The following is a 110,990-nucleotide window of genomic DNA, read 5'->3' on the forward strand; positions in this document are numbered from 1 at the left end:
CAAGCCGGCATCCGCGTGATGCCGGGCGTGATGTTCTCCAACGCCGGGCGCTTCGACCACTGCCTGCGCATCAACTGCGGCGCCCCGCGCTCGGCGCAGATCGAGCGCGCGCTCGGCACGCTCGCCGCGATCGTGCAGCGGCTGGCGGGCTGAGCGATGCGCAGAGTGGCGCCCGGGGTTCGTGCCGGTGCCACGCCGATTTGCAACAACCCTCCCTTTTTGCCGGCGCCTCGCCTATCCTAATGCGCTGGTGTACAGGCGCCTGTCCGGCTGGTCCCCGGAGGCCCGATCGCATCGGTTGCACGGCCGCCGCGCACCTTCACAACAAGAACAAGGAGAATGGCCTTGACCAGTACATCCGTGGCGCCGTCCGCCGGCCAGGGTAGCGGCGACCCTGCCCGCAACCTTCCCGACGATTACCAGGCCCTGTTCCAGCTGGCACCCGTTTCGCTGTGGCTGGAAGACTTCAGCGCGGTGCGCGAGTGCTTCGCGCAGTGGCGGCAGCAGGGCATCACCGACGTGCGCGCGCACCTGCGCGCCGACCCGCGGCGGGTGGCGCAGTGTTCCGCACTGATCCGCGTGATCGCGGTGAACCGGCGCACGCTGGAGCTGTTCCGCGCGGCCGACCTCGACGACCTGGTGGCCAACCTCGACACCGTGTTCCGCGACGACATGTTCGAGCAGCATGTCGAAGAACTTGGCCAGCTGTGGGACGGCGCCAACGGCTTTGCCAGCCAGACCGTCAACTACGCGCTGGACGGCACGCGGCTCGACATCCAGCTGGAAGCCACGGTGATGCCGGGCCACGAACAGAGCTGGGAGCGCGTGCTGCTGTCGATCAAGGACATCACCCCGCGCCTGCGCGCCGAGCGCGAGCTGCGCCGCAGCGAGCAGTATGCGCTGGGCCTGTTCGAGCATTCGCCGGTGTCGCTGTGGGTCGAGGACTTCAGCGCGGTCAAGGTGCTGATCGACGAGGTGCGCGCCGCCGGTATCACGGACTTCCGCACCTTCCTCAACGTCCATCCCGACTTTGTCTCGCGCTGCATGCAGGAAATCCGCGTGCTCGACGTCAACCAGCAGACCCTGCTGATGTTCGGCGCGGACAGCAAGGCCACGCTGCTGTCGCGGCTCGGCGACGTGTTCCGCGACGACATGCGCATCCACTTTGCCGAGCAGCTGATCGACCTGTGGCACGGCCGGCTGTGGCAGCAGCGCGAGGTCATCAACTACGCGCTCGACGGCCGCGCCGTCGACGTGTTCATGCAGTGGTCGGTGTTCCCGGGGCGCGAAGCGGACTGGGACCAGGTGCTGGTGTCGCTGACCGATATCACGGCGCGCAAGAAGGCCGAGGCCTATGTCGAGTTCCTTGGCAAGCATGACGTGCTGACCAAGCTCTACAACCGCGCCTACTATGAGGACGAACTGGCGCGGCTGGGGCGCAAGGGCCCGTGGCCGGTCAGCGTGGTGGCGGTCGACCTGAACGGGCTCAAGGCCGTCAACGACCAGTTCGGCCACGCCGATGGCGACAGCCTGCTGCGCCGCACCGGCGAGGTGCTGAAGAAAGCGGTGGGCGAGCAGGCCTGCGTGGCGCGCACCGGCGGCGACGAGTTCATGGTGCTGCTGCCCGGCCGTGACGAGCGCGGCGCCGCCACCGTGGTCGAGCAGATCGACAAGGTGGTGGAGCTGAACAACCAGTTCTACCCCGGCACGCGGCTCAGCTTCTCCATCGGCCACGCCACCTGCCAGTCAGGCGAACGCCTCGGCGATATCGTCAAGCTGGCCGACAGCCGCATGTACCAGGCCAAGCGCGACCACTATGCCGCGCTCGCCAACGAACGCCGCCGGGACTGAGGGCCGGGCGCTTCAGGACTATGCTTCAGCCCGGCGTGCACTCGCCGCGCATCAGCGCCCATTCCTCGCACTGCTTGCCCGACGGGAAGGTGCAGATGCCGGTCTGGCCAGCCGGCGTCGACACGATCTGCAGCTTGCCGCCGCGCTGCGCGCAGTTGACCGAGGCAGGGTTGGCCATGCCGATGGCGGCGCCGGTGCTGGCCGGGCTAGCGGGGCGCTCGGCGGGCGTGGTGGTGCAGGCGGCCGCGGCAAGGCTGGCGGCCAGCCAAAGGGCTACGGGAAGAAAGCGCATCGGCATCTCCGGCAGGAAACAGGTCTGCAAAACGAAAGAGCCGGCTGGCGCCGGCTCTCTTGCTGCTTACAGGTAGACGATCAAACCCACGCCCAGCACGATCAGGCCGAACTTGGCCACGTAGTACAGCTGGCGGTTCCACGCCTTGAAGCGGCGGCGATACTGGCCGCCCAGCCAGACAAAGCGGAACAGGCGGTTGATCATGCCGGTCTGGTCGTGCTCGTCGTTGGGCGAGCTGGCCGCGGTCATGACCTTGCGGCCCATCCAGTGGTTGAATTTCGCGGCCCAGCCGTAGCGCATCGGGCGCTCGATATCGCAGAACAGGATCAGCCGGTTGGCGTCGCTGCGGTTCTCGGCCCAGTGCAGGTAGGTCTCGTCGAACACCACGCCCTCGCCGTCGCGCCAGCTGTGGCGCTCGCCGTCGACCTCGATATAGCAGCGGTCATCATTCGGCGTGGCCAGGCCCAGGTGATAGCGCAGCGAGCCGGCAAACGGGTCGCGGTGCGGATTGAGCTTGCCACCGGGCGGCAGCTCGGCGAACATCGCCGCCTTGACCGTGGGCAGTTCGCGCAGCAGCGCCACGGTCTTGGGGCACAGCTGTTCGGCCGACGGATGCTGGGCCTCGTACCACTTCAGGTAGAAGCGCTTCCAGCCGTACTTGAAGAAGGAATTGAAGCCGGCGTCGTCGTTCTTGTCGGCGGCCTTGATCTTGCGCATCGCCGCCAGGGCCAGGCCTTCATCGCGGATCTCCGGCCAGGCGGCGCGCAGCTTTTCCAGGTCGGGGAAATTGTCGACCGGGATGTACGGGGTACGCGGCACGCCCGAGAACGCGTACATGAAGCAATTGATCGGGGCCACCAGGGCCGAATGGTCCAGCAGCTGGCGCCACAGGCGCAGGCGCACCTTGCCGCGGAAGTGCACATACAGGATGGCACCGAGGTAGCCCGCGACGATTATCCACTTGATCACCGAAATCCTCCTGGTCAGCCGTCTCCGCCGCATGGCGCGGCCCGGCTGGGCGAAAACCCGTATTTTAGCGAAACGGCGGAGGCACCGCAGCTTGCGCCGGCTGCGGCACGCGCCGGGCCGGCGCACGTGCCGGCCAGCGGCGAATCAGGCGTCGCCGCGCGACTGGCGGGCGATGCGCTCGATCAGCGCGCGCGCGTCGTCGGGCTGGCCCTGCAGCGTCAGCAGGCGCGCGTTGAGCACGAGGTTCTCCAGCACCAGCTTGGCGGTCGAGGCCCACATCGTGGCCAGCAGCGCTTCCACTGGCAGGCCGGACGCTTCGAGCTCGCTGGAGCGCTCGGCGATCAGGCGGCAGGCCAGCCGGCGCAGCGCGGCGTCGTCGAACGGCAGGTCGGCGTAGTCGATCGGGTCTTCCTTCTCGACTTCCGTCATCAGTTGCAGCAGGGTGTCTTCGGTCATGGGCAGACTCCTGGCGGGGGGACGTCACACTACACGCAGAAAGCCATTGGCATAGCCTACCATCACGTCGGCCATGCGGTCGCTGCGGCCCAGGCACCACGCCTCCCATGCCGCCACCGCGGGCCGTTGCCAGATGTGCAGTCGCTGCAACCGAAGCTAATGCAGCGCGCGCCGGCTTGTCAATCGACAAGCCGGCGCGCGCTGGTCAGGCTGGCGGGAGTGCGGGCTTCAGAGCGCCGGCGGCTGGCGGCGGAAGCCGACGCCAAAGCGGTTCCACGCGTTGATGGCCGAGATCAGCAGCGTCAGGTCGGCCATCTCTTTTTCCGAGAACTGCTCGCGCAGCGCCTGGTAGTCCGCATCCGGTGCCTGGCTTTGCGGCAGCAGCGTCAGCGCCTCGGTCCACGCCAGCGCGGCGCGCTCGCGCGGGGTGAACCAGCCCACTTCACGCCAGGCCGGCAGCAGGTTCAGGCGGCGCTCGCTTTCGCCGTGCTTGCGCGCGTCGGTCACGTGCATGTCCAGGCAGAAGGCGCAGCCGTTGATCTGCGAAGCGCGGATCTTGACCAGTTCCTTCAGCGTGGTTTCCAGCGAGCAGCGCGCCAGGTAGACCTCGACGCCGACCATTGCCTTGTAGGCGTCGGGAGCCACGTCTTGCCAGTTCATCCGTTCTTCCATGATCGATCTCCGGTTGGGTTCAGTTGGATTCAGCGGGCGCTGTGGCAGCGCCGACGGAATGAAAGATAGCCGCGCACATTGGCCCCGTACACTGCCAATTTCCGGCAGAATCAGTAGACCAATCGAGATCGACGCCATCCGCCATGGAACTGCACCTGGCCCTGGACCATGCCGGCGACCTGACCGCGCAGATCGTCCACCACATCCGCGACGCGATCCAGGGCGGCCGGCTCGAAGCCGGCGCGCGCATGCCGCCCTCGCGCCTGCTCGGCACGCAACTGGGCGTGGCGCGCAAGACCGTGACCACCGCCTATGAGCGGCTGGTGGCGGAAGGCTGGCTGCACGCGCGCGTCGGCGACGGCACCTATGTCGCGCCGGGGCTGGCGCGGCCGGCGGTGCGTATCGCCGCGGCGCCGGTGCTGCCGCCGGCGGTGCAGCGCTGGCTGGCCGTGCCGACTCCGTTCCTGGGGCCAACGGGCGGCGCCCGCTATGCCTTCCAGCCCGGGCAGGCCGATACCACCCGCTTTCCGCATGAAGCCTGGTCGCGCTGCGTACGCGCGGCGCTCACGGCTGAGCGCACACGTGCGCCCGGCCCGGCCGATCCTGCCGGCGAGATGCCGCTGCGCCAGGCGATCGCGCGCCATATCGCCTTTACCCGCGGCGTGCAGAGCGCGCCGACCGACATCCTCGTCACCAGCGGCGCGCAGCAGGGCATCGACCTGCTGGCCCGGCTGCTGCTCGGGCCGGGCGCGGTGGTGGCGATCGAGGACCCCGGCTATCCGATGGCACGCGCCTTGTTCCAGGGCCTTGGCGCGCGCGTCGTGCCGGTGCCGGTCGACGACGAAGGCCTGGTAGTGGTAGCGCTGCCCAACGACGCCACCCTGGTCTATGTCACGCCCTCGCACCAGTCGCCGCTGGGCGTGCCGATGAGCCTGGCGCGGCGCCAGGCCCTGCTCGACTGGGCCGCGCGCCGCCATGCGGTGATCCTGGAAGATGACTACGACAGCGAGTTCCGCTACGGCGGCCAGGCGCTGGATGCGCTGCAGACGCTGGACCGGCACGGCCGCGTGGTCTACCTGGGCACGTTCTCCAAGACCCTGGCGGCCAACCTGCGGGGCGGCTATGTGGTGGTACCGCCGTGGCTGATGCCGGCGGCGCGCAAGGTCAAGCACCTGATGGACTGGTACACGCCGACGCTGCTGCAGCAGGCGCTGGCGCGCTTCCTGTCCGAGGGTCACCTGCTGCGCCATATCCGGCGTTCGCACGCGCGCCATGCCCAGCGTCGCGCGCGCTTGCTGGCACGGCTGCAGGGCGACCTGTCACCGTGGCTGGAGCCGCTGCCGGCGGTGGCCGGCTTCCACCTGGCGGCACGGCTGCGGGTGCCGGTCGCCACCGAGGCGCTGGTGTCGATGGCGCGGCTGGCGGACCTGGAACTGGCCACGCTGGACCCGTGCTATGCCAGTCCGCCAGCCAGTTGCGCCGGGCTGCTGCTTGGCTTCGGCGCGATCGATCTGCTGGATATCGACCCTGCCCTGGACCGGCTGGCGATGGTACTCTCTGCCTTGGCTCCCACCCCGCCGCGCCCCGCGTGATGCGGCCGGCACCGGGAGACGCCAGCCACGCACGGCAAGCGGGTGACACACCTGCGACATGGCGCCTCAGTCATGCTTGCCGGGCGAATTTGCTGTGAACAAAACGGATGTACGAAAGTCTCATTCGCACTTCCAAACAACCCGAGTCGCGTTCATGACCAAGCGTTTGTTGTCCGCCATGCGTCAGTACGCATGGTTTGCAGGGGTGAAGCACCATGTCGTGCAGGGCGTCGAAGCCCTGGCCGAGTTGCTCAAGTCCCCTTCCGCCGCGGCGCGCGCCGTCGCGGCCATCGTTGCCGAAACCGAGCAGGGCGTACAGGTCTGGGTCTCGTACTTCGGCAAGCCGCTGGACCCGCACACCAACTATGTGCTGTGGCCGAACCGGGCGTTGCGTCCGGCGCGGCGGCGCATCCAGGCCTCCCCCATCGAGCTGTTGCAGAACCAGCGACGGCGCGACGACTAGTTGCCCCGCGCAGGCCATTCCGGGCAGGCGGCGCCTTCACTACAATGGTTGGGGTATGCCGTCATCGACAAGGAGCCGACATGTCCGAACCGCTACACGACGAAGCGCTGGTCAATCTCTACCTGGAACGCATCTCGGCCCTGTCGGTCAGCGCCTTCGATGGTGCCGACGTCAGCGGCGAACTCGATGCGGTGATGCGCGAAGCCGTGACCAGCTGCCAGGCCGCCGGCGGGCCGCAGGCACAGGGAACGCTGACGGTGCTCGCCGCGCGCTTGCGCGATCGCGCCGATGCCGCCGATCGCGAAGACCAGCCGCTGGTGCGCGATACCTTCAGGCTTGCGGCGGAACGCGTGCCGGCCTGACGCTCAGGCGCTGCAAGTCCATGCGTGCACTGGCCGCATTGTCATCGATGTCAAAACACTAAGGGAATCCGGCCGGTCGGCCTGCGGAACAACGCTTGAGGAATTGCGGCGGTTGCCGCGGATGGCTGCTGCCAGGCGTTGGTTGCGGGGGCAGGACTTGAACCTGCGACCTTCGGGTTATGAGCCCGACGAGCTGCCAACTGCTCCACCCCGCGTCTGAAGGAGATGGATTATGGGTGATCCGCCGGCGCATGGCAAGCACTATTTGCGTCGGCGCATCAAATTGTTCTCCGCCGCGGGCAAATCGATACATCACAACGTGATATAAACCGCTGCGCGCGATGGCTTGCCGCGCTTATTCAGCAGGCCCCAGCAGGCGATCAACCAGCGCATAGCCGGCGCCGAAGGCGGCCACCTCGGCCGCATGGCGCGTGGCGAACTGCTGCGGCCCGCTGGCGAGCAGTTCGGTATCGCCCGCATCGGCCGGATCGGCACCTTCCTGCGATACGCGTACTTCATAGCCCCAGCGGCCGATGCTGTCCTGCCCCTGCGGCGACACCAGGACGTAGACGTCCATGCCGCGATATGCCTCGACGCGCCAGTCTGCGTTTTCCATGCGCCCGACTCCCGATCCGTGATGGTTCTTCGAGACTAGGAGGCGCCACGCGCGACCGCAAGGCATAACGCGAGCGCGCGGCAAGACGGCACGCACACTTGAGCGGCAAAGAAAAAGGGCTTCCGTTTCCGGAAGCCCTTTTTCTTTCTGCATAGGTGGCGCGGCTGGCAGGATTCGAACCCACGACCCCTTGGTTCGTAGCCAAGTACTCTATCCAACTGAGCTACAGCCGCACGCGAGAAAAAGATTATAACCGAGTTTTCGTTTTTGTGAAGCCCCCTTCCAACTTTTTTGTGATCTTTATTGGGTCGGGTCGATGCGGCCCGCCCCCGGGGCAGCCTGCCAGCAGGCTTTTCCTATAATGGCAGACTGAAGAAGTGATCCGGACCATGAACAAGGCATTTGTTAAAGAGTCCTCGGGCGACGAGGACGACGATCTTCCCGAAGGCGCAGCACCGCTCCCACCCGGCACCAAGAACTACATCACCGCGGACGGCTATGCGCGCCTGCGCGATGAGCTGATGCACCTGATCGATGTCGAGCGGCCCGACGTGGTGCAGATCGTCTCGTGGGCGGCGTCCAATGGCGACCGCTCCGAGAATGGCGACTATCTCTATGGCAAGAAACGCCTGCGCGAGATCGACCGCCGCATCCGCTTCCTGACGCGCCGCCTGGACAAGGCCGAAGTGGTCGACCCGTCCCTGCAGGGCGACAACGACCAGATCTTCTTTGGCGCCACCGTCACCTACGCGCACGCCTCGGGCGAAGAAACCACCATCACCATCGTCGGCATGGACGAGGTCGACCTCGACCACAACCACGTCAGCTGGATTTCGCCGATCGCCAAGGCGCTGCTCAAGGCGCGCGAAGGCGACACCGTGGCGTTGCGCACGCCGGCCGGCGTCGAGCAGATCGATATCCTGGAAGTCCGCTACCCGGCGCGCAAGCAGTAAGCCGGCGCCGGCGCTTCAATTGTCGTTGCGGTCGCGGAAGATGCGGATGACGTCGGGGTTGCGGCGCAGCCCGCGCATCACGTTGGCCAGGTGCAGGCGGTTCTGCACCTGGATGATGAACTGCATGTAGGTGGCTTCCTGCTGGCCGGCGTCCTGCTGTTCCATCGCCACGTGGGCAACGTTGGCGTCGGCGGCGGTCAGGTCCGCCGCGACGCGCGCGACGATGCCCTTGACGTTGCGCACCATCACCTTGATCGACACATCGAAGGCGCGCGTGGTCTTCTTGGCCCACATGACCTCGATCCAGTGCTCCGGATCCTTGCTGTGCAGGCGCTTGGCGATCTTGCAGTCCTGCACGTGGATCTGCAGCCCTTCGCCCTTGCCCAGGTATCCGACGATGGAATCGCCCGGAATCGGGCGGCAGCACGCCGAGAAGATGATCGACATGCCCTCGTCGCCGGTGATCGGCACCGCGGGCGCTTCCTCGCCGGCAAAGGTCTGCACCGCCGCCAGCAGCGCGCTGTCGACATCGCCGGACAGCTCCTGCAGCAGGATCTCCATGCGCTTGGCCACCACCGCCGGCACGCGCCGGCCCAGCGCCAGGTCGGCGAAGATGTCTTCGCGCTGCTTGTTGCCGGTCCACTGGATCATGCGGTCCCACACCGACTGCGGCACCGCCTTCAGCTCGATGCCGAGCTGGCGCGCCGACTGCTCCAGCAGGCGCTCGCCCAGCTGGATCGCCTCGTCCAGCTTGGTGGTCTTCAGGTAGTGGCGGATCGCCGCGCGCGCCTTGCCGGTGCGCACGAACGACAGCCACGCCGGATTCGGCTTGGAGTACGGCGCCGTCACCACCTCGACGATGTCGCCGCTCTTGAGCTCGGTGCGCAGCGGCAGCATCTCGTTGTTGATCTTGACCGCGACGCACTGGTTGCCCAGGTCGCTGTGCACCGCGTAGGCAAAGTCCAGCGCGGTGGCGCCGCGCGGCAGCGCGCGGATATGGCCCTTGGGCGTGAACACGTAGACCGCGTCCGGGAACAGGTCGATCTTGACGTGCTCGAGGAATTCCTGCGAATCGCCGGTCTGGCTCTGGATATCGAGCAGCGACTGCAGCCACTGGTGCGCCTGCTGCTGGATATCGTTGGCGTGGTCGGCCTGGTGCTTGTACATCCAGTGCGCGGCCACGCCGGCCTCGGCGATCTGGTGCATGTCGCGCGTGCGGATCTGGAACTCCACCGGCGTGCCGAACGGCCCCACCAGCGTGGTGTGCAGCGACTGGTAGCCGTTGATCTTGGGGATCGCGATGTAGTCCTTGAACTTGCCCGGCATCGGCTTGTACAGCCCATGCAGCGCGCCCATCGCCATGTAGCAGTGCATCTGCGTTTCCACCACCACGCGGAAACCGTACACGTCCAGCACCTGCGAGAACGACAGCTGCTTGTCGTGCATCTTGCGGTAGATGCTGTACAGCGTCTTCTCGCGCCCGGACAGCTCGGCGACGATGCCGGCATCGGCCAGCCCCTTCTGCGCGGCCTCGAGGATGCGCTTGACCACTTCGCGCCGGTTGCCGCGCGCGGCCTTGACCGCTTTTTCGAGCGTGGCGTAACGGAACGGCGAGCCGACCTTGAACGACAGCTCCTGCAGCTCGCGGTAGATCGTGTTGAGACCGAGACGGTGCGCGATCGGCGCATAGATCTCCATGGTCTCGAGCGCGATGCGGCGGCGCTTCTCCGGCGGCACGAAGTCGAGCGTGCGCATGTTGTGCGTACGGTCGGCCAGTTTCACCAGGATCACGCGCACGTCGCGCGCCATCGCCAGCAGCATCTTGCGGAAGCTCTCCGCCTGCGCCTGCTCGCGGCTCTGGAATTCGAGCTTGTCCAGCTTGGTCAGGCCATCGACCAGTTCGGCGACCTTGGGGCCGAATTTCTCGGCCAGCTCGCTCTTGGTGATGCCCTGGTCTTCCATCACATCGTGCAGCAGCGCCGCCATGATGGACTGCACGTCCAGCTTCCAGTCCGCGCACAGCTCAGCCACCGCCACCGGATGGGTGATGTAGGGCTCGCCGCTCTGGCGGTACTGGCCCAGGTGGGCCTCGTCGGAAAACTGGAAGGCCTCGCGCACGCGCGCCAGGTCGGGCGCCTTCAGGTACGCGAGCTTCTCCATCAGCCGGGTGATGGAGATGACCTGCTGGCGCGGCGGCACCGCCGGCTGCGAGGTCGGGCCGAAGAAGTGCCGGTATGACTGCGCCAGCACTGCATCGATAAACAGGCTGTCGGCTGCCGGCGGCGCCACTTGCTGCACCGCGGCCAGTTCGTCCTGCACTGCCGCGCCGCGCGCCTTGCCCGGTGCCAGCGCGGGCGCGACGGCGCGCTCGCCGACGACATCGTCGCCGAGCGGATCGGGAAGATTGGGAGCGCCGGTGCGCGCGTTCACGGAAGACTGGCCCGGAATGGTGCGCTTACGCGCCGCGGGCGGGGCCGCATCGCCAGGCGCCGGCACGACGGCGGTCGGCGACGGCTGGGATGGAGGCTTGGAGGGCGGATGCGGCGATGGCATGGCGGCGGCCCGGGAAATCCAGCTGGGGAGCCTGGAACAGTGCTGGCACGATGCAGGGATGAGCCATGGGCCGCCTGGTCGATCAGGTCGGGACCTTTTTCAGCATCTCGATGCCGACCTGGCCCGACGCGATCTCGCGCAGTGCCACCACGGTCGGCTTGTCCTTCGCTTCGACCTTGGGCGTGTGGCCCTGCACCAGCTGGCGCGCACGGTACGTGGCCGCCAGCGCGAGCTCGAAACGATTCGGAATGTGTTTCAGACAATCTTCGACGGTAATACGCGCCATATCAAATCCACCTTGGGACAAAACCTTACGTTGGGTTGCTATTTTACAGCACGCGGCGGGAAACGCCGCCGGCGCCCCGCGCGGCTGTCATCGGCAGGCATCGTTTCAGTGGATGCCAAGCTCGATGAACAGCTCCGCGTGTCGCGCCTTCTGCGAGGAAAAGCGTAGCCGCGTGGCGCTGATGATGTTGCGCAACTGCTCCAGCGCATCGTCGAACACCTCGTTGATGATGACGTAGTCCGACTCCGAGGCGTGGGCCATTTCGCTGCCCGCGGCCAGCAGGCGGCGCACGATCACGTTGGGCTCGTCCTGGCCGCGCTTCTTCAGGCGCTCTTCCAGCGCGGTCAGCGACGGCGGCAGGATGAAGATCTCCACCGCGTTGGAAAAACGCTGGTGCACCTGCTGCGCGCCCTGCCAGTCGATCTCGAGCAGCACGTCGTTGCCTTGCGCCATCTGCTGCTCGATCCACACGCGCGAGGTCGCGTAGTAGTTGCCGTGCACCTCGGCCCATTCCAGGAAGTCGCCGCGGTCGCGCGCGCTGCGGAAGGCGTCGACGGTGACGAAGTGATACTCGCGACCGTCCTCTTCGCCCGGGCGCGGCGCGCGCGTGGTGTGCGAGATCGACAGGCGGATGGCCGGGTCCTGCGCCAGCAGCGCGTTGACCAGCGTCGACTTGCCCGCGCCCGAGGGCGCCACCACCATGAAGAGGTTGCCGGGGTAGACGGTGTCGATGGCGGTGTGGGAGGTCGCGTGGGCGTTCGGATTGGCGGCCGTTGGAGAAGTTGGGCTCATGATGTTTCGGTGACTGTCTTACTCTAGATTCTGGACCTGCTCGCGCATCTGCTCGATCAGCAGCTTGAGCTCCATCGAGGCATCGGCCAGCTCCTTGGCGGCGGCCTTGGAGCCCAGCGTGTTGGCCTCGCGGTTGAGCTCCTGCATCATGAAGTCCAGGCGCTTGCCCACCTGGCCGCCCTTCTTCAGGATATGGCGCGTTTCGTTCAGGTGCGCCTGCAGCCGCGACAGCTCTTCGGCGATATCGATGCGGATGCCGTAGACGGTGGCTTCCTGGCGGATGCGCTCGGCGATCTCGTCGCGGCTCATCGACGGCATGCCGTTGGGCGCGGCCAGGTTGAAGGCCTCCTGCAGGCGCTCGGTCAGCTTTTCCTGGTGATGCGCGATCAGCTGCGGGATGGTCGGGGTCAGGCGCTCGACGATCGCCAGCATGGCGTCGATGCGCTCCGTCAGCGTGGCCTTGAGCGCGTCGCCCTCGCGCCGGCGCGCTTCGAGCAACTGGTCGAGCGCCTCGCGCGCGGCGCCGAGCACGGCCTCGCGCAGCGACTCCTGCGACAGCTCCGGCTCGACCAGCACGCCGGGCCAGCGCAGGATCTCGCCCATGCGCAGGGTGCCGGCGCTGCTGAAGGTGGCGGCCACGGTGGTTTCGAGCGCGCGGATCTGCGCCAGCAGTCCGTCGTTGAGCGCCAGCGTGGCGCCGCCGGCATCGGTGCGCTGCAAATTGATGCGGCATTCCAGCTTGCCGCGCGACAGCTGGGCCATCAGCATCTCGCGCAACGCCGGCTCGAACGCGCGGCACTCCTCGGGGGCCCGGAACAACAGGTCGAGGAAACGCGAATTGACAGTGCGGAATTCCACCGAAACAGACGCGGAGCGCCCGCTGGGCTCGCCCTGCGCGTTGGTCAATGGCGCCTGGCGCGTCGCCAGGCCGTAGCCTGTCATGCTGTGGATCATTGGTTGTTCTCGTGATTGGCGCCGCACCGGCGCGAAGCGGCCGCGGCCTGCCGGTGGACGCCCGCTCGGCCGGCGCGCGGCGCAGCCTGCGGGGGGCGCCCTCAAAACGTTGAAAGGCGGGCAATAACGCCCGTATTTGTGTTCTTTACAAGTGACCGATTAGCCCGGACAATCCGGAGGCAAATCCGCGGGGGCAACTCCGGTCCTATTCCCATGACAGAGCCAAAGGGCACGCCACAACCGAAGAGTGCACCGCTGCCCGTCGGCACGCTGCTGTCCAACTATCGTATTGTAAAGAAGTTGGCCAGCGGGGGGTTCAGTTTCGTCTACCTGGCCACCGACGAGACCGGCGCGCCAGTCGCCATCAAGGAGTACCTGCCGTCGTCGCTGGCGCGGCGCAACCCGGGCGAACTGATCCCCGTGGTGCCCGACGAAAACGCCGCGGCGTTCCGGCTGGGCTTGAAGTACTTTTTCGAAGAGGGCCGCTCGCTGGCCCGCATTTCCCATCCCAGCGTGGTGCGCGTGGTGAACTTCTTCCGCGAGAACGCCACCGTCTACATGGTGATGAACTACGAGCTGGGCAAGACGCTGCAGGAGCATGTGCTGGCGGCCCGGCAGCAGGGGCGCGCCAAGGTGCTGCGCGAGCATTTCATCCGCAAGGTGTTCCACGACCTGATGAGCGGCCTGCGCGAAGTGCATATCCACAAGCTGCTGCACCTCGACATCAAGCCCGGCAACATCTACCTGCGCGAGGACGAGTCGCCGATCCTGCTGGATTTCGGCGCCGCGCGGCAGACCCTGACCATGGAGGCGGCGCGCTTCCAGCCGATGTACACGCCCGGCTTCGCCGCGCCGGAACTGTACGGCAAGCACACTGACCTGGGCCCGTGGACCGACGTCTACAGCCTGGGCGCGACGCTCTACGCCTGCATGGCCGGACTGCCGCCGCAGGAAGCCAACCAGCGCGAGAAGGACGACCGCATGGGCGAGGCGCTGATGCGGCTGCGCAGCAGCTACACCAACGGCCTGGTCGACCTGGTCGAGTGGTGCCTGCGGCTGGAGCCCTCGGGCCGCCCGCAAAGCGTGTTCCGGCTGCAGAAGGAATTGCGCGAACAGACCAACGCGCTGGGCGAACAGGCGCTGGCGCCGCCGACCCAGGCCCCGGCACCCGCCCCCATGCCGCCGGAAAAAGCGCCCGCGACCTCGCGCTTCCTGACGCTGCTGCGCCGGCGGGACGAGCCGGCATCCGGCGCGAGCGTCGACTGAATCACAAACCCGGTCGCGACGCATCCGCGCGCGCGGCCCGGCCATCGAACCCCAAGAAAGCCAACCAGCCAACATGCGATTCTCTGTCTACCAGGAAAGCAGGAAAGGCGGCCGCCGCGTCAACCAGGACCGCATGGGCTATTGCTTCACGCGCGACGCACTGCTGATGGTGCTGGCCGACGGCCTGGGCGGCCACGCCCACGGCGAAGTCGCCGCGCAGCAGGCGCTGCAGACGCTGGCGCGCCAGTTCCAGCTGCAGGCGCGGCCCGCGGTGCGTAACCCGGCCGAATTCCTGCAGGACACCATCATGCTGGCGCACCGCGAGATCCACCGCTATGCCGAAGCCAACCAGATGGCCGACGTGCCCCGCACCACGGTGGTCTGCTGCCTGGTGCAGCACGGCCAGATCCACTGGGCCCATGCCGGCGATTCACGCTATTACCTGCTGCGCAAGGGCCGGCTGCTGACGCGCACGCGCGACCACTCCAAGATCGAGAACCTGCTGCAGCAGGAGCGCGTGCTGCCGATGGAGGTGGCCAACCACCCCGAGCGCAACAAGCTCTACAACTGCCTGGGCTCGCCCAACCTGCCGCTGATCGACCTGGGCGGTCCGGTGCGGCTGGAACCGGGCGACGTCGCCCTGCTCTGCTCCGACGGCCTGTGGGGCCCGCTGGACGAGCCGGTGCTGGTGGACAAGCTGTCGCGCTTGTCGGTGGTGCAGGCGGTGCCGGCGCTGATCGACCAGGCGCTGCAGCAGGCCGGCGAAGGTGCCGACAACACCACCGGCATCGCCATGATGTGGGAGCTGGACAACACCACCGCCGGCCAAGATGCGGTGATGACCGACACCCTGCCGCTGAACGCCTTCACCACCTCGATCCTCGAACGCAACGGCACCGACAGCGACCTGTTGTCCGAGGAAGAGATCGAGCGCTCCATCGCCGAGATCCGTGCCGCCATCGACAAGACCAGCAACCTGATGCGGTGATGGCCCCCGCAAGGGCCGGCCGGGTTGGAGCGCCAGCGCGCACCGGCTGGCAGCGGTAGAATCGCGGTCTCTTCCCTTCTACCCCTTGCGGACAAACCATCTCATGCGACCCAGCGGCCGCGCAGCCGATGCGCTGCGTTCCATCAGCCTTACCCGCCACTACACCCGCCACGCCGAAGGCTCGGTCCTGTGCGCCTTTGGCGATACCAAGGTGCTGTGCACCGCCAGCGTGCTGGCCAAGGTACCGCCGCACAAGAAAGGCAGCGGCGAAGGCTGGGTCACGGCCGAATACGGCATGCTGCCGCGCGCCACGCATACGCGTTCCGACCGCGAGGCCGCGCGCGGCAAGCAGAGCGGCCGCACCCAGGAAATCCAGCGCCTGATCGGCCGCGCCATGCGCTCGGTGTTCGACCTGGCGGCGCTGGGCGAATACACCCTTCACCTCGACTGCGACGTGCTGCAGGCCGACGGCGGCACCCGCACCGCGGCCATCACCGGCGCCTTTGTCGCCGCCCACGACGCGGTGGCGACCATGCTGCGTGACGGCCTGATCGCCGCCAGCCCGATCCGCGACCATGTCGCCGCGGTTTCGGTCGGGATGGTCGACGGCGTGCCGGTACTGGACCTCGACTACGCCGAGGACAGCAACTGCGACACCGACATGAACGTGGTCATGACCGGCAGCGGCGGCTTTGTCGAGGTGCAGGGCACCGCCGAGGGCGCGCCCTTCAGCCGCGCCGACCTCGACGCCATGACGCGCCTGGCCGAAGCCGGCATCGCCCGCCTGGTTCAACTTCAGCGCGAAGCGCTGGGCCTGGCCTGAGCCACGGAGCGCGCGATGCAACGCCTGGTACTGGCCTCCAACAATCCCGGCAAGCTGCGCGAGTTCGGCGCGCTGCTGGCTCCGCTCGGCTTTGACGTGATGACGCAGGGCGAGCTCGGCATCCCCGAGGCCGAAGAGCCCTTTGCCACTTTCGTCGAGAACGCGCTGGCCAAGGCGCGCCATGCCAGCCGGCTGTCAGGCCTGCCCGCGCTGGCCGACGACTCCGGCATCTGCGTGCAGGCGCTGGGCGGCGCGCCCGGGGTCTATTCCGCGCGCTATGCGCAGATGGCAGGACAGGCCAGGTCGGACACCGCCAACAACGCCTACCTGGTCTCGCAGCTGGCCGGCAAGCTGAACCGGCACGCGTACTACTACTGCGTGCTGGTGTTCGTGCGCCACGCCGATGACCCGTGCCCGATCATCGCCGAAGGGGTGTGGCATGGCGAGGTCGTCGACGCGCCGCGCGGTGCGGGCGGCTTCGGCTACGACCCACACTTCCTGCTGCCGGCGCTGGGCAAGACCGCGGCCGAGCTGCCGCCGGAAGAGAAGAACCGCGTCAGCCACCGTGCCCAGGCGCTGCGCGCCCTGGTGGCCCGGCTGCAGGCCGAGGCCGCGGAGCTTGCCACCCGATGATTCCGATCGTACCGGCCTCCGCGTCCGTGCCCGTCGACAGCAAGCAGCTGTGGCTCAAGCCCGGGCAGATCAGCCTGCCCGGCTCGCCGCCGCTGTCGCTGTACGTGCATATCCCGTGGTGCGTGCGCAAGTGCCCGTATTGCGATTTCAACTCGCACGCCGCGCCCGGCGCCGACAACCACGAGATTCCGGAAGACCTTTACCTGGACGCGCTGCGCGCGGACCTGGAGCAGTCGTTGCCGCTGGTATGGGGCCGTCCGGTGCATACCGTCTTTATCGGCGGCGGCACGCCCAGCCTGCTGTCGGCGGCGGGCATGGACCGGCTGCTGTCGGATATCCGCGCCCTGCTGCCGCTCGACGCCGATGCCGAGATCACGATGGAGGCCAATCCCGGCACCTTCGAAGCCGACAAGTTCGCCAGCTACCGCGCCAGCGGCATCAACCGGCTGTCGATCGGCATCCAGAGCTTCAATGACCGGCACCTGCAGGCACTGGGCCGCATCCATGGCGGCACCGAAGCGCGCCGCGCCATCGACATCGCCCAGGCCAGCTTCGACAACATCAACCTGGACCTGATGTACGCGCTGCCCGGCCAGACCCTGCAGGAATGCCAGGCGGACGTCGAAGCCGCGCTGGCCTGCGGCACCACGCACCTGTCGCTGTACCACCTGACGCTGGAGCCGAACACGCTGTTCGCGAAGTTTCCGCCGGCATTGCCCGACGACGACACGGCGTACGAGATGCAGGACTGGATCGAAGCGCGCACCGCAGCGGCGGGCTATCGGCACTACGAGACCTCGGCCTACGCGAAGCCGCATCGCGAGGCGCGCCACAACCTCAACTACTGGCGCTTCGGCGACTACCTCGGCATCGGCGCCGGCGCGCACGGCAAGCTGTCGTTCCCCCAGCGCGTGCTGCGCCAGATGCGGCACAAGCATCCGGCAACCTACATGGCGCAGGCCATGGCCGGCAACGCGGTGCAGGAGGCGCGCGACGTCGGCGCCGACGAATTGCCGTTCGAGTTCATGCTCAATGCGCTGCGCCTGACCAACGGCGTACCGGCCTCGAGCTTCCACGACTACACCGGGCTGCCGCTGCACACCATCAGCAAGCAGCTGGCCGAGGCCGAGAAAAAGGGTCTGCTGGAAGCCGACCTGACCACGATCCGCCCCACCGAACTGGGCCGGCGCTTCCTCAACGACCTGCAGGAGATGTTCCTGAAAGACTGAGCGGCCCCATGCCGGCAGCGATAAAAAAAGGCCACGCTAGCGCGTGGCCTTTCACTTCTGGCAAACGTCAGGCTGGCAGGTCAGTACGGCGTGGCCATGTCGTTGGCCACGCGCGCACGCATGCCCACTTGCAGGCTGCCCAGGTTGGACTGCGTCACCGTGGCGAGGCGGCCGTCATCGAGCCGCACGTTGACGCGATAGGCCGTCTGCGTATTGCTGCCCGCACGCTTCTCGATCTGGTTGCCGGCCACGGCGCCGACCACGGCACCGCCGATGGTCGCCGCGGTCTGGCCGCTCCCGCCGCCGATCTGGTGGCCCAGCAGGCCGCCCGCGGCGCCGCCGATCACGGTGCCCAGCAGGCCCGAGCTGCCTTGCGTGGTGGTGACCGGCTCGATCGATTCCACGCGGCCGTAGTATACCGCGCCGGCCGGTGCCTGCGAGGTGTGCGGGTTCTGGTAACCCGGGGGCGGCGCGTTGTAGCCGGTGTTGTAGCCCTGGTCGTAGCCGCTGTTGTACGGCGCCGCACAACCGGCCAGCGCAGCCGCCGCGGCCACCGGAACGATCAGCCATGTTTTGCTAGGGGTTCGCATTTTGCGCATTTTGAGTTCTCCTCTGTTGCCAGGCGAAAGCCGGGGATGCGGCACACACCGCAGTGCCCGGTACGACCATATGAGCGCTGGCGCGATATGAAGGTTCCGCCATGTCAGACAGAGTCCGACAGCACAGCAGAGGATGTGGCAGCAACTGCGGCTGCGCCCGAGCCGCGACGCAAGTCGCCATCAGGGCGCGCGGGCCTTGTATAATGCGCGGCCAGACCGTTGCGTCTGCATGCGGCAATGCGCCGGAGGCCCCGCCCTTTCGCGCTACAATGCCCGCCCTTTTCCGGAAGCGTGGCCGAGTGGTTTAAGGCAGCAGTCTTGAAAACTGCCGATGGGGTGACCCATCCGTGAGTTCGAATCTCACCGCTTCCGCCAGACAAGAAAACGGCCCGCACCAGCGACTGGTGCGGGCCGTTTTTCATTGGGCGTCGTCGTGCAAGCCTTGCTTCAGCAGCCGGTAGGCTTCGGCCTCGGAGATTCGCAGCCGGTATTTCGTGGCCAGCACGCGCGCCAGCCCGCGGGCCGCGCCCGGAGGGCTGTGCCGCAACTGCTCGCGGTAGGCCTCGACTTCATAGCGCAGGCGCCAGCGCCGGCTGGCCAGGTAGAGCACGCCCATCAGGCCCCAGCTGCGCCAGAACTGGCGCACGTGGACCTTCTCATGCTCGATCAGCGCCTGGGTGGCGCCGGGGCGCAGCAGGATCAGCGGACCGGGCGTGAAGCCGTCAAACCCGCGCGGGATCAGCCAGCGGGTTTCGATGACCAGGCACAGGGGCGAGCGGCAGCAGCGGAGCATGCCTCTAGCATAGCGCGCCGGCCGTGCCCGCGCGTGCGGTCTGGCTGCGCGCTCAGGCGGCTGCGCGCAGCGGCGCGGCCGCTGCAGCCAGGGTCGCCCGCGCGCCGGCCTGGCCGCGCGAGCGGCCCGAGCTCAGGTAGCCGGCGATCGATTCCTGCGTGACCTCGCCCAGGTAGGCGCCGTCGGCGCCCATCACCGGCAGCCAGCTGGTGTTGTGCTGGTACATGCGCGACAGCACGATGCGCAGGTGCTCGTCGAACGCGGCCGTGGCGGCGAACGGGCGCATTACCTCGCGGCATGTGCCCTGGCCCGACCGCGCGTCGCGGCGCGTGACGTAGCCCAGCGCCACCTGCGCGTCGTCCACCACCGGCAGGTGGCGCACGTCGGCGTCGTCCATCACGGCGAGCGCCTCGGCCAGCGGCATGCCCGGATGGCAGCTCGGGGGCATGGTGGCGGCATCGCCGGCGCGCACCAGCAGCAGCCGCTTGAGCGTGTTGTCATGGCCGACGAAGGCCTGCACGAACTCATCGGCCGGGTGCGCCAGCAGCGCGTCGGGGTGGTCGAACTGCACCAGCTTGCCGCGGCGGAACACCGCGACCTTGTCGGCCAGCTTGATCGCCTCGTCGATATCGTGCGAGACCATGATCACGGTCTTGCCGAGCTGGCGCTGCATCTGCAGGAATTCGTTCTGGATGCTCTCGCGGTTGATCGGATCGACCGCGCCGAAGGGCTCGTCCATCAGCAGCAGCGGCGCGTCGGCCGCCAGCGCGCGGATCACGCCGATGCGCTGCTGCTGGCCGCCGGACAGCTCGCGCGGATAGCGCGACAGCAGCCGGACGGGATCGAGCTGCACCATCGCCATCAGCTCGCGCGCGCGTTCGCGGCACTGCTTCTTGTCCCAGCCCAGCAGGCGCGGCACCACCATGATGTTCTCTTCGATGGTCATGTTGGGGAACAGGCCGATCTGCTGGATCACGTAGCCGATCTTGCGGCGCAGGGTCACGCCGTCGAGGCCGCGCGTATCCTCGCCTTCGATGCGCACCGTGCCCGAGGTCGGCTCGATCAGCCGGTTGATCATCTTCAGCGTGGTGGTCTTGCCGCAGCCCGACGGGCCCAGGAAGACGCAGATCTCGCCGCGCGGCACCGTCAGCGAGACGGCGTCGACGGCGCGCATCTCGGTGCCGTCTTTCTGCGGGAAGGACTTGGTGAGTTGGTCGAGTTCGATCATAGACGGATCCCCTTCGGCGTCAGCGCCCGCTGCAACCACTGCAGGAAGGCGTCCGCCACGATGGCGAGCAGGCTGACCAGGACCGCGCCCACCGCCAGCTTGCTCATGTTGCTCTGGCTGATCGCCTGCAGGATCAGCACCCCAAGGCCACCCGCGCCGATGATGGCGGCAATGGTGGCAACCCCGATATTCATCACCACGGCGGTGCGCACGCCGCCAAGGATCACCGGCACCGCCAGCGGCAGGTCCACCAGCCGCATGCGTTCCCAGGTGGTCATGCCGATGCCGCGGCCCGCTTCCTGGATGCCGGGGTCGACATTGGCCAGCGCGGTATAGGTGTTGCGCATGATCGGCAGCAGCGAGTACAGGAACACCGCCGTCACCGCGGGCACGTAGCCGAGCGCATGGCCAAAGCGCGCGAAGATCGGGATCATCAGCCCGAACAGCGCGATCGACGGCAGCGTCAGCACGATCGTCGCCAGCGCCAGCAGCGGCGTCGCCAGCGCGCGGAAGCGCGTGATCAGGATGCCCAGCGGCACCCCGATCAGGATCGCCAGCCCCACCGCCGAGCCCACCAGCGCGAGGTGCTCGCCGGTCAGCTTCAGCAGCGTGGGCCAGCTGTGTTGCAGGTATGCGAACAAGTCCATGCGGCCCTCCTCAGATCAGTCCGTGGCCGCGCAGGAAGTCCTCCGCCACCTTGTCAACCGGCTGCTGGCCGATGTCCACCTTGTAGTTCATCTCGGTCATGCTCTGGTTGTCGAGCCTGGCCGCGAGTGCGTTGAGCAGGCCCGCCAGTTCCGGATGCTTATCGAGCACTGGCTTGCGCACCACCGGCGCCGCGTTGTACGGCGGGAAGAAGTGCTGGTCGTCCTCGAGCAGCACCAGGTCGAAGCCCTTGACGCGGCCGTCGGTGGCGTACACCAGCCCTAGTTCCACCTGGTTGTTCTTCAGCGCGGTGTAGACCAGGCCCGGATCGAGCTGGATCACGTCGCGGCGCGAAAACGGCAGCTGGTACTGCGCCTTGAGCGGCTCCAGCCCGTCCGGGCGCGCGGCGAATTCCATGTCGACGGCGAACGGATGGCTGGCGTCGCCGGCCTTGCGCATCTGCTCGGCAAAGGCCGACAGCGTGGTCGCGCCGCTGGCGGCCGCGCGCTCCTTCGGCATCGCCAGCGCATAGGTGTTGTTGATGCCCGAGGCGTCCAGCCACACCAGCCCGCGCGCGCCGTCCATCTGCTTGACGCGCGCATAGCTTTCCTGCGCGTCGAGCTTCTCCTCGACCTTGTTGAACACGATCAGCGCGGTGCCGGTGTAATCCCACACCACGTCGAGCTGGTCGTTCTCCATGGCCTGGCGCATCAGCGTGCTGCCCAGGCCGGCGGTCAGCTCGGCGTCGAAGCCCTTGGCGCGCAGGTACTTGGTGGTCATCGAAGACAGCAGCAGCTGTTCGGTGAAGTTCTTGCCGCCCACACGGACGGGCGCGCCCGCGGCCCGGGCTTCGGGCGCGGTGGCCAGCGCCAGGCCGGCGGCGAAGGCGGTGACCGCTGCCACCAACAACACCACCCGGCGCGCGCGGCGGCGGATGTATTGCATTTGCTTTTCCATTTCAGTATCCCGGTTCAGTGCGCCAGGCCGCGGCGGCGCAGGTAGAGCTGGCCGGCGGCGGCAAACAGTGCATCGAGCGCCAGCGCCAGCAGCGCGGTGGCGGCGGCGCCCAGCAGCAGCAGCGGCTGGTTGTTCAGGTAGATGCCCGGGAAGATCAGCTCGCCCAGGCTGTTGGCGCCGATCAGAAACGACAGCGGCACGGTGCCGACATTGATCACCAGCGCGATGCGGATGCCGGCCAGCATCACCGGCAGCGCGTTGGGCAGTTCCACGCGCAGCAGGCGCTGGGCCGGCGTCATGCCGATGCCGCGCGCCGCTTCCAGCAGCGTGGGCGAGACATTGCGCAGGCCCTCGTAGGTATTGCGTACGATCGGCAGCAGCGAGGCCAGCCACAGCGCCAGGATGGCGGGCCGCTCGCCGATGCCGAGCACGGCCAGCGCCAGGGCCAGCACCGCCAGCGACGGCACGGTATTGCCGACATTGAAGACCTGCATCAGCCGGTCGGCCCAGCGGCGCATGCACGGGCGGCTCAGCGCGATGCCCGCCGGGATGCCGGTGGCCAGCGCCAGCGCCATCGACAGCACCACCAGCCGCAGGTGGTCGCCGACGTCGTAGAGCAGGCGCTCCTGGTACTGGCGAATCACATCGACGCCGATCCACGCCACCAGTGCGACCAGCGCGGCAAGCGTCAATCCCGCCCAGGCCAGCGCCCGTGCCGATTGCTTTGACATACTCTCCCCTCCTCCGGGCCAAAAAGCGCGCAGCACGCCACTTTCCGGCGACGGAAAACAATATGGGCTGGTGCGTGCGGAGATGGGGCGCCACCAGGCCCGGTTCAGATTGCATTGCCGCCATGACCGGCACGATTGCCGGCGGACGGTCTGTGGATTCGTCCGCCGTGGGCGGGGAATCGCGATTGACGGGATGCCGTTGGACGGCAGTCCCTGAAGCGGCGCAACCGGCGGTGCAAGCACATCGCGAACGGTTGGCCAGTGGCAGCGCAAGTATTGAAGTTTTCCGACGCGCCGCCGGTCCATCGGCCGTTGACTGGCAAGGGCTGGCGGGTTTTTACCCACCCTGCTTCTCGCATCAACGGATGACAAAGAGAGCGCTATTATAGCGATCTTCATCGATCTTGTCATCTTTGGCCTTTCCGGGGACGATCTGGCACCGATTTTCGGGCTTCCCGGCGCCGCTGCCGGAGGCCCCGGACACGACACATGCAGCGCCGCGATCGTTCTGAAATCAATACAGCGGCTCACAAGACTTGGCGCACCAGCAGAACAATCTGTTGCCCGTGCGCCCTCTACTCTTTCCCCGCCAAACCACTAAATTGACGAGGTAGCTGAAACGACGGACCGGCCGGCCAACGCCACCGCGGACCGCCCCACAGGAGCAAGACATGGACACCCGTACCCTCACCACCATTCCCGCCACCGCCGCGGAAAGCGTGCAGCGCTCGCGCACCGTCGACCGCGTGGTGCGCGGCATCGCCACCTCGGACGGCGCCGGCGTCAAGCTGACGCGCGTGCTGACGCAAAACCTGCAGCGCCGGCTGGACCCGTTCCTGATGCTCGATGCCTTCGGCACCGACAGCAAGGACGACTACATCGGCGGTTTCCCCGATCACCCCCACCGCGGCTTCGAGACCATCACCTACATGCTGGCCGGGCGCATGCGCCACCGCGACAGCGCCGGCAACGAGGGCCTGCTGCAGAACGGCGGCGCGCAGTGGATGGTGGCGGGCGCCGGCGTGGTCCACTCCGAAATGCCCGAGCAGGAGGACGGCCGCATGGAAGGCTTCCAGCTGTGGCTGAACCTGCCGGCCGCCGACAAGATGACGGCGCCGTGGTACCGCGACCTGCCCGCCGCCGAGATCCCGACGGTGGCGCTGGAGCATGGCGCCACGGTACGCGTGCTGGCCGGTGCCAGCCATGGCGTGGGGGGCGCGATCACGCGCCCGGTGACCGAGCCGGTCTACCTGGACGTCGACCTGCCGGCCGGCCAGTCCTTCGCGCAGGCGCTGCCGGCCGGGCACAACGCCTTTATCTACGTGTACCGCGGCGAAGTCTCGGTCGGCGCGGGCGACGACCGCGCCGTGGTCGCGGCGCAGCGCATGGGCGTGCTGGACAACGCCGGCCAGGCTGACGGCGTCATCGTCAGGGCCGAGGCCGACGCGCGCTTCCTGCTGATCGCCGGCCGCCCGCTGAACGAGCCGATCGCGCAGTACGGCCCGTTCGTGATGAACACGCAGGAGCAGATCTACCAGACTCTGGCGGATTTCCGGGATGGGCGGTTTGCGACTGCTACGGGCGCGTAATCCGGCGTCCGATCTGCTCGCCAGCGTCACAAGACCGCCGCCTCCGGCAAGGAGGCGGCGGTTTTTTTGTGCTGCGCCGGCATGCGACTTGCAACCACCCGCCAATCCGTTGCACAGACTGGACACCAGCCCGATTCGGGCCTTGCGGACCCCGCGCACTTATATAATTCGTCACCAATATCCGGCATCACGAACCGATGATGAATGCTGCAATGCGTCGCGGCGATGCTGCGCCACGCACTGCCGCGCTTTGACGCATCCCCGTTGCTGCCACAACAACAACCCGAGCCGCCTCAGTGACATCACAACTCCCTCCCCGGCTGGCGCTGGCCCATATCAGCAAGCGCTACCCGGGCGTCGTCGCCAACGACGACGTCAGCCTCAGCGTTGCGCCCGGCGAGATCCATGCCGTGCTGGGTGAAAACGGCGCCGGCAAGTCCACCCTGATGAAGATCATTTTCGGCGCGGTTCGTCCGGATGCCGGCGAGGTGCACTTCAACGGGGCGCCGGTCAGCATCGGCAGCCCGCACGACGCCCGCAACCTGGGCATCGCCATGGTGTTCCAGCATTTCTCGCTGTTCGACACGCTCACCGTCACGGAAAACATCGCGCTGGGCCTGCCGGCCGCCCAGCAGGGCAACATGAAGCAGCTGGCCGAGCGCATCCGCGCCACCGCCGAGCGCTACGGCCTGCCGCTGGAGCCCAACCGCCATGTGCACACGCTGTCGGTGGGCGAGCGCCAGCGCGTCGAGATCGTGCGCGCGCTGCTGGCCAGCCCGCAGCTGCTGATCCTGGACGAGCCCACCTCGGTGCTGACGCCGCAGGCGGTGGAAACGCTGTTCGTCACGCTGCGCCAGCTGGCCGCCGAAGGCACCAGCATCCTCTACATCAGCCACAAGCTCGACGAGATCCGCGCGCTGTGCCATCACGCCACCGTGATGCGCATGGGCAAGGTCACCGGCGTGTGCGATCCGCGCCAGGAAACCGCAGCGTCGCTGTCGCGCCTGATGATCGGCGGCGAGCCGCCGCGCGAGGCGCGCGTGGCCGCGCAGCGCGGCTCGGTGCGCCTGAGCGTGCAGGGCCTGTCGCTGCCGCGCGCGCATGCGTTCGCGACCGAGCTGAGCCAGGTTGCGCTCGATGTCCACGCGGGCGAGATCGTCGGCATCGCCGGGGTCTCGGGCAACGGCCAGCAGGAATTGCTGGCCGCGCTGTCCGGCGAGGACACGCGCGCCGACGCCACCTCGGTGCAGCTCGATGGCAAGCCCGCGGGCCGCCTCGATGCGCGCCAGCGCCGCCGCGCCGGACTGGCCTTCGTGCCGGAAGAGCGCCTGGGCCGCGGCGCGGTGCCGGGCATGAGCCTGGCCACCAATATCCTGTTATCGCACCAGACCCCGCCCTATGTCCGGCAAGGCATGATCTCGCCCGGCGCCGCCAGCGGGCTGGCGTCGGCGGTGATCAACCGCTTCCGCGTCAAGGCCAGCGGGCCGCACGCGCTGGCGCGCAGCCTGTCGGGCGGCAACCTGCAGAAATTCATCGTCGGCCGCGAGATCGAAAGCGGCCCGAGGGTGCTGATCGTGGCGCAACCCACCTGGGGCGTCGACGTCGGCGCCGCGGCGCAGATCCACAACGAGATCCTGGCGCTGAAGGCCACCGGCTGCGCCATCCTGGTGGTGTCGGAAGAGCTCGACGAGCTGTTCGCGATCTGCGACCGGCTGCACGTGATTGCCAAGGGCCGGCTGTCGCCATCGCTGCCGACCGAGACCGCCACGCGCGAGCAGGTCGGGTTGTGGATGAGCGGCTTGTGGCCAGGCGGACCGGCCCAGGCCCATGCCCAGGCAGGCATGGAGGTGGCAAGCCATGGCTGATGTGCGCACCCTGCTGCCCCGTTCCCCCCTGACGCTGGCGCCGCGCGGCATGCCCTCGCGCGCCATGGCCTACGCCTCGCCGGTGCTGGCGCTGGCGCTGACGCTGCTGTTCGGGGCGCTGCTGTTCCTGGCGCTCGGCAAGGATCCGGTGGCCGCGCTCAAGGTGTTCCTGGCCGATCCGCTGCGCGACCAGCGTGCGATCGGCGAGGTGCTGCTCAAGACCGTGCCGCTGGTGCTGTGCGCGCTGGGCCTGTCGGTGTGCTACCGCGCCAACGTGTGGAATATCGGCGCCGACGGCCAGCTGATCGCCGGCGGCATCTGCGCCGGCGCGGCGGTGCTGGTTTTCGATGTGCCGGGACAAACCATGAACGGCACCGTGGTGCTGGTGCTGGCGTCGCTCGCCGGCATCGCCGGCGGCATGGCGTGGGCCTCGCTCACCGCGCTGCTCAAGGACCGCTTCAACGCCAACGAGATCCTGGTCTCGCTGATGCTGACCTATATCGCGCAGCAGCTGCTGCTGTGGGTGGTCAACGGACCGCTGAAGGATCCCAACGGCATGAACTTCCCGCAATCGAAGGTGTTCTCGTCCGAGTACCTGCTGCCCAACCTGATGTCGGGTTCGCGGCTGCATGCCGGCTTTGTGGTGATGCTGCTGCTGGTGGCGGTGATGACGGTGTTCGTGTTCCGCAGCTTCGCCGGCTACCGGCTGCAGGTCGGCGGCACCGCGCCGGCGGCGGCGCGCTATGCGGGCTTCTCGGCGCGCAGCGCGCTGTGGAGCGCGCTGCTGATCTCGGGCGCCACCGCCGGCCTGGCGGGCGCGTTCGAAGTGGTCGGGCCGATCGGGCAGCTGCTGCCGTCGATCTCGCCGGGCTATGGCTTCACCGCCATCATCGTCGCCTTTATCGGGCGGCTGCATCCGGTCGGCACCGTGTTCGGCGGCATCATGATGTCGCTGTTCTATATCGGCGGCGAGATGGCGCAGTCGCGCCTGGGCCTGCCTTCGGCGCTCGGCTGGGTGTTCCAGGGCATGCTGCTGTTTTTCCTGCTGGCGTGCGACACGCTGATCGACAACCGCCTGCGCTGGCGCGCCACCACGGCCTGAGCGGAGCCCACCAAGAACATGGAACAACTCGCCCCCCTCATCGCCACCGCCATCAACGCCGGCACGCCGCTGCTGCTGGCGGCGCTGGGCCTGCTGATCAACGAACGCTCGGGCGTGCTCAACCTGGGCGCCGAAGGCATGATGCTGGTCGCCGCGGTGGCCGGCTTCATGGTCGGCTATCAGACCCAGTCGCCGCTGCTCGGCTTCGCCGCCGGCGCGCTGGCCGGCATGCTGATGGCCACGCTGTTCTCGTGGCTGGCGCTGGTGCTGGCCACCAACCAGGTCGCCACCGGACTGGCGCTGTCGATCTTCGGCACCGGCCTGTCGGCCTTCATGGGCCAGCGCTTCGTCGGTTTCGCCATGCCGGCGCAGGCCAAGGCCGTGCCGGGACTGGCCGACCTGCCCTTCGTCGGTCCGGCGTTCTTCCAGCATCACTGGATGGTGTATTTCAGCCTGCTGCTGTGCTTCGCCATCATGTGGTTCCTGTTCCGCTCGCGCGCCGGGCTGACGCTGCGCGCGATCGGTGAATCGCCCGAGTCCGCGCATGCGCTGGGCTACCCGGTGCGCACCATCCGCTTCGGCGCGCTGCTGTTCGGCGGCGCCTGCTGCGGGCTGGCGGGCGCCTACCTGTCGCTGGTCTACACCCCGATGTGGGTCGAGAACCTGGTCGCGGGCCGCGGCTGGATCGCGCTGGCGCTGACCACCTTTGCCACCTGGCGCCCGGGCCGCGTGCTGGTGGGCGCGTGGCTGTTCGGCGCCGTGACCATCCTGCAGTTCTACCTGCAAGGCGTGGGCGTGTCGGTGCCGTCGCAGTTCCTGTCGATGCTGCCCTACGCCGCCACCATCGTGGTGCTGGCGCTGATCTCGCGCAATCCGGCGTGGATACGCCTGAACATGCCGGCGTCGCTGGGCAAGCCGTTCCGCCCCGGCAACGCCTGATCGTTTTTCTGACGGAAATCCCCGAGCCATCAACCATTCACTAAAGGAAAAATCATGATCGTCACGCGCAGGAAGACCCTGGCGGCGCTGGCCGCCACCGCCGTGCTGGCCCTGGCCGGCTGCGGCAAGAAAGAGGCCGACAAGCCCGCCGAACCCGCCGGCGCCGCTTCCGCGCCCGCTGCCGGGCAGGCGGCCGAGCCGCTCAAGGTCGCCTTCGTCTATATCGGCCCGGTCGGCGATGCCGGCTGGACCTTTGCGCATGACAACGGCCGCAAGGCGGTCGAAGAGAAGTTCGGCAACAAGGTCAAGACCACCTTCGTCGAGAACGTGCCCGAATCCGCCGCCGATGCCGAGCGCGTGTTCCGCGACCTGGCCAGCCAGGGCAACAAGCTGATCTTCGGCACCACCTTCGGTTACATGGAGTCGATGCTCAAGGTGGCGAAGGAATTCCCGGACGTGAAGTTCGAGCACGCCACCGGCTTCAAGACCGCCGCCAACCTGGCCCAGTACGACGTGCGCACCTATGAAGGCGCCTACCTGGCGGGCGTGGTCGCCGGCAAGATGAGCAAGACCGGCAAGATGGGGGTGGTGGCGTCGGTGCCCATCCCCGAGGTGATCCGCAACATCGACTCGTTCACGCTGGGCGCGCGCAGCGTCAACCCCAACGCCACGGTCAAGGTGGTGTGGGTCAACAAGTGGTTCGATCCGGGCAAGGAACGCGAAGCCGCGACCACGCTGATCGGCCAGGGCGTCGACATGCTGATGCAGAACACCGACTCCGCCGCCGTGGTGCAGACCGCGCAGGAGAAGGGTGTGCATGCCTTCGGCTGGGACAGCGACATGACCAAGTTCGGCGACAAGGCCCACCTGGCCGCGTCGGTGATCTCGTGGGGCGTCTACTACAACAAGGTGGTGGAAGACGTGCTGAACAACCAGTGGAAGAACAGCACCACGTGGTGGGGCCTGAAGGAAGGCATGATCGACCTGAAGAGCTACAACGCCGACGTGCCGGCTGAGGTCAAGGCCCTGGTCGACGAACGCAAGAAGGGCATCATCGACGGCACCGCACCGATCTGGAAGGGTCCGATCAAGGACAACACCGGCAAGGAACAGCTGGCCAAGGACCAGGTCGCCGACGACAAATTCCTGCACGGCGTGAAGTTCTATGTCGAGGGCGTGGAAGGGAAAATCCCGGGTTGAGCATCTGCGCGCACCTCCGGAACTTGAAGCCCGCGAGACCGGCCCAACCTCTCTGCGTATGCGCCGGTCTCGGGCGCCCGCCATGTGAAGGAGGCCTCTCATGTTGAAGCGTTTTTCGGCCCTGTGGACGCTGGTTCGCCGCGACGGCCGCCTGTTCTGGTACGCGCTGCGCCATCCGGATGCGCCCGCGTGGCTCAAGCCCGCCGCCATCGGCCTGCTGTTCTACGCGATCTCGCCGATCGACCTCGTGCCCGACGTGGTTGCCGGCCTGGGGCTGGTCGACGACGTGGTGCTGATCCCGCTGGCCGTCCACCTGATCCTGAAGCGCCTGCCGCCGCATATCCTGCGCCAGGCGCAGGCGCGCGCCACCGCCACCACGGTCCGGCCGCACTGAAGCAACCAACAAAAAAATCCCCGGGACACCGCGTGTCCCGGGGATTTTTTTAATTCACGCGCAGAACGCTTTCAGTGCGGCAGCAGGATGGTCGAGCCGGTGGTCTTGCGCGCTTCCAGGTCGCGGTGCGCCTGCGCCACCTCGGACAGCGCGTAGCGCTGGCGGATGTCGACCTTGACCTTGCCGGTGGTGACGGCGTCGAACAGGTCGGCCACCATCGGCTCGAGCAGTTCGCGGTGCACCACGTAGGTCATCAGCGTCGGCCGCGTCAGCCGCAGCGAGCCCTTGTTGCCCAGCACCGACAGGTCGAACGGCGGCACCGGACCCGAGGCGTTGCCGAAGCTGACCATGGTGCCGCGCGGCGCCAGGCAGTCGAGCGAGCCGCGGAAAGTATCCGCGCCGATCGAGTCATAGACCGCCGGCACGCCCTTGCCGTTGGTGATCTCCCGCACCCGCTCGACGAACGACTCGCGCGTATAGACGATGGTGTGGGCGCAGCCGTTGGCGCGCGCCAGTTCGGCCTTTTCGTCGCTGCCGACGGTGCCGATCACGGTCACGCCCAGCGCCTTCAGCCACTGGCACGCGATCAGCCCGACGCCGCCCGCGGCCGCGTGCAGCAGCACGGTGTCGCCCGGCTGCACCTTGTAGCTGTCGCGGATCAGGTACTGTGCCGTCAGGCCCTGCAGCATCATTGCCGCGGCGGTGTCGAACGGGATCGCATCGGGCAGCCGCACCACGATGTCGGCCGGCATTACCCGCACCTGCGCGTAGGCGCCGGTGGGACGGCCGGCATAGGCCACGCGGTCGCCCACGGCCACGTGGCGCACGCCCTCGCCCACCGCCTCGACCACGCCGGCGCCTTCCATGCCCAGCCCGCCCGGCAGCGGCTGCTTGTACAGCCCGGTGCGGAAATAGACATCGATATAGTTCAGGCCCACCGCCTCGTGGCGCACGCGCACTTCGCCGGGGCCGGGGTCGCCCACCTGTACATCGACCCACTGCATGACTTCGGGACCGCCGGTCTGCTCGATCCGGATGGCTTTGCTCATCTGCGTCGCTCCTTGTTTTGGTGAGGCATCGATCGGGAATGCGTGGAATTTCAGCCGGCCTGCGCCGCGCCGTTCTCGCGCGCAAGCCCGGCCAGCAGCAGCTCGGCGCTGGCCACGTTGGTCGCGCACGGCACGTTGTGCACGTCGCAGGCGCGCACCAGCGCGTTGATATCGGGTTCGTGCGGCTGCGGCGTCATCGGGTCGCGCAGGAACACCACCGCGCTGACGCGCCCTTCGGCCAGCTGCGCGCCGATCTGCAGGTCGCCGCCCCACGGCCCCGACAGCATGCGCGAAACGTCGAGCCCGACTTCGTCGATCAGGCGCCCGCCGGTGGTGCCGGTGGCAAGCAGTTCGCACTGCGACAGGAAGTCGCGATGGCGTGCGGCGAAGGCGACGATGTCGTCCTTCTTGTGGTCATGGGCGATCAGCGCTATGCGGGGCATACGGGGCCGGGTCATCAGGGCGTCCTTTTGCGAGGTACGGGAAACGGGAGGAAACTGCTGGTCAGAACGTGCCAGGGAAAGCGCCGCCGTCGAGCAGGATGTTCTGGCCGGTGATGTAGCCGGCATGGCGGCTGCACAGGAAAGCGCAGGTGGCGCCGAACTCGGCCGGCTCGCCGAAGCGGCGCGACGGGTTGGCCGCGGCGCGGCGCTGCGCCACTTCCTCGACGCTCAGGCCGGCCTTCTTCGCGCCGCCTTCCATGGTCTTGAACAGCCGGTCGGTATTGAACGGCCCCGGCAGCAGGTTGTTGATGGTGACGCCGTGCTGCGCCACTTCGCGCGCGACGCCGGCAACGAAGCCGGTCAGGCCGGAGCGCGCGCCGTTGGACAGGCCCAGCACATCGATCGGCGCCTTGACCGCGCCGCTGGTGATATTGATGATGCGGCCCCACTTGCGCGCGATCATGCCATCGACGGTAGCCTTGATCAGCTCGATCGGGGTCAGCATGTTGGCGTCAAGCGCGGCCAGCCAGTCGCTGCGCTCCCAGTCGCGGAAATTGCCCGGCGGCGGGCCGCCGGCGTTGTTGACCAGGATGTCGAGGTCGCCGAGTTTGGCGGCGGCGTCCAGCGCCGCCTTGCGGCCCTCGGGCGTGGTGATGTCGGTCGCCACCGCGATCACGCGGCGGCCATGGCGCGCGCGCAGGTCGGCCGCGGCCTTTTCCAGCGCCTCGGCGCCGCGCGCCACGATCACCACGTCGACGCCCTCGGCCGCCAGCGCGTCGGCGCAGGCGAAGCCCAGGCCCTTGCTGGCGCCGCATACCAGCGCATGCTTGCCGCGCAGTCCCAGATCCATGTGTTTCTCCCTAGTCTGTTGTCTGTGACGGACCCGCGCCGGGCGGGCCCGCAAATCAGTTTTTCCTTGCCGACAGCAAGTACATGCCGCCCAGCACCAGCGCGCTGCCGGTCAGCTGCACACCGCTGACGGGCTCGCCGAGCAGCCAGAAGGCCAGCAGCAGCGTCGACACCGGCCCGATCATGCCGGCCTGCGACGCCATCGGCGCGCCGATGCGCGACACCGCCACCATGGTCAGCGACACCGGCAGCACGGTGCAGAACACCGCGTTGACCAGCGACAGCCACAACACCGGCGCCGGCTGCGCCAGCTCCGCCAGCGGCCGGCCCAGCACCAGGTACTGGATCACGCAGCAGGCGGTCGACACGCACATGGCATACGCCACCAGCCGCAGCGAACCGATGCGCCGCACCAGCTCGCCGCTCAGGATCAGGTAGATACCATAGGTGATGGCGCTGCCCAGCACCAGCGCGCCGCCCAGCCACACCTGGCTGCCGCTGACATCGAGGTCATGCGCGAACACCAGCACGATGCCGGCATAGGCCAGCAGCAGCGACAGCCACTGGTGCCTGCCGATCGGCCGGCGCAACAGCAGCGCCGTAGCCAGCAGCACGAACGACGGCGTCAGGAACAGGATCAGCCGCTCCAGTCCGGCGGTGATGTACTGCAGCCCTATGAAGTCCAGGAAGCTGGACAGGTAGTAGCCGATAAAGCCGAGAAACACCACCCGGCCCCGGTCGGCCCACGACAGCGGCGCCAGCCGGCGCGACTGCCACCAGCCGATCGCCATGAACAGCGGCACCGCGAACAGCATGCGCAGCGTGATCACCATCACGGCATCGACGTTGTAGCGGTACATCAGCTTGGCGACGATCGCCTTGGCCGAAAACAGCACCGCGCCCACGGCGGCGATGACGAGACCGGAGCGCTGCGGCGAAGGCAGCGCGGCGGGCATGGCGAGAGACTTGTGGGAGGCGGGCACGAAGAATACGGGGGAAAGCGGACCGGCACGGCGGCCCCGCAAAACGACCCGACGATTGTATTCGAAAAGGCGCGAGGGCATCGGACGCCGCCCCGGCCGCGCGCGCCACCTGTTTTGCGGCCTTCCTCGGTATACTCTGGGTCACCTTCAGCCACCGCGCCTGCTTCGTGCCCCAGCCCGCCGACACGCCTTCCGGCAAGCCCGCCGCCGACTATGACTTCACCGAGCAGGTGGGCCACCTGCTGCGGCGCGCCTACCAGCGCCATGTGGCGATCTTCCAGCAGACCATCCCCGATTCACAGCTGACCGCGGCGCAGTTCGTGGTGCTGTGCGCGGTGCGCGACCGGCAGCCGTGTTCGATGAACGAGGTGGTGCGCGCGACCGCGATCGACCAGGCCACGGTGCGCGGCATCATCGACCGGCTCAAGTCGCGCAAGCTGATCGCGGTCTCGCATGATCCCAACGACCGGCGCAAGGTGGTTGTGACGGTCACGCCCGCCGGGCTGGCCCTGATCGACGAGACCGTGCCGTTCGCGAAGGAAATCTCGGAGCAGACCTTCGGCAGCCTGAATCCGGCCGAGCGCGTGGCGGTGACTTACCTGCTGCGCAAGATGAGCGAGATTGACGAGGGGAATGGCGGCTAGCGCCGCCGAGGGTTTTCTCCCCTCTCCCGCTTGCGGGAGAGGGAGTACACAATCAGCTTTTGTTTGCGGACATCGATGCCATCGCCGCCAGCACCGTCTCCGGCACGAACGGCGGCCGGCGCAGGCGCACCCCCAGCGCATCGAACAATGCATTGGCAATCGCCGGCGCGCCCGGCAGCGAGGCCGATTCGCCCGCGCCTAGCGGCGGCTCTGACTGGCGCGGCATCAGCACCACCTCGATCGGCGGGATTTCCGGGAAGGTCAGCAGCGGATAGCTGCCCCATTCGCGGCTGGCGACACCGTCGGCATCGAAGCGGACCTGCTCCTTCAGCACGCGGCTGAGGGTCTGCACCACATTGCCGTGGACCTGGTGGCGCACGCCGTCGGGATTGACGACCATGCCGGTGTCCTGCCCCACCACCACCTTGTCGATGGTGATGCGGCCCGTGCCCGCGTCCACGGACAGGTCCACCACCCACGCGGCCCAGGCCGCGCCGAAGCCGGGAAAACGGCTGTGGATGTAGCGCGCGTAGGCCACGCCCCGGCCGCGCAGCCGTCCTTCGGCATCCGGCACGCCGCGCGCTCCGGCCGCGCCGCGCTGCCAGCCGGCCGCGTCGGCGACGGCGCGCAGCAAATCCGCGGCGCGTTCATCCGGCAGGTGGCGCAGGCGGAATTCCACCGGATCGGCGCCCGCCTCCGCCGCCAGCTCGTCGATCACGCTCTCGTGCGCGAACGCATTGGGCAGCGCCGACACGCCGCGCAGCCACGACGCGCGCACGATCGCCGGCGTGTCGTCGCAGCCGATGCGGCGTGCGGCATACGCGTAGGGCGGCACCGCGGTGCGGTCGCCCATCTCAAGCGTGCGCGGCGCGTTGGGCACGACTCCGGTCAGCACCAGCGCCAGCGTGGGCGCGTCGTTGGACGGATAGCGGCTGGTGAAGTCGTAGCCGAGCAGCGCGCCATCGGCGCCGAGCGTGGCGCTGACATCCATCAGCTGGGCCGCGCCCTTGGGCTCCCACAAGTGTTCCTGCTCGCGCGACAGCTGCACGCGCACCGGCCGCCCCACCGCACGCGACAGCAGCGCGGCGTCGGCGCAGACGTCGTCGGCACAATTGCGGCCGTAGCAGCCGGCGGCCTCCATGCGCACGATCTCGATGCTGTCCTCGCCGAGCCCGCACAGCCTGGACAGGTCGATACGCAGCATGTGCGGGTTCTGCGTGCCGGACCATACCGTCAGGCCCTCGTCGTGCCAGTCGGCCACGGCGCAGGACGGGCCGATGGAGCCGTGCATCTGGTACGGCCACACGTAGCGACGCTGCAATACCGTACCGGCGCCGCCGGCGGGCAGGTTGCCCTCGCTCAGCAGCTCGCGCCGCGTGGCCGGGTTAGCGCGCAGCGCCGGCTCCGGGTCGTCCAGCGCGGGCAACGGCGGCACCGGCTTCCAGTGAACGCGCAGCCGGCGCGCGGCCTGCACCGCATATTCCTCGCGCTCGGCCACCACGCCGACAAAGTCGCCCTGCACCACCACCTCGACCAGGCCGGGCAAGTCGCGCACCGAATCGCGGTCGATGGCCAGCAGACTGTTGCCGACGAAGGTGCCGCTGTCGCGCCCGGCATACGGTGGGCGCACCACGCGGCCGTGCAGCATGCCGGGGACGCGCACGTCGTGGACGAAGGTCAGCGCCCCGCGCGCCTTGTCGGGGATATCGACGCGCGGCGCCGCGCGGCCGACGATGCGGTAGGACTCGACCGGCTTGACCGGCACGTCTTCGGCCAGCGGCAGCTCTACGTGCTCGCCGGCCACCAGCGCGGCGTAACGGATGCTGGCCTGCGTGCCGCGCACGCGGAATACGCCGCTCTCCGCTTCCAGCGCGGAGGCGTCGACGCCGAGCTGCAGCGCCGCGCGCGCCAGCAGCCACGCGCGCGCCTGGGCCGCCGCGCGGCGCAGCGGCAGCGCCGAGATCTGGATCGAGGCGCTGGCGATGGTCGGGCCCTGGTTGGGCGTGGCCTCGGTATGGCCCAGCACCATGCGCACGTGATCGAGGGGTACATCGAGTTCTTCGGCGACGATCTGCGCCAGCGCGGTGCGGATGCCGGTGCCGAGGTCGACGTGGCCGTTGAAGGCCAGCACCTCGCCGCTGTCGCGCACGGCGATAAACAGGTCCGGCAGCGCGGGCACATAGTCCGACGCCGCGCCGGGCTGGCCCGGCGCCGGGCGCGCGGCCGCCTGCGGGGCGCGCGTCACCAGCAGCACGCCGGTGGCCTGCAGCAGCGCCAGCCGCAGTGCGCGTGGCGTGGCGGCGTCGGCCTGTGCCGGGGGTTGCAGCTGCGTTGCCGTCATCGTTTCATTCTCTCCGTCACCGCTCACCTGATCTGGCCAAACCGGGCCACCGTTATACTGCGCCAACAGGCACCCAGCAGAACCACCCACCATGACCACCAAGACTCCGGCCGCGCCCGCCACCCCGCGGGCGGCAGCCGGCACCCGGGCCCGGCAGGCGCAGGACAGCCGCGAGCGCATCCTCAAGGCTGCCATCAAGGTCTTCGCCCAGCGCGGCTACGACGGCGGCCGCATCGAACGCATCTCGTCGCTGGCCAAGACCTACGACCGGATGATCTACTACTACTTCGGCAGCAAGGAGAAGCTGTTCGTCGAAGTGCTGGAGACCATCTACCTGCAGCTCAACCAGGCCGAGCAGCAGCTGGAGCATGAGCTCGATGCCGCCGACCCCGTGCGCGCGCTGTCGCAGCTGATCGACTTCGTCTGGCAGTACTACCTGGACCATCCCGAGTTCGTCGCCATCCTGACCAGCGAGAACATGAGCCAGGGCAAGCACGCAAAGAAGTCGGTGCGGCTGCGCGAGATCTCCAGCTATGCGCTGTCGGTGCTCGACGGCATCCTTGCGCGCGGCAAGGACGCCGGGCTGTTCCGCGCGGACGCCGGCGCGCGCGACGTGTATATGGTGATCGCTTCGCTCGGCTACTTCTATAACTCCAACCATCATACGCTCAGCGCCTTCCTGGGCGAGCCCATGATGAGCCCGCCCGCGCTGGCGCACTGGCGCGATGTGATCCAGCAGACCGTGCTGCGCACGGTGGCCGTGCCCGGCGCCGTGCCGGAGGCGCATGTGCCACCCGCCGCCGCGCCGCGCAAGGCGGCACGCGCCAGGCGCGCGGCGGCAGGCTGAGACCGGCACGGGCGCCATCGGCCAGGCTCAGGCGGCGGCGCGCACGCCTGCCATTTGCGCCAGCGCCTGGTCGCGCGTCAGCACCGTGGCGTATTTCTGCGCCATGTCGAACAGGTTGGCCTCGTGCGGCCCCAGTGCGCGGTCGCCCACGCAATCCGACACCACCAGCGGGCGGAACCCCAACGACATGGCATCGACCACGCTGGCGCGCACGCAGCCGCTGGTGACGCAGCCCGCCACCAGCAGCGTCTGCACGCCGCGCTGCGTCAGCCAAGCCGCCAGCGAGGTGCCGAAGAACGCCGACGGCACCGTCTTGCGCACCACCAGCTCGCCCGCCGCGGGCGCCAGCTCGGGCACGATCTGGCTGTTGTGGCCGTCTTCCTTCAGCGTCAGCATGCCCGGCACCTTGAGCGTGAAGATGTTGTGGTCGCTGTCGTCGTCGGCGAACACGATGCGGCTGTGCGCCACCGGCCAGCCCTGCTCGCGCGCGGCGCGCAGCAGCGGCTGGGTGTTGCGGATGGCTTCAGGGATATTGCCGCCGCCGAACACCGCCGGATCGGCAAAGCCGTTGACGAAGTCGATGATCAGCAGCCCGTACGGCGCCTTCAGTTCCATCGCCGCGCCGAAGCCCTGGCGCTGGTAAGTCTGCACTGCGTCATCCATGGCGCGAGTCCTTGTCTGCCTGATAGAGCGAGGCGGCCGGGGCATGGTGCCCGTCCATCACCTTGCCGCGCACCACCACCGGCTCGCCGTCGAGGCTGACGGTGCAGTGACGCACGGGGATATCGATATGGCAGGCGGTGGTGCGGCTGCCGCCGGCTTCGTTGTTGGGGCCGAACGAGCACAGGAAGTTGCCCTCGTAGGCGCGTGCATCCATGCCGATGGTGGCCTCGCGGTCGTACATCGCCAGCGCCGACCAGCTCGCGCGCGGCTGCAGGCCCCAGCCGATATGCGACATGGCATACGCTTCCGGATCGTTGAACGAGGCCATGTAGTCGGCCAGCAGCTCGGCATCGACGCCGCCTTCGATGCGGCGCACGTAGCCGGCCTCGACCGTGATGCGGATCGGCGCCTGCAGATACGACTTCATCGGCAGCAGGATGTCGCCGCGGTCCAGCACGATGGTGCCGTCGGTGCCGCCCTCGTCGGGCCAGGTCAGCACGAAGCCGCTCGGCCAGTGGTCCCAGCGCCCGGGCTCGTCGACAAAGCCATACTCGCTGATCGCGGGAAATTCGCCCAGGCGGCAGCGCAGGTCCATGCCGGCATCGGACACGATATGCATCTCGCGCGCCTTGCCCAGCCGCTGCGTGGCGGCCTTGACGCGCGCGCGGTCGGCCTCGGTCGGCACCAGCCGCGCCAGCACCTCTGGGGGCTCCACCGCCAGCAGGATCTTGGTGCCGCCGGACAGGATCTCGTGCTGCTCGGGCGAGAACAGCAGCGTCATCAGGTCCAGCACCAGGTCGCTCGCCTTCAGCGCGGCGATCGCCGCCGGATTGCCGGTCAGCGGCGTGGTGCCCAGGTAGGCCAGCGCATCGCGGCTCAGCGCCTTCTCGCCGTTGACGGGCGGCAGGTCGAGCCGGTTGACGATGGCGCCCATCGACTGCGCCGCCACCATTGCCGTGCGCAGCGTCTGCGGATGCGTCGCGGCGCCGGTGAGCACGGTGACGGTCTGTCCGCGCTGCAGCTTCGACAGCGTCAGCACCTGCTTCCACGCTGCCGTCAGGTCGTAATCGCTTACGGGCATGTTCGCTCCCTATCCATCAATTCAGCGTTCAATTCAGCGACGCGCCGAGGAAATCGCCGAAGGCGCGGTAGAAGCCGGCCTCGTCGTCCCACGGGATCATGTGCCCGGCATTGGCGACGTGCGCGACCAGCAAGCCCGGCAGCAGCGTGCGCATCTCCTGCACGTCTTCCGCGCGGATCACGTCGCCGCGGCCGGCGGTCATCAGCAGCGCCGGCACGGCGAGCTGCGGCAGGTCGGCGTGGATGTCGTCCTCGTGGAAGCCGTTGAAGCTGGCCAGGATCGCGCGCTCGTCGCAGGTATGCAGCCATTGCGCGCGCAGGCGCAGCTGGTCCTCGGTCCAGGTCGGGCAGAAGGCGCGCATGCCTTCGGCGTCGATGCCGTGCTGCGCCAGCCGGATCGAATCGATGTACCACGGCAGTTGCGACGGGTAGGCGCGGCGCCCCGGACCCGACACCGGCGGATCGACCAGCACCAGCCGCGTCAGGCCCGCGGGCTTGGCGCGCGCGGCGCGGATGCCGATGCGCGCGCCCATCGAATGGCCGACCACGGCATAGCGCTGCAGTCCCAGCGCCTCGGCAAAGGCGACCACGTCGGCGGCCTGCGCATCGAGGCCGTAGTCCAGCTCCGGGCCGGACTGCGACAGGCCGCGGCCGCGCACGTCGAGCACATAGGTATCGAACTGCTGGCCGAAGCGCTCGCCGACAAAGCCCCAGGTCACCGCGGGACTGGTGATGCCCGGCACGATGATGACGGCATCGCGCTGCGCGCGCGCGCCCGCCTGCCCGCCATAGCGCAGGTAGTGCTGGCGGATGCCGTTGGCGTGGACGTGGGCGCCGTAGAGAAAGGTGCTGTCTGCCATGGCCCGCTCCTTCAGTACGCGCCCGACAGCAGCGCGCCGGCGCCCGGCACCACCGGCTCCAGCCCCAGGCGCTTGAGCAGCGCATAGGTGGTGGCAACGGCGGCGGTGACGACCGGCTTGCCGGTCATGGCCTCGACCTTCGCTACCGCCGGCAGCGACGGCATCTGCACGCAGGCCGACAGCACGATCACGTCGGCATCGGCGGTGTTCATCTGCGCAACGATCTCCGGCAGCCTGGCCGGGTCATGGCGGCCGACCTCCAGGTTGTCGGGGATCTCCAGCGCGCGGTAGTCGACCACCTCGTAGCCTTCATTGCGGATGTAGTCCACCACCAGTTCGGTCAGCGGCTTCATGTACGGCGCCACCACCGCGATGCGCTTCGCGCCCATCACCTTGAGCGCATCGACCAGCGCACCGGCGCTGGTGATCACCGGCGCGTCGCCGCCGTTCTCGGCGGTATGCGCCTGCAGGCGCTGCTCGGAGACACGGTGGTAGCCGTGGCCCATCGCCATGATCGCCACCAGGCAGGCGTAGCCGAGCACGTCGACGCGGGCGTCGCTCAGTTCCACCGCGCAGCGGTCGGATTCCGCATCCATCGCGGCCAGTTCTTCCTTGACCACCTTCTTCATCCGCATCCGGCTCGAGTGGAAGGTGAAGCGCTCCGGGCGCACCAGCTGGCGCGCGGCCAGCATCGCCGGGATCTCGGTTTCCATGGTGGTGTTGGAGCTCGGCACGATCTGGCCGATTCGGAAAACTGTCTGCACTGTCGACTCCGTCATCTGTTTGTCTGCCCTTGGTTGCGCTTTGGTCGCGCTCGCGGTCGGTCTGCCTGCAGCAGGCCTAGGGGCCTGCATGCTGCGAACGATTGTAGTGTACACACTTTATATAGGCAAACACATTCTGCATCGGCAGCGATTCACTCGTTCAGTGCACACTGAATCCATGAATCCCTGTTTTTGCGCATGATTTCGCCATTGCAGCGCATCATTGCAATGAGATCACATCGACATCAGGGTTTTCCATAGGATCGCAAAGTTTCGCCTTTACCTTGATATTTTGAGTGTGTACACTCGTTTCAACGGTCGGCCGCATGGCCGCGCCAGCCCCCATCGACCTTGTGTCATTGCCAGGAGAAATAACGTGCAAGGCAAACCGCGAATCGCAGTTGTCGGCGCCGGACTCGGAGGAACGGCCGCGGCCGCCCTGCTGCAGCGAGCCGGCTTCCAAGTCAGGCTGTATGAGCAGGCACCGGCGTTCTCGCGCCTGGGCGCGGGCATCCATGTCGGGCCCAACGTGATGAAGATCATGCGGCGCATCGGCATCGAGGACGCGCTCAACGACATGGGCTGCCACCCCGACTACTGGTACAGCCGCGACGGCGTCACCGGCGAGGTGATCGCGCAGATCCCGCTGGGCGACTATGCGGTGCGCCACTACGGCGCCAGCTACCTGACCGTGCACCGCGGTGACTTTCACAAGCTGCTGACTGACGCCGTCGCCCCGGGCACGCTGTTCTTCGACAAGAAGCTGGAAAGCGTCACCGACCAGGGCGATGTGGTGCAGTTGCGCTTCACCGACGGCACGGTCGAAGAGGCCGATATCGTGATCGGCGCCGACGGCGTCAACTCGCGCATCCGCGAGACCCTGCTGGGCGCCGAGCCGCCCAAGTACACCGGCTACGTCGCGCACCGCGCGGTGTTTCCGATCTCGCGCGTCAAGGGCTTCAAGCACGACCGCTGCACCAAGTGGTGGACCGATGACCGCCACATGATGGTCTACTTCGACACCAGCAAGCTCGACGAGATCTACTACGTCACCGGCGTGCCCGAGCCCGAATGGGACATGAGCAAGAGCTGGGTGCCGAGCAGCATCGAAGAGATGCGGGCGGCCTTCGACGGCTGGCACGAAGGCGTGCAATCGCTGATCGAAGGCACGGTCGAAGTGACCAAGTGGCCGCTGCTGGAGCGTGACCCGCTGCCGCTGTGGAGCCGGGGCCGCCTGGTGCTGCTGGGCGACGCCTGCCACCCGATGAAGCCGCACATGGCGCAGGGCGCCGCGATGGCGATCGAGGATGCCGCCATGCTGACGCGCTGCTTCACCGAAGCCGGCACCGACGACTACGCCAGTGCCTTCGCGCTGTATGAAGCCAACCGCGCCGAGCGCGCCGGCAAGGTCCAGCTGGTTTCGCACAACAATACCTGGCTGCGCAGCAACGAGAACCCGGACTGGTGTTTCGGCTACGATGTGTTCAACGTGCCGCTGGTGTCGGCCGGGAGCAAGCCGCTGTCCGAAGCCGCCTGACCGCCTGACCGCCCTGCCCGCCGCCGCCCCTCGCCAGAATGGGGCGCGGCGCTGCGATGCGTGATGTTCAAACCGCCCCCAGCCCCCGATGAACACGCCCCGCCCCCTGACCCTGCAGGTCAACCACGCCGAGCACACGCTGGACGTGGCGCCTGACACGCCGCTGCTCTACATCCTGCGCAACGACCTGTGCTGCAACGGGCCCAAGTACGGTTGCGGCCTGGGCCAGTGCGGCGCCTGCACGGTGCTGGTGGACGGGCTGCCCGCGCGTTCGTGCGTGCTGCCGGTCAAGGCCGTGGTGGGCCACGCGGTGACCACGCTCGAGGGCCTGGGCACGGCACAGCATCCGGACCCCGTGCAGCAGGCGTTTATCGAAGAACAGGCCGCGCAATGCGGCTACTGCCTGAACGGCATGATCATGACCGCCAAGGCGCTGCTGGCGCAGAACCCCGATCCCGACGAAGCCCAGATCCGCGAAGCCTTGCGCTTCAACCTGTGCCGTTGCGGCACGCATGTGGAAATCGTGCGCGCGGTCAGACGGGCCGCGGTGCTGCAGCGGCAGGCCGCACAAGGGGCAGCGTCGTGAGCGCCGGCATCGTGCAAGCGACGGCACCGGCCACGGCACTGGCCGCCGGACTGCCGCCGGGCGCCGCCGATTGCCTCGTGGCCCATGTACTGACCCCCCCGGGCCTGCGCTGGGTCGGCGGCGAGCCGCTCGCGGCGCGCCTGCTGCACGCGGAGCGCGACGCCGCCCTGGCGCTGCCCGGCATCCGCGCGGTGGTGGTCCGCAATAACTTTGCCGGCGTGGCCGCGGTCTCGGCCGCCCAGGCCGCCGACGCGGCACGGGCCCTGCGGGCGCGCTGGTCTGGTCCGCCGCGCGCCGACGCCACCCCTGCGGCGCGCCACACAGTGGCGCAACGCGGCGATGCCGCCGATGCGCTCGAACACGCCCGCGCATCCAACACGCAGCACTACCAATGGCCACTGGCGGGCACCCGCGACGATGCCTGCTGCACCGTTGTCGCCGACTGGCGCGACGGCACGCTGACCGTATGGCTGCCCGCCACGCGCCCCGGCGCACTGCGCTCCGAGCTCGCTGCGTTGCTGGGGATCGCGCCAACGCAAGTGCAGCTGGTCTGCTGGCAAGCGCCCGACGACCGCGCCGACCCCGCGCTGCTGGCGCCGCACGCCGCCGCCGATGCGGCCCTGCTGGCCCACGCCACCGGCCAACCGGTGGTGCGCCGGCTGCGCGCCGCCGAGGTTGGCCTGGCCGAGGCCGCGCTCGATATCCGCGTCGATAGCGCACGCACCGGTGCCACCGTCGACGCCTATGCCGCCACGCTGGCGAGCGCCACGGCGCCGGCGTCGCCGCTGGCGCTGTGGCTGACCCATACGCCGGCGCCGGTGACGGACAGCATCGATGCGGGCCATGGCGGCGACGCTGCGCTGCCGCCGTATCGCATCCCGCATGTCGAACTCGCCGTGTCCGGCGACCCGGCTGCATTCGCAGCCGCGCCGCTGACGGCAGCGCGCGCGCAGGTGTTCGCGCGCGAATCCCATCTGGACGAGCTTGCCGCCGCCAGCGACGCCGACCCGGTGGCGCTGCGCCTCGCGCATCTGGACGACCCGCGCGGTGCCGCGCTGGTGCGGCAGGTGGCCGAGCGCGCCGGCTGGCACCTGGACGCCAATGCCGCCGCGCCACGCGCCAGCTCGGCCGCGGGCAATGTGCGGCGCGGTCGCGGCTTTGCCTACGCCCACACCATCGACCATGACGCCGGCCAGAGCTGGTCGGCGTGGGTCGCGGAAGTCGAGGTCGACGGCAGCACCGGCGAGCTGGCGGTCACGCGCGTCACGGTCGGCCACGACAGCGAATCGCTGCCGCCACCGCAAGCCGCCGCGATAACGCGCTCGATGCCGCGCTCGATCGAGCGGGACGTGGCCGCAACCGCGCTGCAGCTGACCGCCGCCACGACGGCGTTCGACACCTGGCCGGCCGACACGCGTGTTGCCCGCGAAAGCTTGCCGACCATGCCGGCACAGGCGCTGCCGGAAGTGCGGCTGGCCGGCACGCTGGCCACGCACGATGCACTGGCTGCCGGTCCCACGGACTCGATGCCGGCGGCCGCCGCCGTCGCCAATGCCATCTTCGATGCCACCGGCGTGCGCCTGCGCAAGCCACCGTTCAGCGCCGAACGCATCCGCCTGGCACTGGCCGAGTCCAATCCCGGCAACCAACGCAAGAAGCGCGGCTGGATCGCAGCGGCGGCCGCCGCCGCGGCCGGGGTGTGCGCCACGCTGTTGCCCTGGCGCGCACCGATCGCACCGGTAGCGCCGCCCGAGCCCGGCTTCTATTCCACCGCCACGCTCGAGCGCGGCCGGCTGGTGGCCGCTGCCGGCGACTGCGCGGTCTGCCATACCGCGCCGGGGGGCGCGAAGAACGCGGGCGGCCTGCCGCTGGAAACGCCCTTCGGCACGGTCTACAGCACCAACATCACGCCGGATGCGCAGACCGGCATCGGCAACTGGTCGTTCGCCGCTTTCGAGCGCGCCATGCGCGAAGGCATCCACCGCGACGGCCGGCGCCTGTATCCGGCCTTCCCGTACACGGCCTTCGCCAAGATCAGCGATGGCGACATGCAGGCACTGTACGGCTATCTGATGTCGGCCGAGCCGGTGACATCCGCCGTGCCGCAGACGCAGCTCGCCTTTCCGTTCAACCTGCGGCCGCTGCTGGCCGGCTGGAACCTGCTGTTCCATCGCAATGAACGCTTTACGCCGGACCCGTCGCGCTCGGCGCAATGGAATCGCGGCGCGTACCTGGCCGAGGGGCTGGGCCACTGCAGTGCCTGCCATTCGCCGCGCAACGCGCTCGGCGCCGAGCAAGGCGGGCGCCGCTACCTGACCGGCGGCAGCGCCGAAGGCTGGGAAGCGCCGGCGCTGACCGCGCTGTCGCAAGCCCCGGTGCCGTGGACCGAGGCCGCGCTGTTCACCTACCTGCGCGGCGGCTATGCGCCGCACCATGGCGCCGCCGCGGGACCGATGGCGCCGGTGGTGGAAGAGCTCGCGCAACTGCCCGAGGACGACGTGCGCGCGATCGCGCATTACGTGGCCTCGTTCGGGGCGCCCGCACCGGCACCGTCGGTGCTGGCGGCGCAGGCGGCGCAGGTCGAACAGCGCAGCCAGCAGGCCGCGCGCACGCTGGGCGGTCCCGCCGAACGCCTGTACCAGAGCGCCTGCGCGGTCTGCCACCAGTCGGACCAGGGCATCGCGCAGTTCGGCGTGAAGCCGTCGCTGGCGCTCAATACCAACCTGCACAGCAAGCTGCCGGACAACGTGATCCAGGTGCTGCTACGCGGCATGCCGGCACCGCCCAACAGCGAACTGGGCGCGATGCCGGGCTATGCCGACACGCTCGACGACCAGCAGATCGCGCAACTGGCGCAGTACCTGCGCGCGCGCTTTGCGCCCGACAAACCCGCATGGCAGGACCTGGAGAACACCGTCGCGCGGCTGCGCGCGGCGCCTGCCCACTGAATCGCCGGAGCAACGTGCACCACGCTGGCGGGCCTTGCGCAGCGGCGCCGGGCGCGTGGGCGTGACCGAGCCTGCGCCAGCCGGCCGGCGCGCGGGAAAACCCCGAGGAGAGAAACGCAATTCGGCCTTGCCCGCCAGTTTCATGTAGCTTACGCTGAACGATCATGTAGTGCGCACTACATGAGTGCCAGCGCGCACGCAGCGGTGCCTCCCCGCACAAGGACGGCGCGCCGGAAGCGGCGGACAAGAACACAAAACCATAAAACCGGCCCGATACATCACCGGACACGCTGGCGCGGGGCTTGCATGGTTCCGCCAGACCACCGGCGCACCGGGACACCGGGCGGGCCTGACCAAACCAAGGGTAGACAACCAGGAGTGACTATGTCGTATCAGTACCAGGAAGCTGTTGCAGGCGTGCTACCGGGTTAGTTCTAGCCTCGCCAGGTGGAAGCCATCGCCCCCGACGCATTCCGCAGCAGATGGCATCACGTGCCAGCCTGCTTCGCCCCGCGCGTGCTTCCGAGTTCCAGAATCAGCCTATAACGAGACAGGTAGACAAACATGTCGTCATCCATTTCATCCATGGCCACCACGACCATCCCGGACGCCACGCTAGGCTCGGCCCCGCAGCCCAGCGCGCGCGCAGCGTCGTCGCAACCGATCACGATCGAGCAAGGCATCCGCGCGGCCGGCGTCGGCCGCTTCCAGTATCGGCTGTTCGTCATATTCGGCCTGGTGTGGCTCGCCGACGCGATGCAGGTGCTGTCGATCGGCTTCACCGCGCCGTCGATTGCGGCCACCTTCGGCATTCCGGTGCCGACGGCGCTGCAGACCGGCACCATGTTCTTCGTCGGCATGCTGATCGGCGCGTTCGTGTTCGGCCGTCTGGCCGACCGCATCGGCCGCCGCCCGGTGCTGATGATGGCGGTGGTCATCGACGCCATCTGCGGCGTCGCCTCGGCCTTCGCGCCGGACTTCCAGTGGCTGCTGCTGCTGCGTTTCCTGACCGGCATCGGCGTCGGCGGCACCCTGCCGGTCGACTACACCATGATGGCCGAATTCCTGCCGTCGGACCGGCGCGGGCGCTGGCTGGTACTGCTGGAGTCGTTCTGGGCGGTCGGCACCATCCTGCTGGCGATCCTGGCGCTGATCGCGGTGTCGCGCGGCGACGATGCCTGGCGGCTGATCTTCCTGGTGACCGGCATCCCGGCGCTGGTCGGCGTGGTGTTCCGCTTCTTCGTGCCCGAGTCGCCGCTCTACCTCAATAAATCGGGGCGCTCGGACGAGGCCCGCGCGGTGCTGCAGCGGGTGGCCGCGGCCAACCGCGTGGCGGTGGAGATCGGCGCGCTGCAGCCGCAGAAGATGGAGCGCAAATCGGTGTTTGCGCTGTTCGCCGCCGGTTGCCGGCGCCGCACCGTCTGCCTGCTGGCCGCGTGGATGCTGATCTCGATCGCCTACTACGGGGTCTTCGTCTACCTGCCGGTGAAGCTGGCGGGCCAGGGCTTCGGCTTCATGCGCGGCCAGGTGTTCCTGATCGTGCTGGCGCTGGTGCAACTGCCGGGCTTCGCGCTGGCTGCGCACGGGGTCGAGCGCTGGGGCCGCAAGCCCACCCTGATCGGCTTCCTGCTGCTGAGCGCGGCCGGCTGCATGCTGTACAGCCTGGGCCAGTCCCCGGCGCTGGTGATCGGCTCGACCCTGCTGATGAGCTTCTCGCTGCTCGGCACCTGGGGCGCGCTGTACGCCTTCACGCCGGAGGTGTATCCGACCGACCTGCGCGCCAGCGGCATGGGCACTGCGGGGGCGATGGCGCGTTTCGGCGGGCTGTTCGCGCCTTCGATCATCGCGCCCATCATGGCCAGCCAGTTCACGCTGGCACTGGCGCTGCTGTCCTCGTTCCTGGCCGTGGCGGCGCTGGCGATCTTCCTGGTCGATATCGAGTCGAAGGACCGCGCGCTCGACTAGACGAAGGCGCCACGGGGTAGCAGCGGGGCCGCGGTCACGCGCCTGCCGGGTGCGGCGGCCCGCTTCCATTACAATCCGGCTGCAACGGCGCGGCGCGCGAGCCCCAACCGGCCTCGCGCGCCCGCTTCACTCGCCATCCCGCCGAGCCCTCGCCGCCAGCCATGAAACAAGACCCGCGCTTTCCCAACCTCTTCATCCTCGACCACCCGCTGATCCAGCACAAGCTCTCGCACATGCGCGACAAGGAAACGTCGACGCGCACGTTCCGCGAGCTGCTGCGCGAGATCACGCTGCTGATGGGCTACGAGATCACCCGCAACCTGCCGCTGACCACGCGCCGCATCGAAACCCCGCTGGTCGAGCTGGACGCGCCGGTGATCGCCGGCAAGAAGCTGACCATCGTGCCGGTGCTGCGCGCGGGCGTGGGCATGAGCGATGGGCTGGTCGAGCTGATTCCGTCGGCGCGCATCGGCCATATCGGCGTGTACCGCGACGAGCAGCACCGCCCGGTGGAATACCTGGTGCGCCTGCCGGCGCTGGAAGACCGCAGCTTCATCCTGTGCGATCCGATGGTCGCCACGGGCTATTCGGCCGCGCACGCGGTGGAAGTGCTCAAGCGCCGCGGCGTCAAGGACGAGGCCATCACCTTCGTCGCGCTGGTGGCCGCCCCCGAGGGCGTTGAAGTGTTCCAGAAGGCGCATCCGGGCGTAAAGCTGTTTGTCGCCTCGCTCGATAGCCACCTGGATGCCGATGCCTATATCGTGCCCGGGCTGGGCGATGCGGGCGACCGGCTGTTCGGCACCAAGAACTGACGGCACGGACGCGGGCTGGCCGGCGCTTGACCGGCCTCAATAGCCCGCCTGCAGCGGCTCCCTACACTGGCGGCAAGCCGGCGAGACCTCGCCGCGTCCAGCGTCCACACATACAGGGAGCCACGCATGGAAGCCTTCAAGATCCTGTTCAGTACCAGCACCGGGCTGATGAGCCTGGGCGTGATCGTCTTCATCATCGGCATGGGCTGGTTCTTCGCCCGCCTGTTCGCGCGCAAGATGCGCGAGGATGCTGAAGCGGCGAAGGCGCGCGACGCGGCGCAGCGGCGCTGACGCCCGAACCACCGCTGGTGCACTCCCTCTCCCGCTTGCGGGCGAGGGAAGCAAACCGGCAGAGCGCTCTTACTTCTTCTTCCCCAGCAAACTCCCCAGCACGCCGCGGATCAGCTCGCGCCCGACCTGCGAGCCCACCGTGCGCGCCGCCGACTTGGCCATCGATTCCAGGATCGAATCGCCGCGGCCGCTCTTGCCGGTGCCCTTGGTCAGCGTGCCGAAGATATCGCCAGCGGTGCCCAGCCAGCCGCTGTCCTGTTCACCCGCCTGCTGCCCGCCCGGCGCGCCGCCATTGGCCACCGTCGGCACGCTGCCGCGCAGCTTTTCATAGGCGGATTCGCGGTCGACGGCCTTCTCATAAGTGCCGGCCACCAGCGAGTTGGCGATCAGTTGCTTGCGCTCGTCCTCGGTCGCGGGGCCGATGCGGCTGCCCGGCGCCAGCACCCAGGCGCGCTCGGTCACGCACGGCGTGCCCTTGGCGTCGAGGAACGACACCAGCGCCTCGCCCACGCCGAGTTCGCCGATGGCGGTTTCCAGGTCCAGCTTCGGGTTGGCGCGCATGGTGGTGGCCGCCACCTTGACCGCCTTCTGGTCGCGCGGGGTGAAGGCGCGCAGCGCATGCTGCACGCGGTTGCCCAGCTGCCCCAGCACCGTATCCGGGATATCGACCGGGTTCTGCGTGACGAAGTACACGCCCACGCCCTTGGAGCGCACCAGGCGCACCACCTGCTCGATCTTGTCGAGCAGCGCCTTGGGCGCGTCGTTGAACAGCAGGTGGGCCTCGTCGAAGAAGAACACCAGCTTGGGCTGGTCCAGGTCGCCGGCCTCGGGCAGCTTCTCGAACAGTTCGGACAGCATCCACAACAGGAAGGTCGCGTACAGCCGCGGCGAGTTCATCAGCTTGTCGGCGGCCAGGATATTGACCACGCCCTGGCCCTTGTCGGTCTGGATAAAGTCTTCCAGGTTCAGCATGGGCTCGCCGAAAAACACGTCGCCGCCCTGCGATTCCAGCGCGATCAGCCCGCGCTGGATAGCGCCGACCGAAGCGGCCGAGATATTGCCGTATTCGGTGGTGAACTGGCTGGCGTTGTCGCCGACGTACTGCAGCATCGCGCGCAGGTCCTTGGCGTCGAGCAGCAGCAGGCCGTTGGCGTCGGCAATGCGGAACACCAGGTTCAGCACGCCCTGCTGCGTATCGTTCAGCTCCAGCATGCGCGACAGCAGCAGCGGCCCCATGTGCGAGACCGTGGCGCGCACCGGGTGACCCTTCGCGCCGAACACGTCCCATAGCGTGGTGGGGCAGCCGCCCCAGACCGGCTCGGGCAGGTTCAAGTCGGCGAGCCGCTGCTTGAGCTTGCCCGACGGCTGGCCCGGCTGCGAAATGCCGGTCAGGTCACCTTTGACATCCGCCATGAACACCGGCACCCCCAGGCGCGAGAACCCCTGCGCCAGCGTCTGCAGCGTGACGGTCTTGCCGGTGCCGGTGGCGCCGGTGATCAGCCCGTGCCGGTTGCCCATCTGCGGCAGCAGCACCAGTTCATGTTCGGCATTCTTGGCGATGAGGATGGGGTCGGCCATGATGTTCCTGGATTCCGTGAGGGTCGGTTAGGTCTGGGCGGCGCAGGCAGGTCCGCGTGATAAAATCCTGGGCTGATTATAGCCAGCCGCCAGGCATATCCGTCACCTGGCGCGCGCCGCCCGCCGGCCTTGCCGATGCAGCCGCGGCGCGCCTGGCGACCCCGCACAACATCACCGCAGATCACCGCATTCCGCTTCGGAGAGAATCATGGCCGGTCACTCGAAATGGGCCAATATCAAACACAAGAAAGCCGCCGCCGACGCCAAGCGCGGCAAGATCTGGACCCGCCTGATCAAGGAAATCACCGTCGCCGCCAAGCTCGGCGGCGGTGATCCCGACTCCAACCCGCGCCTGCGCCTGTCCATGGACAAGGCGATGGACGCCAACATGCCCAAGGACAACATCCAGCGCGCGATCCAGCGCGGCGTGGGTGGCCTGGAAGGCGTGAACTACGAGGAAATCCGCTATGAAGGCTACGGCCTGAGCGGCGCGGCGATCATCGTCGACTGCCTCACCGACAACCGCACCCGCACCGTGGCCGAAGTGCGCCATGCGTTTTCCAAGCACGGCGGCAACATGGGCACCGAGGGTTCGGTGGCGTTCATGTTCACCCACTGCGGCCAGTTCCTGTTCGCCCCCGGCACGCCGGAAGACAAGCTGATGGACGCCGCGCTGGAAGCCGGCGCCGACGATATCGTCACCAACGACGACGGCTCGATCGAAGTCACCTGCCCGCCCAACGATTTTTCGGCGGTCAAGGCCGCGCTGGAAGCCGCCGGCTTCAAGGCCGAAGTTGCCGACGTGGTGATGAAGCCGCAGAACGAAGTCAGCTTCAGCGGCGACGACGCGGCCAGGATGCAGAAACTGCTCGACGCCCTGGAAAACCTGGACGACGTGCAGGAAGTCTTCACCAACGCGGTGATCGAAGACTAAAACGGTAACAAGCTCCCCAACGGCGGCAGCCCGGCTTTCAAGACCCAGCTGCCGCCTTTTTGCATGCGTTTCTTTTCTGGCAGTGGATCATGAAAGTATTGGTTGTCGGCTCGGGTGGACGTGAACACGCGCTGGCCTGGAAATTGGCCCAGTCGCCCAAGGTGCAGGTGGTGTACGTCGCGCCGGGCAACGGCGGAACCGCGCTCGACAAGCGCCTGCAGAATGTTCCGCTGACCGATCCTGAGGTCATCGCGGCCTTTGCCGAGCGGGAAGGCGTGGCCTTTACCGTGGTCGGCCCCGAGGCCCCGCTGGCAGCGGGCATTGTCGATATCTTCCGCGCCAAGGGGCTGCGCATCTTCGGGCCCACCCAGGCCGCGGCGCAGCTGGAATCGTCCAAGGATTTCGCCAAGGCCTTCATGCAGCGCCACGGCATTCCTACCGCCGCCTACCAGACCTTCGCCGACGCCACCCAGGCGCATGCCTACATCGACGCGCAGGGCGCGCCGATCGTGATCAAGGCCGACGGCCTGGCCGCGGGCAAGGGCGTGGTGGTGGCGATGACGCTGGAGGAGGCGCACCAGGCGGTCGACATGATGCTCGACGGCAACAAGCTGGGCGACGCCGGCGCGCGCGTGGTGATCGAAGAGTTCCTGGAGGGCGAGGAAGCCAGCTTCATCGTGCTGGTCGACGGCAAGAACGTGCTGGCGCTGGCCACCAGCCAGGACCACAAGCGCCTGCTCGACGCCGACGCCGGCCCCAACACCGGCGGCATGGGCGCGTACTCGCCGGCGCCGGTGGTCACGCCCGCGCTGCACGCGCGCGCGCTGCGCGAGATCATCCTGCCGACGGTGCGCGGCATGGAAAAGGATGGCATCCCGTACACCGGCTTCCTTTACGCCGGCCTGATGATCGACAAGGACGGCAACCCCAAGACGCTGGAATTCAACTGCCGCATGGGCGATCCGGAAACCCAGCCGATCCTGGCGCGCCTGAAGACCGACCTGGTCGACGTGATGGAGGCCGCCGTCTCCGGCAAGCTCGACAGCATCGAGCTGGACTGGGACCGCCGCACCGCGCTGGGCGTGGTGATGGCCGCCTACAACTACCCGGACAGCCCGCGCAAGGGCGATGCCATCACCGGCATCCCGGCCGAAACCGACGACAGCGTGACCTTCCACGCCGGCACCACGCTCAAGGACGGCACCTTGCTGACCTCGGGCGGGCGCGTGCTGTGCGTGGTCGGCCTGGCCGACACCGTCAAGGCCGCGCAGCGCGCCGCCTATGCCGCGGTCGAGCAGATCCGCTTCGACGGCATGCAATACCGGACCGACATCGGCTACCGCGCCATCAAGCGCTGACCGGCCGCCGGCGGCCCCTGGCGACTAACAGGCCGCCCAGCCGGTACAATCGTGACAATGCTGTGACGCAACCGGCAGCCGACTGGCTGCCGGAGTGCCATCCGGCCGGTCCATTCGTCGGTTCATCCGATTCAGCCCACCATGATCGATTCCCAGGCAGTCCGTGCCTATCTGCTCGGTCTGCAAGACCGCATCACCGATGCCATCGGTGCCATCGACGGCCAGCCGTTCCTGACCGACACCTGGGAGAAACCGCCCACCGAACGCCTGCGCGGCAGCGGCCGCACCCGCATCCTCGAAGGCGGCGCGGTGATGGAGCGCGCGGGCGTGGGCTTCTCGCACGTCAGCGGCGACACCCTGCCGCCGTCGGCCACGGCCAACCGGCCGGAACTGGCGGGGCGCAGCTTCGAGGCCATGGGCGTGTCGCTGGTGTTCCATCCGCGCAATCCCCATGTGCCCACGGTGCATATGAACGTGCGCTGCTTCCTGGCGGTAAAGCCGGGGGCGGAACCGGTCTGGTGGTTCGGCGGCGGCATGGACCTGACGCCCTACTACGGCAACGCCGACGACTGCAGCCACTTCCACCGCACCTGCCGGGAGGCGCTGGCGCCGTTCGGCGACGAACTGTATCCGCGCTTCAAGCAGTGGTGCGACGAGTATTTCTTCCTGAAGCACCGCAACGAGGCGCGCGGCATCGGCGGCATCTTCTTCGACGACTTCTCCGCGCTTGGCTTCGAACGCAGCTTCGCCATGATGCAGGCGGTCGGCGACGCCTTCCTGGACGCCTACCTGCCGATCCTGCAGGGCCGCAAGGACACGCCCTACGGCGAGCGCGAACGCGCGTTCCAGGCCTACCGGCGCGGGCGCTACGTCGAATTCAACCTGGTGTTCGACCGCGGCACGCTGTTCGGCCTGCAATCGGGCGGACGCGCCGAATCCATCCTGATGTCGATGCCGCCGCTGGTAAGCTGGCGCTATGACTGGCAACCGGAACCGGGCAGCCCCGAAGCGGCGCTGTACACCGATTTCCTGCCGGCGCGCGACTGGGCCTGACGGCTGAGCCATGGCCCATCCCGCGCCCCCCCGCAAGCCCGCCGCCGACGCGGGCGCCTCGCCACAGGCTGGCGCCGCCCGCCCCTACCGCCTCGGTATCCTGGGCGGCACCTTTGATCCGCCCCATGTCGGGCACCTGGCGCTGGCCCGGCTGTGCATCGACCATCTGGGCCTGGACGAGCTGGTGTGGATTCCCACCGGCCAGTCCTGGCAGAAGGGCGACGACGTGACCCCGGCCGCCGACCGCCTGGCGATGACCCAGCTGGCTGCCGCCGCGCTCGGCGACAGCGGCGCCAGGATCCGCGTCAGCCGCATGGAAGTGGATCGCGCCGGCCCCAGCTACACCATCGACACAGTGCGCCAGCTGCGCGACGAATACGGTCCCGAGGCCTCGCTGTGCTGGCTGATGGGTGCCGACCAGCTGCTGCGCCTGCACACCTGGCATGGCTGGCAGGAACTGTTCGCGCACGTGCACTTGTGCACTGCGACACGGCCGCGCTTTGCGCTGGAGGCGCTGGAGGGTCCGGTGCTGGCCGCGCTGGCCGAGCGCCAGGCCGACACGCACCTGATACAATGCACGCCCTCCGGCCGGATGTGGATCGACCAGACGCTCGCCGTCGACCTCTCTTCCACCCATCTGCGCCAGCGGCTGGCGGCCGGCCAGCCGGCAGATGACCAACTGCCGCCCGGCGTGGCACACTACATTGCCAGCCACGGGCTGTACCGCAACGCCCCGGCCCGGGCATGACCAGGGTTGCACCGACCCCGGCGCCCACCCCCAAACCGATCTGAGCTGAACAAGAAGACACCCATGGATATTCGTAAACTGCAACGCGCCATCGTCGACGGGCTCGAGGATGTCAAAGCGCAGGACATCAAGGTGTACGACACCAGCCACCTGACGGAACTGTTCGACCGGGTGGTGATTGCCAGCGGGACATCCAACCGGCAGACCAAGGCGCTGGCAGCGTCGGTGCGGGATACGGTGAAGGAAGCGGGCGGCCATATCGTGGCGGTCGAGGGCCTGGAAACCGGCGAATGGGTGCTGGTCGACTGCGGCGATGCCGTGGTCCACATCCTGCAGCCGCAACTGCGCCTGTACTACAACCTGGAAGAGATCTGGGGCGACAAGCCGGTGCGCATGAAGCTGGCCACCGGTGCCCGCAGCCTGGCCAAAGCCAGCGAGCCAATGGACGAAGACGAGGACGAGGCCCCGGTGCGCACCGTGCGCCGCGCCAGCAACCTGCGTCCGGCGCTGGCGCGCCTGCCCGAAGGCATGAAGGAGCCGTCGCCGCCGATGGGCCACGAGGACACCGACGCGGACGCCATCGCCACCATCCGCAAGCCGGCCCGCAAGAGCGCCGCCAAGACGACGGCGAGCAAGGCCACCGGCACGCGCGCCGCCGCGCCGCGCAAGAGCGCCGCCGGCACCACCGCACGCAAGACCGCGACCAAGACGGCCACCAAGACCGTAGCCAAGAAGGCGCCTGCCAAGAAAGCACCCGCCAAGACCGCCGCAGCCAAGCCGGCCGCGCGCAAGCGCGCCACCCGCTCGGCCTGAGCCCGGTGCGCGGCCGTTGGGCGTCAGTCCGGCGGCCGTGCTGCCCCACCGCCCCACCCCATCGCCTGACCCATGCAACTGGTGATCGTGGCTGTCGGCCACAAGATGCCCGGCTGGATCGAAGCCGGCTTCAGCGAGTACGCCAAGCGCATGCCGCCCGAGCTGCGCATCGAGCTGCGCGAGGTCAAGCCAGAGACCCGCTCCTCCAGCAATAACGCCGCCACCGTGATGCAGCGCGAAGCCGCGCGCATCGAGACGGTGCTGGGCAGCCTGTCGAAGCAGTGCCGCATCGTCGCGCTGGACGAGCGCGGGCGCGACTTCACCACGGTGCAGCTCGCCGCGCAGCTGACCGACTGGCAACGCGAGGGCGGCGACGTGGCCTTCCTGATCGGCGGCGCCGACGGGCTCGATCCCGCGCTCAAGACCCGCGCCAGCACGCTGATCCGGCTCTCCAGCCTGACCCTGCCGCACGGCATGGTGCGCGTGCTGCTGGCCGAACAGCTGTACCGCGCGTGGTCCGTCACGCAGAACCACCCCTACCATCGGGCCTGATTCCACTGATTCCCGGCCGCCGCCGGAAGGCCCCTGCCGCGATGCCCGACACCCTGCACGACTACCTCTATCTCGCCTCGCAAAGCCCGCGCCGGCGCGAGCTGCTGACCCAGCTCGGCGTGCGCTACGAACTGCTGCTGGCCGACGACGATGAAGACGCCGAAGCGCTCGAAGCCGTGCTGCCCGGCGAGACTCCCGACGACTATGTCCAGCGCGTGTGCGCGCTCAAGGCCGAAGCCGCGCTGCGCCGCCGCGAACGCCGCGCGCTGCCGGACGCGCCGGTGCTGACCTCGGACACCACGGTCTGCCTGGGCGGCCGCATTCTTGGCAAACCCGCCGACGGCGCCGACGCCGCGGCCATGCTGGGCGCGCTCGCGGGCACCACCCATCGCGTGCTGACCGCGGTGACGGTGGTGTCGACCACGGGCATGCGCCATGCGCTGTCGGTTTCCGAAGTCACCTTCCGCCCGCTGCAGCCCGCCGAGATCGAGCGCTACGTCGCCAGCGGCGAGCCGCTGGGCAAGGCCGGCGCCTACGGCATCCAGGGCCGCGCGGCCGAGTTCGTGGCGCGGATTGCAGGCAGCTATTCAGGTATCATGGGCTTGCCCTTGTTTGAGACGGCCGCGTTACTTCGCCAGGCCCGCCTTCAGTTCTGAGCCGCGGCCTCCGTGCCCAGACAAGACCCGGCCCCCGCGCCGGGCCAACCTCTACAGCCGGGCCACCGGCGACGCGTTTCACCGCTATGACTGAAGACATACTCGTCAACATCACGCCCCAAGAGACCCGCGTCGCCATCGTGCAGCAGGCCGCCGTCCAGGAACTGCATGTCGAACGCACGCTCACGCGCGGGCTGGTCGGCAACATCTACCTGGGCAAGGTGGTGCGCGTGCTGCCCGGCATGCAGTCGGCCTTTATCGACATCGGCCTGGAGCGCGCCGCCTTCCTGCATGTGGCCGACATCTGGCATCCGCGCGACCCGGACCGCAACAACACCACCCCGCAGCTCGCCATCGAGAAGACCCTGTTCGAGGGCCAGGCGCTGATGGTGCAGGTGATCAAGGACCCGATCGGCACCAAGGGCGCGCGGCTGTCGACCCAGGTCAGCATCGCCGGGCGCACGCTGGTGTACCTGCCGCAGGACCCGCATATCGGCATCTCGCAGCGCATCGAGGGCGAGGTCGACCGCGAGGCGCTGCGCAGCCGCGTGCAGGGGCTGGTGCCCGCCGACGAGCGCGGCGGCTTTATCGTGCGCACCATCGCCGAGGAAGCGACCGACGAGGAACTCGGCAACGATATCGCCTACCTGCGCAAGATCTGGGGCGCGATCCGCCAGAACGCCACCACCCTGCCCGCGCCCAGCCTGCTCTACCAGGACCTGAACCTGGCCCAGCGCGTGCTGCGCGACTTCATCAACGACGCCACCGGCGTGATCCAGATCGACTCGCGCGAGAACTACCAGATGCTGCTGGAGTTCGCCAAGGAATACACGCCGGCGGTGCTGCCCCGGCTGTCGCACTACACCGGCGAGCGGCCGATCTTCGACCTGTTCAATATCGACGCCGAGATCGAGAAGGCGCTGTCGCGCCGGGTCGACCTGAAGTCGGGCGGCTACCTGATGATCGACCAGACCGAGGCGATGACGACCATCGACGTCAACACCGGCGGCTACGTGGGCGCGCGCAACTTTGACGACACCATCTTCAAGACCAACCTGGAGGCGGCCCACACCATCGCGCGCCAGCTGCGGCTGCGCAACCTCGGCGGCATCATCATCATCGATTTCATCGACATGGAGAACGCCGAGCACCGCGACGCGGTGCTGTCCGAGCTCAAGCGCGCGCTGTCGCGCGACCGCACCCGCATCACCGTCAACAGCTTCTCGCAGCTGGGGCTGGTCGAGATGACGCGCAAGCGCACGCGCGAGTCGCTGGCGCATGTGCTGTGCGAACAATGCCCGGTGTGCCAGGGCAAGGGCCAGGTCAAGACCCCGCGCACGGTCTGCTACGACATCCTGCGCGAGATCATGCGCGAATCGCGCCAGTTCAACCCGCGCGAGTTCCGCATCCTGGCCTCGCAGGAAGTGATCGACCTGTTCCTGGAAGAAGAAAGCCAGCACCTGGCGATGCTGGGCGACTTCATCGGCAAGCCGATTTCGCTGCAGGTGGAATCGACCTTCCACCAGGAGCAGTACGACATCATCCTGATGTGAAGCGGCCGGCGCGCTTTTTTTCGCCGCGTTTACCGCCACCATGGCAAGACAGCCCGCCAACTGGCGGGCTGTCTTGCTTTACGGCCGGATCACCACGTGCGGGCTGATCACCAGCGCCGGTTCGGGCTGGTAATACACCGGCGGCGGTGGCGGCGGCTGGTACACCACCGGGCGGTCCTTGCACTTGCGCTCTTCCTTGTACTCGCCGTTGTCCTTCCACTTGCGCTTGATCTTGCAGTTGCCGACCCAGAATTCTTCCTTGTAGTCGTCGCCTTTGTGATAGCGGCCATGGTGCCGCCCATAGTAACGGTCATCGTCGTCCCAGTCGTCATCGGCATGGGCGGTGGCACAGAAGGTGCCGAGGAGCACGGGCAGGACCACGAGGGATACCAGGAGACGGGGCTTCATGTCGGAACGGGCAAGAACAGGTTGGGGCGAGGCTAGCACGCGCGCGCGCACTGCAGTGTTTCAAGCTGTTTAATTACGTAACTGCGAACGTAAGCGCGAACGTAAGTGCGAACGTAAGCGCGATGCATCGACGGCGCTTGTCCGATGGCTGGCGCACGCGGGGATTCCGGACTCGGTAATGGCCCTAGCCCATTTCCGTTTGCCATCCGCTATAACTAAACGAAGGTAGTCAGCGGCCTTCGCACGGAGGCCGCTCCCGGCTGTCCGCGCGAGCCGTTCGGGCGCGCATGGCCGTTCGGCAAGCAAGGAGTCCGGCATGAACGCCACGAACCATGGGGCCTGTGTGCTGGCCCTCCTGTTATCGGTGGCGTGCGCGCCATTGCCGATCGCCAGGCGCGCGCCGGCGCCGCCGCCCCAGGCCAGGGTCGAAGTCCCCGAGGCGCCCAAGGAGCGCGCCACGCCGATCGCGCCCAAGGCCATCAACATTGCCGCAGCCTGCAAGCGCACCGAGGAAGACGGCTTCCGCGAAGACGCGCTGATGGACGTTACCGCCAACGAGGTGCGCGCGCTGAAATGGAAGCTGTGGGTATCGCGGCGCGGCAGTTGCGAATTCAACCTGGTGCAGTTCCGCCAGGTCCGCGCGACCCCGCACATCGAGCTGCAGGCGATCGACGGCAGCCAGTGCAAGCTGCTGGTCTGGCAGGATCCGCGCCGCGTCACGCTGGCGCATAACCGCTGCGAGAAGTACTGCACGCCCGGCATCTACGAGCAGGCGTGGCCAGTGCTGTTCGATCCCAAGAGCGGTGCCTGCGCCGAAGTGCGCTGAGCGAAGTATGCGGAACCACCCGGCGCTGCCGCACCGCGGCGCCGCTACTTCGCCTTCGGCACCCGGCCCATCAGGTAGAACTCGTCGTTCGGGCGCATGCCGATGGTATTGGCCATGCGGTTGGACAGGCCGAAGAACGCGGTGATCGCGGCGATATCCCAGGCATCCTCGTCGGAAAAGCCGTGCGCGCGCAGCGCCTCGAAATCGGCCTCCTCGATTTCATGCGAGGCCGTGCAGACCTTCATGGCAAAGTCGAGCATGGCGCGCTGGCGCGGCGGGATGTCGGCCTTCAGGTAATTCACCGCGACCTGGTCCGCCACCAGCGGCTTCTTCTCGTAGATGCGCAGGATCGCGCCATGCGCCACCACGCAGTACAGGCACTGGTTGGCGGCGGACGTGGCCACCACGATCATTTCGCGCTCGCCCTTGGTCAGGCCGCCGTCCTTGAGCATCAGCGCATCGTGATAGGCAAAGAAGGCGCGGAACTCGTCGGCACGGTGCGCAAGCGCCAGGAACACGTTGGGAACGAAGCCGGCTTTTTCCTGGACTTCCAGCATGCGCGCGCGGATATCGTCAGGGAGGTCGGCCAGCGCCGGGATGGCGTAGCGGCTGATCGGGAATGCCGTGTCAGACATGGTGGTCTCCGGTTGGATTGGCGTCATCGTCGTGAGGCTTCTGCACCAATACTAACGGATTGCGCGCAAGCCGGCGGGCCGCATGTCGACCATCCATCGCACGGACAGATGCCGGCCGGATCAGGCATACTACGCACCTTCCGAACCAGGCGGGCCCCTGACCGCGCTACTGTTCCCGATGAAACGTATTCTCATCGTCAAGCTGACTTCGCTCGGCGACATGGTGTTCACCCAGCCGCTGGTGGCTGACCTGCAGCGCGCCTTTCCCGGCGTCAAGATCGACTGGATCGCCGACTCCTACTGCGCCGACGTGCCGCGCTGGAACCCCAACATCGACCGTGTGATCGCCGCGCCGCTGCGCGGCTTCAAGAAGGCGCGCAACTGGGCCGGCCTGCGCGAGATCTTCACTGCCCTGCGCGCCTTGCGCCGCGAGAAGTACGATGCGGTGCTGGACGTCCACGGCGTCTACAAGAGCGCCATCGTCACCTTCCTCGCCCGCACCCGCCATCGTTACGGCCTGCCGGTCCAGGAACTGGGCGAGAGCGGCGCAAGCTTCGCCTACAACCATGTGTTTCAGCCGTTCGTGGAAGAGGACTGCGCGCGCAACCGCATGCGCCGCGCCGTCAGCCGCGCACTCGGCTACGAAATGACCCGCGAGATGGACTACGGCCTGGAAATGCCGGCCGACACGCCCGCTGCCGCCGGCAAGGGTCCCTATGCGATGCTGTTCCACGCCACTTCCAGCGAAGAAAAGAAGTGGCCGGTGGCCGACTGGATCTGCGTCGGCAGCGCCATCTCGGCGCGCGGCCTGCGCGTGCTGGTGCCCTGGGGCAATGACGCCGAGCGCCTGGAAGCCGAGACCATCGCCGCCAGCGTGCCCGGCGCCGAGGTGATGCCGCGCCTGAGCATCACCGGCGTGGCGCAGATGGTGGGCAAGGCGTCGCTGGTGGTCGGCATGGACACCGGCTTCGTGCATATTGCCGACGCGCTGCGCCGGCCGACGGTGATCCTGTTCACCACCACCTCGCGCCACCTGTACGGCGTCGATGCGCCCGGCCGCGCGGTGTCGCTGGGCGGCGGCGGCGTGGTGCCGCAACGGGCCGAAGTGCTGGCAGCCATCGACGAAGTGATGCCGCAGGTCATTTCGACCAGCTGATCTCGCCGCCAGGGCGACAAAAAAAGGGCCGGTGCAAATGCACCGGCCCTTTTTGCTGGATGGTCCGCAACCGCCTAATGGCTGGCAAACTGGATCCGGTGCAGCCCGGCGTACAGGCCATTGGCCGCCAGCAGCTGCGCGTGGGTGCCGGTCTCGGCGACGCGGCCATGGTCGAGCACGGCGATGCGGTCGGCATTCTCGATGGTCGACAGCCGGTGCGCGATCACCAGCGTGGTCCGGCCCTTCATCAGCTCCTCCAGCGCCGCCTGCACCTGGCGCTCCGATTCCGAGTCCAGCGCCGAGGTGGCCTCGTCCAGGATCAGGATCGGCGCATCCTTGTACAGCGCGCGCGCGATCGCCAGGCGCTGGCGCTGGCCGCCGGACAGCTTCATGCCGTTGTCACCGATATTGGTCTGCACGCCCTCGGGCAGGCCCTTGACCGTTTCCGTCAGGTAGGCCGCCGCCAGCGCGCGTTCGACGCGGTCCATGTCGATCTCGCTGTCAGGCTGCGCGCCATAGGCCACATTGGCCGCGACCGTGTCGTTGAACAGCACCACGTCCTGGCTGACGAAGGCGATCTGGTTGCGCAGGTCCTTGAGCGCCAGCTCGGTCAGCGGCACGCCGTCCAGCAAAATGCGACCGGAGGTGGGATCGAAGAAGCGCGGCACCAGGTTGACCAGCGTGGTCTTGCCGCTGCCCGACGGCCCCACCAGCGCCACCACCTCGCCCGGGCTGACGCGCAGGTCGATGCCTTCGAGCGCGGCGCGCGGCGCCTCGCCGTAGCGGAAGCCGACCTGCTCGAAGGCCAGTTCGCCGCGGGCTCGGGCGAGCGGCTTGCCGCCGTCCTGCGGCTCGACCGGTTCGTCGATCAGCCGGAAGATCATCTCGGCGGCGGTAATGCCGCGCGTCAGCGGCTGGTTGATGTCGGTCAGGTGCTTGAGCGGCGAGATCAGCAGCAGCATCGCCATCACGAAGCCGGTAAAGCCGCCCACCGTGGTCTGGTTGGCCTGCGCCTGCACCATCGCGATGGTGATGATCACCGACAGCGCCAGCGCCGCCAAAAACGCCGTGACCGGCTGGTTCAGCCCGCCCGCCACCGCCATGCGCATCGAGTAGTTCTTGAGCCGCTCGGCCACGGTGCGGAAGCGCCGCAGTTCATAGGCCTCGCCGCCATGCAGCTTGACCACCTTGTAGCCGCCCACGGCCTCTTCGACCACATAGGCGGCATTGTTGGTATAGGTCTGGTGATCGCGGTTGAGCTTGCGCAGCCGGCGGTTGATCTTCGACATCAGGTAGCCGATCACCGGCAGGATCACCGCGACGATCAGCGTCAGGCGCCAGTTGGTATAGAACAGGTAGATCAGCAGCGCGACCACGGTCAGCGAATCGCGCACCAGCGTGATAAACACGCTGGTCAGGATCTGCAGCACCTGGTTGACCTCGAAGATCACCGCGTTGATCAGCGACGCCGCGGTATTGCGGTGGTAGAACGACGCCGGCGCCTGCAGCAGGCGCTCGAACATCTGCAGCCGCATCTTCAGCAGCACGCGGTTCGAGATCAGGTTGAGCAGGTAGCCCGAGGCAAACTGCGCCACGCCGCGGATCAGCGCCACGCCGGTCAGGATCGCCGGCACATGCCACAGCGTGCCGGCGTAATCGCCGCCGAAGCCCTTGTCGAGCAGGTCGTTGACGACCTTGGGGATCACCCCTTCGCTGGCGGCCACCACCGCCATGGCGAGGATGGCGCCGATAAAGATGCGCAGCTCGGGGCGCAGGTAAGACCAGAGCCGGCTGGCCATGCTGGACGGCACGGCGGCACCTGGCGAGATGGGCGGTTTGGATGTGGTCACTGGATTTTCTTCTGGATGATGGCGGCGTTGCGGCACCGTGGCGTGGCGCTAGCCCGGCCGCTTCTGGCGCGCGACGCGCAGGAAGGGCCTGACGAAGACCTGGAACAGGAAGCGCTGGTAGACATAGCGGCGCAGATAATAGCCGACACTGCGGCGCGCCTTGTCGGTGGCGTCGAGGTCGGCGCGATGCGTTTCCAGCGACGAGGCCTCGGCCAGTTCGGTCAGGCCGATGCAATACGGGACCACGGCACGGACCGACACCAGCCCGCGCCGCTCGAACGCGGACCAGTAGTCGGCAGCGCACCAGGTCGGCTGCAGCCCCGCCACCAGCCGCTCGGCCGCGGCACGGGTGACGACATAGCCATGCGCGCGCCACCATTCGCCATAGCGTCGCACCAGCTTGCGTTGCGGGCCCAGCGGCCTGGTGCCCCAGCGGGTGAACTTGTCGACATGCGACAGCAGCACGACCTCCGGGCGGGCCGGGTCCATCTGGGACGCCAGCGCCTCGAGCACCGCCGGCACGTCATCGCCCAGCAGTGCATCGTCTTCCAGCACCAGCGCCAGGCTGGCCCCGTCCTCGAGCATCTTGCGGTAGACCCCCAGATGGCTCAGCGCGCAGCCGATCTCGCCGCGGCTCATCGCGCGGTAGCTGGTGCTGGCGGCCTGCGCGTCGTAGCGGCGCGCGACCTCTTCCTCGGCCAGGGCGCGTCCGTTCACGGCGGCAAACACCTGGAACGGCACGCCCAGGCGCATCAGCTGGCCGGCAATGCGCTGGCGACGCGCCTCGGCGCTTTCGAGATTGATCACATAGGCGCCGATCATGCCGCCACCGCCGATGCGTCCTGGCCGATCCGGCGCCGAAGGGGGATCGATGCGGCGGAGATCGATGCGGCACATGCCACCAGGGATAAAACCGTTTCCATCCCTGCGAATCGGGACCAATGTGCTCGTGTCATCAAGTTGGCAACTGAGATCTGGGCTTCGGCGCGCGCGGCGCGCACCGGCAAATCGAAGGCAGGCGGCTGCGGGGCCACTGCGCCGGTGCGGTAGAATACGCGCTCTTCCATCAGCGCCCGGCTGGCGGCGACGCCGGCGGCCTGCCGGTCTGGCCCGGACGGGGCGCGCCCCTACGTTCCATGAAAGTCTCCGCCGTCATCATCACCAGGAATGAAGCTCACAATATCGGGCCATGCCTTGAAAGCGTGTCCTGGTGCGAAGAGGCGATTATAGTGGATTGGGCCAGCACGGACGACACGGTGGCGATCGCGCGTGCCGCCGGCGCCACCGTGATCCAGACCGAGGACTGGCCGGGTTTCGGCCCGCAGAAGAACCGCGCGGTCCAGGCCGCCAGCGGCGACTGGATCCTCAGCCTGGACGCCGATGAACGCGTCACCCCCGCGCTGCGCGACGAAATCCTGAACCAACTGCAGCACAACGACGCCCAGGCGCTGGCGCTGCCGCGCCTGTCCGCGTTCTGCGGCACCTTCGTGCGCCACGCCGGCTGGTATCCGGACTACGTCACCCGCGTCTTCCGCAAGGGCCGCGGCCGCTTCACCGACGATCTCGTGCACGAACACCTCAAGGTCGACGACCCGGTCGCGCGGCTGCGCGAGCCGCTGGTCCACTACAGCTACCGCTCGCTGTCGGACGTGCTGCGCAAGATCGACAGCTATTCCAGCGCCGGCGCGCAGCAGGCCTATGCCCGTGGCAAGCGCAGCTCGGTCGCGTCGGCGGCGGGCCACGGCCTGTGGGCGTTCGTGCGCACCTACCTGCTCAAGCGCGGCTTCCTCGACGGCGGCGCCGGCTTCGGCGTCGCGCTGATGAATGCGCAGGCCAGCTACTACAAGTACGCCAAGCTGGCGCAGCTGCACGCCGCGGCCGAAAACAAGGCCGCCGGCTGAAGCGCCCGACGCGGCCGCGCGCCGCCCCACCCTTATCTTCTCGATCGATGAAAGTTGGCATCTCCTGCAATCGCTTCGGCGCCGGCGGCGGCCTGGAGCGCTATGCGCTCGACATCAGCCGCGCCATGGCGAAGCGCGCCGGTACCGAGGTCTCGGTCTACGCGCGCCGCTTCGACGCCGGCGTGGCGGCGTCCGCCGGGGTTGCCGAGCATCGGATCGTGGTGTCGTGGCTGCCGGGCAAGCTGCGCGACCGCTATTTCTCGTGGCGGCTGCAGGGGCTGCGCGATGCCGGCGAAGTGCTGATCGGCTGCAACCGCGTGCGCGGATCCGATATTGCCATCTGCGGCGGCACGCATCGCGGCTATCTCGCCGCGCGCGGCACGCCGGCGCGGCGCTCGGACCAGTGGCAAATCGATCTCGAAAGCGCGCAATATGCCGGCGCGCATCGCGTGGTGGCGCATTCCGCGCTGATGCGGCGCGAAGTGATCGAGCTGTACGGCATCGCGCCCGAGCGCGTCGAGCTGGTCTACCCGCCGGTCGACACGCGGCGCTTCACGCCGGTCGATGACGGTGCGCGCGCCGAGCTGCGGCGCGAATTCGGTTTCGGCGACGACGAGATCGTGTTCCTGTTCCCGTCCTCGGGCCATGCGCGCAAGGGCTTCGACCTGCTCGCCGATTATTTCTCGCGCTCGGACCTGCCGATCACGCTGGCGGTGGCCGGCCGCCCGGTCGGGCGCACCATCGCGCGCGTGCGCGAACTGGGCTACAGCAACCGCATCGACGCGCTCTACCGCGCTGCCGACTTCACCATCCTGGCATCCGGCTATGAACCGTTCGGGCTGGTGGGGGTGGAATCCGTGCTGTGCGGCACGCCGCTGGTGTTTGCCGACAATATCGCCTGCCTGGAAGTGATCCGGCCACAGGCCATGCACGCGTTCTCGCGCGAACGCAGCGAGACCCTGGACCATGCCATCCGCGCGGCGGTGGCGTCGGTGCGCAGCGGCCAGGCGCGGCTGGCGAACCCGCTGGCGCTGCTCGACTACGACCCGGGCATCGAGGTCCATGTCGACACCCTGCTGCGGCTGGCCGCCGACGCGCGGGGCGCCGCCTGATGCAGCACCCGACGCAAACTCCGGCAGCGCTTATTCGTAGACCGTGCTGACGGCGTCCGCCGACAGCACCTGGCGCAGCGCGGTCAGTGCCTCGTCGGAAGGCACCACCTGCCAGTCGGGGCCGAGCATGGCCTCGCAGCTGGCGGACTTCGCCTCGTAGCGGATCCGCACCGGCAGGCCCTGCGCGCCGCTGGCGCGCGCGAGGTGGGGCATCAGCAGCTCGCGCAGCATGCCGGTCGAGGAATTGCCATTCATCGACAGCCGCACCGCGCTGGCAAAGCGCACCCGCGCGGCGACCAGATCCATCACCGATTCGGCGGTGAAGCGAACGCCGCCGGTGAAGGTATCGTGGCGCGCATTGCCGGTGGCAATCAGCAGTTCGTCCTCGCGGAACATCTGCCGGTTGGCGTCGAAGACCTCGTTGAACACGGTCATCTCGACCAGGCCGGTGCCGTCGTCGAGCGTCACGATCAGCATCTTGCCGCGCTGGGTCATCTGCGTGCGCATGCCGCTGATCACGCCGGCAATGGTCTTGCCGCGCACGTCGCGGCCGAAGCCGCCGCCGTTGCCCTGCACTTCCTTTTCCAGCCCGGCCAGCGTGCCCTTGTTGAAGCGGCGCACCTCGTCGCGGTAGGCATCGAACAGGTGGCCCGAGAAGTAGTAGCCAAGCGCCTGCTTTTCTTCCTGCAGCGTGCGCTTGGGGCTCCAGCGCGGCTCGTCGAGCAGCTCCGGCCGGTGCGCGTCGCCGGCGTCGCCCATCAGGTCGAACAGCGATACCTGGTTGGCGGATTCGGCCTTCTGCTCGGCGGCTTCCATCGCGATCGGCACCGAGGCGAGCAGCTGCGCGCGGTTGTCGTTGAGGCTGTCGAAGGCGCCCGCGCGGATCAGCGCCTCGATGGTGCGGCGATTGACCTGGCGGCGGTCGACCCGCTCGCAGAAATCGAACAGGTCGGTGAAGGGCCGCTCCTCGCGCGCGCGCAGGATGTCTTCGATCGCGCCCTGCCCGCTGCCCTTGATGCCGCCCAGGCCGTAGCGGATGGTCCTGGGATCGGTCGGCGCGAAGCGGTATTCGCTGGCGTTGACGTCCGGCGGCAGCACCGCGATCTTGTTGAGCTTGCAGTCCTCGTAGAGGATCTTGACCTTGTCGGTGTCGTCCATGGCCAGCGACATGTTGGCTGCCATGAATTCGGCCGGGTGATGAGCCTTGAGCCACGCGGTGTAATAGGCCAGCAACGCATACGCAGCCGCGTGCGACTTGTTGAAGCCGTAGCCCGCGAACTTCTCCATCAGGTCGAAGATGTCGTCGGCCTGCTGCGCGGACAGCCCGTTCTTGTCGGCGCCCTCGCGGAACATGACGCGGTGCTGCGCCATTTCCTCGGGCTTCTTCTTGCCCATCGCGCGGCGCAGCAGGTCGGCGCCACCGAGCGAGTAGCCGCCGATGATCTGCGCCATCTGCATCACCTGCTCCTGGTAGACCATGATGCCGTAGGTCTCTTTCAGGACGGGTTCGACGCGCGGATCGGGATACTCGACCTTCTCGCGGCCGTGCTTGCGCGCGCAGAAGCTGGGGATCAGGTCCATCGGGCCGGGACGGTACAGCGCCACCAGCGCGATGATGTCCTCGAAGCGGTCAGGCTTGGCATCCTTGAGCATGCCCTGCATGCCGCGGCTTTCCAGCTGGAACACGGCGACCGTGTTGGCGGTCTTGAGGATGTCGAAGGCGGGGCCGTCGTCGAGCGGGATCTGGCTGCAGTTCCAGTCGGACTTGCTCGGGTCGAGGCGGCGGATATAGCGCTCGGCCCAGTCGAGGATGGTCAGCGTGGTCAGGCCCAGGAAGTCGAACTTGACCAGGCCGGCGGCCTCGACGTCGTCCTTGTCGTACTGGCTGACCACGCCGCTCATGCCGTCGTTCTGCGCGCCCTGCGTGTACAACGGGCAGAAGTCGGTGAGCCGGCCGGGCGCGATCAGCACGCCGCCGGCGTGCATGCCGACGTTGCGGGTCATGCCCTCGACGCGCTGCGCCAGCTCCAGCAGCTGGCGCACTTCTTCCTCGTTGCGCTCGCGCTCGGTCAGCAGCGGCTCTTCCTTCTTGGCCTCTTCGATGGTGACCAGCTTGCCCGGCTTGAACGGGATCAGCTTGGCGATGCCATCGACAAAGCCGTAGCCCAGGTCGAGCACGCGGCCCACGTCGCGCACCGCGGCCTTGGCCGCCATGGTGCCGAAGGTGGCGATCTGCGACACCGCGTCCTTGCCGTACTTCTCCTTCACGTAGGTAATCACGCGATCGCGGCCGTGCTGGCAGAAGTCGATGTCGAAGTCGGGCATCGAGACCCGTTCCGGGTTCAGGAAACGCTCGAACAGCAGCGCGTACTTGAGCGGGTCGAGGTCCGTAATGCCGAGCGCATACGCCACCAGCGAACCCGCGCCCGAGCCGCGGCCCGGGCCTACCGGCACGCCGTTGTTCTTGGCCCAGTTGATAAAGTCCGCCACGATCAGGAAGTAGCCGGGGAAGCCCATCTTGATGATGGTGCCGGTCTCGAACTCCAGCCGTGCATAGTACTCCGGGCGCTTGGCCTCGCGCACCGCCTCGTCGGGAAACAGCACCGCCAGGCGCTTCTCCAGGCCGTCCTTGGCCATGAACACGAGGTAGTCGTCGAGCGACATGCCGTCCGGCGTCGGGAACAGTGGCAGGCGCGGCTTGCCCAGTTCCAGCGTCAGGTTGCAGCGGCGCGCGATCTCGACCGCGTTCTCCAGCGCCGAGGGGATGTCGGCGAACAGCGCGCACATCTCGTCCTGGGTCTTGAAGTACTGGTCGGTGGTGAAGCGCCGCGTGCGACGCGGGTTGGCCAGCAGTTCGCCCTCGGCGATGCACACGCGCGCCTCGTGCGCGGTGTAGTCGTCGGGCGTCATGAACTGCACCGGATGCGTCGCCACCACCGGCAACTGCAGCGCCGCCGCCAGCTGCACCGCCTGCTGCACGTAGGCATCGGTGCCGGCGTGGCCGGCACGCTGCAGCTCGATGTAGAAGCGCTGCGGGAACACCGCGGCCCAGTGCTGCGCGGCGCGGCGCGCGCCTTCGGCATTGCCATTGGCGAGCGCCATGCCGATATCGCCGCCCATCGCGCCCGACAGCGCGATCAGGCCCGTGGCCAGCGGCAGGTCATCCTCGCCCGGTTCCAGGAACCACGACGGATCGATCTCGGCGCGGCCGCGATGCTGGTTGCCCAGCCACGCGCGCGACAGCAGCATGCACAGGTTCAGGTAGCCGCGCCGGTCCTGCACCAGCAGCAGCAGGCGCGCGGGCTTGTCGCGGTCCTCGGCATTGGTCAGCCAGACGTCGGCGCCGACCACCGGCTTGATGCCCTTGCCGCGCGCTTCCTTGTAGTAGCGGATCAGCCCGAAGGCGTTGGCAAGATCCGTCAGGGCAAGCGCGCCCATGCCATCGGCGGCGGCGGCCTTGACGGCATCATCGAGGCGGACGATGCCGTCCACGACGGAGTATTCGGAATGCAGGCGGAGGTGTACGAAGCGGGGTGCGGACATGGGCGACATTGTACCGGCTCGGCCCGCGGGCATGCCGCCAATGTTGCGTGCCACGCGAGCCGGCGCGCCGCGGCGCATAGCTGATCGGCGTGCTGGGGAATGCGCCGCGGGAAGCTTGCGCGCACGCTATAATTTCGCCTTTCCAATCAGGCAGTTATCGCAGGCTGTCGGCGCCCCTCGGGAGCCGCCGCGGCGGCGCAGTGTCCCATGCAGATCGTCAATATTTCCGCTTACAAGTTTGTCTCGCTGGACAACATCGAGACCCTGCGCCCGGCCATGCGCGAGCGCTGCGAGGCGGCGGGCCTGAAGGGCACGATCCTGCTCGCGCCGGAAGGCATCAACATGTTCCTGGCCGGCCCGCGCGCAGCCATCGACGGCTTCATGGCGTGGCTGCATGCCGATGCGCGCTTTGCCGATATCGCGCCCAAGGAAAGCCTGTCGGACCACCAGCCCTTCAAGCGCATGCTGGTGCGCGCCAAGAAGGAAATCATCACCATGAAGATGCCGCTGATCCGTCCCGAGGCGGGCCGCGCGCCGTCGGTGCGGCCGGTGGACCTGAAGCGCTGGCTGGACCAGGGACACGATGACGAAGGCCGTCCGGTGGTGATGCTGGATACGCGCAATGATTTCGAAGTGGCGGTCGGCACCTTCGCCGACGCGGTCGAGTACGACATCGCCAAGTTCAGCGAATTTCCCGACGCTGTCGCCGCGCACAAGGCCGAGCTGGAAGGCAAGACCGTGGTCTCGTTCTGCACCGGTGGCATCCGCTGCGAGAAGGCCGCGATCCACATGCAGGAAGTCGGCGTCGAGCGCGTCTACCAGCTCGAGGGCGGCATCCTGAAGTACTTCGAGGAGGTCGGCAGCAGCCACTATCGCGGCGACTGCTTCGTCTTCGACTACCGCACCGCGCTGAACCCGAGCCTGGAGCCGGCCGGGCCCAAGCAATGCTTTGCCTGCCGCGCCGTGGTCACGCCCGAACAGCAGCAAAGCCCGCACTATGTGGTCGGCAAGAGCTGCCCGCACTGCATCGGCGGCAAGGACCGGGCCGCCGCCTGAGGACTGCGCACGCGGCTCAGGCCGCCAGCAGGTGGTAGAGGTTGCGCAGCATGCCGGCGGTGGCGCCCCAGATAAAGCGCTGGCCGCCGTTGTCGCGCGGATAGGGCATGGCGTAGAACATGCGTTCGCCGTCGACCCAGCGGAACAGGCGCCGCTCATGGTGCGACGGGTCCATCAGGAAGGCCAGCGGCACTTCGAAGACATCGGCCACTTCCGAGGCGTCCGGCCGCAGCGTAAAGCCATCGCGCACCAGGCCCACCACCGGGCTGACGTGGAAGCCGGTGCCGGTGATGTAGTCCGGCAGCGCGCCCAGCACCTCGACATAGTCGCGGGCCAGTCCCACTTCTTCTTCAGTCTCGCGCAGCGCGGTGTCGATGCGGTTGACGTCCCACGACTCCTGCCGCCCACCGGGAAAGCTGATCTGGCCGGCATGCGCGCTGAGATTGGCATTGCGCTGCGTCAGCAGCACCGTCAGGCCATCGCTGCGCTCGACCAGCGGCACCAGCACCGCGGCGTCGCGCAGCCCGCGGCTGCGATCGTAGACCCGTGATTCGTCGGTCAGCTCCGGAGCCCACGCCGGCGGGGCCTGGAAGCGGTGCCGGATAAAGTCGACCTGCAGGCGCGGCGCGCTCAGCGCACCGTTGCGCAGGTCGGTATCGATGACGGGAAGGGATTCGGGATCGAAGGCGGGACGCATAACATCGCAAGTATGACAGAAGCGCGCCATCTGGCGCCGCAGCAAAGCACGGCGGTGGACCCGCGCGACCATGCAAAAAGGGCACCCTGAGGTGCCCTTCCTGAGGAAACGCTGGCCGGGTTGCCCCGGCCGGCATGTCCAGCTTACTGTGCAGCAGCCTTGGCAGCGACAGCAGCTTTCGACACCAGCTTTTCCTTGATACGTGCGGACTTGCCCGAACGCTGGCGCAGGTAGTACAGCTTCGCGCGACGCACGTCGCCACGGCGCTTGACTTCGATGGCAGCGATCAGCGGCGAGTACAGCTGGAACGTACGCTCCACGCCTTCACCCGACGAGATCTTGCGCACGATGAAGGACGAGTTCAGGCCGCGGTTGCGCTTGGCAATCACGACGCCTTCGTAGGCCTGCACGCGCTTGCGGTTACCTTCGACCACGTTGACGCTGACGACGACGGTGTCGCCGGGCGCGAATGCGGGGATGGTCTTGTTCGCGGTCAGGCGCGCGATCTCTTCCTTCTCGATCTGTTCGATGAGGTTCATCGTTTCTTCTCCGTAACCATCGTGCCGGCGTTGTATGCCCCAGGATGTCCCGGGCCCCGGCAGAGGATGGGGTTTTACCTGGCGGGAGTTTCCCCCCGCCCTTCCTTCGCCGCCCATTCCGACAGGAACTTCTCGTCGGCACGGGTCAGCAAACCTTGTTCGCGGGCCGCCTCGATCAGGTCGGGACGCTTGCTCGCGGTATTGGCCAGCGCCTGCTGGCGCCGCCATTTTTCAATCTCGGCATGATGGCCCCCGAGCAAAATGTCGGGGACCCGCACGCCTTCATATTCTTCCGGCCGGGTGTAATGCGGACAATCCAGCAGGCCATTGACAAAACTATCCTGCACCGCCGACTGCGCATCGCCCAGCACGCCGGGCAGGTGGCGCACCACCGCGTCGATCAGCGCCATCGCCGGCAGTTCGCCGCCCGACAGCACGAAATCGCCGAGGCTGATTTCCTCGTCCACGCGGCGGTCGATCAGCCGCTGGTCGATCGCCTCGTACCTGCCGCACAGCAACACCAGGCCCGGCCGCTGGGCCAGCTCCATGACCTTGGCATGCGTCAGCGTCTGGCCTTGCGGCGACATCAGCACCACATGCGGCTTCGGTACGCCGGCTTGCGCCTGCGCCGCCACCGCGGCATCGATCGCATCGTCCAGCGGCTTGGCCAGCATCACCATGCCGGGACCGCCGCCATAGGGCCGGTCATCGATGGTGCGGTAGTTGTCGACGGTGAAATCACGCGGATTCCAGCTGCGCAACGCATACCGCTGCTGCTTGGCCGCCCGGCTGGTAATGCCCCAGTCGGTCAGCGCGCGAAACATTTCGGGAAACAGCGTGATCACGTCGAACTGCATCCGCTCTCTCCCATCCTTGTTTCACACTGCGTCACACCTGCGCAGTCACTGCTCAGTAATCGAGTCCCCAGTCCACCACGATGCGCTTGCCGGCGGTATCCACCGTGCGCAGGAACGCGTCGACAAATGGAATCAGCCGTTCGCCGGCCTTGCCGTCGGGCTGCACGAAGGCAACCTGCAGGATCTGGTGGGCACCGTTGTCGATCAGCCCGGACACTTCGCCCAGCAACTCGCCTTGCTCGTTGCTGACGCTGCAGCCGATCAGGTCGACCCAGTAGAACTCATCGTCTTCCGGCGCCGGAAAATCCGCGCGCCGGATCCACACGCGACGGCCACGCAGCGCTTCCGCAAGATTGCGGTCGGCCACGCCGGCAGCCTGCGCCACCACGGTACCGCTGTGCTCGCGCGACTGCGCGATCTTCACGCAGACGGGCCCGGCGCGTGCCGCATCGGCCGCCACCAGCCCCGCCTGCGGCGGGCTCAGCAGCCACCAGCGGCGGGCGTGCAGCAGCGCCGACGCATCGTCGGCATGCGGCTGGACCTTGATCCAGCCACGGATACCATAGGCAGCGCTGACATAGCCCACCTCCACCAGGTCCTCCGGCAGGGGCTCGGCATGCAGCAGCGCTGCGGGCAGCCTGAGCGCCTTGGCCGGCTCGCCCTGCGGTCGGTTCATGGACCGGTTCAGCGGCGGCCGCGTCGGCCGCCCGGCGTCCTGCTTTCGCTCGGTCACGTGTGCGCGTGGTCCAATGCAAACGCGCCCCGCCGGTTAAGGCAGGGCGCGTTGCAAGCGGCAATCAGGCAGCAGCCTTGGTGCCTTGCTTGACCAGGCGGGCAACGGTCGGCGACAGCTGCGCGCCAACGCCTTGCCAGTAGGCCAGGCGGTCTTGCGACAGGCGCAGGCCTTCTTCACCTTCGGCTGCCAGCGGGTTGTAGAAACCAACGCGCTCAATGAAACGACCATCGCGACGGTTGCGCGAGTCGGTGGCGACGATGTTGAAGAACGGGCGCTTCTTGCTGCCGCCGCGAGCCAGACGGATAACGACCATGGAATGAGTCCTCAGAAAACGGGGTGTTCAAGGGCGTTCGAACACGAAACGCAAGAGTATAGCCCAATTCCCGAGGCCAAACAAACACTTAGGCGGTTGACGCGTGAACGCGGCGCAGGCATCGTGGCAAAAACCGCGACAGGAGGCCACACATGCGCCCCGCTCTGCACTTCATGGTTGGCATGGTACCGCGTACGCTGCTGGCGCTGATGGTACTGGCAACGAGCCAGTCCGCGCTCGCCGCCCTGCCGCTGGACCAGCTGCGCCTGCCGCCCGGCTTCCGCATCGAGGTGCTCACCGATGACGTGCCGGGCGCGCGCGCCATGGCGATGTCGCCGTCGGGCACGCTCTTCGTGGGATCGCGCAGCGAAGGCAAGCTCTACGCGGTCAGCGATGCGCTCGGTACCCGCCCGCGGGTGCGCACCGTCGCCACCGGACTGCGCAATCCGCTTGGCGTGGCCTTCCATGACGGCAGCCTGTATGCGTCCTCGGTCTCGAAGATCGTGCGGCTGGACCAGATCGAGGCCCGCCTGGAGCAGCCGCCCGCGCCCAGGGTGGTGAGCGACCGCTTCCCGTCGGACGGCCACCACGGTGGCAAATTCATCGGCTTCGGCCCGGACGGCTACCTGTACGTCGCCACCGGCGCCCCCTGCAATGTGTGCGAGCCAGACGAAGCCCGCTATGCCAACATCGTCAGGATGAAGCCCGACGGCACCGGCCTGCAGGTGGTGGCGCGCGGCGTGCGCAACACCGTCGGCTTCGACTGGCACCCGGCCACGCGCGAACTGTGGTTCACCGACAACGGCCGCGACCGCATGGGCGACGACGTGCCCGACGACGAACTGAACCGCGTCACCGCGCCCGGCCAGCATTTCGGCTACCCGTACTGCCATGCCGGCAACGTCGCCGACCCGGAATTCGGCGGCAAACGCCCCTGCTCCGAGTTCGTGCCGCCGGTGGCTCGCCTGGGCGCGCATGTCGCCGCGCTCGGCATGCGCTTCTACACCGGCACGCAGTTCCCGCCGGACTACCGCAACAACGTCCTGATCGCCGAACATGGCAGCTGGGACCGCAGCGAGCCCTCCGGCTACCGCGTGGTCCGCGTGGTGCTGGACGCCGCCGGCAAGGCCGTGCGCCAGGAGGTGTTCGCACAGGGCTGGCTGCGCGGCGGCAAGGCCTGGGGCCGGCCCGCCGATGTCCTGGTCGCGCCGGACGGTTCGCTGCTGGTCAGCGATGACCATGCGGGGGCGATTTACCGCATCCGCTACCAGCCCTGAATCCGGCGGAAAGCCCCGCCCGGCGCGGCTTTGTGCGGTCGAAACAATCCGTTACACCGGTAACGGGATTGGCATAGGCGCCCCGATGCCCCATGCGTACCATGAACCCATCTTCCAACAGCAACACAGCGCGACAGGACCCTGGGAATCCGCATGCTCACCCGCTCTCTCCTGCGCGACCTGGTGGCTGGCATCCTGGTGGCCTCGGGCCTGGTCGGCGCGGTAGGCGCCAGCCATGCCCAGGTCGCGTTCTGGCAACAAGTCCGTTCCGATGGCCGGCCCGCCCGGATCCAGTCCGGCGATGGCTGGCAGATGGCCAGCGTGCGCGCCGAAAGCCGTGAACACGTGCAAGCCCAGATCGACCGCATGGAGGCGCGCGCCCGCGCCGACGACCGCCTCAGCGGCCGCCGCGCCGCGCTCGCCGGCGCCCGCGACGACAACCGCGGCCGCGGCCCGGAACGCAATCCCCCCAATGACGCCCGCAACGAGCCGCGCCAGGGCCAGGTAGGCCCTGGCTGGCAGGCACGCGGTCGCGACAACGGCCGCTGATCGGAGCCGGCGCCGTTTCCCTGGCGGCTGGATACCGCGCCCCGCCACTCGCTGCGGAACTCCGCCCCTGCCCGGCCTGTCTCTACTTAAGTGTGTGCCCCGATTCCGGGCGCACGCACAGGCTGCCGCCCGGCGCCGTCCGGGGCTCACAGCGTGCCGTCATGTGCGGACGGCAATCGAACTGACCTGCCTCTGCCCGACACCTCCTGCCGGGACCCGACCAAGACGGCCCGGGCGCAGCCTCCAGAATGACAATAATTCTGTGAGGTTTGTCATGTCACCCCTGCTTAGCGACCTGGCCGAACACGCGGGCCAGCTATCGCTGTCGATCCTGTTCATGGGCATCCTGACCCTGGTTCTCTACAGCGAAACCCATATCAGCGAGCACGCCTCGGCCTTTATCCGCGGCCTGATCGCCGGCGGCTGGCATTAGCGCCGCTGGCGCCTTTTGACGCACTTCCCTTCCTTGCGCTGACTGCCGGCGTACAATGTGGCCGGCCGGTACCCTTGTGCCGTCACTTCCGTGCCGGCGCAACGCCTGCCTGCACCCCAGGCCTGAAACTTCCCTTCCGACCATGTCCGCAGCCACGCCAGTCCGCCACGCCTCTCCGCTCGCCGCGCCGTCCGCGCGCGGCAAATCGAAGCTGCTGACCGTGGCGCTGGCGTTCCTGTTCGGCAGCCTGGGCGCGCACCGTTTCTACCTGGGCGGCTTGCGCGACCTGTATGGCTGGGCGCACCTGCTGGCGCTGCTGGCCGGCGCCATCGGCGTGGCCTCGATGGCCACCGGCGCGGGCAGCCCGGCACTGAACTGGACCTTTGCCGTGGCCGGCGGCATTTCCGTCATCAGCGCGTTCCTGGCGGCGATCGTCTACGGGCTGCGCCCGGACGACAAATGGGATGCCCGCTTCAACCCGCACGGCAAACCCACGCGCTCGGGCTGGCCGGTGGTGATCCTGGTGATCCTGTCGCTGCTGATCGGTACCGGCCTGCTGATGGCGGGGCTGGCGATCAGCTTCCAGACCTTCTTCGAGTCGCAGGTGGAGGCCGCGCGCGAACTGTCGCAGTAGGCTCCCTGCGCGCTGTCTCCCTCGCTCATCTCTTGTGCGCGGTCAATGCGGCCGCAATCGCCGGTTTCCCTTTCGGCCAATTCGCCCATACTGGTAGAGCCGTCCGATCCTGGCGGCGCGACGCGCGGCGAGGCCACGCCCCGGCAGCGCAAAGGAGCAAGTATCGACATGCCAAGCTATGAGGAAGGACGCCTGGCGGCGATCGCCGTCAGGCTGGCGCTGTCCTCGGGACTGCCGCCATCGAGCGCCAAGGCCGCGCTGGAACTCGCCAGCAGCATGATCGGCGACCAGCAAGCCACGGCAGCCGCTCTGAAGGCTCAGAACAGCGAACCCTGCGGATCGTCCTTGCCGCTGGGTACCGCCGCCGGCGGGCGAAAACGTGAAGTATCCAGTTCAAACCGGTTGTAGCGGAAGCCGAGCCGTTCGGCGGCCTTGTAGAAGCGCTGGCGCAGCAAGTCCGCCCACACGCCGGTGCCGCGCATGCGCGTGGCAAAGTTCGCATCGTAGGCTTTGCCTTCGCGCATGTCCCGCACGCGGTTCATGACCCGTTCGGCCCGGTCGGGGAAGTGAGCCTGCAGCCACTCCTCGAACAGCGGCCGCACTTCCCACGGCAATCGCAGCACGATGTAGTTCGCATACACGGCGCCCGCCTCGCGCGCCGCTTCCAGCACGCGCTCCAGGTCAGGCTCGGTGATGAAGGGGATCACCGGGGCAATGCTGACCCCCACCGGGATGCCGGCGTCGGTCAGCGTGCGGATGGTGCGCAACCGGCGCGACGGCGTCGCCGCGCGCGGCTCCAGCGTGCGTGCGATGTCAGCGTCGAGCGTGGTGATGGTCAGTGCGGCCACTGCCAGCCGCTTGGCCGCCATCGGCGCGAGCAGGTCGATATCGCGCTCGATCAGTGAAGACTTGGTGATCAGCGCCACCGGGTGATCGCATTCATGCAGCACTTCCAGCAGGCTGCGCGTGATGCGCTGGTCACGCTCGATCGGCTGGTAAGCGTCGGTGTTGACGCCCAGCGCGATGGTCTCGCAGCGGTACGACGGCCGCGCCAGCGTTTCGCGCAGGCGCTCGGCGGCATTGGTCTTGGCATAGAGCTGCGTTTCGAAGTCCAGCCCCGGCGACAGGTCCAGGTAGGCGTGCGTCGGCCGGGCAAAGCAATAGATGCAGCCGTGCTCGCAGCCGCGGTAGGGATTGAGCGAAACGTCGAACGGGACATCGGGCGAGGCATTGCGCGTCAGCACGGAACGGGCACGTTCGAGATGGACTTCGGTGCGTAGCGGCGGCAGCGGCGCGTCGTCAGCGCCCGCGCTTGCCTCGAGCGCCGCAGCGGTGTCTTCCGGCGCCGGACCCCAGCCATCGTCGAACGTCTCGCGCTGGTCGCGCTCGAAACGCCCCTGCAGGTTGCTGACGGCGCCGCGGCCCTTGCGCGCCACGGGCGGGCGCGCGCCGGCCTGCGCGTCGGCATCGGCCTCGCGCCGCGTTGCGCCGGCGAGAGGTCTGGCGGGGGATTTGGGCTTTGGCAGGGGGCGCTCCATGCTGGCCTTCGTTACGCGGCCTGGCTCTTCTCCTCTACCGAGATGGCCAGTGTCTCCTTGATCTCTTCCATCACCACATAGCTCTTGGACTGCGCCGCGCCCGGCAACTGCAGCAGGATGTCGCCCAGCAGCCGGCGGTATTCGCCGATCTCGCGGATGCGCGCCTTGATCAGGTAGTCGAAATCGCCCGACACCAGGTGGCATTCCAGCACCTCCGGAATGCGCAGCACCTCGCGACGGAACTGCTCGAACATATTGCCCGATTTGTTGCCCAGCGAGATCTCGACGAACACCAGCAGCGCACTGCCCAGCAGCGCCGGGTTGAGCCGTGCGTAGTAGCCCATGATGACACCATCGCGCTCCAGGCGCTTGACGCGTTCGATGCACGGCGTGATGGTCAGCCCGACCGCTTCGGCCAGGTCTTTCATCGACATCCTGCCGTCGCTCTGCAGCGCGGTCAGGATCTTGCGGTCGAGCCGGTCGAGCGTACGCTGGGGCTGGCGACTCGTTCTCATGAGTTTTTCCTGTTTTCCTGAGAAATTCGGTAACTATGACTGGAATGCATTCAATAGTATAGAGACAAATCCTCTATACCGTAGTCATCGCAGTTGGAGCCCCCGAAATGCGCGTTCTCGTACTTGGCAGTGGCGTAATTGGCGTCACCAGTGCGTGGTACCTGGCCAGGGCCGGTCACGAAGTGACCGTGGTCGACCGCGAGTCCGGCCCAGCGCTCGGCACCAGCTTTGCCAATGCGGGCCAGATCTCGCCCGGCTACGCGTCGCCGTGGGCGGCGCCCGGCGTGCCGCTCAAGGCGATCAAGTGGATGTTCCAGGAACACGCGCCGCTCAGCATCCGCCCCGACGGCACGCTGTTCCAGCTGCAATGGATGTGGCAGATGCTGCTGAACTGCAGCGCCGGGCGCTATGCCGTCAACAAGGAGCGCATGGTGCGGCTGGCCGAATACAGCCGCGACTGCATCCGCGCGCTGCGCGCGGAAACCGGCATTGCCTACGAAGGCCGCCAGCAAGGCACGCTGCAGGTGTTCCGCACCGACGAGCAGCTGCACGGCGCGGCCAAGGACATCGCGGTGCTGGAACAGGCCGGGGTTCCCTACCAGTTGCTTTCGCGCGAAGAACTCGCCGCGAGCGAACCGGCGCTGGCCGCCGTCCGCCACAAGCTGGCCGGCGGCCTGCGCCTTCCCAATGACGAAACCGGCGACTGCGCGCTGTTCACGCAGCGCCTGGCCAACATGGCCGGCACGCTCGGCGTCCGCTTCCTGTACAGCCGCTCGATCGACGGCCTGCTCAGCCAGGGCGATGCCGTCACCGGCGCCGTGGTCGACGGCGAGCCGATGGCGGCGGACCTGGTGGTGGTGGCGCTGGGGAGCTGGTCGACGCAGCTGGTCAAACCCTTCCTGCGCGGCATGTCCAACCTGCCGGTGTATCCGCTCAAGGGCTTCTCGATCACCGTGCCGCTCAGCGATGCCTCGCGCGCGCCGGTCTCGACGGTGCTCGACGAGACCTACAAGGTGGCCCTGACCCGCTTCGACGACCGCATCCGCGTCGGCGGCATGGCGCAGATCGTCGGCTATGACCGCAGCCTCGACCCGGCCAAGCGCCGCACGCTCGAGCACGTGGTGACCGACCTGTTCCCTGGCGCCGGCGATGTCAGCCAGGCCACCTTCTGGACCGGCCTGCGCCCGATGACCCCGGACGGCACGCCCATTGTCGGCCCGACCCAGGTGCGCGGCCTGTGGCTGAACACCGGCCACGGCACGCTCGGCTGGACCATGGCCTGCGGCTCCGGCAAGCTGCTGTCGGACCTGGTCTCGGGCAAGTCGCCGGCGATCCGTGCCGACGACCTGTCGGTCAGTCGCTACCTGAAGCCGGCGCGCCATCATCTGGCGCCGCGTCCGGCAGCCGCCTGATAAAAGGCCGGCTTCCCCAAGCAAAAAGGGCGACCTTGCGGGTCGCCCTTTTTCTATCCGCGCGCCGCGCGCTACGCTCAGAACTGCTCGGCGCTCAACGCATTGACCGGCGCCCCGCCGCCGACCACGGCATCGCGCAAGGCCGATGCCTGCGACAGGATGTGCTCGGCAAAGAAATGCGCGGTTGCGATCTTGGCCTCGTGGAAGGCCGGATCGTCGGCGCGCTTCGCGTCCGCAGCCAGCATGGCACGGCCGAACTGCCAGCCGGAGAACACGATGCCGCACAGCTTCAGGTAAGGCACGCTGCCGGCGAAGACCGCGTTCGGGTCCGACTTGGCGTTGGCGACGACGAACTCGACCACGGCTTCCAGCGCGGCACGGCCCCTGGCCAGCTGCGCCTGCACCGCGGTGAAGGCGGAGCCGCCGTGCCGGCCCAGCGCGGACTCGGTCTCGGCGATCTGCGCACAGATTGCGCGGGCGGCGGCACCGCCGTCGCGCATGGTCTTGCGGCCCACCAGGTCGTTGGCCTGGATCGCCGTGGTGCCCTCGTAGATCGGCAGGATGCGCGCGTCGCGGTAGTGCTGCGCCGCGCCGGTTTCCTCGATAAAGCCCATGCCGCCGTGCACCTGCACGCCGAGACTGGTGACATCGATCGACAGCTCGGTGCTCCAGCCCTTCACCACCGGCACCATGAACTCGTAGAAGGCCTGGCTCTGACTGCGCACGGCTTCGTCGGGATGCTGGTGCGCCGCATCGCTGGCGGCCGCGGCCACGTACGCCACCGCGCGCGCGCCTTCGGTCAGCGCGCGCATGGTCATCAGCATGCGCTTGACGTCGGGATGGTGGATGATGGTCACCGCCTCGCGCGCCGAGCCATCGACCGGGCGGCTCTGCACGCGCTCGCGCGCATACGCCACCGCCTGCTGGTAGGCGCGCTCGGCCACCGCGATGCCCTGCATGCCGACCGAGAAGCGCGCCGAGTTCATCATGATGAACATGTACTCGAGGCCGCGGTTCTCTTCGCCGACCAGCGTGCCGATCGCGCCGCCATGGTCGCCGAACTGCAGCACCGCGGTGGGGCTGGCCTTGATGCCCAGCTTGTGTTCGATCGAGACGCAATGCACATCGTTGCGCGCCCCGTTGCTGCCATCGGCATTGACCAGGAACTTGGGCACGATGAACAGCGAGATGCCCTTCACGCCTTCGGGCGCGTTGGGGGTGCGGGCCAGCACGAGATGGACGATGTTCTGCGCCATGTCGTGCTCGCCGTAGGTGATGAAGATCTTGGTGCCGAAGACCTTGTAGGTGCCGTCGCCCTGCGGCTCGGCGCGGGTGCGCACCGCAGCCAGGTCCGAGCCTGCCTGCGGCTCGGTCAAATTCATGGTGCCGGTCCACTCGCCCGAGATTAGTTTGGGCAGGAAGGTGGCCTTCTGGTCGTCGGAGCCCGCCGTCAGCAGCGCCTCGATCGCGCCGTCGGTCAGCAGCGGGCACAGCGCGAACGACAGGTTCGCGCTGTTCAGCATTTCGTTGCACGCCGTGGCGATCAACTTGGGCAGTCCCTGGCCGCCGAACTCCTGCGGATGCAGCACGCCCTGCCAGCCGCCCTCGCCGAACTGGCGGAAGGCTTCCCTGAAGCCGGGCGTGGTGGTGACCACGCCGTCCTTCCAGCTGCTCGGTTCCAGGTCGCCGGCGCGGTTCAGTGGCGCGACCACCTGCTCGTTGAACTTGGCGGCCTCGTCGAGCACGGCCTCGGCCGTCTCGGGGGTGGCTTCCTCGAAGCCGGGCAGATTGCTGACGGCCTCAAGGCCGGCCAGCTCGTTCATGACGAACAGCATGTCCTTGATCGGCGCACGGTAGGTCATCGATGTCTCCCAACATGTATGAAAAAGCCGTTCGCGGGTCGCCCCCGGAACGGCTCGTTACTTGCCTGCTGCTATCCGTACCGGCCGCAGTGCGGCCGGCGCGGCATCAGCCCAGTGCTGCCACCAGCTCCGGCACCACGGTGTTCAGGTCGCCCACCAGGCCGTAGTCGGCCACGGAGAAGATCGGGGCCTCGGCATCCTTGTTGATTGCGACGATCACCTTGGAGTCCTTCATGCCGGCCAGGTGCTGGATCGCGCCCGAGATACCGACGGCGATATACAGCTGAGGCGCGACGATCTTGCCGGTCTGGCCGACCTGGTAGTCGTTCGGCACGAAGCCGGCGTCCACGGCGGCGCGCGAGGCGCCCAGCGCGGCGTTGAGCTTGTCGGCCAGCGGCGTCAGCACCTTGGTGTAGTTTTCGCCCGAGCCCACGCCACGGCCACCCGAGACGATGATCTTGGCGGCGGTCAGTTCCGGACGGTCGCTCTTGGCCACTTCGCGCGAAACGAATTGCGAAACGCCCGCGTCGGCCACGGCCGGCAGGGTTTCGACGGCGGCCGAGCCACCTTCGGCAGCGGCGGCGTCAAACGCGGTGCCGCGCACGGTAATCACCTTGATCTTGTCTTCCGACTTGACCGTGGCGATGGCGTTGCCGGCGTAGATCGGACGCTCGAAGGTGTCCGGGGCGTCGACCTTGGAGATTTCCGAGATCTGGGCCACGTCCAGCTTGGCGGCCACGCGCGGCAGGATGTTCTTGCCGTACGGGGTGGCCGGGGCCAGGATGTGCGAGTAGTCGTTGGCGATGGCCAGCGCCTGCTCGGCCACGTTCTCGGCCAGGCCGTCGCCGAAGTAGGCGGCGTCGGCCAGCAGGACCTTGGTCACGCCGGCGATCTTGGCGGCGGCATCGGCCGCGGCCTTGGCGTTGGAACCTGCCACCAGCACGTGCACGTCGCCGCCGCATTGGGCTGCGGCGGTCACGGTGTTGAGCGTGGCGCCCTTGATCGATTGATTGTCGTGTTCAGCAATGACGAGTGCAGTCATGTTCTATCTCCCCCGCGCTCAGATAACCTTGGCTTCGTTCTTCAGCTTCTGCACCAGCGTCGCGACGTCCGGCACCATCACACCCGCGCTGCGCTTGGGCGGCTCGACCACTTTCAGGGTCGACAGGCGCGGCTTGACGTCGACGCCGAGGTCTTCCGGCTTGACGGTGTCGAGCGGCTTCTTCTTCGCCTTCATGATGTTCGGCAGCGTGACGTAGCGCGGCTCGTTCAGGCGCAGGTCGGTGGTCACCACCGCCGGCAGGCTCAGCGACAGCGTTTCCAGGCCGCCGTCGACTTCACGCGTCACGGAAGCCTTGCCGTCGGCGACGACCACCTTCGAGGCGAACGTGGCTTGCGGCAGGCCGGCCAGCGCGGCCACCATCTGACCGGTCTGGTTGGAGTCGTCGTCGATGGCCTGCTTGCCCAGGATCACCAGTTGCGGCTGTTCCTTGTCGATCAGCGCCTTCAGCAGCTTGGCCACGGCCAGCGGTTGCAGGTCTTCGTTCGATTCCACCAGGATGCCGCGGTCGGCACCGATGGCCATCGCGGTGCGCAGCGTTTCCTGGCACTGCGTGACACCGCACGACACGGCGACCACTTCGGTGACAACGCCGGCTTCCTTCAGGCGCACGGCCTCTTCCACGGCGATTTCGTCGAAGGGGTTCATGCTCATCTTGACGTTGGCCAGATCGACGCCCGAACCGTCCGCCTTGACGCGGACCTTGACGTTGTAATCCACCACCCGCTTGACTGCGACGAGTACTTTCATGCGCTCACTCCACTGATAGCTGATAGTCAGAAATTTTGTTCGCTCGTCATTATAACCACCGGGTTGGCGGCTCTCCTATTTTTCGAACGATCGTACTATTTTATCGGCAAAATGATGCCGGGCATAGGCCCGGCACCTTTTTTACCGGTCAGGCGATTGTGCCGCAAAGCCAGGCCGGCAGGCCTCGTCCGATTGGATGAAACCCTCGAGTGACGCCGGCTCACCAGGAAATTACCAGGCAGTGATGACCGAGTCCTTGAAGGTCGATGTGACGTATTGCTTGATTTCCGGCGAGTGGTAGGCCTTCACCAGCTTGGCCACCCAGGGCTTGCTCTTGTCGGCCTCGCGGATCGCGATCAGGTTGGCGTACGGCCCCTTGGGGCCTTCCATGGCGATCGCATCCTTGGTCGGCGACAGGCCCGCGGACTCGGCATAGTTGCCATTGATGGCGGCGGCGTCCAGGTCATCCAGCGAACGCGGCAGCTGCGCGGCGTCGAGCTCGACGATGCGGATCTTCTTCGGATTCTCGACGACGTCCAGCGGCGTGGCCTTCAGGCCGGCGTTGGGCTTGAGCTTGATCACGCCCTTGCTCTGCAGCAGCAACAGGCCGCGGCCACCGTTGGTGGGGTCGTTGGGCACGCCCACGCGCGCGCCCTGCTTGAGCTGGTCGAGCGACTTGAGCTTTTTCGAGTACACGCCCATCGGGAACGTCACCGTGTAGGCGATATGCGCGAACTTGTAGCCGCGGTCCTTGATCTGGGCTTCCAGGTACGGCAGGTGCTGGTAGCTGTTGGCATCCAGGTCGCCTGCGGCGAGCGCGGCGTTGGGCTGGATGTAGTCGCTGAACTCGACCACCTGGATATTGAGGCCGTCCTTGGCGGCGACCTTCTTCACCTGTTCCATGATCTGGGCGTGCGGGCCGCCGGTGACGCCGATCCTGATCGGTTTGTCCTGGGCGCTTGCGCCAGTGGCCAGCGAGGCGCCGAGCGCGGCGCCGAGGATCCATTGCAGCAGGTTGCGACGTTGCATGATGTGCGTTCCTATCTCGATAAAGTTGGGGTTCAGCGATGGCTGATGCGGCGGACCAGCCAGTCGCCGAAGCTCTGCACCGCCTGCACGAACACGATCAGGATCACCACCACCGCCACCATCACCTCGGTGATGTAGCGCTGGTAGCCATAGCGGATGCCGAGGTCGCCCAGGCCGCCGCCGCCGATCGCACCGGCCATGGCCGAATAGCCGACCAGGCTGACGAAGGTGATGGTCAGGCCGGCGACGATGCCGGGCATGGCCTCGGGCAGCAGCACCTTCCACACGATCTGGCGCGTGGTGGCGCCCATCGACTGCGCCGCCTCGACCAGGCCCTTGTCGACTTCGCGCAGCGCGCTTTCGACCAGGCGCGCGATAAACGGGATCGCCGCGATGGTCAGCGGCACGATCGCCGCGGTGGTGCCGATCGACGAACCGACGATAAAGCGCGTGAACGGGATCACCACCACCAGCAGGATGATGAATGGAATCGAACGCACCGCGTTGACCACCACGCCGATGGTGCGGTTGAACAGCGGGTGCGACAGCACGCCGCCCCGGTTGGTCAGGTGCAGCAGCACGCCCAGCGGCACGCCCAGCAGTGCGCCGACCACGCCCGAGATCGCCACCATCAGCAGGGTCTCGTTGAACGAGGTTAGGAACAGGTCAAACATTTCAGACCACATGCTCGAACTCCTCCACCACCACGCCTTGCGCCTGCAGGTATTCCATTGCCGCCTTCACATCGGCCAGTTCGCCGGTGGCCATGATCGCCAGCGAGCCGAAGGCCTGGCCCTGGATCTCGTCGATATGGCCGTGCAGGATATTGAAGTCCAGCCCGTAGCGGCGGATCGCCTGCGCCAGCACCGGCTGGTCGACGCCCTCGCCGGTGAAGGCGAGGCGATAGACGTGGTCGCGCCCGTTGCCGAGCCGGCTTTCGACGCGCTTGAGCACGCTCGCCGGCAGTTCCTGCGAGATGACGTCGCCGATCATGGCGCGCGTGACCTCGTGCTGCGGGCGCAGGAATACGTCGATCACGCGGCCGCTTTCCACCACCTGGCCGGCCTCGAGCACGGCCACGCGGTCGCACACCTGCTTGATGACTTCCATCTGGTGAGTGATCATCACGATGGTCAGGCCCAGCTCGCGGTTGATCTGCTTGAGCAGGTCCAGGATGGAACGGGTGGTTTCCGGGTCCAGCGCGGAAGTGGCCTCATCCGACAGCAGCACCTTGGGCTGGCTCGCCAGCGCGCGCGCAATGCCCACGCGCTGCTTCTGCCCGCCGCTGATCTGCGCCGGGTAGCGGTCCTTCAGCGCCGACAGTCCGACCAGCTGCAGCAGCGGTAGCACGGTGGCGGCGATTTCAGCCCTGGGCTTGCCGGCCAGCTCCAGCGGCAGCGCCACGTTGTCATAGACGGTGCGCGACGACAGCAGGTTGAAGTGCTGGAAGATCATGCCGATCTCGCGCCGCGCCAGGCGCAGCGCACCGTTGTCCAGCGCGGTCAGGTCCTGGCCGTCGACGATGACGCGGCCGCTGGTGGGCCGGTTCAGCAGGTTGATGGCGCGCACCAGCGTGCTCTTGCCGGCGCCGCTGCGGCCGATGATGCCGAAGACTTCGCCCGCCGCAATCGACAGGCTGACGTCCCGCAATGCATGCACGTCGCCAGAAGCGCCCGGGAAGCGCTGCGACAGTCCTTGCAGTTCGATCATGGAAAAGGTGACCAAAAGAAAACGGCAACAGGCGAGGGATCTCCAGCGCTGTTGCCGCTCGTTATTTTTCTGAAGCGCGTATTTTATGCGATCCGCTTCATACCAGAAACGACTTTTTGCCGATGTCTTTATGCGTTCCCGGCATATAAAGACCCGGCAAGTCGATCAGGAGGCACGCCAGGACGGCGGCCGCTTGTCGATAAAGGCCAGCACCCCCTCCAGCGCCGACTCGTCCATCATGTTGCAGGCCATGGTCTGGCCGGCCAGCTGGTAGGCGGCCTCGATGCCCATCTCGAGCTGGCGGTAGAACAGCCCCTTGCCGGCCGCGACGGCGGCGGCAGGCTTGGCGCAGATGCTGGCGGCCAGCCGCGCCACTTCGGCGTCCAGTTCGCCGGCCGGCACCACCCGGTTGACCAGCCCGCGTTCGCGCGCACTGGCGGCGTCGATCATGTTTCCGGTCAGCAGCATCTCCATGGCCTGCTTGCGGTGCAGGTTGCGCGACAGCGCCACGCCCGGGGTCGAGCAGAACAGGCCCAGGTTGACGCCGGACACGGCAAAGCGCGCATCGTCCGCGGCCACCGCCAGGTCGCACATCGCCACCAGCTGGCAGCCGGCCGCGGTGGCGATGCCGTGGACCCGCGCGATCACCGGCTGCGGCATCTGCTGGATCGCCATCATCATGCGCGTGCAGCGGTCGAACAAACGCCGGTAGTAATCGTGCGACGGCGCCGCGCGCATCTCGCGCAGGTCATGCCCGGCGCAGAAGGCCTTGCCGGCACCCGCCAGCACCACCACGCGCACGCTATGGTCGGCGGCGAGCCGGCGCAGCGCATCGGTGAGCGCATCGAGCAGCCCTTCGGACAAGGCATTGAAGGCCTGCGGCCGGTTCATGGTCAGTCGCGTCACGCCGGCGGCGTCGCGCGATTCGGTCAGCAGCGGCGCGTCGACGCGCGCATCGTTCTCGGCCATGGCGGCGGTCTCCTAATGCTCCAGCAGCACCTTCAGGTGCGCCAGCACGCTGCGGCCCAGCGCGCTGAGGTTGTAGCCGCCCTCCAGGCAGCTGACGATGCGGCCCTGCGCGTGGGTGCGCGCGACCTCGACCAGCTGGCCGGTGATCCAGGCGTAGTCCTGCTCCACCAGGCCCATCTGGCCCAGGTCGTCCTCGCGGTGCGCGTCGAAGCCGGCCGAGATGAACAACATCTGTGGACGGAATTCATTGAGGCGCGGCAGCCAGATGGTCTCGACCACTTCGCGCACCGCCATGCCGTTGCTGTAGGCCGGCAGCGGGATGTTGACCATGTTCGGCGCCAGGTGCTCGGTGCCGCTGTAGGGATAGAACGGGTGCTGGAAGATGCTGCACATCATCACGCGCTCGTCGCCGCGGAACGCCGCCTCGGTGCCGTTGCCGTGGTGCACGTCGAAGTCGATGATCGCCACGCGCTCCAGCCCGTGCGCCTGCAGCGCATGGCGCGCGGCAATGGCCACGTTGTTGTAGAAGCAGAAGCCCATGGCGCGGCCGGGCTCGGCGTGGTGGCCGGGCGGGCGCACGCAGCAGAACGCGTTCTCGAACTCGCCGGCGATCACCGCATCGGTGGCCGCCACCGCCGCTCCCGCGGCCAGCGTGGCGGCAGCGAGCGTGTGGGCGTTCATTGAGGTGTCCGGATCGATCGCGTGGTAGCCGCTCGACGGGCTGGCGCTTGCGAGCGCGTCGACGTGCTCGGGCCGGTGCACGCGCTCGAGCTGCTCGCGCGTGGCGGGCGGCGCCTCGCGGCGCTCCAGCAGCCCGTCCAGGCCATGCGAAATCAGGTGATCCTCGATCGCCTGCAGGCGCTCCGGACACTCGGGGTGGAAGTGCCCCATTTCGTGCCGCTGGAACTCGGGGTGCGTGTAATAGCCTGTCGGCATCTCTTATCGTCGCAATGGGTTGCAGTGCGTCGCCATGTTGTCTCCAAACGTTACGTTAGCACACGCCACGCCTGGCCACCCAGCAGCACCGGCGCGCCATGCCGCACCCGCCGCGCCGCGGCTGCCGCGGTGGCATCCGCTATACTCGGTGCGACTTGCAAAGGACACCATGACCGACACCCAGCGCTCACTGCGACGCCCCCTGCTGGGCGCCGCGCTTTCCGCTGCCGCACTCGGACTCTGCGGCCTCTCTCCCAGCCTGCTCGCCGCCGGCAAACGCCGCGTCAGCGTGCGCGAGGAGGAAATCGAACCCGGCCGCTACCGCGACAACCCGCAAGCACGTGCCTTTATCGACGAGATGGTGGCGCGCCACGGCTTTGAGCGCGGCATGCTGCAGGAATGGTTCGGGCAGGCGGTCTACTCGGCCACCGTGGTACGGCTGATCATGCCGCCCGCCACCACCGGGCGCAAAAGCTGGCGCACCTATCGCTCCCGCTTTATCGAGCCGATCCGCATCAATGCCGGCGTGCGCTTCTGGCAGGACAACCGCGACACGCTGCGCCGCGCCGAGGCCGAATTCGGCGTGCCGGCCTCGGTCATCGTCGGCATCATCGGCGTCGAAACCATCTACGGCCGCGACATGGGTTCGTTCCGCGTGCTCGATTCGCTGTCGACGCTGGCGTTCGACTATCCAGCCACGCCCAACCGCGAAGCCCGCAGCACGCTGTTCCGCAACCAGCTGGCCGACTACCTGCTGTGGTGCCGCGACACCCGCACCGACGTCTACTCGGTGCTGGGCTCGTACGCCGGCGCCATCGGCATTCCGCAGTTCATGCCGACCAGCCTGCGCGAATACGCCCTCGACTACGACAACAACGGCCACATCGACCTGCGCAACAGCCCCACCGATGCCATCGGCAGCGTGGCGCGCTTCCTGCAGCTGCACGGCTGGGAGCCGGGCCGTCCGGTGGTGTGGCGCATTGCCCCCGACACCGGCAGCCTGGGCATCGCCACCGCGGCAGCCGATGGCGAGCCGTGGCCGACCCGCGCCCTGAACCAGCTGACCCGCGCCGGCCTGAGTTTGGACGAGCCCATCAACCTGGCGCGCGAAGGCGAAACCGGCGTGCTGGTGGTGGACCTGCCCACGCCCGACCAGCCCACCGAATACCTGCTGGGCCTGCGCAACTTCTATGTGCTGACGCGGTACAACCGCAGCTTCTTCTATGCGCTGGCGGTGTACCAGCTCGGCGAGGCGGTCAAGGCGGCGATGGGCTGAGGCGGCACGGCCAAAGTCAAAAAGGCCTCGCGTGAGCGAGGCCTTTCTTGTTTGCTGCGGCGCTGCGGATCAGGCCGGGAACACGCCGGTCGAGAGGTAACGGTCGCCGCGGTCGCACACCACGAAGACGATGGTGGCGTTCTCGACTTCCTCGGCGACGCGCAAGGCCACGCACAGCGCACCGGCGGCGGAAATGCCGCAGAAGATGCCCTCTTCCGATGCCATGCGGCGCGCCATGTGCTCGGCATCGCCCTGGCTCACCGGCTCGGTGCGGTCGATGAACTTGGGATCGTAGATCTTGGGAAGATACGCTTCGGGCCACTTGCGAATGCCCGGGATGCGCGAACCTTCGGCCGGCTGCGCGCCGACGATCTGGATCGCGGGATTCTGCTCCTTGAGGAAGCGCGACACGCCGGTGATGGTGCCGGTGGTGCCCATCGCCGAAACGAAATGGGTGATGCGGCCGTCGGTATCGCGCCAGATTTCGGGGCCGGTGCCTTCGTAGTGCGCCTGCGGATTGTCCGGGTTGGCGAACTGGTCGAGGATCACGCCCTTGCCGTCGCGCTCCATCGAATCGGCCAGGTCGCGCGCATATTCCATGCCGCCCTTGACCGGGGTGAGGATGATCTCGGCGCCGTAGGCCGCCATGCTCTGGCGGCGCTCGAGGCTGAGGTCCTCGGGCATGATCAGCACCATCTTGTAGCCGCGGATGGCGGCCGCCATGGCCAGCGCGATGCCGGTATTGCCCGAGGTCGCTTCGATCAGGGTATCGCCCGGCTTGATGCGCCCGCGCGCTTCGGCCCGGGCGATCATCGACACCGCCGGGCGGTCCTTGACTGAGCCGGCCGGATTGTTGCCTTCGAGCTTGCCGAGGATCACATTGCCGCGCGCGTCGTTGACGGCACCGGGGATGCGCTGCAGTCTGACCAGCGGCGTATTGCCGATGGTGTCTTCAATTGTCTTGTAGGCCATGGGGCGAAGGAGGGTCGCAAACGGGGGAATCCGGAGGATTCCGGGGGATTCCAATTCGCCGGCCATTGTAATCCAGACCCCTATCCCCTCGCCGGCAGGCGGGATTTGCCCCGCCGCCCGCCCGCATCCGTCGTGGCTCAATCCGCTTCGCGGTTGCCTTCGCCCAGCAGGTGATACAGCAGGATGCAGCCGAAGGTGGCGGTGCCGATGCCGCCCAGCGTCATGCCGCCCAGCTTCAGCGTCAGGTCCCCGGCCGCCACCGTCAGCGTGGCGCCCACCGTGATCAGGTTGCGCGAGCTGGAGAAATCCACGTGGTTCTGCACCCAGATGCGGCCTGCGGTGGCCGCGATCAGGCCGAACACGACGATGGTCAGGCCGCCGATCACCGGCCCCGGGATGGTCAGGATCAGGGCGCCGAACTTGGGCGAGAAGCCCAGCAGGATGGCCACCGCGGCCGCCACCACGAAGATCAGCGTCGAATAGATCTTGGTGACCGCCATCACCCCCATGTTCTCGGCATAGGTGGTCACGCCGGTGCCGCCGCCACTGGCCGACAGCATGGTGGCGATGCCGTCGCCGATAAAGGCGCGGCCGATGTACGGATCCAGGTTGCGGCCGGTCATCACGCCGATGGCCTTGATATGGCCGAGGTTCTCGGCCACCAGCACGATCGCCACCGGCGCGATCAGCAGCATCGCGCCCAGTTCGAACGTCGGTGCGGTGAACGCCGGCAGGCCGAACCAGCTGGCGGCGGCCACGCCGGAGAAATCGATCGGCTTGCCCAGCCCCGTCACGTTGGTGCCCAGGTAATAGGCAACGTAGCCGGCCAGGCCGCCGATCAGCACCGGCAGGCGGCCGATCATGCCGGGCGCGCGCACCGCGACCAGCCCCACCGCGACCACGGTGAGCAGCCCCACCCAGGTATCGAGCGCCGCGCCGCTGACCGCCTTGACCGCCACCGGGGCCAGGTTCAGCCCGATCGCCGCGACGATGGCGCCGGTCACCACCGGCGGCATCAGCTTTTCCACCCAGGCGTAGCCCACTGCCTGCACCACCAGGCCGATCACGGTGTACAGCGCACCGGCGGCAATGATGCCGCCCAGCGCCACCGGGATATTGAGGTTGGGGCCGCTGCCGGCATAGCCAGTGGCGGCGATCACCACCGCAATGAAGGCAAAGCTGGAGCCCAGGTAGCTGGGCACGCGGCCGCGCACGCATAGAAAGAAGATCAGCGTGCCGATGCCGGAAAACAGGATGGCGATATTCGGGTTGAAGCCCATCAGGATCGGCGCGATGGCGGTCGAGCCGAACATCGCCACCACGTGCTGGATCCCGGCCAGCAGTGTCTGCCCCGCGGGCAGCCGCTCATCGGGGCCGATCACGCCCTCGGTCTTGAGCCGCCATTGCGGCAGGAATCCCGCGTCCTCGCCATTCGCCATATTGTCTTGCTCCCTGTGGTCCGGGCGGGCCACCGGATCGGCGGCCGCCGCGCTTGTGCCTGGTTGTTAGGTTGTGGAATGCCGGTCGGCAGCCGCGCCGCAGGTCCTGCCTGCGCGGCGTCCGCATGATACTCCGCCGCCACGGGGGCTGCGAATCCGACAAGCTTTAGCACAACGCATACCAGCCACAACGCACCCGGCTGCAGCACGACCGGGCACAGGGCCGCAGTGGCGGTGCTAGCGGGCCGGCTTTGCCGGTGCAGGCGTTGCCTTTGCCCCCTTGGCGGGCGCCGGCGTGGCCGCCGGTGCAGCGGATGGCGTGGCGGGGGACGCCCCCTTGCCGGCGATGGTCAGGCCGGCGTCCTGCAGCTTGGCCACGGACTTGGGCCCGATGCCGCTGACGCGCTCGGCGAGATCGGCGGCGTCCTTGTACGGCCCGCGCTTGTTGCGTTCTTCGACGATGTGGCGGGCCGTGGCCGGGCCCACGCCCTTGACCGAGGTCAGCGCTGCTTCGTCCGCGGTGTTGACGTCGACCGCGGCACGGGCGGTGCCGCCGGCAAGCAGGCACAAGGTTGCCGCGAGGGAGATCAGGGAAAAACGCCGGGCAAGTTGCCGGATCCAGTGCATGGCCATGAAGGCTCTCCTTTCCTGTGGATGGTCTGAGGTACCACCCCCGCCGAGGTGGCGAGGTCAGGTCAGGATAGGGGCGCGCCGCGAGCGCGGCGCATGCGGCAACAAAAGTTGACACCGGCGGCACGAAAGCGTGTCAGCCGGCGTGAAGCAGGGACGATGCGAGGTTCAGCCGTTGCGCTCGAGCAGCCAGCGGCAGTAGCGCGCCACGCCTTCCTCGACGGTCAAAAAGCGCTCGCCGTAGCCGGCGCCGCGCAGCCTGGACACATCCGACTGCGTAAAGCACTGGTACTTGCCGCGCAGTGCGTCGGGAAATTTGACGTACTCGACCAGCCCTTCCTGCACCAGGTCATCCAGCGACAGCGGCGGCTTGCCTTCGGCCTCGCGCAGCGTGTTGACCACGGTCGCGGCGATGTCGTTGAACGGCTGGGCGCGGCCGGTGCCCAGGTTGAACAGGCCGGACTTCTCCGGATGGTCGAAGAAGAACAGGTTGACCTTGACCACGTCCTCGACCGAGATGAAGTCGCGGCTCTGCATGCCAGGGCCATAGCCGCCGTATTCGCCGAACAGCTTCACCGTGCCGTCGGCGCGGAACTGGTTGAAGTTGTGGAACGCCACCGAGGCCATGCGGCCCTTGTGCGTTTCGCGCGGCCCGTACACGTTGAAGTAGCGGAAGCCGACGATCTGCGACAGCGCCGACGGCAGCCGGCGCCGGACGATCTGGTCGAACAGGAACTTGGAATAGCCGTAGACGTTGAGCGGCCGCTCGAACTCGCGGTCTTCGCGGAACACCTGCGAGGCGCCGTAGGTCGCCGCCGACGATGCGTACAGGAACTGCGTGCCCTGCTCCAGGCAGCTCTCCATCAGCGACAGCGTGTAGCGGTAGTTGTTCTCCATCATATAGCGGCCGTCGGTCTCCATGGTGTCGGAGCAGGCGCCTTCATGGAACACCGCGCGGACCTTGCCGAACTCGCCGCGGGCAAAGCGCGCGAGGAAGTCCTGCTTGTCCAGGTAATCGGCGATCTCGCAGTCGACCAGGTTGTGGAACTTGTCGGCGCGGGTCAGGTTGTCGACGGCGATGACGTTGGTCTCGCCGCGTTCGTTCAGGCCCTTGACGAGATTGCTGCCGATAAAACCCGCGGCGCCGGTGACGATGATGGTCATGGTCGGATCAGGATGGGGCGCCGCGCCTCAGGCAGCGGCGCCGAACAATTCGGGATAAGTGACGACGGCGGTGCCCAGCTTGCCGACCACGATGCCGCCGGCGCGATTGGCATGCTGCACGGCTTCCTTGAGCGGCACGCCGGCACCCATCATGGTGGCGAGCGTGGCAATCACGGTGTCGCCCGCACCGGATACATCATAGACCTCGCGCGCCTGGGCCGAGACGTGCAGCACTTCGGCTTCGGTATAGAGCGTCATGCCCTCTTCCGAGCGCGTCAGCAGCAGCGCTTCGAGCTGCAGCGCGCGGCGCAGGTTCTGCGCGCGGATGGTCAGGTCGGCCTCGGTCTTCCAGGCGCCGACCACGGCGCGCATCTCGGCGCGGTTGGGGGTGATCAGGGTGGCGCCGCGGTAGCGCGAGTAGTCGTCGCCCTTGGGGTCGACCAGCACCTTGCGGCCGGCCGCGCGGCCGGCGTCGATCATGCGCGTGACGTGGGTCAGCCCGCCCTTGCCGTAGTCGGACAGCACCAGCACCTGGTAATCGTTGACCAGGCCCTGGAACTTGTCCTGTACCGCGAGCAGCACTTCATGCGCCGGCGTGTTCTCGAAATCCACGCGCAGCAGTTGCTGCTGGTGTGCCACCACGCGCAGCTTGATGGTGGTGTTGATCTTGGCATCGCGGTGCAGGTAGGGCTGCACCTGGCTTTCGGCCAGCAGCGCCTCGAGCGTGCGCGCCGGCTCGTCGTCGCCGACCACGCCCAGCATGCCGACGCGCGCACCCAGCGCCGCGGCGTTGCGGGCCACGTTGGCGGCACCGCCCAGGCGCTCGTCGCTGCGCTTGACCTGCACCACCGGCACCGGCGCTTCCGGCGAAATGCGCTCGACATCGCCGAACCAATACCGGTCCAGCATCATGTCGCCGACCACCAGGATATGGGACTGCCGGATCTGCTCCTGCGGAATGACGGTCTTGTTCATGAAGATCCTTGGCAATATCGCGGCGGCCGCGGCCGCCGCGTTAGCTTATCGGTTGATGAGTCCGTTGACCCGCGTGCGCCTTATTCGTTCGCCGGCGGCGCAGCCTTGCGGGTCGGGCGGCCGATGGCGTGGTATTCCACACCGGTCTCGCGCATCGCCTCGGGCTCATACAGATTGCGTCCATCGAAGACCACCGGCGACTTCAGCCGCCGCTTGATCTGCCCGAAGTCCGGGCTGCGGAACACCTTCCATTCGGTCACGATCGCCAGCGCGTCGGCGCCGTCGAGCGCGTCCATCTGGTGCTGGTGGAAGCTCACGCGCGCGGCCCCGCCCGGCACGTCGGCCAGGTCCGCCTCCAGCACCCGGCGCGCCTCGGCCATCGAGACCGGGTCATGCACCCGCAGCGACGCGCCGCGCGACACCAGTTCCCGCGCCAGCACGCGCGACGGCGCCTCGCGCATGTCGTCGGTATTGGGCTTGAAGGCCAGGCCCCAGACCGCGAACACGCGGCCGCTCAGGTCGTCGCCAAAGCGGCGCACGATCTTTTCGCCCAGCACGCGCTTCTGCGCGCCATTGACGGCTTCCACCGCCTCCAGCACGCGCATCGGCTTGCCGTGGTCGGCGGCGGTGCGCATCAGCGCCTGCACGTCCTTGGGAAAGCACGATCCGCCATAGCCGGCGCCGGCATACAGGAAACTGTAGCCGATGCGCGGGTCCGAGCCGATGCCCATGCGCACCAGCTCGATGTCGACGCCGACTTCGTCGGCCAGGTTGGCCAGCTCGTTCATGAACGAGATGCGCGTGGCCAGCATCGAATTGGCGGCGTATTTGGTGAACTCGGCCGAGCGCACGTCCATGTAGAAGGTGCGCTCATGATGGCGGTTGAACGGCGCGTACAGCTGCCGCATGGTGGCCTGCGCGTGGCGGCCGGCGGCGTCGGCGTTGCATCCCAGCACAATGCGGTCGGGGCGCATGAAGTCTTCGACCGCGGCGCCTTCCTTCAGGAACTCGGGGTTCGACACCACCGAGAACTGCAGGTCTTCCAGCCCGCGCGCGGCCAGTTCCTCGCGGATCGCGGCGGTGACGCGGTCGCCGGTGCCCACCGGCACGGTCGACTTGTCGACCACCACCTTGAAGCCGGTCATGTGGCGGCCGATATTGCGGGCCGCCGCCAGCACGTACTTGAGATCGGCCGAGCCGTCCTCGTCCGGCGGCGTGCCCACCGCGATGAACTGCACGTCGGCATGCTCGACACCGGCCGCCACGTCGGTGGAAAAGGTCAGGCGGCCGGCCTCGCGGTTGCGCTGGATCAGTTCCTGCAGGCCCGGCTCGTAGATCGGCACGCCGCCCGCGTTGAGCAGCGCGATCTTCTGCTCGTCCAGGTCCAGGCAGAACACATCGTTGCCCTGCTCCGCCAGGCAGGCGCCGGTGACGAGACCGACGTAGCCGCTGCCGATAATGGTGACTTTCATAGCTTCAATTCACATCCGTTGCACGGCCACCGGGAATCAGCCCAGCGTTTCGGAACGCCGCGGGGCATAGGTTTCCCAGCGGTTGCAACCAGGGCACTGCCAATAGAACAGCCGCGCACGGAAACCGCATTCGCGGCAGGTATAGCGTGCCAGGTTGCGCGTGCGCAGTTGCAGCAGGTCGCGGATGGCGGTAGTTTCCTTGGCCTCGTCGCCGTCCTCGGCGCCTTCGGCCTGGCCAGTCGCGGCCCCGACCACTGCGGCCTGCGCGGCGGGCTCGGCGGCGACTGCCGCCTGCGCCTCGAAGTACTTGGTCAGCGCCAGCAGCGTCGGCTGGCGCCGCAGCTGTTCGCGCATCAGGCGCGCCGCGGCTTCGGCGCCGTTCACTTCCAGCTCGGCCTTGTACGCGGTGTCGAGCACCTCGGGCGCGAGCTTGCCCTTGAGCAGGCCGCGCAGCCATTCCAGCGCCACGCCTTGCTCGTCCAGGGCGGCATAGGCCTTGACCACGCGCTCGGCCACCAGCGGCAGGAAGGAGGCGTCCTGGCGCTCGATGCCGAGCCAGTGACCCAGTGCCGCGCGCGCATCGCCCGCCGCGGCGGCGACGTCGCCCAGCAGGATCGGCGCGCGCACGTTGGCGGGATTCTCGGCCACGGCCTGGTTCAGCCATTTCACCGCGTCTTCGGGGCGCTTGCGCTGCAGCGCGTCCTGCGCCAGCTCGCAGCAGAACTGCGCGATTTGCACGCTGTAGCTCTTCTGCTCCAGCGTCTGCAGCTCACGCGCGGCATCGATCGCCTTCTGCCATTCCTTTTCGACCTCGTAGAGCTCGAGCAGCACGCGCTTGGCCGATGCCGCGTAAGGTCCCGACATCAGCCGGCGCAGCGATTCCTCGGCACGGTCCAGCAGGCCCGCGCGCAGGTAGTCTTCGCCCAGCTCGAACAGCGCATGCTCGCGCTCGGGCTCGGGCAGGTCGGGGCGCGTGGCCAGGTTCTGGTGCACGCGGATGGCGCGCTCGGTTTCGCCGCGGCGCCGGAACAGCGCGCCCAGCGCAAAGTGCAGTTCGGTGGTTTCCGGGTCCAGCCGGGCGACTTCGACAAAGGCGTCGATGGCCTTGTCGGGCTGCTCGTTGAGCAGGAAATTGAGTCCCTTGAAGTAGGAGCGCGGCAAGGCGCCCTGCTCGCTGATCATCTGGCGCACGTCGAAGCGCGCCGCCATCCAGCCAAGGCCAAAGACAAGTGGCAGCACCAACAGCCACCAGGTTTCGAACATCATGGATCAGACTTTCGGGCCGACTACGTTATAGGGAGAGTTGCCGTCGCGCGGCACCGGGGCGGCGCTTGCCGGTGCCGCCGATGGCGACGCCGTCGACGCCCTGGCGTCCGCGGCCGCGCGCCGCAGCCTGGCCAGTTCCATGCGCTGGCGCATCAGCCCCGGCGCCACCGCGGCCAGCGCCGCCACCGCGCCCAGCGCAAACGCGGCAAACAGAATCAGGATCAGCGGCGCATGCCAGACGGCATTGAAGAACAGCTGCAGCGAGGCTTCTGCGGTATTGCGCAGGGCCAGCACGAACAGCAGCACGAATACGACGATGCGGACGATCCAGGCAAACAGTTTCATGCGGGTAGGCGGCGAGGCAGCATGGCGTTGGGGCGGGCAAGCACAAAGACTGCGGCTGGCAGGACGCCTTGTGCAAGGCCCGGCAAAGACCCCGGCATTGTAACGGAATCACTTCACGGATTCGGTAACGTGGCGGTAACTGCGTGCCGGCGCGCGCCTCGCAGCTGTCGGCACTCTGCCTTGCAGGCGCTGGAGCGTGCCGCCTCGGCTCGCATCGGCCAAAAAAAAGCGCCCCAAGGGGCGCTTTTCTACAACTCAGTAGCAGGCAATGCCAGTCGAATTCAGGAACGGATGAAATCCAGTCCGCTCTCGTGCAACCCCGTCGGCGTGGCGGATGCCGCGCCCTGGCCTGCCTTGCCCGGCAGGGCTTGCGCCGTGCCGCCGGAATGGCCGTTGCCGTTGGTGCCCGCAGGCACCGGCTGGCTGCGGTCAACCCGTTCGCGCAATTCCTTGCCCGCCTTGAAGTGCGGCACCCGTTTTTCAGGTACCAGCACCCGCTCGCCGGATTTGGGATTGCGCCCCACGCGAGGCGGACGCCGGTTCAGACCAAAACTGCCGAATCCGCGGATCTCGATGCGGTGGCCGTCGGCCAGCGCTTCGGACATCGCGTCGAGTATCGTTTTCACCGAGATGTCCGCATCCCGCAGCAGCAGCTGGGGGAAGCGGGCAGCCAGTTTTTCGACAAGCTCCGACTTGGTCATGGGCATACGCGCAAGCGCGGGGGCCTGCGATTACTGGTTGTCCTGGCCGAGCTTGGCCTTCAGCAGGGCACCGAGGTTGGTCGTGCCAGCCGTGCCGGTGTCGGCCTGGAATTTCTGCATCGCTTCCTGCTGCTCTGCGCTGTCCTTGGCCTTGATCGACAGGTTGATGTTGCGCGACTTGCGGTCGACGTTCACCACCAGGGCGGTGATCTGCTCGCCTTCCTTCAGCACGTTGCGGGCATCTTCCACGCGGTCAGCGGAGATTTCCGAGGCGCGCAGGTAGCCTTCGACGTCGTCGGCCAGCTGGACCACGGCACCCTTGGCGTCAACGGCCTTGATCGTGCCCTGCACCAGCGAACCCTTGTCGTTGGCCGAGATGAAGTTGTTGAACGGGTCGCCCGACAGCTGCTTGATGCCCAGCGAGATGCGTTCCTTGTCGACGTCGATGCCCAGCACCACGGCTTCCACTTCGTCGCCCTTCTTGTACTTGCGCACGGCCTCTTCGCCGGACTCTTGCCAGGACAGGTCGGACAGGTGCACCAGGCCGTCGATGCCACCAGGCAGGCCGATGAACACGCCGAAATCGGTGATCGACTTGATCTGGCCGCTCAGCTTGTCGCCCTTCTTGTGGTTGCGCGAGAAATCGTCCCACGGGTTGGCCTTGCACTGCTTCATGCCCAGGCTGATACGACGCTTGTCTTCGTCGATATCCAGCACCATGACTTCGACTTCGTCGCCCAGCTGGACCACCTTGGACGGGGCCACGTTCTTGTTGGTCCAGTCCATTTCCGACACGTGCACCAGGCCTTCGATGCCGGCTTCGATCTCGACGAACGCGCCGTAGTCGGTCAGGTTGGTGACCTTGCCGAACAGGCGGGTGCCTTGCGGATAGCGGCGCGAGATGCCGACCCACGGATCTTCGCCCAGTTGCTTCACGCCCAGCGAGACGCGGTTCTTTTCCTGGTCGAACTTGAGGATCTTGGCGGTGATTTCCTGGCCAACCGACAGCACTTCGCTCGGGTGGCGGACACGGCGCCAGGCCAGGTCGGTGATGTGCAGCAGGCCGTCGATGCCGCCCAGGTCAACGAACGCACCGTAGTCGGTGATGTTCTTGACGATACCGTTGACGATGGCGCCTTCCTTCAGGGTTTCCATCAGCTTCTGGCGCTCTTCGCCCAGCGTGGCTTCGACCACGGCGCGGCGCGACAGCACAACGTTGTTGCGCTTGCGGTCCAGCTTGATGACCTTGAATTCCAGGGTCTTGCCTTCGTACGGGGTGGTGTCCTTGATCGGACGCACGTCAACCAGCGAGCCCGGCAGGAACGCGCGGATGCCGTTGACCATCACCGTCAGGCCGCCCTTGACCTTGCCGGTCACGGTACCCGAGATGATTTCGCCGTCTTCCAGGGCCTTCTCGAGGTTCAGCCACGAGGCCAGGCGCTTGGCCTTGTCGCGCGAGAGGATGGTGTCGCCATAGCCGTTCTCGAGTGCGTCGATGGCCACGGAGACGTAGTCGCCGGCCTGCACTTCGAGTTCGCCCTGGTCGTTCAGGAACTCCTCCACCGGCACAAATGCCTCGGACTTGAGGCCGGCGTTGACGACCACGAAGTTGTGATCGATGCGCACGACTTCAGCGGAGATCACTTCGCCAGCCTTCATATTGGAGCGGGCGATCGATTCCTCGAACAGTGCGGCAAAGGATTCGTTAGTTTGCAGGTCGGACATAAACGTAAGGTGAAATCCGCAATACGCTGGCCGGCGCGACGATCGCGCTCAGTCTGCCAGGGCAGCGGGGTCAGGTTTTACAAAGCCAGCGCGGGCCAGGGCCCGGACTGACGCCATCTGGTACGGAAGAAGCGCGCCGCTTCTACGGATGCGCCCGCTGCATGTCATGCATCGGGCCGCACAGCGGCAAACCACTCCAGCACCTGCGCCACTGCCTGATCCACCGTCATGTCGGAGGTATCGAGCAGCTTTGCATCCTCGGCGGGACGCAGCGGTGCGGCGGCACGGGTGCGATCCCGCGCGTCGCGCGCCTCGAGGTCACGCAAAAGGTCTTCGATATTAGCAGAAATTCCCTTATCAATCAATTGTTTATAGCGCCTGCGCGCGCGCGCCTCGACACTCGCGGTCAGGAACACCTTGAGCTGGGCGTCCGGGAAGATCACGGTGCCCATGTCGCGGCCGTCCGCCACCAGCCCGGGCAGCTTGCGGAAGCTGCGCTGCAGCTGGGTCAGCGCGTCGCGCACCGGCTGGTGCACGGCGATGGCCGAGGCGCGGTTGCCGATCGCCTCGGCGCGGATGGCCAGGCTCACTTCCTCGCCTTGCAGCCACACGCGGTCGGGCCCGAACTTCACATCGAGGCGCGAGGCAGTCCGCGCCAGGGCGTCCATGTCGGCCAGGTCAACACCCGCGCGGTCGCTGGCCAGCGCTACCAGCCGGTACAGCGCGCCGCTGTCGAGCAGGTGGAAGCCCACCGCGTCGGCAACCTTGTGCGCCACCGTGCCCTTGCCGGAGGCGGTCGGTCCGTCAATGGTGATGACGTTGACGATAGTCATTGCTTATGGCACCCAGTGAAACGATTGATTGTTATTTCTATTGAGAATCATTACCATTTGATCCATGCATCGCGCCGCGGCAAGCGCAGCGCATCCCTCAGTATTGGTCGCGAGGCAATCTACCATGGCAAAAACCCTGACGTTCGGCATCATGCACCTCGGCATCGCGTTCAGCGTGACCTATGCGCTGACCGGCAGCCTCGCCGTGAGCGGTGCCGTCACCTTTGTCGAACCGGCCATCAATACCGTGGCCCACTACTTCTTCGACCGGTATTGGGACAAGCGCGAACGCCGCCAGGCCTCGGCGGCCGGCGGCAGCGCCGCAGCGCCCGTCAACCCTGGCACCGGCGCCGATCTCGTCAGCGCGTGACGCCGGCGAACACGCTGAAGTAGTCCGGGAAGGTCTTCGCCACGCAGCCCGGATCATTGATCCGCACCGGCAACGGGCCGAACGCCGCCAGCGAGAAACACATCGCCATGCGATGGTCATCATAGGTGCCAATGCCGTCGGCCGGGGTCTGCCACGGCTGCGGCGGGGTCACGCGCAGGTAGTCGGCGCCTTCCTCGACCACGGCGCCCAGCTTGCGCAGTTCCGTCGCCATCGCGGTGATGCGGTCGGTTTCCTTGACGCGCCAGCTGGCGATATTGGTCAGCGTGGTGGTGCCTTCGGCAAACAGCGCTGCCACCGCCAGCGTCATGGCGGCGTCGGGGATATGGTTGCAGTCCAGTTCGATGCCGTGCAGGCGCCCGTCGTCGCGCTCGGTGCCGCGCACTTCGATCCAGTTGTCGCCCGCCATCACATTGGCGCCCATGCGGTTGAGCGCATCGGCAAAGCGCACATCGCCCTGGATGCTGGCCATGCCGACGCCTTCGACCCGCACCGGGCCGCCGCCGATCGCGCCGGCGGCCAGGAAATACGAAGCCGACGACGCATCGCCCTCGACAAAGATCTCGCCCGGCGAGCGGTAAGCCGCCCCTGCGGGCAGGATGAAACGCTCCCAGCCCTGCCGCTCCACCTCGATGCCGAAGCGCGCCAGCAGGTTCAGCGTGATCTCGATATACGGCTTGGAAATCAGCTCGCCCACTACTTCGATCTCGATGCGGCCGCTGGCGGACTGCGCCAGCGGCAGGCTCATCAGCAGCGCGGTCAGGAACTGGCTCGAGACATCGCCGCGCACGCGTATCGGCGCGTCGATGCGCAGGCTGGCCGGCTGGATATGCAGCGGCGGGAAGCCTTCGTTGCCAAGGTAGTCGATCACCGCGCCGACCTGGCGCAGGCCATCGACGAGGTCGCCGATCGGCCGCTCATGCATGCGCGGCACGCCGGACAGCTTGTAGCTGCCGCCCTGCAGCGCCAGCGCGGCGGTCAGCGGACGGATCGCGGTGCCGGCGTTGCCCATGAACAGCTCGGCCGACTTGTTGGGGAAGTTGCCGCCGGCGCCGGTGACGATGTAGTCGGCGCCATCCTGCCGCCAGGCCACGCCCAGCGTGCGCAGCGCCTGCAGCATCACGCGCGTGTCGTCGGAATCGAGCAGGTCGCGCACGCGGGTCTCGCCGTTGGCCAGCGCGGCCAGCAGCAGCACGCGGTTGGAGATGCTCTTCGAGCCCGGCAGCCGGACGGTGCCGTGGGCGCGGGTCAGGGGGCCTAGCGTCAGGTGTTCCATGGATATCGTGGGCGCCGGGGCGCCGCGTTCAGGCGATGGGCCAGGGCCATCAGGGTTCGATATGGTTGTTGCCCGCGGCACGCTCGGCGCCCCAGGCCAGACGGGTCTTGCTGGCACGCGTGAAGATGCGCTCGAGCGCGTCGCCGTCGCCTTTCTCGATCAGCGTCTTCAGGTGCGCCAGCACCGACTGGTAAGTATTCAGTTCGCGCAGCAGCGCCTCGCGGTTGGCAACGCAGATGTCGCGCCACATTTCCGGCGACGAGGCTGCGATCCGCGTGAAGTCGCGGAAGCCGCCGCCGGCAAAGTCCAGCTTCAGCGCCGCATCTTCGGCGTTGGCCACCTGCGCCACCAGCGCGTACGACAGCACGTGAGGCAGATGGCTGACCGCGGCAAACACCGCGTCGTGCTGGACCGCCGACATCACGTGGCAATGCGCCCCAGCGCTTTCCCACATGGCGCGCACCGCGGCAACATCGGCGCGCGCGTTTTCCTGCAGCGGGCACAGCACGGTCTTCTTGCCGTCGTACAGGTCCGGCAACGCGGCTTCGACGCCGTTGAGCTCGCGTCCGGCGATCGGGTGGGCGGGCACGAACTGCGCGGCCTTGTCGCCCAGCGCAGTCTTGGCGGCGATGATCACGTCGGACTTGGTGCTGCCGGCATCAGTGACGATGGTGCCCGGCTGCAGGTGCGGCTCGAGCGCATGCAGCAGCGCAAAGTTCTGCGCCACTGGCGCGCACAGCACGATCACGCTGGCACCGCGCGCGGCATCGGCCAGCGTCGCGGCCTCGTCGATCACGCCAAGGTCCAGCGCCTTCTGCAGCGAAGCCGCGGAGCGCCCGACTCCAACCACCGTGCCCACCACGCCGGCGCGCTTGAGCGCCAGCGCGAGCGAGCCGCCGATCAGGCCGACACCGACAATGACAACACGGGAAAAATGCAATGCACTCACAATCACAGGCCGCAAGCGGCGGTAGTTCGGTTCAGACCGAGGTCAATCAATGGGCGGCGCAACCACTGGCGTTTGCAACGGCCCGCCTCAGGCCAGCGCCCGCTCCAGCGCCGCGATAAACGCCGCGTTCTCTTCCGGCAAGCCGATGGTCACGCGCAGCCAGCGCGGCAGGTTGTAGTTGCCCACCGGCCGCACGATCACGCCCTGCCGGAGCAAGGCCAGGTTCACGCGCGCGCCGGCGCCGTCATCGTCGCCCACGCGCACCAGCACGAAGTTGCCGGACGACGGCACGTATTCCAGGCCGAGCCGGTCGAACGCTTCAGTCAGCTGCCGCTTGCCATCGCGGTTCAGCTCCGCGCTGCGGCGCAGGAAATCGGTATCGGCAAGCGCGGCGATGGCGGCGGCCTGCGCCACGCTGTTGACGTTGAACGGCTGGCGGATGCGGTTCAGCAGGTCGGTCAGTTCCGGCTGCGCCACCGCATAGCCGATGCGCAGGCCCGCCAGGCCATAGGCCTTGGAGAACGTGCGCGACACCATCAGGTTGGGGTAGCGTCGCACCCAGGCAATCGCGTCGTATTGCTGGTCGGCATCGAGGTACTCGTTGTAGGCCTCGTCCAGCACCACCACGACATGGCGCGGCACCTGCTGCAGGAACGCCTCGATCTGCGCCGCCGGCAGGAAGGTGCCAGTCGGGTTGTTGGGGTTGGCGATAAAGACCAGGCGCGTATCCGGCGCAATCGCCGCGGCCATCGCGTCAAGGTCGTGGCCGTAGTCGCGCGCGCGCACTTCGATGGCGCGGGCGCCGATCTCCTGCGTGGCCAGCGCGTACACCGCGAACGAGTACTCGGCATAGACAATCGACTGGCCCGGCTCCACCAGCGCATGGGCGGCCAGTTCCAGGATATCGTTGCTGCCGTTGCCCAGCGTCAGCCAGTCGGCGGGCACGCCGAAGCGCGCGGACAGCGCGTCCTTCAGCGCAAAGCCGTTGGCATCGGGATAGCGGCCCAGTTCGGCCACGGCCGCGGCTACCGCGGTGCGCGCCGATTCCGGCATGCCCAGCGGATTCTCGTTGGAGGCGAGCTTGACGATGCCGGCCTCGTCCAGGCCGAACTCGCGCGCGACTTCGGCAATCGGCTTGCCTGCCACGTATGGCGAAATCGCCCGCACATAATCCGGCCCGAACACCGTAGCGCCGCCTTGCTTGCCCTGCTCTGCCATCTTGTCTCCTTGTGCTGGTCCGGCTGCCTTACTTGCTCGACGGATACGAGCCGAGCACCTTCAGGTAGGCGGCGTTGCGGCGCAGCTCTTCAATCGCGCGCGCCACCGACGGTTCATGCTGGTGCCCTTCCACGTCGACGTAGAAGTAGTATTCCCACGCGCCGCTGCGCGCCGGGCGCGACTCGAAGCGGCACATCGACACGCCGTTCTCGGCCAGCGGCGCCAGCAGCTGGTACACCGCGCCGGCCTTGTTCGGCACCGACAGGATCAGCGAGGTCTGGTCGCTGCCCGAGGGCTCGGTCTCATAGCGGCCGATCACGGCAAAGCGCGTGCGGTTGTGCGGATCGTCCTGGATATGCGTGCGCACCAGGTGCAAGTGATAGCGGTTGGCAGCGGACTCGGCGGCAATCGCGGCCACCGTGGGGTCTTCGCTGGCCATGCGCGCCGCTTCCGCATTGCTCGACACCGCCTGGCGCTCGAGCTGCGGATAGTTGGCGGTCAGCCAGTGCTGGCACTGCGCCAGCGCCTGCGCATGCGCGCGCACCACCGTGACGCCCTTCATGTCGGGTGTCGCCGCCATCAGGTTGTGGTGCACCTTGAGCGCGATCTCGCCGCTGATCTTCAGCGAGGTCTGCAGAAACAGGTCGAGCGTGCGCGACACCGCGCCCTCGGTGGAATTCTCGACCGGCACCACGCCGTATTCGACCGTGCCCGCCTCGACCGCGCGGAACACCTCGTCGATGCTGGGGCAAGGCACGCCCGACACCTCGTGGCCGAAATGCGCGTACAGCGCCTGCTCCGAGAACGTGCCGGCCGGACCAAGGAATGCCACTTCCAGCGGCTTCTCCAGCCCGCGGCAGGCGGACATCACCTCGCGCCAGATTGCCGCCACGCTTTCTCCCAGCAGCGGGCCCGGGTTGGCTCCTTGCACCTTGCGGATGACCTGCAGCTCGCGCTCCGGACGGAACACCGGCGCGCCGTACTTCTTCTTGACCTCGCCCACTTCGAGCGCCAGCTTGGCGCGGCGGTTCAGCATCGCCAGCAGTTCGCGGTCGACGCTATCGATCTGCTCGCGCAGCGGTCCCAGCTCGACCGACAGCTTACGCTCGGCATCACTCAGGGGGCTGTCGCCGTTCTGCGGCGCATTGGGCGGCGTCTCCTCGCGCGCGGGGGTGCGGTCTTGGCTTGTCATGTTGTATCAATCCGGTGGGCCGCCGGGCGTGGCGGCCAGGAACACTGCCCGAGCGGGCCGGCATGCCGTCGCTGGCATGCGCGGGCCGCCTTCGGGAATGCGCGTCAGGCGGAGGTCCGCTCGAACTCGCGCATGAATTCGATCAGCGCCATCACGCCTTCCAGCGGCATGGCGTTGTAGATGCTGGCGCGCATGCCGCCCACGGTCTTGTGCCCCTTCAGTTGCACCAGGCCGTTGGCTCGCGCCTGCTGCAGGAACGCCTCGTTGCGCGATTCATCGCCCAGAAAGAATGGCACGTTCATGCGCGAGCGGCAGCTGGGATGGATTTCGTTGCGATAGAAATCGCTCTGGTCGAGGTAGTCGTATAGCGCCGACGCCTTGGCGATATTGCGCTGTTCGATCGCGGGCACGCCACCCTGGCGCTTGAGCCACTGGAACACCAGGCCGGCAATATAGATCGCATAGGTCGGCGGCGTGTTGTACATCGAGTTGTGCTCGGCCACCTGACGCCAGTTGAATGCCGACGGGCACAGCGGGTGGGCATGGCCGATCAGGTCCTCGCGCACGATCACGATGGTGACCCCGGCTGGGCCGATGTTCTTCTGCGCGCCGGCGTAGACGACCTGAACGCGCGACCAGTCGATGGGCCGCGACAAGATGTGGCTGGAAGCATCGGCCACCACGACGCGGTCGCCCTTGACCTGGCCGATGTCTGCAATGTCCTGGAACTCCACGCCGACGATGGTCTCGTTGGTGCACAGGTGGACATAACCGGCATCGTCCGACAGCTTCCAGTCCGCCACGTCCGGGATGCGGTGGTATTTCTGTGCCTCGCTACTGGCCGCGATATTGACCGCGCCGTAGCGGCGGGCCTCTTGCTCGGTCTTGACCGACCAGGTGCCGGTGACGACGAAGTCGGCCTTGGGTGCGTCGGCATGGCGCAGGCGCATCAGGTTCAGCGGCACGATGCCGTTTTCGCCGATGGCGCCGCCCTGCAGGAACAGCACACGGTAGTTGGCGGGAATATGCAGCAGCTCGCGCAGGTCGGCGATGGCCTGGTTGTGGATGCCTTCGAACTCGCGGCTGCGGTGGCTCATCTCCATCACCGACACCCCGGTCCCGCGCCAGGACAGCATCTCCTCGGCGGCCTGTTGCAGCACTTCGGCGGGCAGCGCTGCCGGGCCCGGCGAGAAGTTGTAGACGCGTTCGGCCAATGCACGCTGCATCATGCCGGCAAGAGCGGGATTCTGGGGATCGTTCATGAGACGGGGGGATGGAAAAATGGCTGCCGGTGTTACCCAAGCAGCCATTATCCCTCAAACCCGCGCCCCGTTGGGCGCCCGGGGGCCAGCCCCGGGATTACAGCGCCCGTCCGAACGCGCTCGGACGGGTGACGGGCGGATCCGTTGCGGATCACGCCGGCATCACTTCGAAGCGGCGGTGATTTCCTTCTCGGCGGCGTCGCGCATCGACTTGCCGACCTGCGGGCCGTACTTCTGCATCATCGAGCCCCAGATTTCCTGCGTTGCCTTGCCCTGGTTGGACATGAACTTCTGGCCGGTCGGCGACTTCAGGAAGGTGGTCAGGTCCTTCAGTTCCTGCGTGGTGTAGTACTTGCCGAAGGCATCGTAGTGCGCCTGGATCGCGTCCTTGCGGAACGCGTCGGTAGTGAACGCCGTGCCGGCGCCATCCACCACACGCTGAACCGCGCCGTTCTTCTTCAGCTTTTCAACCGCGGCCTGCTTCTGCTTGTCGTTCAGGGTCTTGTTTTCGACCAGCACCTGCTCGAGGACCAGCGGCGCTTCCTGCTTGGCGCCTTGCTGCCAGTTCTCTGCCTGGCCCTTCACAGCCTGGTCTGCCTGCATGACGGAAAGCAGTTCCTTGATGGCTGCCGTTTTTTCCGCGTCCTGTGCGTGGGCATGCTGCGCCATCATGAAGGTCGGAACAAAAGCAGCCAGAACAGCGATACGTCGATAGGTTTTGAGCATTGTGACTCCCTGGTAAATACGTCCGTTTTAGTCCGGACAGCCGCGAGGCGAGTTCCGGCTGGCGTCCTATTGTTGCAACAATTTACGTTTGGTCTTAAGGATTAGCGTCGGCGTCCGCACCTGCGGCACCTTCGGCACCCTCGGCGCCTTCCGCACCGTCGGCTTCGTCCGGCTCCTCGCCGTTGCCGCCGTTGTCGGCATCGCTTTCAACGATGCGCTGCAGCCCGGACAGCTTGGTGCCCTCATCCACGTTGATCAGCGTGACACCCTGCGTGGCGCGCCCCATTTCGCGGATTTCCGCCACGCGGGTACGGATCAGCACGCCGCCGGTGGTGATCAGCATGATTTCGTCCTCGGGCGAAACCAGTGCAGCAGCCACCACACGGCCGTTGCGCTCGCTCGTTTGGATCGCAATCATGCCCTTGGTGCCACGGCCATGTCGAGTGTACTCGGCGATAGGAGTGCGCTTGCCGTAACCGTTCTCGGTCGCGGTCAGCACGCTGCCGCGCACGCCCGCATCTGCCGACTCTTCAGCGGTCTCGGCCGGCGCCACCAGCATCGCGATCACGGCCTGGCCGTCTTCCAGGTTCATGCCGCGCACGCCGCGCGCCTGGCGCCCCATCGGACGCACGTCGTTCTCGTCGAAGCGCACGGCCTTGCCCGCGTCCGAGAACAGCATCACGTCGTGCTGGCCGTCGGTCACCGCCGCGCCGATCAGGTAATCGCCGTCGTCCAGGTCGACTGCGATGATGCCGGCCTTGCGCGGGTTGGAGAATTCGGTCAGCGCGGTCTTCTTGACGGTACCGCGCGCGGTCGTCATGAAGATGAAGTGCTCGGCGTCGAACTGCCGCACCGGCAGGATCACATTGATCTTCTCGCCTTCCGACAAGGGGAACATATTGACGATCGGCCTGCCGCGCGAGTTGCGCGAGCCCTGCGGGACCTCGTAGACCTTCAGCCAGTACAGCCGGCCGCGGTTGGAGAAGCACAGGATGTAGTCGTGGGTATTGGCCACGAACAGGGTGTCGATCCAGTCGTCTTCCTTGGTCGCCGCCGCCTGCTTGCCCCGGCCACCGCGCTTCTGCGCGCGGTATTCGGAGATGGGCTGGCTCTTCATATAGCCGCTGTGCGACAGCGTGACCACCATGTCCTGCGGGGTGATCAGGTCCTCGGTATCCAGTTCGGTCGCGTTCAGTTCGATCTGCGAGCGCCGCTCATCGCCGAATTCGGCGCGGATCGCGGTGAGTTCGTCGATGATGATGGTGGTAATACGCTCCGGCCGCGCCAGGATATCGAGCAGGTCGGCGATCTCCGCCATGATGTCGCGATATTCCTGGACGATCTTGTCTTGTTCGAGGCCGGTGAGGCGTTGCAGGCGCATTTGCAGGATTTCCTGCGCCTGGCCGTCGGACAGCCGATACAGGCCGTCGGCCTGCATGCCGAATACGGCCGGCAACCCGTCCGGCCGGTACGATGCGCGCCCGCCCGGTGTTTCGCCTTCCGCCCGGGCCAGCATGTCGCGGACCAGCGCCGAGTCCCATGCCTTGCTCATCAGTTCCTGCTTGGCGATCGGCGGCGTCGGCGCAGCCTTGATGATGGCAATGAACTCATCAATGTTGGCCAGTGCCACGGCCAGGCCTTCGAGCACATGGCCGCGCTCGCGGGCCTTGCGCAGCTCGAACACGGTGCGGCGGGTAACGACCTCGCGGCGGTGCGCCAGGAAGTACTCCAGCATCTGGCGCAGGTTCAGCAGGCGCGGCTGGCGGTCGACCAGCGCCACCATGTTCATGCCGAAGGTGTCCTGCAGCTGGGTGTTCTTATATAGGTTGTTGAGGACGACCTCTGGCACCTCGTTGCGCTTGAGCTCGATCACCACCCGCATGCCGGACTTGTCCGACTCGTCGCGGATATCCGAGATGCCTTCGATCTTCTTTTCCGTGACCAGCTCGGCGATACGCTCCAGCAGGGTGCGCTTGTTCACCTGGTACGGCAGCTCGTCGACAATGATGGCCTGGCGCTGGCCCCGGTCGATATCCTCGAAGTGCGTCTTGGCGCGCATCACCACGCGGCCCCGGCCGGTGCGGTAGCCTTCGCGCACGCCCTGAATGCCATAGATAATGCCGGCGGTCGGAAAATCCGGAGCCGGAATCAATTCAATCAGCTCATCCACGGTCGCCTGCGGGTTGCGCAACAGGTGCAGGCAACCGTCGACGATTTCATTCAGGTTATGCGGCGGGATATTGGTGGCCATGCCCACCGCAATACCCGACGAACCATTGATTAGCAGATTGGGAATACGCGCCGGGAGAATCGAGGGCTCTTTTTCAGAGCCGTCGTAGTTGCTGTCGAAATCGACGGTTTCCTTGTCGATGTCATGCAACATCTCGTGGGCGATTTTCGACAGCCGGATTTCGGTATAACGCATGGCCGCGGCGTTATCACCGTCCACGGAACCGAAATTCCCCTGGCCATCGACCAGCATGTAGCGCAGCGAGAAGTCCTGCGCCATGCGCACAATGGTGTCGTAGACTGCGGTATCGCCGTGCGGATGATACTTACCGATCACATCCCCAACGATACGGGCCGACTTCTTGTAGGCGCGGTTCCAGTCGTTGTTGAGTTCGTGCATCGCATACAGCACGCGCCGGTGCACCGGTTTCAGGCCATCCCGGACATCTGGAAGCGCGCGCCCGACGATCACGCTCATGGCGTAATCCAGGTAAGAGCGGCGCATTTCCTCTTCCAGGGAGACCGGAAGGGTTTCTTTTGCGAATGGATCCATTGCGGCGTGGTTTATGCGGCAGGTTTAAGCAAATGACAGGCCTTTGGCACGCGGCGCCAGTGGGCGCCTGACGGCTGGGCAACGTGCCATTCTAACATGCCGGCACCCCCTGCCCGGCGCTCTCCGGACAGGCCCCGCGGGAGCCTGCGGAGGCCGCTGCTGAAACCCGGAATCCCTGATGCCACAAGGCTTTGCGGGCGATACAAGACCCATGTTGCACAAACACCACAGGCCCAAAACCCATGCGGCGAATCGAATATATTTACTTCTTAGGAAACGACCCTTGTGGCACAATTCCCCAGCGAAGAGCCAGACATTGTTCGAAGTGGAGCACCCGCCACATCGAGAATGTTATACTCCGAAGAATGTATGACTTGTTTTCGTCCATTTGCTCGCA

The 110,990-nt window shown here is 67.5% G+C and carries 110 protein-coding genes and 3 tRNA genes (1 of these 113 cut by a window edge); 46 read left to right on the forward strand and 67 right to left on the reverse strand.

The annotated features are described in order from the left end of the window. Window positions 1-153, forward strand: the 3' end of a protein-coding gene (locus MKD38_RS01855; protein WP_252674399.1) for an aminotransferase-like domain-containing protein. It extends 1,284 nt beyond the left edge of the window; the window shows 153 of its 1,437 coding nt (coding positions 1,285-1,437); the start codon falls outside the window, past its left edge; its stop codon occupies window positions 151-153. A 186-nt stretch (window positions 154-339) separates the two neighbouring features. After that, window positions 340-1,851 (forward strand): sensor domain-containing diguanylate cyclase, encoded by a 1,512-nt coding sequence (locus MKD38_RS01860; RefSeq protein WP_252674400.1) that lies wholly within the window; start codon window positions 340-342, stop codon window positions 1,849-1,851. 25 nt (window positions 1,852-1,876) lie between these two features. Here MKD38_RS01860 and MKD38_RS01865 read toward each other — a convergent pair whose 3' ends face one another. The 5 genes from MKD38_RS01865 to MKD38_RS01880 all read right to left on the reverse strand — a co-directional run bounded on the left by MKD38_RS01865 (window position 1,877) and on the right by MKD38_RS01880 (window position 4,240). Continuing rightward, window positions 1,877-2,143, reverse strand: coding sequence for a putative hemolysin (locus MKD38_RS01865; protein WP_252674401.1), 267 nt, complete (start codon window positions 2,141-2,143; stop codon window positions 1,877-1,879). 66 nt (window positions 2,144-2,209) lie between these two features. Continuing rightward, window positions 2,210-3,112, reverse strand: coding sequence for a lipid A hydroxylase LpxO (gene lpxO, locus MKD38_RS01870; RefSeq protein WP_116294645.1), 903 nt, complete (start codon window positions 3,110-3,112; stop codon window positions 2,210-2,212). A gap of 144 nt (window positions 3,113-3,256) precedes the next feature. Then, window positions 3,257-3,568: a hypothetical protein gene (locus MKD38_RS01875; RefSeq protein ID WP_111519011.1), complete on the reverse strand. Its 312-nt coding sequence runs from the start codon at window positions 3,566-3,568 to the stop codon at window positions 3,257-3,259. Between the two features lie 24 nt (window positions 3,569-3,592). Beyond that, on the reverse strand, window positions 3,593-3,718 hold the full coding sequence (locus tag MKD38_RS30995; protein ID WP_256504648.1) for a hypothetical protein: 126 nt from the start codon (window positions 3,716-3,718) through the stop codon (window positions 3,593-3,595). A gap of 78 nt (window positions 3,719-3,796) precedes the next feature. Next, window positions 3,797-4,240, reverse strand: a complete 444-nt coding sequence (locus MKD38_RS01880) for a carboxymuconolactone decarboxylase family protein (RefSeq protein ID WP_112773496.1) — start codon at window positions 4,238-4,240, stop codon at window positions 3,797-3,799. Window positions 4,241-4,383: 143 nt separating this feature from the next. Here MKD38_RS01880 and pdxR point away from each other — a divergent pair, with 143 nt between their 5' ends. From pdxR to MKD38_RS01895, 3 genes are all read left to right on the forward strand, one after another. Next, window positions 4,384-5,832: a MocR-like pyridoxine biosynthesis transcription factor PdxR gene (gene pdxR / locus MKD38_RS01885; RefSeq protein WP_252674402.1), complete on the forward strand. Its 1,449-nt coding sequence runs from the start codon at window positions 4,384-4,386 to the stop codon at window positions 5,830-5,832. A gap of 154 nt (window positions 5,833-5,986) precedes the next feature. Then, window positions 5,987-6,295, forward strand: coding sequence for a hypothetical protein (locus MKD38_RS01890; RefSeq protein ID WP_252674403.1), 309 nt, complete (start codon window positions 5,987-5,989; stop codon window positions 6,293-6,295). An 80-nt stretch (window positions 6,296-6,375) separates the two neighbouring features. After that, on the forward strand, window positions 6,376-6,657 hold the full coding sequence (locus tag MKD38_RS01895) for a hypothetical protein (RefSeq protein WP_252674404.1): 282 nt from the start codon (window positions 6,376-6,378) through the stop codon (window positions 6,655-6,657). 139 nt (window positions 6,658-6,796) lie between these two features. Here MKD38_RS01895 and MKD38_RS01900 read toward each other — a convergent pair. The 3 genes from MKD38_RS01900 to MKD38_RS01910 all read right to left on the reverse strand — a co-directional run bounded on the left by MKD38_RS01900 (window position 6,797) and on the right by MKD38_RS01910 (window position 7,506). Next, window positions 6,797-6,872, reverse strand: a tRNA-Met gene (locus MKD38_RS01900). 140 nt (window positions 6,873-7,012) lie between these two features. Continuing rightward, window positions 7,013-7,273: a hypothetical protein gene (locus MKD38_RS01905; RefSeq protein WP_115706355.1), complete on the reverse strand. Its 261-nt coding sequence runs from the start codon at window positions 7,271-7,273 to the stop codon at window positions 7,013-7,015. 156 nt (window positions 7,274-7,429) lie between these two features. Then, window positions 7,430-7,506: transfer RNA gene (locus tag MKD38_RS01910), tRNA-Arg, on the reverse strand. Between the two features lie 156 nt (window positions 7,507-7,662). Here MKD38_RS01910 and greB point away from each other — a divergent pair. Further along, on the forward strand, window positions 7,663-8,226 hold the full coding sequence (gene greB / locus MKD38_RS01915) for a transcription elongation factor GreB (RefSeq protein WP_252674405.1): 564 nt from the start codon (window positions 7,663-7,665) through the stop codon (window positions 8,224-8,226). Window positions 8,227-8,241: 15 nt separating this feature from the next. On the opposite strand, the gene MKD38_RS01920 is transcribed toward greB, so the two are convergent. The 4 genes from MKD38_RS01920 to MKD38_RS01935 all read right to left on the reverse strand — a co-directional run bounded on the left by MKD38_RS01920 (window position 8,242) and on the right by MKD38_RS01935 (window position 12,811). After that, window positions 8,242-10,656, reverse strand: coding sequence for a RelA/SpoT family protein (locus MKD38_RS01920; RefSeq protein WP_115706580.1), 2,415 nt, complete (start codon window positions 10,654-10,656; stop codon window positions 8,242-8,244). A gap of 205 nt (window positions 10,657-10,861) precedes the next feature. Further along, the gene (rpoZ, locus tag MKD38_RS01925; protein ID WP_006578656.1) at window positions 10,862-11,065 is read right to left on the reverse strand and encodes a DNA-directed RNA polymerase subunit omega; all 204 of its coding nucleotides are present in this window, start codon (window positions 11,063-11,065) and stop codon (window positions 10,862-10,864) included. A gap of 105 nt (window positions 11,066-11,170) precedes the next feature. Beyond that, entirely contained in the window at window positions 11,171-11,767 is a 597-nt protein-coding gene (gene gmk, locus MKD38_RS01930) for a guanylate kinase (RefSeq protein WP_252674667.1), read from the reverse strand. A 108-nt stretch (window positions 11,768-11,875) separates the two neighbouring features. After that, complete coding sequence (locus tag MKD38_RS01935) at window positions 11,876-12,811, reverse strand: YicC/YloC family endoribonuclease (protein ID WP_252674406.1); 936 nt, start codon at window positions 12,809-12,811, stop codon at window positions 11,876-11,878. Window positions 12,812-13,024: 213 nt separating this feature from the next. Between MKD38_RS01935 and MKD38_RS01940 the strand changes: the two genes are divergently transcribed. The 5 genes from MKD38_RS01940 (at window position 13,025) to hemW (ending at window position 17,750) form a co-directional block, all read left to right on the forward strand. Continuing rightward, the gene (locus MKD38_RS01940) at window positions 13,025-14,077 is read left to right on the forward strand and encodes a serine/threonine protein kinase (RefSeq protein ID WP_252674407.1); all 1,053 of its coding nucleotides are present in this window, start codon (window positions 13,025-13,027) and stop codon (window positions 14,075-14,077) included. A 73-nt stretch (window positions 14,078-14,150) separates the two neighbouring features. Further along, on the forward strand, window positions 14,151-15,065 hold the full coding sequence (locus tag MKD38_RS01945; RefSeq protein WP_111519004.1) for a PP2C family protein-serine/threonine phosphatase: 915 nt from the start codon (window positions 14,151-14,153) through the stop codon (window positions 15,063-15,065). A gap of 103 nt (window positions 15,066-15,168) precedes the next feature. Continuing rightward, entirely contained in the window at window positions 15,169-15,888 is a 720-nt protein-coding gene (gene rph / locus MKD38_RS01950) for a ribonuclease PH (RefSeq protein WP_252674408.1), read from the forward strand. A 15-nt stretch (window positions 15,889-15,903) separates the two neighbouring features. Beyond that, window positions 15,904-16,521 carry an RdgB/HAM1 family non-canonical purine NTP pyrophosphatase gene (gene rdgB / locus MKD38_RS01955; protein WP_252674409.1) on the forward strand — a complete coding sequence of 206 codons (618 nt, stop codon included), beginning with the start codon at window positions 15,904-15,906 and terminating at the stop codon, window positions 16,519-16,521. Continuing rightward, the gene (gene hemW / locus MKD38_RS01960) at window positions 16,518-17,750 is read left to right on the forward strand and encodes a radical SAM family heme chaperone HemW (protein ID WP_252674410.1); all 1,233 of its coding nucleotides are present in this window, start codon (window positions 16,518-16,520) and stop codon (window positions 17,748-17,750) included. The genes rdgB and hemW overlap by 4 nt, the downstream gene beginning before the upstream one ends. Before the next feature lie 80 nt (window positions 17,751-17,830). Here the strand turns inward: hemW and MKD38_RS01965 are convergent, their stop codons facing one another. Further along, window positions 17,831-18,340 (reverse strand): outer membrane lipoprotein, encoded by a 510-nt coding sequence (locus MKD38_RS01965; protein ID WP_252674668.1) that lies wholly within the window; start codon window positions 18,338-18,340, stop codon window positions 17,831-17,833. Between the two features lie 294 nt (window positions 18,341-18,634). Between MKD38_RS01965 and MKD38_RS01970 the strand changes: the two genes are divergently transcribed. Further along, window positions 18,635-18,724: transfer RNA gene (locus MKD38_RS01970), tRNA-Ser, on the forward strand. Window positions 18,725-18,767: 43 nt separating this feature from the next. Here the strand turns inward: MKD38_RS01970 and MKD38_RS01975 are convergent. The 5 genes from MKD38_RS01975 to MKD38_RS01995 are packed head-to-tail and all read right to left on the reverse strand — an operon-like array spanning window position 18,768 to window position 22,703. After that, window positions 18,768-19,142 (reverse strand): hypothetical protein, encoded by a 375-nt coding sequence (locus MKD38_RS01975; protein ID WP_252674411.1) that lies wholly within the window; start codon window positions 19,140-19,142, stop codon window positions 18,768-18,770. Between the two features lie 52 nt (window positions 19,143-19,194). Then, window positions 19,195-20,370, reverse strand: coding sequence for an osmoprotectant ABC transporter ATP-binding protein OsmV (locus MKD38_RS01980; RefSeq protein ID WP_252674412.1), 1,176 nt, complete (start codon window positions 20,368-20,370; stop codon window positions 19,195-19,197). Beyond that, the gene (locus tag MKD38_RS01985; RefSeq protein ID WP_252674413.1) at window positions 20,367-21,017 is read right to left on the reverse strand and encodes an ABC transporter permease; all 651 of its coding nucleotides are present in this window, start codon (window positions 21,015-21,017) and stop codon (window positions 20,367-20,369) included. The genes MKD38_RS01980 and MKD38_RS01985 overlap by 4 nt, the downstream gene beginning before the upstream one ends. A 10-nt stretch (window positions 21,018-21,027) precedes the next feature. Then, entirely contained in the window at window positions 21,028-21,960 is a 933-nt protein-coding gene (locus MKD38_RS01990) for a glycine betaine ABC transporter substrate-binding protein (RefSeq protein WP_252674414.1), read from the reverse strand. 26 nt (window positions 21,961-21,986) lie between these two features. Further along, window positions 21,987-22,703 carry an ABC transporter permease gene (locus MKD38_RS01995; RefSeq protein WP_252674415.1) on the reverse strand — a complete coding sequence of 239 codons (717 nt, stop codon included), beginning with the start codon at window positions 22,701-22,703 and terminating at the stop codon, window positions 21,987-21,989. Between the two features lie 671 nt (window positions 22,704-23,374). On the opposite strand from MKD38_RS01995, the gene MKD38_RS02000 reads away from it, so the two are divergent. The 6 genes from MKD38_RS02000 (at window position 23,375) to MKD38_RS02025 (ending at window position 29,792) form a co-directional block, all read left to right on the forward strand. Next, on the forward strand, window positions 23,375-24,292 hold the full coding sequence (locus MKD38_RS02000) for a pirin family protein (protein ID WP_252674416.1): 918 nt from the start codon (window positions 23,375-23,377) through the stop codon (window positions 24,290-24,292). Between the two features lie 296 nt (window positions 24,293-24,588). Further along, the gene (locus MKD38_RS02005) at window positions 24,589-26,157 is read left to right on the forward strand and encodes an ABC transporter ATP-binding protein (RefSeq protein WP_252674417.1); all 1,569 of its coding nucleotides are present in this window, start codon (window positions 24,589-24,591) and stop codon (window positions 26,155-26,157) included. Continuing rightward, window positions 26,150-27,259 (forward strand): ABC transporter permease, encoded by a 1,110-nt coding sequence (locus MKD38_RS02010; protein WP_252674418.1) that lies wholly within the window; start codon window positions 26,150-26,152, stop codon window positions 27,257-27,259. The genes MKD38_RS02005 and MKD38_RS02010 overlap by 8 nt, the downstream gene beginning before the upstream one ends. An 18-nt stretch (window positions 27,260-27,277) precedes the next feature. After that, on the forward strand, window positions 27,278-28,198 hold the full coding sequence (locus tag MKD38_RS02015; protein ID WP_252674419.1) for an ABC transporter permease: 921 nt from the start codon (window positions 27,278-27,280) through the stop codon (window positions 28,196-28,198). Window positions 28,199-28,252: 54 nt separating this feature from the next. Then, a complete protein-coding gene (locus tag MKD38_RS02020; protein WP_115706340.1) occupies window positions 28,253-29,398 on the forward strand; it encodes a BMP family ABC transporter substrate-binding protein in 1,146 nt (381 codons plus the stop codon). A gap of 100 nt (window positions 29,399-29,498) precedes the next feature. Continuing rightward, a complete protein-coding gene (locus MKD38_RS02025) occupies window positions 29,499-29,792 on the forward strand; it encodes a YkvA family protein (protein ID WP_092308282.1) in 294 nt (97 codons plus the stop codon). A 71-nt stretch (window positions 29,793-29,863) separates the two neighbouring features. On the opposite strand, the gene MKD38_RS02030 is transcribed toward MKD38_RS02025, so the two are convergent. The 4 genes from MKD38_RS02030 to MKD38_RS02045 are packed head-to-tail and all read right to left on the reverse strand — an operon-like array spanning window position 29,864 to window position 33,089. After that, window positions 29,864-30,841, reverse strand: coding sequence for a quinone oxidoreductase family protein (locus MKD38_RS02030; RefSeq protein ID WP_252674420.1), 978 nt, complete (start codon window positions 30,839-30,841; stop codon window positions 29,864-29,866). 50 nt (window positions 30,842-30,891) lie between these two features. Beyond that, entirely contained in the window at window positions 30,892-31,299 is a 408-nt protein-coding gene (locus MKD38_RS02035) for a methylglyoxal synthase (protein ID WP_252674421.1), read from the reverse strand. 46 nt (window positions 31,300-31,345) lie between these two features. Then, the gene (locus MKD38_RS02040) at window positions 31,346-32,134 is read right to left on the reverse strand and encodes an SDR family oxidoreductase (RefSeq protein WP_012352178.1); all 789 of its coding nucleotides are present in this window, start codon (window positions 32,132-32,134) and stop codon (window positions 31,346-31,348) included. Between the two features lie 55 nt (window positions 32,135-32,189). Next, window positions 32,190-33,089 (reverse strand): DMT family transporter, encoded by a 900-nt coding sequence (locus tag MKD38_RS02045; RefSeq protein ID WP_252674422.1) that lies wholly within the window; start codon window positions 33,087-33,089, stop codon window positions 32,190-32,192. A 194-nt stretch (window positions 33,090-33,283) separates the two neighbouring features. On the opposite strand from MKD38_RS02045, the gene MKD38_RS02050 reads away from it, so the two are divergent. Beyond that, window positions 33,284-33,760: a MarR family winged helix-turn-helix transcriptional regulator gene (locus MKD38_RS02050; RefSeq protein WP_018007004.1), complete on the forward strand. Its 477-nt coding sequence runs from the start codon at window positions 33,284-33,286 to the stop codon at window positions 33,758-33,760. Between the two features lie 52 nt (window positions 33,761-33,812). Here MKD38_RS02050 and MKD38_RS02055 read toward each other — a convergent pair whose 3' ends face one another. Beyond that, entirely contained in the window at window positions 33,813-36,101 is a 2,289-nt protein-coding gene (locus MKD38_RS02055; protein WP_252674423.1) for a xanthine dehydrogenase family protein molybdopterin-binding subunit, read from the reverse strand. A gap of 91 nt (window positions 36,102-36,192) precedes the next feature. Here MKD38_RS02055 and MKD38_RS02060 point away from each other — a divergent pair, with 91 nt between their 5' ends. Next, window positions 36,193-36,948, forward strand: a complete 756-nt coding sequence (locus MKD38_RS02060; protein WP_252674424.1) for a TetR/AcrR family transcriptional regulator — start codon at window positions 36,193-36,195, stop codon at window positions 36,946-36,948. Between the two features lie 27 nt (window positions 36,949-36,975). Here the strand turns inward: MKD38_RS02060 and MKD38_RS02065 are convergent, their stop codons facing one another. Genes MKD38_RS02065 through MKD38_RS02080 form a run of 4 tightly spaced genes read right to left on the reverse strand, consistent with a single transcriptional unit; the run spans window position 36,976 to window position 40,315 of the window. Then, window positions 36,976-37,611: an N-carbamoylsarcosine amidohydrolase gene (locus MKD38_RS02065; protein ID WP_252674425.1), complete on the reverse strand. Its 636-nt coding sequence runs from the start codon at window positions 37,609-37,611 to the stop codon at window positions 36,976-36,978. After that, on the reverse strand, window positions 37,604-38,692 hold the full coding sequence (locus tag MKD38_RS02070) for a 2,5-dihydroxypyridine 5,6-dioxygenase NicX family protein (RefSeq protein WP_252674426.1): 1,089 nt from the start codon (window positions 38,690-38,692) through the stop codon (window positions 37,604-37,606). The genes MKD38_RS02065 and MKD38_RS02070 overlap by 8 nt, the downstream gene beginning before the upstream one ends. Window positions 38,693-38,720: 28 nt before the next feature. Continuing rightward, complete coding sequence (locus tag MKD38_RS02075) at window positions 38,721-39,551, reverse strand: alpha/beta fold hydrolase (RefSeq protein ID WP_252674427.1); 831 nt, start codon at window positions 39,549-39,551, stop codon at window positions 38,721-38,723. A gap of 11 nt (window positions 39,552-39,562) precedes the next feature. Continuing rightward, a complete protein-coding gene (locus MKD38_RS02080; protein ID WP_371925611.1) occupies window positions 39,563-40,315 on the reverse strand; it encodes a maleate cis-trans isomerase family protein in 753 nt (250 codons plus the stop codon). 376 nt (window positions 40,316-40,691) lie between these two features. On the opposite strand from MKD38_RS02080, the gene MKD38_RS02085 reads away from it, so the two are divergent. From MKD38_RS02085 to MKD38_RS02110, 6 genes are all read left to right on the forward strand, one after another. Further along, the gene (locus MKD38_RS02085; RefSeq protein WP_252674428.1) at window positions 40,692-41,852 is read left to right on the forward strand and encodes an FAD-dependent monooxygenase; all 1,161 of its coding nucleotides are present in this window, start codon (window positions 40,692-40,694) and stop codon (window positions 41,850-41,852) included. Between the two features lie 88 nt (window positions 41,853-41,940). Next, on the forward strand, window positions 41,941-42,438 hold the full coding sequence (locus MKD38_RS02090; RefSeq protein WP_115679747.1) for a (2Fe-2S)-binding protein: 498 nt from the start codon (window positions 41,941-41,943) through the stop codon (window positions 42,436-42,438). Further along, window positions 42,435-45,386 carry a c-type cytochrome gene (locus MKD38_RS02095; RefSeq protein WP_252674429.1) on the forward strand — a complete coding sequence of 984 codons (2,952 nt, stop codon included), beginning with the start codon at window positions 42,435-42,437 and terminating at the stop codon, window positions 45,384-45,386. Before MKD38_RS02090 ends, MKD38_RS02095 begins: the two co-directional genes overlap by 4 nt. Before the next feature lie 564 nt (window positions 45,387-45,950). Further along, window positions 45,951-47,351: an MFS transporter gene (locus tag MKD38_RS02100; RefSeq protein ID WP_252674430.1), complete on the forward strand. Its 1,401-nt coding sequence runs from the start codon at window positions 45,951-45,953 to the stop codon at window positions 47,349-47,351. 161 nt (window positions 47,352-47,512) lie between these two features. Next, window positions 47,513-48,163 (forward strand): uracil phosphoribosyltransferase, encoded by a 651-nt coding sequence (gene upp, locus MKD38_RS02105; RefSeq protein WP_012352165.1) that lies wholly within the window; start codon window positions 47,513-47,515, stop codon window positions 48,161-48,163. Between the two features lie 126 nt (window positions 48,164-48,289). Next, window positions 48,290-48,454, forward strand: coding sequence for a DUF3149 domain-containing protein (locus MKD38_RS02110; protein ID WP_252674431.1), 165 nt, complete (start codon window positions 48,290-48,292; stop codon window positions 48,452-48,454). Between the two features lie 69 nt (window positions 48,455-48,523). Here the strand turns inward: MKD38_RS02110 and MKD38_RS02115 are convergent, their stop codons facing one another. Then, window positions 48,524-50,032, reverse strand: a complete 1,509-nt coding sequence (locus MKD38_RS02115) for a helicase HerA-like C-terminal domain-containing protein (protein WP_252674432.1) — start codon at window positions 50,030-50,032, stop codon at window positions 48,524-48,526. Window positions 50,033-50,240: 208 nt separating this feature from the next. Here MKD38_RS02115 and MKD38_RS02120 point away from each other — a divergent pair, with 208 nt between their 5' ends. The 8 genes from MKD38_RS02120 to rng all read left to right on the forward strand — a co-directional run bounded on the left by MKD38_RS02120 (window position 50,241) and on the right by rng (window position 57,699). Further along, window positions 50,241-50,966 (forward strand): YebC/PmpR family DNA-binding transcriptional regulator, encoded by a 726-nt coding sequence (locus MKD38_RS02120; protein ID WP_252674433.1) that lies wholly within the window; start codon window positions 50,241-50,243, stop codon window positions 50,964-50,966. Between the two features lie 89 nt (window positions 50,967-51,055). Beyond that, the gene (gene purD / locus MKD38_RS02125) at window positions 51,056-52,324 is read left to right on the forward strand and encodes a phosphoribosylamine--glycine ligase (protein WP_252674434.1); all 1,269 of its coding nucleotides are present in this window, start codon (window positions 51,056-51,058) and stop codon (window positions 52,322-52,324) included. A 141-nt stretch (window positions 52,325-52,465) separates the two neighbouring features. Then, window positions 52,466-53,377, forward strand: coding sequence for an oxygen-dependent coproporphyrinogen oxidase (hemF, locus tag MKD38_RS02130; RefSeq protein ID WP_252674435.1), 912 nt, complete (start codon window positions 52,466-52,468; stop codon window positions 53,375-53,377). A 10-nt stretch (window positions 53,378-53,387) separates the two neighbouring features. Beyond that, window positions 53,388-54,125 (forward strand): nicotinate-nucleotide adenylyltransferase, encoded by a 738-nt coding sequence (locus MKD38_RS02135; protein ID WP_252674436.1) that lies wholly within the window; start codon window positions 53,388-53,390, stop codon window positions 54,123-54,125. 63 nt (window positions 54,126-54,188) lie between these two features. Continuing rightward, on the forward strand, window positions 54,189-54,938 hold the full coding sequence (gene rsfS / locus MKD38_RS02140) for a ribosome silencing factor (protein ID WP_252674437.1): 750 nt from the start codon (window positions 54,189-54,191) through the stop codon (window positions 54,936-54,938). 72 nt (window positions 54,939-55,010) lie between these two features. Continuing rightward, window positions 55,011-55,490 (forward strand): 23S rRNA (pseudouridine(1915)-N(3))-methyltransferase RlmH, encoded by a 480-nt coding sequence (gene rlmH / locus MKD38_RS02145; protein ID WP_252674438.1) that lies wholly within the window; start codon window positions 55,011-55,013, stop codon window positions 55,488-55,490. Window positions 55,491-55,531: 41 nt separating this feature from the next. Next, window positions 55,532-56,146 carry a Maf family protein gene (locus MKD38_RS02150; RefSeq protein WP_252674439.1) on the forward strand — a complete coding sequence of 205 codons (615 nt, stop codon included), beginning with the start codon at window positions 55,532-55,534 and terminating at the stop codon, window positions 56,144-56,146. Window positions 56,147-56,232: 86 nt separating this feature from the next. Further along, complete coding sequence (rng, locus tag MKD38_RS02155; protein ID WP_111518973.1) at window positions 56,233-57,699, forward strand: ribonuclease G; 1,467 nt, start codon at window positions 56,233-56,235, stop codon at window positions 57,697-57,699. 78 nt (window positions 57,700-57,777) lie between these two features. On the opposite strand, the gene MKD38_RS02160 is transcribed toward rng, so the two are convergent. Then, on the reverse strand, window positions 57,778-58,107 hold the full coding sequence (locus MKD38_RS02160; RefSeq protein ID WP_252674440.1) for a hypothetical protein: 330 nt from the start codon (window positions 58,105-58,107) through the stop codon (window positions 57,778-57,780). A 316-nt stretch (window positions 58,108-58,423) separates the two neighbouring features. Here MKD38_RS02160 and MKD38_RS02165 point away from each other — a divergent pair, with 316 nt between their 5' ends. Then, window positions 58,424-58,933, forward strand: a complete 510-nt coding sequence (locus MKD38_RS02165) for a hypothetical protein (protein WP_252674441.1) — start codon at window positions 58,424-58,426, stop codon at window positions 58,931-58,933. A 44-nt stretch (window positions 58,934-58,977) separates the two neighbouring features. Here the strand turns inward: MKD38_RS02165 and MKD38_RS02170 are convergent, their stop codons facing one another. Further along, entirely contained in the window at window positions 58,978-59,568 is a 591-nt protein-coding gene (locus MKD38_RS02170) for a peroxidase-related enzyme (RefSeq protein ID WP_252674442.1), read from the reverse strand. Window positions 59,569-59,746: 178 nt separating this feature from the next. On the opposite strand from MKD38_RS02170, the gene waaC reads away from it, so the two are divergent. Then, window positions 59,747-60,724, forward strand: a complete 978-nt coding sequence (gene waaC / locus MKD38_RS02175) for a lipopolysaccharide heptosyltransferase I (RefSeq protein ID WP_252674443.1) — start codon at window positions 59,747-59,749, stop codon at window positions 60,722-60,724. 74 nt (window positions 60,725-60,798) lie between these two features. On the opposite strand, the gene msbA is transcribed toward waaC, so the two are convergent. The 3 genes from msbA to MKD38_RS02190 form a co-directional block, all read right to left on the reverse strand. After that, window positions 60,799-62,523 carry a lipid A export permease/ATP-binding protein MsbA gene (msbA, locus tag MKD38_RS02180; RefSeq protein WP_252674669.1) on the reverse strand — a complete coding sequence of 575 codons (1,725 nt, stop codon included), beginning with the start codon at window positions 62,521-62,523 and terminating at the stop codon, window positions 60,799-60,801. A 99-nt stretch (window positions 62,524-62,622) separates the two neighbouring features. Continuing rightward, window positions 62,623-63,396: a glycosyltransferase family 25 protein gene (locus MKD38_RS02185; RefSeq protein ID WP_252674444.1), complete on the reverse strand. Its 774-nt coding sequence runs from the start codon at window positions 63,394-63,396 to the stop codon at window positions 62,623-62,625. Next, window positions 63,393-63,641, reverse strand: coding sequence for a hypothetical protein (locus MKD38_RS02190; protein ID WP_252674445.1), 249 nt, complete (start codon window positions 63,639-63,641; stop codon window positions 63,393-63,395). Before MKD38_RS02190 ends, MKD38_RS02185 begins: the two co-directional genes overlap by 4 nt. 69 nt (window positions 63,642-63,710) lie before the next feature. Here MKD38_RS02190 and MKD38_RS02195 point away from each other — a divergent pair, with 69 nt between their 5' ends. Continuing rightward, window positions 63,711-64,475, forward strand: a complete 765-nt coding sequence (locus MKD38_RS02195; RefSeq protein ID WP_252674446.1) for a glycosyltransferase family 2 protein — start codon at window positions 63,711-63,713, stop codon at window positions 64,473-64,475. Between the two features lie 47 nt (window positions 64,476-64,522). Continuing rightward, window positions 64,523-65,587: a glycosyltransferase family 4 protein gene (locus MKD38_RS02200; RefSeq protein WP_252674447.1), complete on the forward strand. Its 1,065-nt coding sequence runs from the start codon at window positions 64,523-64,525 to the stop codon at window positions 65,585-65,587. A gap of 30 nt (window positions 65,588-65,617) precedes the next feature. Here MKD38_RS02200 and dnaE read toward each other — a convergent pair whose 3' ends face one another. Next, on the reverse strand, window positions 65,618-69,130 hold the full coding sequence (gene dnaE / locus MKD38_RS02205; protein WP_252674448.1) for a DNA polymerase III subunit alpha: 3,513 nt from the start codon (window positions 69,128-69,130) through the stop codon (window positions 65,618-65,620). Window positions 69,131-69,337: 207 nt separating this feature from the next. On the opposite strand from dnaE, the gene MKD38_RS02210 reads away from it, so the two are divergent. Further along, entirely contained in the window at window positions 69,338-70,186 is an 849-nt protein-coding gene (locus tag MKD38_RS02210) for a sulfurtransferase (protein ID WP_252674449.1), read from the forward strand. A 16-nt stretch (window positions 70,187-70,202) separates the two neighbouring features. Here MKD38_RS02210 and MKD38_RS02215 read toward each other — a convergent pair whose 3' ends face one another. From MKD38_RS02215 to rpsP, 5 genes are all read right to left on the reverse strand, one after another. Continuing rightward, the gene (locus MKD38_RS02215) at window positions 70,203-70,883 is read right to left on the reverse strand and encodes a CoA pyrophosphatase (RefSeq protein WP_115706312.1); all 681 of its coding nucleotides are present in this window, start codon (window positions 70,881-70,883) and stop codon (window positions 70,203-70,205) included. 143 nt (window positions 70,884-71,026) lie between these two features. Continuing rightward, entirely contained in the window at window positions 71,027-71,422 is a 396-nt protein-coding gene (gene rplS / locus MKD38_RS02220) for a 50S ribosomal protein L19 (RefSeq protein WP_252674450.1), read from the reverse strand. 74 nt (window positions 71,423-71,496) lie between these two features. Beyond that, window positions 71,497-72,279 (reverse strand): tRNA (guanosine(37)-N1)-methyltransferase TrmD, encoded by a 783-nt coding sequence (trmD, locus tag MKD38_RS02225; RefSeq protein ID WP_252674451.1) that lies wholly within the window; start codon window positions 72,277-72,279, stop codon window positions 71,497-71,499. A 52-nt stretch (window positions 72,280-72,331) separates the two neighbouring features. Beyond that, window positions 72,332-72,955, reverse strand: a complete 624-nt coding sequence (rimM, locus tag MKD38_RS02230; RefSeq protein WP_252674452.1) for a ribosome maturation factor RimM — start codon at window positions 72,953-72,955, stop codon at window positions 72,332-72,334. 121 nt (window positions 72,956-73,076) lie between these two features. Then, window positions 73,077-73,328 carry a 30S ribosomal protein S16 gene (gene rpsP, locus MKD38_RS02235; RefSeq protein ID WP_111518953.1) on the reverse strand — a complete coding sequence of 84 codons (252 nt, stop codon included), beginning with the start codon at window positions 73,326-73,328 and terminating at the stop codon, window positions 73,077-73,079. 152 nt (window positions 73,329-73,480) lie between these two features. On the opposite strand from rpsP, the gene MKD38_RS02240 reads away from it, so the two are divergent. The 4 genes from MKD38_RS02240 (at window position 73,481) to MKD38_RS02255 (ending at window position 76,221) form a co-directional block, all read left to right on the forward strand. Further along, window positions 73,481-74,605 carry a PQQ-dependent sugar dehydrogenase gene (locus MKD38_RS02240; RefSeq protein WP_252674453.1) on the forward strand — a complete coding sequence of 375 codons (1,125 nt, stop codon included), beginning with the start codon at window positions 73,481-73,483 and terminating at the stop codon, window positions 74,603-74,605. A gap of 153 nt (window positions 74,606-74,758) precedes the next feature. Further along, window positions 74,759-75,154 carry a hypothetical protein gene (locus MKD38_RS02245; protein WP_252674454.1) on the forward strand — a complete coding sequence of 132 codons (396 nt, stop codon included), beginning with the start codon at window positions 74,759-74,761 and terminating at the stop codon, window positions 75,152-75,154. A gap of 274 nt (window positions 75,155-75,428) precedes the next feature. After that, the gene (locus MKD38_RS02250; RefSeq protein ID WP_165835196.1) at window positions 75,429-75,587 is read left to right on the forward strand and encodes a hypothetical protein; all 159 of its coding nucleotides are present in this window, start codon (window positions 75,429-75,431) and stop codon (window positions 75,585-75,587) included. Window positions 75,588-75,729: 142 nt separating this feature from the next. Further along, window positions 75,730-76,221, forward strand: a complete 492-nt coding sequence (locus MKD38_RS02255) for an NINE protein (RefSeq protein ID WP_252674455.1) — start codon at window positions 75,730-75,732, stop codon at window positions 76,219-76,221. A gap of 317 nt (window positions 76,222-76,538) precedes the next feature. On the opposite strand, the gene MKD38_RS02260 is transcribed toward MKD38_RS02255, so the two are convergent. Together MKD38_RS02260 and MKD38_RS02265 are read right to left on the reverse strand one after the other, a co-directional pair. Then, window positions 76,539-77,759 (reverse strand): PA0069 family radical SAM protein, encoded by a 1,221-nt coding sequence (locus MKD38_RS02260; protein ID WP_252674456.1) that lies wholly within the window; start codon window positions 77,757-77,759, stop codon window positions 76,539-76,541. Window positions 77,760-77,770: 11 nt separating this feature from the next. Continuing rightward, complete coding sequence (locus tag MKD38_RS02265; protein ID WP_012352108.1) at window positions 77,771-78,274, reverse strand: Lrp/AsnC ligand binding domain-containing protein; 504 nt, start codon at window positions 78,272-78,274, stop codon at window positions 77,771-77,773. Window positions 78,275-78,381: 107 nt separating this feature from the next. Between MKD38_RS02265 and MKD38_RS02270 the strand changes: the two genes are divergently transcribed. After that, the gene (locus tag MKD38_RS02270) at window positions 78,382-79,686 is read left to right on the forward strand and encodes a D-amino acid dehydrogenase (RefSeq protein ID WP_252674457.1); all 1,305 of its coding nucleotides are present in this window, start codon (window positions 78,382-78,384) and stop codon (window positions 79,684-79,686) included. A gap of 77 nt (window positions 79,687-79,763) precedes the next feature. Here MKD38_RS02270 and MKD38_RS02275 read toward each other — a convergent pair whose 3' ends face one another. From MKD38_RS02275 to MKD38_RS02310, 8 genes are all read right to left on the reverse strand, one after another. Next, window positions 79,764-81,548 (reverse strand): acyl-CoA dehydrogenase, encoded by a 1,785-nt coding sequence (locus MKD38_RS02275; RefSeq protein ID WP_252674458.1) that lies wholly within the window; start codon window positions 81,546-81,548, stop codon window positions 79,764-79,766. A gap of 106 nt (window positions 81,549-81,654) precedes the next feature. After that, window positions 81,655-82,590, reverse strand: coding sequence for an electron transfer flavoprotein subunit alpha/FixB family protein (locus MKD38_RS02280; RefSeq protein ID WP_018007045.1), 936 nt, complete (start codon window positions 82,588-82,590; stop codon window positions 81,655-81,657). Window positions 82,591-82,608: 18 nt separating this feature from the next. Next, a complete protein-coding gene (locus tag MKD38_RS02285) occupies window positions 82,609-83,358 on the reverse strand; it encodes an electron transfer flavoprotein subunit beta/FixA family protein (RefSeq protein WP_112773539.1) in 750 nt (249 codons plus the stop codon). A gap of 231 nt (window positions 83,359-83,589) precedes the next feature. Continuing rightward, window positions 83,590-84,387, reverse strand: coding sequence for a MetQ/NlpA family ABC transporter substrate-binding protein (locus MKD38_RS02290; protein WP_252674459.1), 798 nt, complete (start codon window positions 84,385-84,387; stop codon window positions 83,590-83,592). A gap of 32 nt (window positions 84,388-84,419) precedes the next feature. Beyond that, window positions 84,420-85,073 carry a methionine ABC transporter permease gene (locus MKD38_RS02295; protein ID WP_092308203.1) on the reverse strand — a complete coding sequence of 218 codons (654 nt, stop codon included), beginning with the start codon at window positions 85,071-85,073 and terminating at the stop codon, window positions 84,420-84,422. Then, a complete protein-coding gene (locus tag MKD38_RS02300; RefSeq protein WP_252674460.1) occupies window positions 85,063-86,097 on the reverse strand; it encodes a methionine ABC transporter ATP-binding protein in 1,035 nt (344 codons plus the stop codon). The genes MKD38_RS02295 and MKD38_RS02300 overlap by 11 nt, the downstream gene beginning before the upstream one ends. 165 nt (window positions 86,098-86,262) lie before the next feature. Beyond that, on the reverse strand, window positions 86,263-87,066 hold the full coding sequence (locus MKD38_RS02305) for an enoyl-CoA hydratase (RefSeq protein ID WP_252674461.1): 804 nt from the start codon (window positions 87,064-87,066) through the stop codon (window positions 86,263-86,265). 12 nt (window positions 87,067-87,078) lie between these two features. Next, the gene (locus MKD38_RS02310; RefSeq protein ID WP_252674462.1) at window positions 87,079-88,002 is read right to left on the reverse strand and encodes a histone deacetylase family protein; all 924 of its coding nucleotides are present in this window, start codon (window positions 88,000-88,002) and stop codon (window positions 87,079-87,081) included. Window positions 88,003-88,171: 169 nt separating this feature from the next. On the opposite strand from MKD38_RS02310, the gene mltB reads away from it, so the two are divergent. Then, window positions 88,172-89,278, forward strand: a complete 1,107-nt coding sequence (mltB, locus tag MKD38_RS02315; protein WP_252674463.1) for a lytic murein transglycosylase B — start codon at window positions 88,172-88,174, stop codon at window positions 89,276-89,278. Between the two features lie 69 nt (window positions 89,279-89,347). Here the strand turns inward: mltB and cysM are convergent, their stop codons facing one another. The 11 genes from cysM to cmk all read right to left on the reverse strand — a co-directional run bounded on the left by cysM (window position 89,348) and on the right by cmk (window position 100,800). Continuing rightward, window positions 89,348-90,250: a cysteine synthase CysM gene (gene cysM, locus MKD38_RS02320; protein WP_252674464.1), complete on the reverse strand. Its 903-nt coding sequence runs from the start codon at window positions 90,248-90,250 to the stop codon at window positions 89,348-89,350. 137 nt (window positions 90,251-90,387) lie between these two features. Beyond that, window positions 90,388-91,689, reverse strand: a complete 1,302-nt coding sequence (locus MKD38_RS02325; protein ID WP_252674465.1) for a solute carrier family 23 protein — start codon at window positions 91,687-91,689, stop codon at window positions 90,388-90,390. 237 nt (window positions 91,690-91,926) lie between these two features. After that, window positions 91,927-92,322, reverse strand: coding sequence for a ComEA family DNA-binding protein (locus MKD38_RS02330; protein ID WP_252674466.1), 396 nt, complete (start codon window positions 92,320-92,322; stop codon window positions 91,927-91,929). Window positions 92,323-92,487: 165 nt separating this feature from the next. After that, window positions 92,488-93,483 (reverse strand): ADP-glyceromanno-heptose 6-epimerase, encoded by a 996-nt coding sequence (gene rfaD, locus MKD38_RS02335; protein ID WP_252674467.1) that lies wholly within the window; start codon window positions 93,481-93,483, stop codon window positions 92,488-92,490. Window positions 93,484-93,510: 27 nt separating this feature from the next. Continuing rightward, window positions 93,511-94,458 carry a D-glycero-beta-D-manno-heptose-7-phosphate kinase gene (gene rfaE1 / locus MKD38_RS02340; protein ID WP_111518914.1) on the reverse strand — a complete coding sequence of 316 codons (948 nt, stop codon included), beginning with the start codon at window positions 94,456-94,458 and terminating at the stop codon, window positions 93,511-93,513. Window positions 94,459-94,538: 80 nt separating this feature from the next. Beyond that, entirely contained in the window at window positions 94,539-95,930 is a 1,392-nt protein-coding gene (locus MKD38_RS02345; RefSeq protein ID WP_252674468.1) for a UDP-glucose dehydrogenase family protein, read from the reverse strand. A 36-nt stretch (window positions 95,931-95,966) separates the two neighbouring features. Then, window positions 95,967-97,196, reverse strand: coding sequence for a lipopolysaccharide assembly protein LapB (gene lapB, locus MKD38_RS02350; protein WP_252674469.1), 1,230 nt, complete (start codon window positions 97,194-97,196; stop codon window positions 95,967-95,969). A gap of 3 nt (window positions 97,197-97,199) precedes the next feature. Beyond that, window positions 97,200-97,541, reverse strand: coding sequence for a lipopolysaccharide assembly protein LapA domain-containing protein (locus tag MKD38_RS02355; RefSeq protein WP_252674470.1), 342 nt, complete (start codon window positions 97,539-97,541; stop codon window positions 97,200-97,202). A gap of 281 nt (window positions 97,542-97,822) precedes the next feature. Beyond that, entirely contained in the window at window positions 97,823-98,242 is a 420-nt protein-coding gene (locus tag MKD38_RS02360) for an integration host factor subunit beta (RefSeq protein WP_252674471.1), read from the reverse strand. A 30-nt stretch (window positions 98,243-98,272) separates the two neighbouring features. Then, window positions 98,273-99,967: a 30S ribosomal protein S1 gene (gene rpsA, locus MKD38_RS02365; RefSeq protein ID WP_012352088.1), complete on the reverse strand. Its 1,695-nt coding sequence runs from the start codon at window positions 99,965-99,967 to the stop codon at window positions 98,273-98,275. A 164-nt stretch (window positions 99,968-100,131) separates the two neighbouring features. After that, complete coding sequence (gene cmk, locus MKD38_RS02370) at window positions 100,132-100,800, reverse strand: (d)CMP kinase (protein WP_252674472.1); 669 nt, start codon at window positions 100,798-100,800, stop codon at window positions 100,132-100,134. A 124-nt stretch (window positions 100,801-100,924) separates the two neighbouring features. Between cmk and MKD38_RS02375 the strand changes: the two genes are divergently transcribed. Continuing rightward, window positions 100,925-101,170: a DUF2061 domain-containing protein gene (locus MKD38_RS02375; protein WP_252674473.1), complete on the forward strand. Its 246-nt coding sequence runs from the start codon at window positions 100,925-100,927 to the stop codon at window positions 101,168-101,170. Here MKD38_RS02375 and aroA read toward each other — a convergent pair. The 7 genes from aroA to gyrA form a co-directional block, all read right to left on the reverse strand. Further along, window positions 101,160-102,464, reverse strand: a complete 1,305-nt coding sequence (gene aroA / locus MKD38_RS02380; RefSeq protein WP_252674474.1) for a 3-phosphoshikimate 1-carboxyvinyltransferase — start codon at window positions 102,462-102,464, stop codon at window positions 101,160-101,162. The genes MKD38_RS02375 and aroA overlap by 11 nt on opposite strands. A gap of 49 nt (window positions 102,465-102,513) precedes the next feature. Then, window positions 102,514-103,413 carry a prephenate dehydrogenase gene (locus MKD38_RS02385; RefSeq protein WP_252674475.1) on the reverse strand — a complete coding sequence of 300 codons (900 nt, stop codon included), beginning with the start codon at window positions 103,411-103,413 and terminating at the stop codon, window positions 102,514-102,516. An 87-nt stretch (window positions 103,414-103,500) separates the two neighbouring features. Continuing rightward, window positions 103,501-104,631, reverse strand: coding sequence for a histidinol-phosphate transaminase (gene hisC, locus MKD38_RS02390; protein ID WP_252674477.1), 1,131 nt, complete (start codon window positions 104,629-104,631; stop codon window positions 103,501-103,503). A 28-nt stretch (window positions 104,632-104,659) separates the two neighbouring features. Then, window positions 104,660-105,823: a prephenate dehydratase gene (gene pheA, locus MKD38_RS02395; protein WP_252674478.1), complete on the reverse strand. Its 1,164-nt coding sequence runs from the start codon at window positions 105,821-105,823 to the stop codon at window positions 104,660-104,662. Window positions 105,824-105,927: 104 nt separating this feature from the next. Continuing rightward, entirely contained in the window at window positions 105,928-107,085 is a 1,158-nt protein-coding gene (gene serC / locus MKD38_RS02400) for a 3-phosphoserine/phosphohydroxythreonine transaminase (RefSeq protein WP_252674479.1), read from the reverse strand. A 162-nt stretch (window positions 107,086-107,247) separates the two neighbouring features. Then, window positions 107,248-107,811, reverse strand: a complete 564-nt coding sequence (locus MKD38_RS02405) for a DUF2059 domain-containing protein (protein ID WP_252674480.1) — start codon at window positions 107,809-107,811, stop codon at window positions 107,248-107,250. A gap of 94 nt (window positions 107,812-107,905) precedes the next feature. After that, complete coding sequence (gyrA, locus tag MKD38_RS02410; protein WP_252674481.1) at window positions 107,906-110,593, reverse strand: DNA gyrase subunit A; 2,688 nt, start codon at window positions 110,591-110,593, stop codon at window positions 107,906-107,908. Between the last annotated feature and the right edge of the window lie 397 nt (window positions 110,594-110,990).

The organism is Cupriavidus sp. WGlv3 (assembly GCF_023952475.1).
GTDB classification, from domain to species: domain Bacteria; phylum Pseudomonadota; class Gammaproteobacteria; order Burkholderiales; family Burkholderiaceae; genus Cupriavidus; species Cupriavidus phytorum.

Coding starts and splice junctions, on each gene's coding strand:
- cysM (WP_252674464.1), bottom strand. CDS start 90,250: ATGGCCTACAAGACAATTGAAGACACCATCGGCAATACGCCGCTGGTC.
- MKD38_RS02280 (WP_018007045.1), bottom strand. CDS start 82,590: ATGACTGCACTCGTCATTGCTGAACACGACAATCAATCGATCAAGGGC.
- MKD38_RS02275 (WP_252674458.1), bottom strand. CDS start 81,548: ATGACCTACCGTGCGCCGATCAAGGACATGCTGTTCGTCATGAACGAG.
- MKD38_RS02305 (WP_252674461.1), bottom strand. CDS start 87,066: ATGGCCGAGAACGATGCGCGCGTCGACGCGCCGCTGCTGACCGAATCG.
- MKD38_RS02265 (WP_012352108.1), bottom strand. CDS start 78,274: ATGAGAACGAGTCGCCAGCCCCAGCGTACGCTCGACCGGCTCGACCGC.
- MKD38_RS02090 (WP_115679747.1), top strand. CDS start 41,941: ATGAACACGCCCCGCCCCCTGACCCTGCAGGTCAACCACGCCGAGCAC.
- MKD38_RS02025 (WP_092308282.1), top strand. CDS start 29,499: ATGTTGAAGCGTTTTTCGGCCCTGTGGACGCTGGTTCGCCGCGACGGC.
- MKD38_RS02135 (WP_252674436.1), top strand. CDS start 53,388: ATGGCCCATCCCGCGCCCCCCCGCAAGCCCGCCGCCGACGCGGGCGCC.
- MKD38_RS02330 (WP_252674466.1), bottom strand. CDS start 92,322: ATGGCCATGCACTGGATCCGGCAACTTGCCCGGCGTTTTTCCCTGATC.
- MKD38_RS02160 (WP_252674440.1), bottom strand. CDS start 58,107: ATGAAGCCCCGTCTCCTGGTATCCCTCGTGGTCCTGCCCGTGCTCCTC.
- MKD38_RS02310 (WP_252674462.1), bottom strand. CDS start 88,002: ATGCCGACAGGCTATTACACGCACCCCGAGTTCCAGCGGCACGAAATG.
- MKD38_RS02270 (WP_252674457.1), top strand. CDS start 78,382: ATGCGCGTTCTCGTACTTGGCAGTGGCGTAATTGGCGTCACCAGTGCG.
- MKD38_RS02120 (WP_252674433.1), top strand. CDS start 50,241: ATGGCCGGTCACTCGAAATGGGCCAATATCAAACACAAGAAAGCCGCC.
- MKD38_RS02100 (WP_252674430.1), top strand. CDS start 45,951: ATGTCGTCATCCATTTCATCCATGGCCACCACGACCATCCCGGACGCC.
- rdgB (WP_252674409.1), top strand. CDS start 15,904: ATGCAACGCCTGGTACTGGCCTCCAACAATCCCGGCAAGCTGCGCGAG.
- MKD38_RS02045 (WP_252674422.1), bottom strand. CDS start 33,089: ATGCCCGCCGCGCTGCCTTCGCCGCAGCGCTCCGGTCTCGTCATCGCC.
- cmk (WP_252674472.1), bottom strand. CDS start 100,800: ATGACTATCGTCAACGTCATCACCATTGACGGACCGACCGCCTCCGGC.
- MKD38_RS01965 (WP_252674668.1), bottom strand. CDS start 18,340: ATGCGAACCCCTAGCAAAACATGGCTGATCGTTCCGGTGGCCGCGGCG.
- msbA (WP_252674669.1), bottom strand. CDS start 62,523: ATGGCCAGCCGGCTCTGGTCTTACCTGCGCCCCGAGCTGCGCATCTTT.
- MKD38_RS01890 (WP_252674403.1), top strand. CDS start 5,987: ATGACCAAGCGTTTGTTGTCCGCCATGCGTCAGTACGCATGGTTTGCA.
- MKD38_RS02210 (WP_252674449.1), top strand. CDS start 69,338: ATGCAGATCGTCAATATTTCCGCTTACAAGTTTGTCTCGCTGGACAAC.
- MKD38_RS01940 (WP_252674407.1), top strand. CDS start 13,025: ATGACAGAGCCAAAGGGCACGCCACAACCGAAGAGTGCACCGCTGCCC.
- MKD38_RS02325 (WP_252674465.1), bottom strand. CDS start 91,689: ATGGCGAATGGCGAGGACGCGGGATTCCTGCCGCAATGGCGGCTCAAG.
- rlmH (WP_252674438.1), top strand. CDS start 55,011: ATGCAACTGGTGATCGTGGCTGTCGGCCACAAGATGCCCGGCTGGATC.
- MKD38_RS01865 (WP_252674401.1), bottom strand. CDS start 2,143: ATGCGCTTTCTTCCCGTAGCCCTTTGGCTGGCCGCCAGCCTTGCCGCG.
- pheA (WP_252674478.1), bottom strand. CDS start 105,823: ATGACAAGCCAAGACCGCACCCCCGCGCGCGAGGAGACGCCGCCCAAT.
- pdxR (WP_252674402.1), top strand. CDS start 4,384: ATGGAACTGCACCTGGCCCTGGACCATGCCGGCGACCTGACCGCGCAG.
- MKD38_RS01935 (WP_252674406.1), bottom strand. CDS start 12,811: ATGATCCACAGCATGACAGGCTACGGCCTGGCGACGCGCCAGGCGCCA.
- MKD38_RS02375 (WP_252674473.1), top strand. CDS start 100,925: ATGGCAAAAACCCTGACGTTCGGCATCATGCACCTCGGCATCGCGTTC.
- hisC (WP_252674477.1), bottom strand. CDS start 104,631: ATGGCAGAGCAGGGCAAGCAAGGCGGCGCTACGGTGTTCGGGCCGGAT.
- MKD38_RS02300 (WP_252674460.1), bottom strand. CDS start 86,097: ATGATCGAACTGCAAGGACTGTCGCAGCGCTTCCCGGGCGCTTCTGGC.
- MKD38_RS02035 (WP_252674421.1), bottom strand. CDS start 31,299: ATGACCCGGCCCCGTATGCCCCGCATAGCGCTGATCGCCCATGACCAC.
- dnaE (WP_252674448.1), bottom strand. CDS start 69,130: ATGTCCGCACCCCGCTTCGTACACCTCCGCCTGCATTCCGAATACTCC.
- MKD38_RS02060 (WP_252674424.1), top strand. CDS start 36,193: ATGACCACCAAGACTCCGGCCGCGCCCGCCACCCCGCGGGCGGCAGCC.
- MKD38_RS02065 (WP_252674425.1), bottom strand. CDS start 37,611: ATGGATGACGCAGTGCAGACTTACCAGCGCCAGGGCTTCGGCGCGGCG.
- rsfS (WP_252674437.1), top strand. CDS start 54,189: ATGGATATTCGTAAACTGCAACGCGCCATCGTCGACGGGCTCGAGGAT.
- aroA (WP_252674474.1), bottom strand. CDS start 102,464: ATGGAACACCTGACGCTAGGCCCCCTGACCCGCGCCCACGGCACCGTC.
- MKD38_RS01995 (WP_252674415.1), bottom strand. CDS start 22,703: ATGTCAAAGCAATCGGCACGGGCGCTGGCCTGGGCGGGATTGACGCTT.
- rplS (WP_252674450.1), bottom strand. CDS start 71,422: ATGAACCTCATCGAACAGATCGAGAAGGAAGAGATCGCGCGCCTGACC.
- MKD38_RS01990 (WP_252674414.1), bottom strand. CDS start 21,960: ATGCAATACATCCGCCGCCGCGCGCGCCGGGTGGTGTTGTTGGTGGCA.
- MKD38_RS02260 (WP_252674456.1), bottom strand. CDS start 77,759: ATGGAGCGCCCCCTGCCAAAGCCCAAATCCCCCGCCAGACCTCTCGCC.
- hemW (WP_252674410.1), top strand. CDS start 16,518: ATGATTCCGATCGTACCGGCCTCCGCGTCCGTGCCCGTCGACAGCAAG.
- upp (WP_012352165.1), top strand. CDS start 47,513: ATGAAACAAGACCCGCGCTTTCCCAACCTCTTCATCCTCGACCACCCG.
- waaC (WP_252674443.1), top strand. CDS start 59,747: ATGAAACGTATTCTCATCGTCAAGCTGACTTCGCTCGGCGACATGGTG.
- MKD38_RS02185 (WP_252674444.1), bottom strand. CDS start 63,396: ATGATCGGCGCCTATGTGATCAATCTCGAAAGCGCCGAGGCGCGTCGC.
- MKD38_RS02195 (WP_252674446.1), top strand. CDS start 63,711: ATGAAAGTCTCCGCCGTCATCATCACCAGGAATGAAGCTCACAATATC.
- MKD38_RS02115 (WP_252674432.1), bottom strand. CDS start 50,032: ATGGCCGACCCCATCCTCATCGCCAAGAATGCCGAACATGAACTGGTG.
- MKD38_RS02200 (WP_252674447.1), top strand. CDS start 64,523: ATGAAAGTTGGCATCTCCTGCAATCGCTTCGGCGCCGGCGGCGGCCTG.
- MKD38_RS02245 (WP_252674454.1), top strand. CDS start 74,759: ATGCTCACCCGCTCTCTCCTGCGCGACCTGGTGGCTGGCATCCTGGTG.
- MKD38_RS02250 (WP_165835196.1), top strand. CDS start 75,429: ATGTCACCCCTGCTTAGCGACCTGGCCGAACACGCGGGCCAGCTATCG.
- rimM (WP_252674452.1), bottom strand. CDS start 72,955: ATGAACCGACCGCAGGGCGAGCCGGCCAAGGCGCTCAGGCTGCCCGCA.
- mltB (WP_252674463.1), top strand. CDS start 88,172: ATGACCGACACCCAGCGCTCACTGCGACGCCCCCTGCTGGGCGCCGCG.
- gmk (WP_252674667.1), bottom strand. CDS start 11,767: ATGGTGGTGGCGCCCTCGGGCGCGGGCAAGTCGACGCTGGTCAACGCG.
- MKD38_RS02240 (WP_252674453.1), top strand. CDS start 73,481: ATGCGCCCCGCTCTGCACTTCATGGTTGGCATGGTACCGCGTACGCTG.
- MKD38_RS01980 (WP_252674412.1), bottom strand. CDS start 20,370: ATGATCGAACTCGACCAACTCACCAAGTCCTTCCCGCAGAAAGACGGC.
- rpoZ (WP_006578656.1), bottom strand. CDS start 11,065: ATGGCGCGTATTACCGTCGAAGATTGTCTGAAACACATTCCGAATCGT.
- MKD38_RS02070 (WP_252674426.1), bottom strand. CDS start 38,692: ATGCCCGTAAGCGATTACGACCTGACGGCAGCGTGGAAGCAGGTGCTG.
- MKD38_RS02345 (WP_252674468.1), bottom strand. CDS start 95,930: ATGAAAGTCACCATTATCGGCAGCGGCTACGTCGGTCTCGTCACCGGC.
- gyrA (WP_252674481.1), bottom strand. CDS start 110,593: ATGGATCCATTCGCAAAAGAAACCCTTCCGGTCTCCCTGGAAGAGGAA.
- MKD38_RS01875 (WP_111519011.1), bottom strand. CDS start 3,568: ATGACCGAAGACACCCTGCTGCAACTGATGACGGAAGTCGAGAAGGAA.
- rfaE1 (WP_111518914.1), bottom strand. CDS start 94,458: ATGAACAAGACCGTCATTCCGCAGGAGCAGATCCGGCAGTCCCATATC.
- MKD38_RS01895 (WP_252674404.1), top strand. CDS start 6,376: ATGTCCGAACCGCTACACGACGAAGCGCTGGTCAATCTCTACCTGGAA.
- lapB (WP_252674469.1), bottom strand. CDS start 97,196: ATGATGTTCGAAACCTGGTGGCTGTTGGTGCTGCCACTTGTCTTTGGC.
- MKD38_RS01945 (WP_111519004.1), top strand. CDS start 14,151: ATGCGATTCTCTGTCTACCAGGAAAGCAGGAAAGGCGGCCGCCGCGTC.
- MKD38_RS01860 (WP_252674400.1), top strand. CDS start 340: ATGGCCTTGACCAGTACATCCGTGGCGCCGTCCGCCGGCCAGGGTAGC.
- hemF (WP_252674435.1), top strand. CDS start 52,466: ATGATCGATTCCCAGGCAGTCCGTGCCTATCTGCTCGGTCTGCAAGAC.
- MKD38_RS02405 (WP_252674480.1), bottom strand. CDS start 107,811: ATGCTCAAAACCTATCGACGTATCGCTGTTCTGGCTGCTTTTGTTCCG.
- MKD38_RS02170 (WP_252674442.1), bottom strand. CDS start 59,568: ATGTCTGACACGGCATTCCCGATCAGCCGCTACGCCATCCCGGCGCTG.
- MKD38_RS01975 (WP_252674411.1), bottom strand. CDS start 19,142: ATGCTCCGCTGCTGCCGCTCGCCCCTGTGCCTGGTCATCGAAACCCGC.
- MKD38_RS02020 (WP_115706340.1), top strand. CDS start 28,253: ATGATCGTCACGCGCAGGAAGACCCTGGCGGCGCTGGCCGCCACCGCC.
- MKD38_RS02000 (WP_252674416.1), top strand. CDS start 23,375: ATGGACACCCGTACCCTCACCACCATTCCCGCCACCGCCGCGGAAAGC.
- rpsA (WP_012352088.1), bottom strand. CDS start 99,967: ATGTCCGACCTGCAAACTAACGAATCCTTTGCCGCACTGTTCGAGGAA.
- MKD38_RS01985 (WP_252674413.1), bottom strand. CDS start 21,017: ATGGACTTGTTCGCATACCTGCAACACAGCTGGCCCACGCTGCTGAAG.
- MKD38_RS02355 (WP_252674470.1), bottom strand. CDS start 97,541: ATGAAACTGTTTGCCTGGATCGTCCGCATCGTCGTATTCGTGCTGCTG.
- MKD38_RS02055 (WP_252674423.1), bottom strand. CDS start 36,101: ATGACGGCAACGCAGCTGCAACCCCCGGCACAGGCCGACGCCGCCACG.
- MKD38_RS02165 (WP_252674441.1), top strand. CDS start 58,424: ATGAACGCCACGAACCATGGGGCCTGTGTGCTGGCCCTCCTGTTATCG.
- MKD38_RS02215 (WP_115706312.1), bottom strand. CDS start 70,883: ATGCGTCCCGCCTTCGATCCCGAATCCCTTCCCGTCATCGATACCGAC.
- trmD (WP_252674451.1), bottom strand. CDS start 72,279: ATGCAGTTCGACGTGATCACGCTGTTTCCCGAAATGTTTCGCGCGCTG.
- MKD38_RS02010 (WP_252674418.1), top strand. CDS start 26,150: ATGGCTGATGTGCGCACCCTGCTGCCCCGTTCCCCCCTGACGCTGGCG.
- MKD38_RS02285 (WP_112773539.1), bottom strand. CDS start 83,358: ATGAAAGTACTCGTCGCAGTCAAGCGGGTGGTGGATTACAACGTCAAG.
- rfaD (WP_252674467.1), bottom strand. CDS start 93,483: ATGACCATCATCGTCACCGGCGCCGCGGGTTTTATCGGCAGCAATCTC.
- MKD38_RS01880 (WP_112773496.1), bottom strand. CDS start 4,240: ATGGAAGAACGGATGAACTGGCAAGACGTGGCTCCCGACGCCTACAAG.
- MKD38_RS02150 (WP_252674439.1), top strand. CDS start 55,532: ATGCCCGACACCCTGCACGACTACCTCTATCTCGCCTCGCAAAGCCCG.
- MKD38_RS02040 (WP_012352178.1), bottom strand. CDS start 32,134: ATGGATCTGGGACTGCGCGGCAAGCATGCGCTGGTATGCGGCGCCAGC.
- rph (WP_252674408.1), top strand. CDS start 15,169: ATGCGACCCAGCGGCCGCGCAGCCGATGCGCTGCGTTCCATCAGCCTT.
- MKD38_RS02075 (WP_252674427.1), bottom strand. CDS start 39,551: ATGGCAGACAGCACCTTTCTCTACGGCGCCCACGTCCACGCCAACGGC.
- serC (WP_252674479.1), bottom strand. CDS start 107,085: ATGAACGATCCCCAGAATCCCGCTCTTGCCGGCATGATGCAGCGTGCA.
- MKD38_RS02255 (WP_252674455.1), top strand. CDS start 75,730: ATGTCCGCAGCCACGCCAGTCCGCCACGCCTCTCCGCTCGCCGCGCCG.
- rng (WP_111518973.1), top strand. CDS start 56,233: ATGACTGAAGACATACTCGTCAACATCACGCCCCAAGAGACCCGCGTC.
- MKD38_RS01905 (WP_115706355.1), bottom strand. CDS start 7,273: ATGGAAAACGCAGACTGGCGCGTCGAGGCATATCGCGGCATGGACGTC.
- rpsP (WP_111518953.1), bottom strand. CDS start 73,328: ATGGTCGTTATCCGTCTGGCTCGCGGCGGCAGCAAGAAGCGCCCGTTC.
- MKD38_RS02030 (WP_252674420.1), bottom strand. CDS start 30,841: ATGAGCAAAGCCATCCGGATCGAGCAGACCGGCGGTCCCGAAGTCATG.
- purD (WP_252674434.1), top strand. CDS start 51,056: ATGAAAGTATTGGTTGTCGGCTCGGGTGGACGTGAACACGCGCTGGCC.
- MKD38_RS02295 (WP_092308203.1), bottom strand. CDS start 85,073: ATGTGGTCTGAAATGTTTGACCTGTTCCTAACCTCGTTCAACGAGACC.
- MKD38_RS02110 (WP_252674431.1), top strand. CDS start 48,290: ATGGAAGCCTTCAAGATCCTGTTCAGTACCAGCACCGGGCTGATGAGC.
- MKD38_RS02360 (WP_252674471.1), bottom strand. CDS start 98,242: ATGACCAAGTCGGAGCTTGTCGAAAAACTGGCTGCCCGCTTCCCCCAG.
- MKD38_RS02290 (WP_252674459.1), bottom strand. CDS start 84,387: ATGCAACGTCGCAACCTGCTGCAATGGATCCTCGGCGCCGCGCTCGGC.
- MKD38_RS02190 (WP_252674445.1), bottom strand. CDS start 63,641: ATGGAAGAGCGCGTATTCTACCGCACCGGCGCAGTGGCCCCGCAGCCG.
- greB (WP_252674405.1), top strand. CDS start 7,663: ATGAACAAGGCATTTGTTAAAGAGTCCTCGGGCGACGAGGACGACGAT.
- MKD38_RS02015 (WP_252674419.1), top strand. CDS start 27,278: ATGGAACAACTCGCCCCCCTCATCGCCACCGCCATCAACGCCGGCACG.